The organism is Pseudoduganella sp. GW821-FHT05F09 (assembly GCF_059419605.1).
On sequence record NZ_JBWKSD010000010.1, the window covers coordinates 1 to 112,786 of the forward strand.

Below are 112,786 nucleotides of genomic sequence, written 5' to 3' on the forward strand. Positions count from 1 at the left end.
CCCCCACACCTTGCGGCACATGGACCTGAACCATGCGCGTCTACCAATTCCGCCACGTGGGCACTGTTACTGCTGTTCCATTTGCGTTGTTCTGCAACAGAGGCCCGAATCTTAAAGGCCTCGGCGCCCTCGGTCAAGAGTCAATTGATGTTTCCATGAAAATATTTCCTGCGGCCACTCCATGCCAGCGCCATCAGCGCCGCCGCGCCGTACATGGCGGCCTGCGAGGGCTCCGCGATGGGCGCCAGGCCGTAGCCGATGGCGTCCATCGCCATGCGGTCGTTGGCGGTGATGAGCAGCAGTTCGCCCTGGGCGGCGGTGGGGTCCATCAAGCCCAGCATCATCAAGTCTTTCCAGTGGCTGGCCTGGCGGCCGTCGCCGAAGGTGGCGCCGGTGGAGAACTGCGCGCCCGGCGTGGCGCCGCCGTCGACGGAGAAGTATTTCTCGCGTGCGTCCGCCGTCCAGTCGATCACGCCGCTGGCGCTGCTCAGCGGCGAGTAGCGGAACAGGTCCAGTCCGGACACATAGGTGAATTCGTTGTCGTTGAAGGGGCCGTTGTTGGGCGGCGAGTTGAAGTCGAGTACGTCCACGCCGCTGATGAAGCCCAGTGCGTGCCCGATTTCGTGCGCCGCCATGCCGACGAAATCGTACTGAGTGGCGCCGATGCCGTTGCTGCTGTCGAAGTCGAAAGCCAGGTTGCTGTTGAACTGGATAAAGCCGTCGCAATTGCCTATGCAGCCGGGCAGCGATTGTTCCGTCACTCCCATGCCCAGCGCCTTGGCTTCGGCATTGGTGATGAAGACGGTGCGGTTGTTGTCGCTGCCGTTGTTGTCAACGTAGGGCAGGGCGCTGGCGGCGCCGTTCGGATTGTTGGCGGTGCGGTTGATGAGCACACCGAAGCTGCCGGACGGCAGGTGGGCGACGGCGGTGTTGTCCAGCGCCGAGCTGCGGTCGGCCTCGAGCGCGCTGCGGAAGCTGGCGTAGGAATGGAAATCCTGCGCGCTGGCGGCCTGGCCGAGTATGCCGCCGCCCAGTGCGCCGAAGCCGACCGTCAGGTTGACGGTGATGTTGTCGGTCAGCGTGGCGGACCAGCGCGCGCCGGCGGCGATAAAGCCCTGCTGGGCCTGCAGCGTGGTGCCGGGCGTGAACTGGAAGTTGAAAATGGGCGAGGGCTGCGCTGGCGCGGCGGCCAGCAGCAGCGCGCAGGCAAGCGCGGCGGCGATGGTTTTCATTGGGCACTCCCGGGTGTGGAATGCCAAAGCCCATGCAAGAAGCATGCAGCGTAGTGGAATCAGGCACTTGCGCGCGCCGCAGGGGCGGGCGGCGGCGGAGTGTCAGCAAGTCCGACATCGGAAAAATCGGACGCGGAAATGAAAAATGCCTCCCGAAGGAGGCATTTTTGCGGAATTCTGTGGTGCCCACGGAGGGACTCGAACCCCCACACCTTGCGGCACATGGACCTGAACCATGCGCGTCTACCAATTCCGCCACGTGGGCACTGATACTGCATAACAACTTCTGCTATTATAACGACTTGGAGAGTTTCGCGCCAGATGAACGTTTCCGTTCCATACTGCACATCAACTCGCCGTTTCCTCAGCGTTGCCGCTGCGGAAGACCAGAATTATAGAGGATTCTTTTGAGAAGTCAAATAGCCTGGAATAACTTTTTTCCGGGCGCGGAAGCGGTGCAGCAGGACTGCGGCGAATTCCCGCACAATAGGCAAACAGGCCGTCCTCCGGTACACTACGCCTTGTTCCATGTCAACGTGGCTGGTCAGGGCGGTACACGATTTTTTCTCCATCAATAATAAAACCATAGAAATACTTTTGAGCCAATCTACCCATATCATTCCGAGCCGTGAGGAAATTCTCGGCATCTTCCGCAGCGCCAAGGCGGCGCTCGATTTGCGCGCCCTCGCGCTGACCCTGGATGTGAAAGCCGAGTCCCACGCGGTATTGACCCGCCGTCTGAACGCCATGGAGCGCGACGGCCAGATCGTTTCCGACCACAAAGGCTTCTACGCCCTGGCCGACCACTCCGGCTTTGTGGCCGGGCGCGTGCAAAGCCACCGCGACGGTTTCGGCTTCGTGATCCCGGATGAACCGGGCCAGGACCTGTACCTGTCCGAACGCGAAATGCAAAAAGTGCTGAACGGCGACAAGGTGCTGGCCAAGATGGTCGGCCTGGACCGCCGCGGCCGCCCGGAAGGCACCATTGTGGAAGTGGTGCAGCGCGCCAACACCCACATCATCGGCCGCCTGCTGAAGGAAAACGGCGTGTGGCTGGTGGCGCCGGAAGACAAGCGCATTGCGCAGGACATCGTGGTGGAAGGCCCGGTGGGCAAAGCCAAGGTGGACCAGATCGTATCCATCGAACTGACCGAGCAGCCGGGCCGCTTCAAGCAGCCTGCCGGCCGCATCGTGGAAGTGCTGGGCGGCCTGGACGACCCGGGCATGGAAATCGAAATCGCCGTGCGCAAGTTCGGCGTGCCGCACATCTTCTCGGACGCCGCGCTGAAACAGGCAGCCAAGCTGCCGGACCACGTGCGCGAAGCCGACCTGGGCGACCGCGTGGACCTGCGCGACGTGCCGATGATCACCATCGACGGTGAAGACGCGCGCGACTTCGACGATGCCGTCTATTGCGAACCGGTGAAAGTGGGCCGCAGCAAGGCCTTCCGCCTGATCGTGGCGATTGCCGACGTGAGCCATTACGTGAAGCCGAACGACGCGCTGGACACCGACGCGCTGGAGCGCAGCACCTCGGTCTACTTCCCGCGCCGCGTGATTCCCATGCTGCCGGAGAAGCTGTCCAACGGCCTGTGCTCGCTGAACCCGGCGGTGGACCGCATGACGCTGGTGTGCGACGCCGTGATCACCGCCAAGGGCGAGATCACCGCTTACCAGTTCTACCCGGCCGTGATCCACTCGGCCGCGCGCATGACCTACAACGAAGTGGCCGCCATCCTGGGCAACACCAAGGGTCCGGAAGCGGCGCGCCGCCCCGGCATCGTGCCGCTGCTGCAGAACCTGTACGACGTCTATCACGCCCTGGTGCAAGCCCGCAACGTGCGCGGCGCGATCGACTTCGAGACCACCGAGACCTATATCGTCTGCAACGCGGCCGGCAAGATCGAAAAGATCATCCCGCGCACCCGCAACGACGCGCACAAGATCATCGAGGAATGCATGCTGGCGGCCAACGTCTGCGCTGCGGACCTGCTGCTGCGCCACAAGCATCCCGGCACCTACCGCATCCACGCCGGCCCGACCAAGGAAAAGCTCAAGCAGGTGCGCGACTTCCTGAAGCAGGTGGGCCTGAGCCTGGCCGGCGGCGACACGCCTGCGGCCGGCGACTACGCCGAACTGATGCGCAAGATCAAGGAGCGTCCGGACGCGTCCCTGCTGCAAACCATGCTGCTGCGCTCGATGCAGCAAGCGGTCTACAGCCCGGACAATATCGGCCACTTTGGCCTGGCTTACGAGGCTTACGCCCACTTCACCAGCCCGATCCGCCGCTATCCGGACTTGCTGACGCACCGCGCCATCAAGGCCATCCTGCTGGGCAAAAAGTACGACCCGAAAGTGGCCGACACCAGCGTGCTGAACACGGCCGTGTCGAACGCCACCCGCCGCCAGCAGGCCAAGGACAAGGCCGAGGGCAAGGCGCCCAAAGCCGCCGCCGACCTGACCGTGTGGGACGCGCTGGGCGTGCACTGCTCGGCCAACGAGCGCCGCGCCGACGAAGCCTCGCGCGACGTGGAATCCTGGCTGAAGTGCTACTTCATGCAGGACAAGCTGGGCGAGGAATTCACCGGCATGATCACCGGCGTGACCACCTTCGGCATCTTTGTGCAGCTGCAGGAACTGTTCGTCGAAGGCCTGGTGCACATCACCGACCTGGGCGCGGACTACTTCCAGTTCGACGAAGCGCGCCATGAGCTGAAAGGCGAACGTACCGGCAAGCGCTACCAGCTGACCGACAAGGTCAAAGTGCAAGTGGTGCGCGTGGACCTGGAAACCCGCAAGATCGACCTGCGCCTGGCGCAGTCCGAGCAGGCGGCGGTCGGCGTGCGTCCCGGCGCGGATGTGGACGCGGAGCCGGCCAGCGGCCGCAACCGCAAGCAGCCCACCAAGGCCGACACCCGCAGCAATGTGAAGCCTGGTCCGAAAGTCCAGTCCCGCACCCCGGCCGTCGACAAGCCGAAAGCGAAAGCCAAGCCCGCCTCCAGCGGCAAGCGCAGCAAATCCGCAGCACCGGCAGCCAAGCCCGCCGCCAAGAGCAAGAAGAAGCGCTAAGCATTAACCGCCGCCCCGGCTTGGCCCGGGCGGCATCACCAGAAGAAAAGCATGTCCAAGAATAAAATGATTTTCGGCTTCCACGCCGTCACCTCGCGCCTGCGCCATGAAGCCTCCTCCGTGGAGGAGATCTTCGTCGACGTGGGCCGCAACGACCGCCGCATGACCGACCTGGTGGCCAACGCCAAGTCGCTCGGCGTGCGCGTGATGCCCGTGGATTCCACCCGCCTCGACAAGATCGTCGGCACCCACCGCCACCAGGGCGTGATCGCCTTTGCGCAGCAGATTTCGCTGGCGCGCAACCTGGACGAGCTGCTGGACGCCATCGAAGGCCCGCCGCTGCTGCTGGTGCTGGACGGCATTACCGATCCGCACAATCTGGGCGCCTGCCTGCGCGTGGCCGACGGCGCCGGCGCGCACGCGGTCATCGTACCGAAGGACCGCGCGGTGGGCCTGAACGCCACCGCCGCCAAGGTGGCCTCCGGCGCGGCCGAGAACGTGCCTTACATCACCGTGACCAATCTGGCGCGCACCCTGCGCGACCTGAAGGACCGCGACATCTGGCTGATCGGCACCTCCGACGACGGCGAGAAAAACCTGTACCAGTCCGACTTCACCGGCCCGACCGCGCTGGTGATGGGTTCGGAAGGCGAGGGCATGCGCCGCCTGACCCGCGAGACCTGCGACATGCTGGTCAGCATCCCCATGTTCGGCACCGTCGAGAGCCTGAACGTATCGGTCGCCTCCGGCGTCTGCCTGTACGAAGCGCGCCGCCAGCGCCTGGTCAAAGAAGGCTGATTCCAGCCATCCGCCGGGGCGCCGCAGTGCCCCGGCAAAACCTCCCCCTGCCAAGCAATCCGCAACCGAATACGCTACCATGCGTAGATCGGTCTAATTCCTGTACCCCCATGTTCCGCAACCTGCGCCAAGACATCACCAGCATCATCGAACGCGACCCCGCCGCCCGCAACGGCTGGGAGGTGCTGACCTGTTACCCAGGCTTGCAGGCCATCGTCATGCACCGCTGGGCGCACTGGTGCTGGACGCACGGCTTGAAATGGCCGGGCCGCTTCATCTCCTACCTGGCGCGCATCGTCACCGGCATCGAGATCCACCCCGGCGCCCACATCGGCCGCCGCGTGTTCATCGACCACGGCTTTGGCGTGGTGATAGGCGAAACCGCAGTGGTGGGCGACGACTGCACCATCTACCAGGGCGTAACCCTGGGCGGCACCTCGCTGCACACCGGCAGCAAGCGCCATCCCACGCTGGAGCGCGGCGTCATCATTGGCGCCGGCGCCAAGGTGCTGGGCGCGTTCACGGTGGGCGAATACGCCAAGGTGGGCTCCAACGCGGTGCTGCTCAAGCCCGTGCCTGCGGGCGCCACGGCGGTGGGCAATCCCGCCCACATCATTGACAAGGAAGCGCTCAGCGTCAGCCCGTCCGCCAAGATGTTCTCGGCCTACGGCATCACCGCCAACGGCGACGACCCGCTCATCAAAGCGCTGCGCGCGCTGATCGACCAGGCCGCGGCGCAGGAGCAGCAGATCGAACGCATGGCCGCCACCATGAAGGCGGCGGGGCTGGATTGTCCATCCGTGCCCGAGTGCGACAAATTCAATTCCGCCCAGTTGAACCGGCTGGTGGACTGATCACCAGGCGGAGGCGGGCTTGCTGCCCGCCGGCCCCTGGAAACTCGCCGCCAAAAACTCCACGAACACCTTCACCTTGGGCGACAGCTTGTGCTTCTCCGGGTAGATGGCGTGGATGTCCGCCGGCGGCGTGGCGTAGTCCTCCAGCACGATCTGCAGCCGCCCCGAGCGGATGTATTTCGCAATATCCCATTCCGCCCGCAGCAGCAGGCCGTGGCCGTCCAGCGCCCAGTTGAGCGCCACCTCGCCGTCGTTGCTGCTCAGGGTGCCGCGCACCTTCACCGTTTCCGTCTGCCGCCCCTTGGTGAAGCGCCAGGTGCCGTAAGCCGCGTCGTTCTGCCGCAGCACGATGCAGTTGAAGCGCGCCAGATCGTTCGGCGCCTTGGGCACGCCATGCTGCTTCAGATAGGACGGCGCCGCGCACACCAGCCGCCGGTTGGCTGCGATTTTGGTCGCCACCACGCGCGCGTCCGGCACTTCGCCGAAGCGGATGCCGATATCGAATGACTCGTCGATGAGGCTGAGCGGATGGTCGCTCAGCTGCAGCTGCAGCTCCACGTCCGGATAGCGCTTCACGAAATTGGAGACGATGGGCGTGATATAGGTGCGCCCGAAGCCCAGCGGCGCATTCACCCGCAGCAGCCCCTTGGGCGCGGCGCGGTCCTGCGACAGCTGGCGCTCCAGCTCCTCCAGTTCGCCCAGGATGCGCACCGCGTTGGCGTAATACAGCTCGCCCGCATCGGTCACGCTGAGGCGGCGTGTGGTGCGGTTCAGCAGCAGCACGCCCAGTTCCTGCTCCAGTTTGGTCAGCCGCTTGCTCACCGAAGCGGGCGTGACCCCCAGCTCGCGCGCCGCGCCCGACAGGCTGCCTTCCTTGACGATCTGGACGAAAAACGCCAGTTCGGATGGATCGATCATCTTTAACTCCAGAGAACAAGTAGCATAACTTTACACGTATTTCATAACTTTTGTGCCGCACTACACTGTGTTCACGGTGCTGTTGCATCCCATACAAATCTTAAGGAGATATCCATGCGCATCCATAAAATTGCAGCCATTCCAGCCGATGGCATCGGCCCCGAAGTGATCGCAGCCGGCCTGGAAGTGCTGAACGCGCTCGCCAGCCACGACGGCGGCTTCAAGTTCGACATCGAGCATTTTCCCTGGAGCTCGGACTACTACCTGGAGCACGGCTACTACATCCCCGAAGGCGGCCTGGAACAGCTGAAAGCCTTCGACGCCATCTTCTTCGGCGCGGTGGGCAGCCAGCAGGTGCCGGACCACGTGTCGCTGTGGGGCTTGCGCCTGCCCATCGCGCAGGGCTTCGACCAGTACGCCAACGTGCGCCCGGCGCGCGTGCTGCCCGGCGTGCAAAGCCCGCTGAAAGGCGGCGAGGACATCGACTGGGTGATCGTGCGCGAGAACTCGGAAGGCGAATACGCGGGCAACGGCGGGCGCACGCATCGCGGCCTGCCGATTGAAACCGCGACCGAGACCGCCGTGTTCACCCGCGCCGGCGTGGAGCGCATCCACCGCTACGCCTTCGAGCTGGCGCAGAAGCGTCCGGCCAAGCACCTCACGCTGGTCACCAAGTCCAACGCGCAGCGTTTCGGCATGGTGATGTGGGACGAGATCTTCTACGAAGTGGCGGCCGGCTTCCCGGATGTGAAAGTGGACCGCGAATTGGTGGACGCCGTCACCACCCGCATGGTGCTCAAGCCCAAAACGCTGGACGTGATCGTGGCCACCAATCTGCATGCGGACATCCTGTCCGACCTGGCCGCCGCGCTGTCCGGCAGCCTGGGCATAGGTCCCACGGCCAACCTGAACCCGGAGCGCGTGTTCCCGTCCATGTTCGAGCCTATCCACGGCTCCGCCTTCGACATTACCGGCAAGGGCATCGCCAACCCCGTGGCCACGTTCTGGACCGCCGCCATGATGCTGGAGCACCTGGGCGAAGAGGGAGCCGCCAAGCGCCTGATGCAGGCCATTGAAGCCGTCACGGCGGACAAGGTCCACACGCCCGACCTGGGCGGCACCGCCACCACGGCCGACGTGACCCGCGCAGTGTGCGAATTCATCCGCGCCGGCAAATAAAGCAAGCCACCCGCGCGCCTAGGCGGCCACAGAGCCGCCGCGCGCTCACTCATATCGGAGACTGATCATGAAAAGAACCCGCAAGTTCCTGGGGACGCTATATGTGCAAGTCCTCATCGCCGTGGCCGCAGGCATCGTGCTCGGCGTGCTCGACCCCGAGATGGGCGCCAAGCTCAAACCATTGGGCGACGCCTTCATCAAACTGATCAAGATGGTGTTCGCGCCGGTGATCTTCGCCACCGTGGTGCTGGGCATCGCGAAGATGGAAAGCATGAAGGACCTGGGCCGCGTCGGCGGCCGCGCGCTGATTTACTTTGAGGTGATGTCCACCTTCGCGCTCGGCCTGGGCCTGCTGGCGGTGAACCTGGTGGGGCCGGGCGTGGGTATGAATATCGACCCGCACACGCTGGACACCAAGAGCATCTCCAGCTACACCGCGGCCGCCGCCAAACCCGCCTCCTTTATGGACTTCGTGCTGGGCATGATACCGGGCAGCGTGGTGGACGCCTTCGCCAAGAACGAGATCCTGCAGATTCTCGTGTTCTCCATCATGTTCGGCGTGGCGCTGGCGCACCTGGGCAGCCGCGCCAAGCCGGTGGTGAGCTTCCTGGAGTCCTTCTCGAACGCCATGTTCTACATCGTGGGCCTGGTGATGCGGGTGGCGCCGATTGCGGCCTTCGGCGCCATCTCCTTCACGGTGGGCAAATACGGCTTCTCGTCCATCGCCAAGCTGGCGCAGCTCATGGGCACCATGTATCTGACCTGCTTCCTGTTCGTGTTCGTGGTGCTGGGCGTGGTGGCGCGCATCTCCGGCTTCAGCCTGTGGAAGTTCCTCAAATACCTGCGGGCCGAGATCTTCACTGTGCTGGGCACCAGCTCGTCCGAATCCGTGGTGCCGCAGCTAATGCACAAGCTGGAGCAGGTGGGCTGCTCCAAGCCGGTGGTGGGCCTGGTGGTGCCGTCGGGGCTGACCTTCAATCCGGACGGGCAGTGCATCTACTACACCATGGCCGCCATCTTCATTGCGCAGGCCACCAATACCCATCTGTCGCTGATGGACCAGCTGCTGGTGCTGGGCGTGCTGATGCTGACCTCCAAAGGTTCGGCGGGCGTTACCGGTTCCGGTTTCATCACCCTGGCCGCCACGCTGGCCTCCATGGGCAAGATACCGGTGGAGGGCATGGTGCTGCTGCTGGGAGTGGACCGCTTCATGTCCGAAGCGCGCGCCATCACCAATACCATAGGCAACGCGGTCGGCACCATGGCGATTGCGCGCTGGGTCGGAGGCCTGGACCGGGCGCGGGCCGAAGCAGTGCTGAACGGCACGGCGGACATGGACGTCCTGTACGGCGAGCCGCTTGCCAGGGATGTTGAAGACGCGCCGCAGCCGGTGGTGCGCATGGCCATGGAAGGAGCGGTGCGCCATGGCTAAGCTGATCGAAGCAGCGCACGGAGAGGCAGGCGCCGCTGCCGCCGCCGGTTGGGAACGCCGCCTGCTGCGCGACATGTTCGACGCCGCCATCGCCGCCGCGCAGCCGGCACTGTGCATCCCGCCGCATCTGCCGCCGCCGCCGAAGGGCCGCACCATCGTCATCGGCGCGGGCAAGGCCAGCGCGGCGATGGCGCAGGCGGTCGAGTGCAACTGGCCCGGACAACTGGAGGGGCTGGTCGTCACCCGCTACGGCTACGCTGTGCCGTGCGAGCGCATCGAGATCGCCGAAGCCGCGCACCCGGTGCCGGACGAAGCAGGCCACCGCGCCGCGCAGCGCATGCTGGACCTCGTGCGGGGCCTGGGCCCGGACGACCTGGTGATCTGCCTGGTCTCCGGCGGCGGCTCCGCGCTGCTGCCGTTGCCCGCGCCCGGCATCACCATGGCGGAGAAGCAGGCCGTCAACCAGGCCTTGCTGGCCAGCGGCGCCACCATCTCCGAGATGAATTGCGTGCGCCGCCACATCTCGGCCATCAAGGGCGGCAGGCTGGCCGCAGCCTGCGCGCCGGCCCGGGTGGTGACGCTGCTGATTTCCGACGTGCCGGGAGACGACCCCATCGACATCGCCTCCGGCCCCACCGCGCCGGACCCCAGCACCTGCGCGGACGCGCTGGCCATCTTGTCGCGCTACCGCATCGCCGCCCCGGACAGCGTGCTGGCGCTGCTGCGCAGCGGCGAAGGCGAAACCGTCAAACCCGGCGACGCGCGCCTGGCCGCGTCCGAACTGCGCATGGCCGTCACGCCGCGCATGGCGCTGGAAGCCAGCGCCCGCGTGGCGCGCGGCGCGGGCATCCGCACCTACATCCTCGGCGACAGCCTGGAAGGCGAAGCGCGCGACGTCGGCAAGGCCATGGCGGGCATGGCGCGCTACGCAGCGCGGTACGGCGAGCCGTTCGAAAAGCCCTGCGTCCTGCTCTCCGGCGGCGAGACCACGGTCACGCTGCGCGGCCAGGGCCGGGGCGGTCGCAATGTTGAATTCCTGCTGGCGCTGGCCGTGGCGCTGGAAGGGCAGGAGGGCGTGTACGCGCTGGCGGGCGACACCGACGGCGTGGACGGCGTGGAAGAAATCGCCGGCGCCATCCTCACGCCGGACACGCTGTCGCGCGCGGCCGCGCAAGGCCTGCGGCCCCGGCTCAGCCTCGACAACAACGACGGCCACGGCTTTTTCCAGGCCCTGGGCGACTCCGTCGTGACCGGCCCCACGCTCACCAACGTCAACGACTTCCGCGCCATCCTTATTACCTGAAGGTAGATTATGGTAAATTCGGCTATGTAACTTGTCGAATGAAGGAATATGCATGACTAACGAAGCGGACAACGCCAACCTGCTGGACCCATTCGAGACCCGCGTGCTCGCCGTCCTGGCGGAAAAAGAAGCCCTCACGCCCGACAACTACCCGATGTCGCTGAACGCCATCACCAACGGCTGCAACCAGCTCTCCAGCCGCGACCCGGTGATGTCGATTTCGGAGGAAACCGTGGCCGACGTGCTGCAGCGGCTCATGCAGCGCAAGTTCGTCAACGGCATCACGCAGGCCGGCGCGCGCGTGACCAAGTACGAGCACCGCATGCGCATCAAATGGTCGCTGGAGCAGGACAAGGTGGCCGTGCTGACGGTGCTGATGCTGCGCGGCCTGCAGACCGCAGGCGAAATCCGCACCCGCACCGGCCGCCTGCACGACTTCAAGTCCGTGGCCGACGTGGAGCTGGCACTGCAATTCCTGATCGACAAATACCCGCCGCTGGCGGCCAAGCTGCCTTTGGCGCCGGGCACCAAGGAGCCGCGCTACGGCCACCTGCTGCAAGGCGAAGAAGCGCTGGCGCGCGAAGAAACCGCCGCCAGCTACGGCGGCAGCACCAGCACCCCGGCCCAGGGCAGCCGCGTCGCCCAGCTCGAAGCCGAAGTCGCCCAACTGCGCCAGGACTTCACCGACCTGGCCGCCCAGTTCGAGCAGTTCAAGAAACAGTTCGAATAGTTTGCTGGCGATTCAGGCTATTGGCGAAGGATCCGGATCTCGTGCTGGGCTGGATTTCCCCCCTTGCCGGCGATCTCCGCCGATAACACGTCATCAAATTCTATTGGGATGGCGAATGGCCGTCCCGCGTGTCGGAAAACTTTACACAAGAAAATAAAAAATTCCCAAGAAAAACTTATGTTGTTGATTGTAAAGTTATTTTTTTGACGGGTTCGATGTGGCATAGATCGTGCTTATGGTGCGTGGGAAGAACACTCATTGCATCGGGGGAAATATGTAAGGGCTTGCCGAGGGGCTCAGCCCGAATTTATCTCCCCAGCGCTATCAGACTTCGTGTCACCGATCGTACTCAACAAAAGGTTTATTGATGAAAATTAGCAATTCTCTTTCCAGTGTCGTTCCAAAGCTCGCGCTCTCGGCGGTTCTGACATTCGCATTCAGCACCGCATATGCAGGTGTGATCCCGTTTGGAACTGCAGCGGACCTGAGCCAATTCAGCCTCAACGGCGGTGCGTCAACCGGATTCATATTCGGCGCGAGTGCTGGGGTCGGCGGAGGCGGTGGTATCACCTCGACAAGCAGCAGCTATTCCAGCGCTGCAGCGATCTACATGACCGGGTCTGAAAACAAGGTAGGCAGCAGCTTCTTTGTCTCGCTGGATTACAAGATGGCATTGCAGGGCAGCGGCCCCGACATCCGCCTTGGTTTCACCACCGCGACCAACGGCAATTTTGGCGGCAGCAATGATATTTGGATTGAAACCTATGGCTCTTCGACATCGAAGTCTTTCACGAGGAACGGCTTTACATCGGGGAGCTTTTCGAACGTGACCATGACCCCTGGCAATTGGTTCCGGGAGACGTTCAGTTTGACTGAGACGGCCCAGAACAGCTATACGGGGGTGGCGAGCGTGTATGATCTGGGTCTCACCGGGCTCGTTGCGCCGACGCTTCTCACTTCCCAGTCCTTCTCGTTTACTTCGTCGGCGATGGCGAGTGCTGCGAAGTTGTATCCAGGTTTCTTCCTGTATTCGTCGACAACCGCCGCTGACAACTTCCAAGCGTCAGCCATCCCGGCTAGCACCGTCCCGGAGCCCGGCACATTAGCTCTCACCGTTCCGCTCCTCGTTGGCATCGGTCTGATCCGTCGGCGCCGGCGTGCGTAAGGCAAGCAACTAACTCACGCACCCGCCGGCCGCAGGACATTCGCCCATGGGCGCCGAGCGGGGTGAACGCTTGACTTCGAGTGCACTCCAACTTCTACCATGGCCTCATGATAGCTTCACTCACGATACAACAGACGGCCGAGGCGTCCGGGCTGAGCGTCCATACGCTGCGCTACTACGAGCGGATAGGCTTGATCAAGCCGATTCCGCGCCGTAGCAATGGCCACCGGCTTTACCGGACCGAGGATCTCAACTGGATAGCTTTCCTGTTGCGGCTGCGCGCCACCGGCATGTCGATCGAAGAGATGCAGCGTTATGCGCAATTGCGGGAGCAGGGCGAGCTGCTGTCCAGCGTGGCCGAACGCAAAGCCATGCTGGCCCGGCACACCGCCGCCGTCGAGGAAGAGGTGAGGGCGATGCAGGAAACGCTGGCCTATCTGCACCAGAAAATTGCGCTGTACTCCACTTTGGAATCCGAACTGCAATCAAAGGAGAAACAGCATGGAAAGCACGCGATATGAACGGGGATTGGCGCGCCTGCGCGAAGTAGACGGCAGCGCCGGCGACAAGGTGATTGAGTCGCTGGCGGACATCAGTCCGGACCTGGGCAAATACATCATCGAATTCGGCTTCGGCGACATCTATTCCCGCCCCGGCCTGACGCTGCAGCAGCGCGAACTGGCCACCGTCGCCGCGCTCACCGCGCTGGGCACGGCGCAGCCGCAGCTCAAGGTGCATATCGCCGCTGCGCTGAATGTCGGCCTTTCCCGCACCGAAATCATCGAGACCATGCTGCAAATGAGCCTCTATGCAGGCTTCCCCGCCGCATTGAACGGCGTGTTCGCGGCCAAGGAAGTCTTTGCAGTGCACGAAATGTAGCGGCTAGCCGCTGGATGCTGCCGTGACCGAAGTCTTGCAGTTGCTGCATTCCGTGGTACTGACTCCCAGAATCCGATTTGCTCTATGTCAAGGTGCGCTTTCCAGCCCGTGATATACACTGCTTATGTCACGGCGAGGAGGGCGGATTATGAAGCAACTTGTTGTTGAGCTGTCCGAGGAGAATGCTGGCTGGTTGCAGGCCATAGCGTCTGCCGGGCAGAAAGCGCCCGATGAAGTGGTTCAGCAAGCCTTGGCAATGGGGTTGAGTTTACTCAGGGCGCGCATGAGGCCGGTAGATCCGGAAGCATCAAAAGCAGCCCTCGCGGCAGGTTTTGGTATATGGAAAAACTATCCCGAGACACCTGCCGATGGGCTTGCATATCAGCTCGAGGTACGCCCTGAATGGCCTTAGTTCTGGTCGACACCAACATGTTGCTTGCAGGCTTGCCAGCCGAGATGGCTGAGGCAATGAAGGCTACTTTAAGCCAGTTCGTGATAGTTGACTGCGGGATGGGGCCAGTAGCAGATCAATCGGTTTCCATACGCCGTGCCAGCCTTATCGCCGGGCAGAAAAAATTGCGCCTGCCGGACGCAATCATTCTGGCCACGGCCATTGTGCATTCCGGAGTTCTTCTCACCCGTAACACGAAGGATTTCAAACCCGGGCCGCATGTAGTGGTGCCATACAGTTTGTAAACGTAAGGCCGGGTGAGTTAAAGCCCGGCCTTAATATTTCAAGCTTCCGCCTGCTCGCGCACCGCGTCCACTGCGTCCAGGATCGCTTCACTGGTGGCGGGGGCGCGCAGCGGCGGGTTGACGCGGTAGTCGCCCACCGATGCCACCGCGTCGCGGATCGCCAGGAATACGGAGAAGGGCAGCAGCAGCGGCGGCTCGCCCACCGCCTTGGAGCGATGGATGCTGTCGAAGGCGTTGCGGTTCTTGAACAGCTGCACGTCGAAGTCTTCCGGGCAGTCGGACACGCCCGGAATCTTGTAGGTCGACGGCGCATGCGTCATCAGCTTGCCCGCCTTGTTCCACCACAGTTCTTCCGTCGTCAGCCAGCCCATGCCCTGGACGAAGGCGCCTTCCACCTGGCCCACGTCGATGGCCGGGTTCAGCGAATTGCCAGCGTCGTACAGCGCGTTCACCTTCAGCAGTTTCCATTCGCCGGTCAGCGTGTCGACCACCACTTCCGATACCGAAGCGCCGTAAGCGTAGTAGCCGAATGGATTGCCGGTCATGGACTCGCGGTCCCAGCTCAGGCCCGGCGTGGCGTAGAAGCCGTCGGACCACAGCTGCACGCGCGCCAGGTAGGCTTTCTGCACCAAGTCCGGGAAGCTCAGCGTGGCGCCGCCCGCATACACCACGCCATTGGCGAACACCACGGCGGCAGGCTCGCAGCCATAAGTCTTGGCGGCGAACTCGCGCAAGCGGCGGTTCAGCGTGGCGGCGGCGTCCTGCGCGGCCTTGCCGTTCAAATCCGCGCCGGTGGACGCGGCCGTGGCCGAGGTGTTGGCGACCTTGCTGGTGTCGGTAGCGCTGGCGCGCACGCCGGCCAGCGGTATGCCCAGTTCATGCGCCACCACCTGGCATACCTTGGTGTTGATGCCCTGGCCCATTTCGGTGCCGCCGTGGTTCACCAGCACAGAGCCGTCGGTGTAGATGTGCACCAGCGCGCCGGCCTGGTTGAAGTGGGTGACGTTGAAGGCGATGCCGAACTTCACCGGCGTGAGCGCCAGGCCTTTTTTCAGCACCGGGCTGCCGGCGTTGAACGCGCGGACCGCTTCGCGGCGCGCGCGGTAGGCGCTGTCGCTTTCCAGCTGGGCCACCAGCTCGTGGATCACATTGTCGACCACCTTCTGGCCGTACTGCGTGTAGTTGCGGCCTTCCTCGTCGTTGCGGCCGTAGAAGTTGATCTTGCGGACGTCCAGCGCATCCTTGCCCAGGTTGCGCGCGATCTCGTCGACGATGTATTCGATGGCGATGGCGCCCTGCGGTCCGCCGAAGCCGCGGAAGGCCGTGTTGGACTGCGTGTTGGTCTTGCCCGCCATGGCGCGGATGTCCACGTCCGACAGGTAGTAGGTATTGTCGAAGTGGCAGATGGCGCGCGTGGCCACAGGCGCCGACAGGTCGGCCGAGAAGCCGGCCCGCGACACCATCTCCACCTTGGCTGCGGTGATCAGGCCATTGTCGTCATAGCCCATCTCGTATTCGTAGTAGAAGCAGTGGCGCTTGCCGGTCACCATCATGTCATCGTCGCGGTCGGCGCGCAGCTTGACCGGGCGTTTCAGGCGCGAGGCGCAGACGGCGGCGCAGGCGGCCCACAGCGCCGACTGCGACTCCTTGCCGCCGAACGCACCGCCCATGCGGCGGCACTCGATCACCACCGCGTGCGACGCAATGTGCAGCGCATGCGCCACCACGTGCTGCATCTCGGTGGGGTGCTGGGTGGAGCAGTAGACGTGCATGCCGCCCGCTTCTTTCGGGAGCGCATAGGAGATCTGCCCTTCCAGGTAGAACTGCTCCTGGCCGCCCACGTGCAGCTTGCCCTTCAGGATGTGTTTGGAGCGTTCGAAAGCGGCCTTGGCGTCGCCGCGCGTCAGGCGCATGGGCGGCACCACGAAGGACTCCGCGTCGCGCGCCGCTTCCGGCGTCAGGATGGCCGGCAGCTCCTCGTACTGGATGTCGGCCTTGCGCGCGGCGTGGCGCGCCTGGTCGTGGGTCTCCGCCACCACGATGAAAATTGGCTGGCCCACGTATTCAACCTTTTCCTCTGCCAGGATCGGATCGTCGTGGATGATCGGGCCGCAGTCATTGGTGCCGGGGATGTCCTTGTAAGTGTAGACGGCCACCACGCCCGGCATGGCTTTCACCGGCTCCAGGTTGACGGACAAGATGCGCGCGTGCGCTTTGGGCGACAGGCCCAGCGCGGCGTGCAGCGTGCCTTGCGCTTCGGGGATGTCGTCGGTGTAGGTGGCCTCGCCCAGCACGTGCAGGATGGCCGATTCGTGCGGGTGGTTCTGGCCGACTTCGGCCCAGCCCTGGGCTGCGCCTATCGTCATGAACGCTTCGGACTTGCTGTTCATGCGGCGGTCCTTTCCTTGTATGCAAACGCGTTGATCGAGGTGGCTGGCAGCGCGTCTTCGGCGCGCGATTCGAGCCAGAAGCGGCGCAGCAGGTTCTGCGCTGTCTTCATGCGGTAGCTGGCGGTGGCGCGCATGTCGGTCAGCGGCGTGTAGTCCTGCGCCAGCGCGGCCATGCCTGCCTTCAGCGTGTCCTCGTTCCACGGCTTGCCGTTGATGGCCGCTTCCGCCAGCGGCGCGCGCCGGGAGGTGGCCGCCATGCCGCCGTAGGCGATGTGCGCGTTGCGCACCACGCCGTCCTCCAGCGTGATGCAGTAGGCGGCTGCGACGGCGGAAATATCCTGGTCGTAGCGCTTGGCCAGCTTGTAGGTGCGGAACTGCTGTTTGGGCTGCGGCAGCGGCACGCGCACCGCTTCCACGAACTCGCCCGGCTGCCAGTTCTTCTTCATGTAGTCCAGGTAGAAGTCCTGCAGCAGCATGCTGCGGCGGCCTTGCGAGCCGTTCAGCACGATCTCGGCGCCCAGCACGATCAGCCAGGGCGCGGAGTCGCCGATGGGCGAGCCGTTGGCCACGCTGCCGCCCAGCGTGCCGGTACTGCGGATGGGCTGCGAGGCAAAGCGCTGCCACAGTTCATGCAGCGAGGCGTTCTGGTACAAGTCGCCCACGGAACGGTAGGCGTCGTCCAGCGACACGGCCGCGCCGATTTCCAGCATGCCGTCCACCATGCCCAGCTGGTGCAGCTCCTGTACCTGGCGCACGTAGATCACGTCGCCCAGGTTGCGCATCTGTTTGGTCACCCACAGGCCCACGTCGGTGGAGCCGGCCAGGATGGTGGCGGCGGGCTTGGCGGCGCGCAGTTCGGCCAGTTCGGCCAGGGTGCGCGGCGCGTGGAAAGTCTGGCCGTCGTGGGTGTAGCTGAACATGGCGTTGCGTTGCAGGCCGCGCAGGGTGGCCGTCAAAGCCTCCCGGTCAAATTGCACGGCAGGCAGTTCGCCCATGCGGTGCGCGGCGTCGATGATGGGGCGGTAGCCCGTGCAGCGGCACAGGTTGCCGGACAGGGTCTCGTCGATTTGTTTTCGGCACAGGGGTTCGGGCTGCGTTTCCTGTTTCAGGTACAAGCTCCACAAGGACATGGCGAAGCCCGGCGTGCAGAAGCCGCATTGCGAACCGTGGCATTCGACCAGCGCTTCCTGCACCGGGTGCAGGCCGCCGTCCTTCTGCTTCAGGTCCTCCACCGAGAACACGGCCTTGCCGTCCAGCGTGGGCAGGAACTGGATGCACGAGTTCACGTTGCGCATTTCCAGTTCGCCGTTCACCAGCGAGCCGATGACGACGGTGCAGGCGCCGCAATCGCCTTCGGCGCAGCCTTCCTTGGTGCCCGTGCAGTGCTGGTCCTCGCGCAAATGCTGGAGCAGCGTGCGGGTGGGCGATGCCGATGCGACTTCCTGCACGCGCCCCTGGTAGTAAAAACGAATCGGGTGAGACATGGTGCTACTCCTTCAACCTGCGATATAGATAGTCTTGAACAGGAACACGCCTGCGATGCCCCAGATCATGCCGCTCACTTCCTTGTGCTTGCCAGTCAGCAGTTTCAGCGCGGCGTAGCTGATGAAGCCCAGCGCCAGGCCGTTGGCGATGGAGTAGGTGAACGGCATCACCAGCGCGGTGATCACGGCGGGAATGCTCTCCGTGGTTTCGCTCCAGTTGATCTCGGCCAGTTCGCGCAGCATCAGGCAGGCGACGAAGAACAGGGCGGGGGCGGTGGCGTATTGCGGCACCACGCCGGCCAGCGGCGCAATGAACAGCGCCAGCAGGAACAGCACGGCCACGGTGACGGCGGTGAGGCCGGTGCGGCCGCCCGCCTGCACGCCGGCGGCGCTTTCGATAAAGGCGGTGGTGCTCGAGGTGCCCATCACGGAACCGGCGATGATGGCGCCGGAGTCGGCCAGCAGGGCCTTGTTCATTGCGGGCGGCAGTTTGCCGTCCTTCATCAGGCCGGCGCGCTGCGCCACGCCCATCAGGGTGCCGGTGGCGTCGAACAGTTCAACCAGGAAGAACACCAGCACCACATTGAGCAGGCCGTGCGAGATGGCGCCCATGATGTCCAGCTTGAACAAGGTGGGTTCGATCGACGGCGGCGCGGATATCACGCCGTGGAACTGGTTCCCGGCAAAGAAGAAGCTCAGCACCGTCACGCTCATGATGCCGATCAGCAGGGCTCCGGTGACTTTCAGGCGGTCCAGCGCGACGATGATGAGGAAGCCGACGATGGCCAGGATGGGCGCTGGTTCGTGCAGATTGCCCATGGTGACGAAGGTGGCCGGGCTGGAGACGACGATGCCGGAATTCTTCAGCGAGATCAGCGCCAGGAACAGGCCCACGCCGGCCGGAATGGCGGTGCGCAGCGATGCGGGGATGGCGTTCATGATCTTCTCGCGCACGCGCAGCAGGCTCACCACCAGGAAGCAGCAGCCCGAAATGAACACCGCGCCCAGCGCCGCCTCCCACGGGAAGCCCATGCCTTTCACAACGCCGTAGGCGAAGTAGGCGTTCAAGCCCATGCCCGGCGCCAGGCCGATAGGGAAGTTGGCGTACAGGCCCATGATGAGCGTGCCCACCGCCGCCGCCACGCAGGTCGCCACAAAGACCGAATCCTTGGGCATGCCGGCGTCGCCGAGGATGGAAGGGTTGACGAAGATGATGTAGGCCATCGTCAGGAAGGTGGTGAGGCCGGCCAGCACCTCGGTGCGAACGTTGCTGCCGTTCTCACTCAGCTTGAAGTAGTTATCCAGGAAGTTCATGATGTTTGTCTCGGGTTTAGTTTTTATACGCCAGACGTGGCACAGACGTGGCATTTTGATATTAGTGCGGCGCGCGGCCGGAGTCATATCGCCACGGAGATAGCATCTATGCCTATTTCACCAGCAGCTTTGCAGCCGTACTGACTTGCGCCCGCAGCCATTTGTGCTCTGTGGCGTGGTGCGCGCGCTCGTGCCATAGCTGGTAGAAGCGCAGCGGCGGGAATTTTACGGGCACTTTGTACGATTTCAGCCCCAGCGTGTTCTCGTAAAAACTGGCGAACTGCTGCCCCGCCGTGAGCACCAGATCGGTCTGCGCCACGATGTAGGGCAGCATGCGGAAGTGTGCCGATTCCACCACAATATTGCGCTCCATATTCTGCTGCTCCAGGAAGGCGTCGATATTGCCGTGGTAGCCCGGCAGGATCTGGGCCGGCGCCGCGTGCGGCAGGCTCAGATAGTCCTCTATCGTCATGCCGTCCTTGGGCGTGCGGCGGGCGTAGGCGCTGTTGGCGCGCATCAGGCACACAATCGGATCGTCGAACAGCTTGGAGATGTGCAGATGGTGCGGCGGCTCGTCCCAGTTGGCCACCACCAGATCGAGCTCGCCGTCCGATAGCAGGCGCACGTAGTCGGCGTCCGGTCCCAGCGCGTGGATCACTAGCCGGCTCTTGGGCGACTCGCGCCGCACGCGCGCAATCACCTCGGTGAAGAACTGCGTGTTCATATAGTCCGGTGCGGCGATATGAAAGGTGCGCGCCTCCTCCTGCGGCACAAAGGCCGTCTTGGGGCTGAACAGGTTTTCGGTTTCGTCGAGGATGCGCTTGGCCGGCTTGAGCAGGCTTTCGCCGTGCTGCGTGGGCACCATGCCGCGCCCGCCGCGCACCAGCAGCGGGTCGCCCGTCAGCTCGCGCAGCTTGCGCAGCGAGGCGGAAATGGAGGGCTGCGGCTGATTCAGTTTCAGCGCCACGCGCGAAACGTTTTTCTCGCACAGCAGCAGGTAGAGGATGCGGATCAGGTGGATGTCCAGGTGGTCTGGCAAGCGTGACATATCGGTCTCCCATGGTTGGATATTTGAACTTATGCATAACAGAGTCGCATATCCGGGGCCGTAACAGCTATACCTCAAAACGTATGCAAGTTATATGTGCAAACACAGGACTCGCGGGTCCGGGACGGCTATCGTTCCATCATCCCGGCAAGAGAGGAGACACCTTCCATGGCCGGGGGCAGGTTGATGGCTTCGATGCCATCACGATCGTAGCGGCGGCAGGATAACGATCGTTCCGGAGGTGACAACCTCGCTCATCTGAAGTGCCCGCCAGAGGCAGATGAACAGACTAATTGGAAAATTCATGGAAGCTTTATTCGGATCGTATGGGGTGGAGTGGTTGAATCTGCTGGTGCGCTGGCTGCATTTGATCACCGGCATAGCGTGGATCGGCGCGTCGTTTTACTTCGTCTGGCTGGACAACTCGATCCGGCCGCCCAAGCCCGGCAGCCCGCTGGCCAAGGCCGGCGTGTCGGGTGAACTGTGGGCCGTGCACGGCGGCGGTTTCTACAACCCGCAAAAATATCTGGTGGCGCCGGCGGAACTGCCGTCCGACCTGCACTGGTTCAAATGGGAAGCGTATGCGACCTGGCTGAGCGGCTTCGCGATGCTGTTCATCGTCTACTACTTCAACGCCTCGGCGATGATGATAGACAAAAACGTGGCCGACCTGTCGTCCCTGCAGGCCGTGGCCGTGGGCTTGGGCACGCTGGCCGGCGGCTGGATCGTCTACGACCTGCTGTGCAAATCGCCGCTGGGCGAAAAGCCCGCCGTGCTGGGCTCCGTGCTGTTCGTGCTGATCGTGGCTGCCGCCTATGTGCTGACGCACACGCTGAGCGGCCGCGCCGCCTACATCCACGTGGGCGCCATGATAGGCACCATGATGGTCGGTAACGTGCTGTTCGTGATTATCCCCGGCCAGCGCAAGCTGGTGGAAGCGATGGAGAAGGGCCAGTCGCCCGACCCTATCTACGGCAAGCGCGCCAAGGTGCGTTCGGTGCACAACAACTATTTCACGCTGCCGGTGCTGCTGATCATGATCAGCAACCACTACGCCATGACCTACAGCCACTCCTACAGCTGGCTGATCCTGGGCGCCATCATGGCGGCCGGCGTGCTGATACGCCACTTCTTCAACCTGCGCCATGCGGGCCGCGTGTCGCTGGGCTTCCCGGTGGCGGGCGTGATCCTGCTGGTGGCCGTGGCGATCGCCATCGCTCCCGCGCCGCGCAAGGCGGTTGCAGCGCAAGCTGCCGACAGCCACGCCGCCGCGCCGTCCGCAGCCGACATTGCCCGCTCGGGCCACGACATCACGGCCGTCCAGCAAGTGGTCACCGCGCGCTGCGCAAGCTGCCACTCGGCCTCGCCCACGCAAGCCGGCTTCGCTTCGCCTCCGGGTGGCGTGATGCTCGATACGCCGGAACAGATCAAGCAGCACGCTGCCAAGATCTACCAGCGCGCCGTGCAGAACAAGGACATGCCGCTGGCGAACATGACGCAAATGACGGACGCCGAACGCCAGCTGCTGGGCACCTGGTTTGAATCCGGCGCCAACTGACAAGAAGGGAACTGACATGACTACCGTAACCATCGACGGCTTCAACCTCACGGCGGAGCAGGTGATCGCCGTGGCGCGCGCCCAGCAAGGCCAATACGCGCAGGTGGCGCTGGCCGCCTCCTCGCGCGCCGCGCTGAAGGAAAGCCGCGACTACATCGAATCGACCTGGATGCACGACGAAGCGCCCATGATGTACAGCTTCAACACCGGCGTGGGCCTGCTGAAGGACACCCGCATCAAGGTTGAACACATTGAACTGTTCCAGACGCAGCTCATCATGGCCCACAGCGGCGGCATCGGCGAGCCGTTTTCGGAAGAGGTGAGCCGCGCCACCATGCTGCTGCGCGCGAACGCCTTCGCCTCCAACTACTCGGCGCCGCGCGTGGAAGTGGTGGACCGCCTGCTGGCCTTCATCAACGCCGGCATCCACCCCGTCATGCCGCAGAAGGGTTCCGTCGGCGCCTCGGGCGACCTGGCGCCGCTGGCTTACCTGGCGGCCGCCATCGCCGGCTTCGACGAAGCGGAAGTGATGTACCGGGGGCAGCGCATGTCCGCGCCGGAAGCCATCGCCCGTTCCGAAATCGGCCCGGTGAAGTTCGACCTGAAAGCGAAAGACGCCTCGGCCCTGATCAACGGCTGCACCGCCTCGCTGGCCGTGGCCGTGCTGGCGGCCGCCGACGCGCGCAACCTGCTGACCGACGCCTGCCTGTCCCTGGGCCTGACGCTGGAAGCCATGCGCGCCGAAATGGCCGCCTTCGACCCGCGCATCCAGCAGGCGCGCCCGCATCCGGGCCAGATCAAGACCGCGAAAGTGGTGCGCAAGCTGCTCAAGGGCTCCACCCGCACCACGCACGAAGCGCGCGCCGTGCAGTTCCCGGACGAACTGCGCCGCACCGACATCCCGTACACCGCCCGCATCCAGGACGTGTACTCGCTGCGATGCACGCCGCAAGTCTACGGCCCCGTGTTCGACGCGCTGGACTACATCGACACCATCGTGAAAAACGAGATCAATTCCGCCACCGACAACCCGCTCATCTTCGGCAAGGACGGCGGCGGCTTCGAAATCATCTCGGGCGGGAATTTCCACGGCCAGTACCTGGCGCAGGCCATGGACCTGCTGGCGATGGCGGTGACGGACCTGGGCAGCATCTGCGAGCGCCGCGTGGCGCGGCTGATCGACCCGACCCTGTCCTGGGGCCTGCCGCGCAACCTGATGAGCGGCATACGCGGCGTGAACACCGGTTACCCCGTGGTGCAATGCTCGCTCAGCTCATTGGTGATGGAAAACCGCACCCTGAGCATGCCGGGCAGCGTGGACAGCATACCGTCGAAAGGAAACAGCGAAGACCACATCTCCAATTCGACGTGGTGCGCGCGCAAGGCCGCGACCGTGGTGCAAAACACCCAGTACATCATCGGCGTGGAAATGCTGCTGGCGGCGCAGGCGCTCACCATGACGGAAGACCTGCTGCCCGGCTTCCAGCTGGGCGAGGGCACGCAAGCCGCCTATGACGAGATCCGCAAGCAGATCCCGGCATGCCTGGACGGCGACCGCTGGTTCCACAACGACATCCAGGTGGCCCACTCCTTCGTCACCAGCGGCACCGTGCGCGATGCGGTAACGAGCAAGATCGGCGAATTCGTCTAAGCCGTCTTAGGCGTGCAAACCGCGTAGGGCGGGTTAGGCAAGGGCGCAGCCCTTGCCGTAACCCGCCGTTCCCCCGCAGCCCGCAACTGCGCCATCACCGCCGCCAGGTCGACCTTGCGTCCTGCGCGCGCAGCCTTCACCACATCCAGCGCGGCGTTCACAGCCGCCGCCGCAACCTGCTCCATCCGGTAAGGCAGCACCAGGCGATAGCGGCCCGGCATGCGCGGCAGCGCGCCCACAAAGCCCACCATCACATCGCTGCCCGCCAGCCGCTGCAGCTCCAGCGTGACAGCCTGGATCAGGCGCGCCAGTTGAAAATGTCCGGCGGGCGCCGCCTCGGCGTCCGCCGGCCCTATGACATTGATCAGCCGCTCCAGGCCCGGCAAGTTCCCCAGCACGCCCTTTAGTTTCGCCGCGGTCGAGCGCACGTCGGCCGGAGACGCGGCAGCGTCATCCAGTTCTAGTATGCTGAGCAGGCAGGGGTGGTTGGAATAGCGGTTTTGACGGGAGAGAAAGCGTTGATCGATGATCTTCATTGCACAAACCTTGGAAAAATAAAGCAGGCCACATTATGCAAACCCCCGCCGCCGCGCTCAATCGGCACACTCCTGTTTTCATGTAAGAGCAGACTGACAAGCGATCTTGTGGCACATTGTCTTTTCCATAACCATTCGATATGCCCATGCGCCTCGTCCTTTCCTTACTGCTCCTCTGCCAGGCCCCCGCCTTTGCCGCCGTCGCATGCGGCGCCGTTGACCAGCGGCTGAGCGACATGGCCGCCGCCGATCAGAAAATCCGCAACGAAAGCCAGGCGCTGGAAAACAATGCGGGCAGGACGCGCGCCCAGCAGGACGAGCTGCACCAGCGCTGGACGCAAATCGACAGCGCCAATACGGCCGAACTCAAGGAGATCATCGCCGCCTGCGGCTGGCCCGCCGGACAAAAAGCCAGCCACAACGCCTGGCTGCTTGCGCAGCACGCGGACAAGGACCGGGATTTCCAGCGCCTTGCAAGAGACTTGCTGGAAGCGGCGGTCAAGAAAGGGGAGGCCGCGCCGCGCGACCTGGCTTATCTGGCGGACCGCATTGCGGTAGCGGAGGGCAGGCCGCAGGAATACGGCACGCAGTTCAGCATGCCGGACCGCTGCACGCTCACCATGCGGCCCGTCGACAGCCGCGAACAGGTGAGCCGCCGCCGGCATGCCGTGGGCTTGCCCAGTTTGGAAGAATACGAAGCGGAAGGCCGCAAGCGCTTGATCCCGGCCGATTGTTCAGGCGAAAAGAACTAGCTGGCCGTCACCACGCGCTGGCAGCGCCATGCAAAACGGGCCGGCACTTTGCAGTACCGGCCCGTTTCTTAAGCTGCTAAGGGCTTACAGACAGCAGGCCAGCATCTTCAGGCAGCATTCGATGCTCGCGCAGCAGTCCATATTGGCTGCGAAGGCAACGGCGGAAGTGGCCAGCAGGGCTGCGGCTGCAGCGACTTTGATAGCGATGGATTTCATGTTGTTTCCTTGATCAGTTTAAAAGTGGGTTCAGGGGCGGGCCGGACTCAATCCGGCGGCGTCCAGACTTCTTTTAAAGGCAAGGGAAGATCGATGCTGGCTGATTCGGGGAAGTCCATGCCGGCGGCAGGCGGCGGCAATGGCGGCAACGCTGCCGCGATCATGGGCTGCACGGCCGGCAGGCAGCCCATGGCTGCGCACACCGTGGGCGGACAGGCTTCGTCGCAGCAGGTGCGTATCGGCGCGGCGCCAGCCAGTGCGGTCTGGAGCGCGAAGAACAGCATCAGCAGGAAAAAGCGGATTTTCAGCATGGGACTATTGTAGCGCGATCCGCACTCAGCTGCGCGGCGGGCGGGTCATCAGCCAATAATCGGCGCCGGTGACGGGCTCGAAGTACTGCGCCGCCACCTCGTAGCCCTGGCGCCGGTAGAAGGGCAGGCTGCGCTCGTTGAAGGTCTCCAGGAAGCTCACCGCGCCGGCCTGGTCGGCCGCGTTCAGGCCGTGCGACAGCAGGCGCGTTCCCATGCCGCCGCCTTGCGCGTCCGGGCGGATGCCCGCAATCGACAGATACCAGGCCGACTCCAGCCCATGCGGCGCCAGGTTGGCCTCCATATTGGCGACGATGGCCTGGAAGTTGGCAAAGCCTTGCGCGCCCAGCAGCACGGCCAGCTCGCGTTCGCGCGCGGCGTAGGCGGCCGCCTTGCGTTCCGCGTCGCCCGGTACGCTCCAGATGGCGGCGCCGCTATCGTCCGCCTCCGCCAAGTCGACGCGTCCGGCCTGTTCGCCTTCGATCAGCGCCAGTTCAACATAGCGCGGCAGCAGTTGCCGCACGCCGCCGGCCACGCAGACGGTGACATAGAATGGATCTTCGGCCAATGCTTCGGCCACGGCGGCGCCATACGTGGCGCGTTGCGCAGCGGTCAGCATTTTTCGTACTTCCAGTTGCGCGCTTTGCCTTCAGCGATCCACTCGACAGCCTGCTCCAGGCGGCGCAGCCGGGTGGCCTCGGTCTTGGCTTCCTCCATCCACTCAACGTAGTCGCGCTTTTTGCTGGTGCTGAAGGCGTTGAAATGATCGAGTGCCGCCTGCTGCTGCGCCAGCGCCGCCGTCAGATACTCAGGCACCACCAGCTCGCGCGGCGCGGCAGGCTTGACGCGCGCGGGCGCCTTCACGCCGTCGTCGTTCAGCTTCATCGCCTTCTTGATATACGACTCCAGCGTCTTCTTCGGCGGCAGGTCCTTGATGGCGGTGATGCGCCCGAACTGGCCCATGGCCTCCTGGGTTTTCGCGTCCGCCTCCGCCACCAGCAGCTCGCCCTTCCAGAAGCCGAACGCGCAATGCGCCTTGAACGAAGCCATGCTGCACAACATGCCGTTGTACTGGAAATGCGGGAAGCTCCACTTCATGGTCTCCTCCACGTCCGGGCAAGCCGCATGCACGACGGCGCGCAGGTGCTCCAGGATGGGCTGGGCGAATTCGGCGGATTTGGCGATATAGGCGTCTATGCGCGGGTCCAGGGTAGGCATGGCAGCTCTCGGTGACTTTCAGTACGAGCAATATAACCAAGCGTGTGCTGCTAGTCCAGCCTGAAGGCCAGCCAGTCCCGCCGGACTAGCTGGCTTGTTGCGTATTGGCTTAGAAATGGTACTCGGCGCGGACCATGGGCGTTTTGGCGGTGGCGCCGGGAACGCTGTGCGGGGTGCCGAATTTGTTGCGCCAGTACTGGTATTCCAGGCCCACGCGCAGCGTTCTCGGCTTCAGGCCGGCGGCGCCGCTAACGTCATACATCAGTTGCGCGTCGAAGTTCAGCTCCGGCGCGGTCGGGCCGCCGAATTCGTTCTTGCCTTTGTGGCCCAGCCAGTTGGTGTAGCCCTCAAAAGCCCAGCCGGATTGGCCGAGCGGGATGCCCCAGGATGCGTTCAACAAGGCGTGCGTATCGTAGGTATAGCGGCTGGCAATGCCGATAGGCTGGTTGCTTTCCCATACAGCCAGCAGGCTCACGTTGAGGAAGCCCGGCACGTCCAGCATCAGCGTGGGGCCGGCCACCAGCATGCGTTTCTTTGAATCGTAGCTGTGGTCGTTCTTGGTGTTCCAGTCAAAACCTGCCGTCGCACCCAGGCCCCGCACCGGACCGAATTTGAATTCCTTGCCGCTTAGTTTGCCGATGTCCAGCGTGTGGCGGTACAGGATGTAAGCCTCGTGGGCGTTGGCGTCGTTGCCGTCCGAATTCAGCAAGTCCACGTTCACGTAATTGCTGCCATATTTATAGCCGCTGGCGTGGGTGAAGTTCAGGATGTGCTTGTCGATGTCCTTGCTGTTGTACGGCTCGGCGTAGCGGGTGCCGTAGCGGTAGCCTATCGACGTGTCGCTCCAGTCGGCCGCGCCGGCCTGCTGCATGCCCGTGGCGAAAGCCAGCACCGCCACCGCGGCTGCGGCGCTTACTCGGAATGCGTTCATATTGCGTCTCCCTCTTTTATTGTATTGGAGGCCCGATTATGTCCGCCGGGGTCATGGTTGTTATCCGCCTGCGCATATATCGGACAGTCCTGTGCCGTATATGATTTTCAGACAGGAGTTCCTGTTTCAATCAACAAGAAAGCGAGACATCATGGGCAAACTGAGTACACACGTTTTGGACATCACGCAGGGCAGACCTGGCGCGGGCGTACAGGTAAAGCTGTACCGCGTGGACGGCGGCGCGAAGGTGTTGATAAAAACCGACACCACCAACCAGGACGGCCGCTGCGAACAGCCTTTGCTGCTCGGCGACGAGGTCAAGACCGGCAAATACGAGCTGGTGTTCGGCGCTGGCGATTACTTCGCGGCGCAAGGCGTCGCCTTGCCGGAGCCGCGCTTTATCGATGAAGTGGTGATCGCCTTCGGCATTGCGGATGCGGCCCAGAACTACCACGTGCCTATCGTGGTGTCGCCGTGGGCCTATTCGACGTATCGCGGCAGCTAAGGGTTAGCCTGGGGCGCATCGAAGCACGACGTCTCCAGCTGCTTCAAGGCCGGGGACGCGCTGGCGATGGCGTCCTTCAAGGCGGGCAGTGTCTGGAATACCAGCGCGTCCGCCGTGACGGCGCTGCGCATTTCCTCGCGCGTGCTACCCAGTGCTGCGGGCTTGCGGCGTGCAGGCCAGTCCACGCCATAGGCCTTGGGCTGCAACACCGGCGGCGCCGTGGACGCCAGAGCCACGTAGCTCGCGCCCGCGCTGCGCGCCAGTTGCACGACTTCCCGGCTGCTGGCGCCGTCCACAATGGCATCCTCCACCAGCAGCACGCGCCGGCCTTTGAACTCCGCTGCGATGGCGTTCAGCCGCAGGCCGGGGGCGCGCCGCGCCGCACCTGCGGGCAAGTCAAAACTGCGGCCCGGATAGCGGTTCTGGATAAAACCCTCGCGGTACTTGACGCCAAGCCTGAGCGCAAGCTGGATGGCGGCTGGACGGGAGACATCGTCCACAGGCATCACCACGTCGATGGCGGCGGCATCGATTTCGCTGCGCACCTGCGCGGCCAGCAGTTCCCCCAGTTTTAGCCGCGCCGCGTACACCGAGGCGCCGTCGATCACCGAATCCGGCCGCGCCAGGCTGACGAACTCGAAGGCACAGGGCCGCGCCGGGGTATCGGCCGCGAGCCGGCGCGCCGCCAGTTCGCCCGCTGCGGTGATAAAGACCGCCTCGCCGGGGGCGATGTCGCGCACCAAGCCGTAGCCCATGCCGTCCAACGCCACGGACTCGCTGGCCACCATGAACCCGGCGCCATCTTCAGGCGGCTGCATGCCCAGGCACAGCGGGCGCACGCCTTGCGGATCGCGGAAGGCCAGCAAGCCCCGGCCCGCGACCAGCGCCACCACAGCATAGGAACCTTGCACGCGCGCCTGCAGAGCCCCAACGGCCGTGAACAGGGCCTCGGCGCTAAAGTCCCTGCCATGGCAGGCCACATGCAGCTCGTGGGCCAGCACGTTCAGCAGCACCTCCGCGTCGGACGCCGTATTCATATGCCGCTTGCCAGCAAGGGACAGCTCGGCGCGCAAGGCGTCGCCATTGGAAAGCCAGCCGTTGTGCGCCAGCGTGATGCCGAACGGCGCGTTCACGTAAAACGGCTGCGCCTCCTCGTCGCACGAGGGACCGTAAGCGGCGCAGCTGCAGTGGCCTATGCCCGCGCCGCCGCGCAGCGAACGCATATTCCTGGTGCGGAAGACGTCCGTCACCAGGCCGTTCGCCTTGTGCATGGCGAAGATACTGTCGCTATCGGTGGCGATGCCTGCGGCCTGCTGGCCGCGATGCTGCAGCAACAGCAGCGCATCGTAAATGGTTTGATTTGCAGGGGCGCGCGCAAGCACGCCGACGATGCCACACATGGTCGGACTCCTCGAAAATACAAGCGAGACAGTACCGCGCAAGGCCGCCTCGCAGGCCGCCGGCGCGCGCATAGCGGCCATAAGGAAGGCGATATGAATCCGCGCCAGGCGGCTGATAGCCTGTCATGGCATAAGGCCGGAGTTCGTCCAGCCCTGCCGCCTATCATTAAACTACTACGCAATCATGAACAAAATCGAGACGACATTAAAGGCCTTCCGCGCCAGCATCCTGCACTTCACGGGCGACCCTGCACTCAGCGGCCAGGCCCACCATTGGCATGAAGACGGCCTGCTGGTGCTGGAAGAAGGCCGCGTGAAAGCCGCAGGCGACTACGACAAACTGAAGGCTACGCTGCCGGAAGGCGCCCTGGTGCGCGACTATCGTGGCAAGATCATCATGCCCGGTTTCATCGACACGCACATCCACTACCCGCAGACCGACATGATCGCCTCGCCCGCGCCGGGGCTGCTGCCATGGCTCGACAGCTACACCTTCCCGACCGAGCGCCGCTTCCAGGACCCCGACCACGCGCGCAGCGTGGCCGATTTCTTCCTCGGCGAGCTGCTGCGCTGCGGCACCACCACCGCCATGGTCTACTGCACCGTGCACCCCGAATCGGTGGACGCCTTCTTCGGCGCGAGCGAGCAGCGCAACCTGCGCATGGCGGCGGGCAAAGTGATGATGGACCGGAACTGCCCCGGCTTCCTGCAGGACACGGCGGAAGGCGGCGCGCGCGAAAGCGAAGAACTGATCAAGCGCTGGCACAACAAGGGCCGCAATATGTACGCCATCACGCCGCGCTTCGCCCCCACGTCGACCGAAGCGCAGCTGCAGCTGGCGGGCGAATTGGCGCAAGCCTACCCGGACACCTACGTGCAGACCCACGTCGCCGAAAACACCGACGAAGTAGCCTGGGTAAAGTCCCTGTTCCCGAAAGCGCGCAGCTACCTGGACGTGTACGACCAATACGGCATGCTGCGTCCGCGCTCCATGTACGCGCACTGCATCTGGCTCGACAACGAAGACCGCGCGCGCATGGCCGCAACCGGCGCGGCGGTATCGATGTGCGCCACATCCAACCTGTTCCTGGGCAGCGGCCTGTTCGACTTCGCCGGCGCCGACAAGGCGCAGGTGGCGCTGTCGCTGGCCACCGACGTGGGCGCCGGCACTTCCTTCTCCATGCTGCAGACGATGAACGAAACCTACAAGGTCGCGCGCATGGGCGGCACCTACATGCCGGCGCTGCGCATGTTCTACCTCGCCACGCTGGGCGGCGCGCGCAGCATGCGGCTCGAAGGCACGGTAGGCAACTTCGCGCCTGGCGCCGAAGCCGACTTCATCGTGCTCGACCCGAAAGCCACGCCGCTGCTCGAGCGCCGCACCACGCGCACGAACAGCCTCGAAGAGCTGCTGTTCGCGCTGGCCATGCTGGGCGACGACCGCGCCATCAGCGCCACCTACGCCGCCGGCCGGCAAGTCCACCAGCGCGGCGAATAAGCGCCATTGCAAAAAACCAAAAAGGGGTCAGGGTTAATATTGCAAAAATAATTAACCCTGACCCCATTTTGGTGTTTGGAAAGATTATTGCGGCCAGATTTCGGCGAGGCGGAGGAGGTTGGTGGTGCCGGGTTGGCCGAACGGGGTGCCGGCGGCGATGGCGATCTGGTCGCCAGGTTTGACGAAGCCTTCGCGCAGGGCGATGCGGCAGGCTGCCGCCACCATCTCGTCCACGCTGTGGACGTCGGGGCTGACCGTGCTGTGCACGCCCCAGGCCAGCGCCAGGCGGCGCGCCGTGGCGCGGTTGGGGGTGATGCTGACGATGGGGGCCGCCGGCCGCTCGCGCGCGGCGCGCAGGCTGCTGTGGCCGGACGTGGTGTAGGTCACCGTCGCCACCACGCCCATGATTTGCGTGACGTCGCGCAGCGCGGCACAGATGGCGTCGCCCTTGTTTGGCAGCGGCGCTTCGTGCTGGGCGTCGATCAGGGCCTGGTAGTAGGGGTCGCGTTCCACTTCGGAGATGATGCGGTGCATGAGGGCGACCGCCTGCACCGGGTAGGCGCCGCTGGCCGATTCGGCCGAGAGCATGACCGCGTCCGCGCCTTCGTACACGGCGTTGGCCACGTCGGAGGCTTCGGCCCGCGTCGGCACCGGCGCGCTGATCATCGATTCGAGCATCTGCGTGGCCACCACCACCGGCTTGCCGTGCTTGCGGCACATGCGCACGATGCGTTTTTGCACGCCGGGCACGCGCTCGGGCGGCAGTTCCACGCCGAGGTCTCCGCGCGCCACCATCACGGCGTCCGATGCGGCGACGATTTCTTCGAGCCGGTCCAGCGCGGCCGGCTTTTCAAGCTTGGACAGCACGCCGGCGCGGCCGTTGACGATGGCTTGCGCTTCCTTCACGTCTTCGGGCCGCTGCACGAAGGACAGCGCGATCCAGTCCACGCCCAGGCCAAGCGCGAATTCGAGGTCTTGCCTGTCCTTGGTGGTGAGCGCGGGGATGGGCAGCACGGCGTCCGGCACGTTGACGCCTTTGCGGTCCGACAGCACGCCGCTGTTGACCACGCGGGTGCGGATGGTGCTGGCGTCGCTGGCCAGCACTTCCAGCCGCACCTTGCCGTCGTCCAGCAGCAGCGATTGGCCTGCGCTCACCGCTGCGAACAGCTCGGGGTGCGGCAGGCAGACGCGCGTGGCGTTGCCCTGGTCCGGGTTCTGGTCCAGCACGAATTCGGCGCCGGCGCTCACGTTTACCTTGCCGCCGCTGAACACGCCGATGCGCAGCTTGGGGCCTTGCAGGTCGGCCAAAATGGCGATCGGGCGGCCCAGCTCTTTTTCTATGTCGCGCACGATGGCGTGGCGGCGCTGGTGGTCGGCGTGGCTGCCGTGGCTGAAGTTGAAGCGGAAGACGTCGGCGCCTGCTTCGAACAGCGCCTGGATGGTGCTGCGTTCGGAGCTCGCTGGCCCCAGGGTGGCCACTATTTTGGCTTTGCGTTCACGGCGCATGGTTGGTCTCTTTCAAAGAATTAGGATGGCGCGGAAGTCGTTGACGTTGGTGCGGGTCGGCCCGCTCACCACCAAATCGTCCAGCGCGCTGAAGAAGCTGTAGCCGTCGTTGTTGGCCAGGTGCGCTTTGCCGCTCACGCCCAGGGCTTCGGCGCGCGCCAGCGTGTCCGGTTCGTAGAGGGCGCCGGCGTTGTCTTCCGAGCCGTCGATGCCGTCGGTGTCGCAGGCGATGGCGTGCACGCCGGGCGCCGCTTCCAGCGCCAGCGCGAGGCTGAGCAGGAATTCGACGTTGCGGCCGCCGCGCCCGTTGCCGCGCACTGTGACCGTGGTTTCGCCGCCGGACAGGATGACGCAGGGACGTTCGAAGGGCTGGCCGCGCGCGATGACCTGGCGCGCCAGCGCGGCGTGCATCAGGCCGATGTCGCGCGCTTCGCCTTCTATGCCGTCGGACAGGATGTAGGGCGTGATGCCGGCGTCGCGGGCTTTGTCGGCAGCCGCTTCCAGCGCGTCCTGCGCGGTGGCGATGACGTGGTGGCTGTGGCGCTCGAAGCGGGCGTCGCCCGGCTTGGGCGTTTCGCTGGCGGGCGATTCCAGGTGGGCGTGCACGCTTTGCGGAATGTCGATTTTGTACTTGCGCAGGATGGCGAGGGCCTGGGCGCTGGTGGTGGCGTCCGGCAGCGTGGGGCCGCTGGCGATCACGCGCGGGTCGTCGCCGGGCACGTCGGAGATCAGCAGGGTGACCACGCGCGCTTTGCCGCAGGCCAGCGCGAGGCGGCCGCCCTTGATGGCGGAGAGGTGCTTGCGCACGCAGTTCATTTCGCCGATGGCCGCGCCGCTGCGCAGCAGGGCTTTGTTCAGGGCCTGTTTTTCGGCCAGGGTGATGCCTTCCGCGGGCAAGGCGAGCAGGGCGGAGCCGCCGCCGGAGATCAGGCAGAGCACCAGGTCGTTTTCGGTGAGGCCCTGCACCATGTCCAGCATGCGCGCGGCGGCCTGCTGGCCGGCTTCGTCGGGGACGGGGTGGGAGGCTTCCACGACTTCGATATGTTCGGTCCTGGCGCCGTGGCCGTAGCGGGTGACCACCAGGCCGGATATGGGGCCGTTCCAGTTGCGCTCGACCGCTTCGGCCATCGCCGCCGCGCCTTTGCCTGCGCCGATGACGAGGGTTTTGCCGTTGGCGGGAGGCTGGGGCAGGAATTCGGACAGCAGCGTGCGCGGGTGGACGGCGCTGATGGCTGCGTTGTACAGGTCGAGCAGGAATTGGCGAGGGTCTTGGCGAGGATCTTGGCGAGGATCTGTGACGGACATGATGGGCTTCTTTCTTCGTTGATGCTGTAACGGTGGAGCTGGCGGGTTAGGCGCGGAGCGCCGTAACCCGCCATTGCGTCAACCCTGCGCGATCTTGTGGTTGGACATCAGCTCGATGGCCTGGCACAGCGCGGAGTGGTCGAGGCCGGACAGGCCGTTGGCGGCGCAGGCGTTCATCAGCTCCTGCGTGTTGGCGGTGTTGGGCAGCGATACGCCCAGCTGCTTGGCGCCCTGCAGCGCCAGGTTCAGGTCCTTCTGGTGCAGCTGGATGCGGAAGCCGGGATTGAATGCGCGCTTGACCATGCGCTCGCCGTGCACCTCCAGGATGCGCGACGAGGCAAAGCCGCCCATCAGCGCTTCGCGCACCTTGGCCGGGTCGGCGCCGGCCTTGGAGGCGAACAGCAGCGCCTCCGCCACGGCCTGGATGTTCAGCGCCACGATGATCTGGTTGGCCACCTTGGTGGTCTGGCCGTCGCCGTTGCCGCCTACCAGAGTGATGTTTTTGCCCATCAGGTCGAACAGCGGCTTGACGGTGTCGAACGCTTCCGCCGGGCCGCCGACCATGATGGTCAGCGATGCCGCCTTGGCGCCCACTTCGCCGCCGGAGACCGGCGCATCCAGGTAGGCGCAGCTTTTCTTGTTGATCTTCTTGGCGAATTCCTTGGTGGCGATGGGCGAGATGGAGCTCATGTCGACCACGATCTTGCCCGCCGTGAGGCCTGCTGCCACGCCGTTTTCAGCGAACAGCGCTTCTTCCACGTGCGGGGTGTCCGGCACCATCAGGAAGATGATGTCGGCGCGCTTGGCCACTTCGGCAGCCGAGGTGCACACGGTGGCGCCGCCGTCGATCAGGTTGGCCGGCGGGTTCTTGATGTCGTGCAGGTAGAGCTTGTGGCCGCCGGTTTGCAGGTGGCCCGCCATAGGGGCGCCCATGATGCCCAGGCCGATGAATCCGAGGTTTGCCATGTTGATTCTCCTTGATAGTTAGTAGTTATGCTGCAAGCTTCTGGATCCAGCCCAGGCCTTCTTCTGTGCCGTTTTGCGGCTTGTATTCGCAGCCCACCCAGCCGTCGTAGCCGATCTGGTCCAGGTAGTTCAGCAGGTAGCGGTAGTTGATCTCGCCGGTGCCGGGTTCGAAGCGGCCCGGATTGTCGGCCAGCTGGATATGTTTGATGACGGACTGGTTGGCCTTGATGGTGTTGGCCAGTTCGCCCTCCATGCGCTGCATGTGGTAGATGTCGTACTGCAGGAACAGGTTGTCCGAGCCCACGGCTTCGATCAGTTCCAGGCCCTGGCGGGTGCCGGACAGGAAGAAGCCCGGAATATCGAAGGTGTTGATAGGCTCGATCAGCAGCGGAATGCCGGCCTTCTTCAGCGCGGCGGCCGCGAACTTCAGGTTGCGCACCAGCGTGTCCTGCGCCTTGGCGCGCTCCACGTTGGACGGCAGGATGCCAACCAGGCAGTTGATGCGCCGCGTGCCCAGCGCCTTTGCGTAGCGCAGCGCGTTCTCCACGCCTTGTTCGAACTCGCCCACGCGGTCCGGCAGGCAGGCGATGCCGCGTTCGCCCGCCGCCCACTGGCCGGCGGGCAGGTTGTGCAGGACCATCTCGAGCTGGTACTGGTGCAGCTTTTCTGCCAGCTGGTCCGCCTCGAAGTCGTAGGGGAACAGGAACTCCACGCCCTTGAAGCCGGCGCGCGAGGCGGCGCCAAAGCGGTCCAGGAAATGCAGCTCGTTGAACAGCATGGTGAGGTTGGCGGCGAATTTAGGCATGTTGTGCTCCTTACGCGACATCCAGGATGTCGTTGAATTCGTTGATGGCGTTGATCTCGGTACCCATGGCGATATTTGTCACGCGCTCCAGGATGATCTCGACCACCACCGGCACGCTGAACTGCGCCATCAGTTCGCGCGCTTTTTCGAAGGCGGGGATGATGTCGTCCGGCTTGTGCACGCGGATGGCCTTGCAGCCCAGGCCTTCCACCACGGCCACGTGGTCCACGCCGTAGCCGTTCAGTTCCGGCGCGTTCACATTCTCGAAGGCCAGCTGCACGCAGAAGTCCATATCGAAGCCGCGCTGCGACTGGCGGATCAGGCCCAGGTAGCTGTTATTCACCAGCACGTGGATGTAGGGCAGCTTGAACTGCGCGCCCACGGCCAGCTCTTCGATCAGGAACTGGAAGTCGTAGTCGCCCGAAATCGCGACGATGTCGGTGGTCGGGTCGGCGGCGCGCACGCCCAGCGCGGCGGGGATGGTCCAGCCCAGTGGGCCGGCCTGGCCGCAGTTGATCCAGTTGCGCGGCTGGTACACGTGCAGGAACTGCGCGGCGGCGATCTGCGACAGGCCGATGGCGGACACGTAGCGCGTATTGCGGCCGAAGTAGTTGTTCATTTCCTCGTACACGCGCAGCGGCTTGACCGGCACTTCGTCGTAGTGGGTCTTGCGCAGCATGGTGCGCTTGCGTTCCTGGCACTGGTGTACCCAGCCGGTGCGGTCTTTCAGCTTGCCCGCCGCCTTCCATTCCTTGGCCACTTCCACGAACAGCTCCAGCGCGTAGCCCGCGTCGGATACGATGCCCAGGTCCGGACCGAACACGCGGCCGATCTGGGTGGGTTCGATGTCCACGTGGACGAAGGTGCGGTCGGCGGTGAACACGTCCACCGAGCCGGTGTGGCGGTTGGCCCAGCGGTTGCCGATGCCTATCATGAAGTCGGAGGCCAGCACCGTGGCGTTGCCGTAGCGGTGCGAGGTCTGCAGGCCGGCCATGCCCGCCATCAGCGGGTGGTCGTCGGGGATGGTGCCCCAGCCCATCAGCGTCGGGATCACGGGCACGTTGATGATTTCGGCGAATTCCTGCAGCAGCGCGGAGGCGTTGGCGTTGATGATGCCGCCGCCGGCGGTGATCAGTGGCTTGTCCGCGTCGTTCAGCATGCCCAGCGCTTTCTCAACCTGGGCGCGGGAGGCGCGCGGCTTGTACACTTCCATCGGCGTGTAGGTGTCGGGATCGAACTCGATCTGCGCCATCATCACGTCGAAAGGCAGGTCGATCAGCACCGGGCCTGGACGGCCGGAGCGCATCAGGTGGAAGGCTTGCTGGAACACGCGCGGCACCTGGGCCGGTTCCAGCACGGTGGTGGCCATCTTGGTGACCGGTTTGGCGATGGAGGAAATGTCCACGGCCTGGAAGTCTTCTTTGTGCAGGCGGGCGCGCGGCGCCTGGCCGGTGATGCACAGGATGGGAATCGAATCCGCCTGGGCGGAGTACAGGCCGGTGATCATGTCGGTGCCGGCCGGGCCGGAGGTGCCGATGCAGACGCCGATATTGCCCGCTGCGGCGCGGGTGTATCCTTCTGCCATGTGCGAGGCGCCTTCCACGTGGCGGCCCAGGATGTGCTTGATGCCGCCGTTCTTTTTCAGTGCCGCGTACAGCGGGTTGATGGCCGCGCCGGGTACGCCGAATGCGACCGTGATGCCTTCTTTTTGCAGGACATGGACCGCCGCTTCGGCTGCCGTCATCTTTGCCATGGTGTTCTCCTCGAGTTATGTGCAATACCGTTGTTGATGTTTTGTATGCTATAGGCGATCCATGCGCTTGATAAGACAACAAAATATCGGTTTATTCGATACCCTGAGTATGGAATAATGAATTCATGGACAAACTCAAACAAATCGAAGCCTTCGTGGCGGTGGTGGAAAAGGGCAGCCTGGCGCGCGCCGCGCTGGTGCAGAACATCACGCCGGTGATGCTGGGGCGGCGCATAGACGCGCTGGAAAAGCGGCTGGGCGTGAAGCTGATGCACCGCACCACGCGCCATCTCACGCTCACGGAACAGGGCAATGTCTTCCTCGACGACTGCCGCAAGCTGCTGTCGGACTTCGAGGTGGCGGAGCGGAATATCTCGGAGGGGCGGCACAAGGCGACCGGCCATTTGATCGTGTCCGCCCCCGCGTCGTTCGGCCGCCAGCATGTGGCGCCGCACGCGCCGGCTTTTTTGGCGGCCAATCCGGAGGTGCAGGTGTCCTTCAACCTGACCGACCAGGTGATAGACCTGGTGCGCGAGGGCTATGACCTCGGTATCCGCATCGGCGGCGTGATCGATCCGAGTTTCGTGGCGGTGAAGCTGGCCAAGAACCGCCGCGTGGTGTGCGGCACGCCGGACTATTTCGACCGCCACGGCATCCCGCGCACGCTGGACGACCTGGCGCACCACAACTGCCTGGCCTTCAACCTGCAGGGCGGCCAGCAGCGCGGCTGGTATTTCCAGCAGGGCGGCAAGCCGGTGACGATACGGGTTCAGGGCAACCTGGATTGCAACGACGGCGAACTGCTGCACCGCTGGGCGTGCGAGGGCCTGGGCCTGGCGTGGCGTTCCACCTGGGAGATCCAGGCGCAGCTGGCCGAGGGCAGCCTGATCACGGTGCTGGACGATTTCGCCTTGCCGGACTATGACATCATGGCTGTCTATTTACAGCAAAGGCATCTGCCTGCCAAGATACGTTTCTTTATAGACGAGTTAAAAGAAATATATGCGCAACCGGGCTATTGGACGCGCATCAAATAGCGGAAAATAGCCATGCCGCGCTAGACGGCGTTCATAATTTTTTTTGGGGGAGTCCTTATGCTTTTGCTGCGCCGGCTGTCGATCAAGAACAAACTGATGCTGAGCATGGGCCTGTGCCTGCTGCTGTTCATCATCATCTCGTCCACGCTCAGCATCGTCATGAGCAGCAAGAACAGCCGGGAGCGCGTGGTGGAGCAGGAGCTGCCGGCGCAAATCGGCGAAATCCGCAACGACATCCAGCGCCAGATTGCGCAGCCGCTGTCGGTGTCGCTAACGCTGGCCAACAACACCTTCCTGCATGGCTGGGAGGAGGCCGGTGTGCCGGACGAGGGCGTGGCCGCATGGCAGAAGGAGGCCGCGCAGCTGAAGGCGAAGAACCAGGCGGCCACGGTGTTCTGGGTGTCGCACGGCACCGGCAAGTATTTCGTCGACAAGGGCTACGACCGCACGCTGAGCAAGGACAAGGCCAGCGACCAGTGGTTCTACGACTTCCTCAACAGCGGCAAGGCCTATACGCTGGACCTGGACAAGGACGTCAGCGCCGACAGCTATATGTTGTTCATCAATACCCGCGTGCAGACGGCCGGCGGCAAGCTGGGCGTGGCTGGCCTGGGGCTGAGCGTGAATTCGCTGGCGCAGGCTGTGCGCGCCTACAAGCTGGGCAAGTCCGGCTTTGTCTACCTGGTGCGCGCCAACGGCACGGTGGTGGTGCACCGCAATCCCGCGCTGGGCGACGGCAAGCATTTGCTCAAGGACGTGCCGGGCTTCACCCCGGAGCTGAGCAAGACTTTGCTGAACGGCGAGAAGTTTGCGCACGCCACCTACAAGGGCCCGGACGGCACGCAGTTCGTGGCTTCCTCCTTCATCCCCGAGCTGAATCTGTACGTGCTGGCGGAAGTGCCGGAGAATGAAGTGCTGGGCAATATCGTGCGTTCGGCCACGGTCTCCTCGCTGATCGCGGCGCTGGTGGGCGGCGGCATCGGCCTGTTCGCCATTTATCTGATCGCGCGCGCGATCGCCGCGCCGGTGATGCGCGCCGCCGAAATGCTGGGCGATATCGCCAGCGGCGACGGCGATTTGAGCCGCCGCATGCCGGTGGAGTCGGAGGACGAAATCGGCGCGCTGGCGTCGGCGTTCAACCGTTTCGTGTCCTCGCTGAACGGCACCATCCTCAAGGTGCGCGACAGCACGCAGCTGATCAGCACAGCCTCGAGCGAAATCGCCACCGGCAATTTCGACTTGTCCGCGCGCACCGAGCACCAGGCGTCCAACCTGGAGGAAACCGCCGCCGCGATGGAGCAGCTCACGTCCACCGTCAAGCAGAACACCGCCAACGCGGAGGAGGCCAACAAGCTGGTGTCGGCCACCACGTCCGCAGCGGTGAGGGGCGGCACGGTCGTTACGCAGGTGGTGGACATGATGGGCGAAATCACCGCCAGCTCGCGCAAGATGTCGGACATTATCGGCGTTATCGACGGCATCGCTTTCCAGACCAATATCCTGGCCTTGAACGCGGCGGTGGAGGCGGCGCGCGCGGGCGAGCAGGGGCGCGGCTTTGCGGTGGTGGCCTCCGAGGTGCGCAACCTGGCGCAGCGCTCGGCCGCTGCGGCCAAGGAGATCAAGGAGCTGATCGTCGATTCGGTGGCCAAGGTGGAGGCGGGCGGCAAGCTGGCCGACACGGCGGGCGCCGCGATGACGGAAATTGTGGCGTCGGTGCAGCATGTCGCCACGCTGATGGTGGAGATCGCGTCGGCCAGCCACGAGCAAAGCGACGGCATCGGCCAGGTCAACCAGTCCATCATCCAGATGGACGACGCCACGCAGCAGAACGCCGCGCTGGTGGAGCAAGCCGCCGCCGCCGCGCAGTCGCTGCAGGAGCAAGCGGCCATGCTGGATCAGGTGGTGGGCATCTTCAAGCTGGACGAAGCCGGCGCCGCGCGTGCGCCGGGCGGAGCGCTGGCGCTACGCTAGCTTACTTTGGCGCTGGCTTGGGAGCAACGCGCCAGATTTCGCCCGTCACGTCGTCGTCCACCAGCAGCGAACCGTCGTTCTGTACCACGACGGACGACGGACGTCCCCACACTTCCTTGTCGCTGATGACAAAGCCCGTCATGAAGTCCTGGTACTGTCCGGCGGGCACGCCGTTCTTCATGAACACGCGCACCACTTTCGAACCGGTGCGCGTGGCGCGGTTCCACGATCCATGCAGGGCCAGGAACAGGTCGCCGTCGTAGGCGGGCGGGAAGGCCGCGCGGGCTGCGGCCGGTGCCTGGTACATCACCATGCCGAGCGGCGCGGAGTGCGCGGTGAGTAGCAGGTCCGGCGCGGTGACCTTGGCTTTCAGGTCGGGCCGCTGCCCCTGCAGGCGCGGCTCCTCGTGGCCGCCGATGTAGTGCCACGGCCAGCCGTAGTGGGCGCCGCCCTTTACGCGCGTCAGATAGTCGGGCGGCAGGTTATCGCCCAGCATGTCGCGCTCGTTCACGCTGCACAGCAACTCGCCGGTGCGAGGGTACAAATACATGCCCACGCAGTTGCGCAAGCCGGTGGCGTGGGTGCGCTTGTTCTTGCCGTCCGCGTCGAATGCCAGCACCAGGGCGCGGTCAAGTTCGCTGCCCCAGGCTGCGCCCAGTCCGTGCCTGGCTTCCCATTGCGCCAGCGGTTCCGGCGGCGTCGCGCCTATGCCTTCCGCCACATTCGAGGCCGAGCCGATGGACAGGTACATGGTCTTGCTGTCGGCCGAGAACACCAGCGTGCGGGACGAATGGCTGCCGGTTTCCGCCGTCAGGGTGGGCACCACCACTTCCGGTTCTCCGCTGGCCACGAGGTCGCCGTTGCGGTAGGGGAAGCGCACGATGGAGTTCACGTTCGCCACGTACAGGTATTGCGGATTCGGCCCCACGGGCCAGAACGCGAAGCCGAAAGGGCGGTCCAGTTTGGACGCGAACACGGTTACGGTGTCCGCTTTTTCGCCCGTCGACGAGCGGAATACCTTGATGAGCCGCTTCGTGGTCGATGAAATGAAGATGTCGCCGTTCGGCGCCTTCGCCATCACGCGGCCCCGGTCCGGATCGGTGGCCCACAGGCTGGCGCTGAAATTCTCAGGCACGGACGGCAGCGCGCCCTCGGGACGGGGAACGTTGCGGGGGCTGTTGCCGGCGCTGGCGCTGGCAAACGGCGGCGGCAGGTCCGCCACGCGCACCTCGTGCATGCGTCCGGGCTTGTCGTCGCTCCAGTGTTCTTCTTCAGCGATGGCTGCTGCCTGGACCGGTGCGGCCGCCGCCGGCGCAGCCTTTGCCGCTGACGCCTTGCCTTTCGCGGATGCGAGGTAGGCCAGCAGCGCACGGCGGTCGTCCGGCTGCGCCACGGCGACTGGCATCGTGGTGCCGGGGGCGTAGACGGCGGGGTCTTTCAGGAACAGGTCCAGCTCCCGCGCGGTCCAGTGGCCGCCCTTGGCGCCCAGGGCGGACAAGGCATTGGAATAGGCAAACCCCGGAACGCCTGCGGTTTTGCGTCCAAGCACGTTGAACAGCGGCGGCCCGGCCAGCGTGGCCATGTCCGGCGACGCGGTATGGCACATGGCGCAGTTGTTCTGGAAAATGCGCTTGCCATCGGCGGCGCTGGGGCCTGCGGCATGGGCGGCTGTCGCCAGTGCCATGCCTAGGACGGAGAAGGCGAGTCTGTTTGTGGTCTGGAATTGCATGGCTGCCTCTATCCGTTTCGGTATGGGCAAACATCATTTCACAGTTCAGTAGTCCCGCCTATCTCCCGGCTTTCTTTAGTCAATAATATGATTAAAAGCCTGCGGCCGTGCTTAGAACAGGCGGCTCAGGTCCGGACGGGTGGCCAGCGCCTGCTGCACGATGGCGGTGACCTTGGCGCGTTCGGCGCCTTGCAGCGGCTGGCGCGGACGGCGCACCATCTCGTTGCCAACACCGACCAGCGCTTCCACCAGCTTCAGGTTCTGCACCAGCTTGGTGGAGACGTCCAGGTGCAGCAGCGGCATGAACCACTGGTACAGAGCCAGCGCTTCGTCGTAGCGCTTGGCCTTCATCAGCTTGTACAGGGCTACGGTTTCGGCCGGGAAGGCCACCACCAGGCCGGCCAGCAGGCCGTCCGCGCCCACGGCGAGGCCTTCGAAGGACAGGTCGTCCACGCCCATGAACAGCTGGTAGCGCGTGCCCACGGCGTTGCGCAGGTCGGTGATGCGGCGGATGTTGTCGGTCGATTCCTTGATGGCGACGATGTGCTCGCAATCGGCCAGTTCCTGGAAGTCTTCCGGCGTCAGGTCCACCTTGTAGGTCACCGGGTTGTTGTAGACCATGATGGGCAGCTTGGCTGCGGCGGCGATGGTGCGCAGATTGTCCTTCGCTTCGCGCGCGTCCGCCGCGTACAGCACCGAAGGCATGACCATGAAGCCGTCCACGCCCAGTTCGCGCGCCTGCTCAACATAGCGGATGGCGTTGGTGGTGCGGGTTTCGGACACATTGGCCAGCACCGGCACGCGGCCTTTGGATACCTTGACGGCGGTTTGCGCCACGGCCAGCTTCTCCTCCAGCGACAGCGTGCTGGCTTCACCCAGCGAGCCGCAAGTGACCATGCCGTGCACGCCGTTCTGGATCTGGAACTCGAAATGCTTTTCCATTTCGGCGTGGTCCAGCTCCTCGTTGGCGTGGAACTTGGTGGTCACCGCCGGGAATATGCCCTGCCATTTTGCTGCGCTCATGCTGATCTCCTGAGGTTATGAGTGGATGATGCTATCGACGCGTGCCGGTGTAATCGGAACGCGTACCGAATCTGGCCGCCAGCCGTACAGCGTGGCGGTGGCGCCGCCGCAGATGCGTCCCTGGCAAGGACCCATGCCGCAGCGCGTGTGCAGCTTGGCGCTGCGCCAACTGCCGTGTTGGCGCAGTTCGCCGTGGCAAACGTCCTCGCAGCGGCAGACGATGGTGGCGTCGTCCGCCAGTGCCGCAATCTCGGGGCGCAGGGCGAAGGCGCGCGCGAGGCGCTGCGCGAAGGCTTGCCAGCGCGCGCGGCGGGGAAAGTGGCGCCGGGCCAGGTCTTCGCGGCCGATGGCGGCCAGGCCCGCAATGCGGCCTTCCGCCAGCGCCTTGTCCACGCCGCCCACGCCGGTTCCTTCGCCGGCGCAGTAGATGCCGGGCATGCTGGTTTGCTGGTACTGGTCCACCCTGGCCGCCTGCGTGGTGGGGTGGAGCTCGCAGCCCAGCGCCATGGCCAGCTCCGGGCTGGGAACCAGGCCGTAGCCGCAGGCGAGATAGTCGCAGGCGATGGTCATGGACGTGCCTTCGCGGCACATCAGCTTTACGCTTTGCAGGCCGTCTTCGCCTGCGGCGGCGCTGACGTAGCTGTCGTAGTAATAGGGAATGCCGCGCAGGCGGGCCTTGAAGCGCAGCGCCTGGGCAATCTTGGACGGCGTAGCCAGCAGTCCCGCCGCAAAGCGCGCCAGGCGGCGCAAGGGCGCCTGCTCGACGATGGCGGCGACGTGCGCGCCTTGCCGGGCCAGCGTTGCGGCAACCGCCAGCAGCAGCGGGCCGGAACCTGCAACCACGACGCGCTTGCCCGCCACGGGATAGCCGCCCTTGGCCAATGCCTGCAGTCCGCCCGCGCCGGTTACACCGGGCAGTGTCCAGCCGGGGAAGGGCAGCAGCAGTTCGCGCGCGCCGGTGGCGAGGATCAGGCGCTGGTAGCACAGCGTGGCGGCGCCGCCGGGCGACTGCACCAGCAGCTGGCCCGGGCCGGGCGCGTACAGTACGCGGGACTGGGGCATGAAGGTCACGTTGCGCGCCGCCAGCAGTTCGCGTGACAGTTTGCGGGCGCGGTAGTCACGCTGCTTGTCCGCGCCGCCGCGCCAGATCTGGCCGCCGCTCAGCGGATTGTCGTCCACGATGCAGATGGCGGCATCCGGCGCGTGCGTGGCCGCCGCGTGGGCGGCCGCCAGGCCTGCGGGGCCGGCGCCGATAATGAGAACGTCGAACAGCTGCTTCATGCGGAGCTCCGGGCGCGCGCCGTTTCCACCACCATGTCCGGCTGACACAGGGTCTGGCAGGAGAGCTGGTGCGGTCGGCCATCTATGGTGACGCGGCACTCATGGCACACGCCCATGCCGCACAAAGGCCCGCGCAGCAGGCCGCCGACGGAGCGGCGCGTGATGGTCGCCGCGGCCTCGTGCAGATTGGCGGCCGTGGCGATGGCTGCGATCACGGTGGCGCCAACCGGCACCACGGCTTCCTGCCCGTCGATGGAGAGGGAAATCAGCTCAGGCATGGCCCTGCCTCATTTGCGAAAACCGGCTGGGAAGATAGGGCGTGTGCGGGATCGCCGCCGCTTCGCCGCACATCTGCGCCGCCACCAGCTGGGCCGTGCCCAGCGAGGTGGTGATGCCCAGGCCTTCATGGCCGGTAGCCAGCCACAGGCCGGGACGGGCCGGGTGGGGGCCGATAATGGGCAGGCCGTCCGGGCTCGCCGCGCGCAGGCCGGTCCAGCAGCGCAGCACGTTCATGCCGGCCAGCGCGGGCGTGAAGGCGGCGGCGTGGCGCAGCATGCGCGCCATCATGGCGTGTTCCACTGCGGGATCGGTGGTGCCGAACTGGCGCGAGGAGCCGATCAGGATCTGGCCGGTGGGACGGGGCTGCAGGTTGAAGGCCACCGAGTCGCCGCTGGCGGCGTGGGCGCTCTTGATGTAGCCCAGTTCCACCAGCTGGTGGCGGATAAAGCCGGGATAGCGGTCGGTGATGGCGACGTGGCCCTTCTTCGGCTGCACCGGCAGTTCCGGGAGCAGCGCGGCGCAGCGCGAGCCCGTCGCAAGCAGCACGCGGCCGGGATGCAGGCGGGTGCCATCCGCGAGAAGCACACTGCCGTCCGCATCGAGATGGTGGACGCTGCCGTACACAAGCGCCGCGCCACGCGCCACGGCGCGGTCCATCAGCATGCGCGCGCTCTTGGGCGGGTACACCAGGCCGTCGCCATTGACCAGCAGGCCGCCGGCCAGGCCGGGCCGCAGCTGCGGCTCGCGTTCGTACAGGCTGGCCGCGTCCAGCATCGCGCAGGGAAGGCCATGCGCCGTCAAGGTCTTTGCCTTGACGCGCGCTGCGGCCATTTCTTCGTCGTCGGCGGCCACCCAGATGGTGCCGCACTGGCTGTATTCGTGCCGTTCCGGATGCTCGGCCACAAACTCGCGCCACAGCTCCAGCGACCATGCGGACAGCGCCAGCTCCGCTTCGTTGTCGTCCATGACCACGAGGTGTCCCATGCCCGCCGCCGTGGCGCCGGAGCCCACCACGTCCCGTTCCACCACCGTCACGCGCAAGCCGCGCGCGGACAGGCTGTCCGCACAGGCGGCGCCGATAATGCCGCCGCCGATAATGAGCACGTCGGGCGAGGGGGATGTCACCGGATGCCCCACACCAGCGGGTCCGACGGATCGAGTATCAGCGTGGCCTGCGAATTCACCCAGGCCTGGCCGCGTATGCTCGGTATCAGTTTGCCGCCGTCGTGGCGGTAGGAGCCTTCGAACACGCTGCCGACTATGCTTTCCTGCCGCCAGATGGCGCCCTCGGCCAGTTTGCCGTCGGCCGCCAGGCAGGCTAGCTTGGCGCTGGTGCCGGTGCCGCAAGGCGAGCGGTCGTAGGCGTTGCCGGGGCAGAGAACGAAGTTCTGGCTGTCCGCGCCGCTGCGCGAGGCCGCGAACAGCTCGATATGGTCGATCTCCGCGCCTCCGTCGCCGGTCACGCCGGCTGCCGCCAGCGCCTGGCGCACTGCGGACGTGAACGCCGTCAGCGCGCCCGCGTTGGAGACGTGCAGTTCCAGCCCGTGCTCCGCCACCAGGAAGAACCAGTTGCCGCCCCAGGCCACGTCGCCGGTCACGCCGCCGTGGCCGGGCACCTGCACCGTTACCGCGTGCTGCGCGCGGTAAGCCGCCACGTTTTGCACGGTGACGCTGCCGTCCGCATGCAGCTCCGCCTCGACCACGCCAACCGGCGTATCGATGCGGTGCACGCCCACGCCGATGCGGCTCATATAAGCCAGCGTCGCCACCAGGCCTATGGTGCCGTGTCCGCACATGCCGAGGTAGCCCACGTTGTTGAAGAAGATGACGCCTGCTGCACAATCGGCCGCGTGCGGTTCGCACAGCAGCGCGCCCACCAGCACGTCCGATCCGCGCGGCTCGCACACCACGGCGGAGCGGAAGGTGTCGTGTTCGCGGCGCAGCAGTTCCAGGCGCTCATGCAAAGGCCCGCTGCCGAGTTCCGGCCCGCCGGCGGTGACCAGGCGGGTGGGTTCGCCGCCCGTGTGGGAATCGATAATGGAGATGGTTTTCATGCTGAAATGATAGGCTTTCGCCCGCCCGCCGTCTTGCAGGCGTTGCGCATCAAAGATGACGAAATCGGCACAATCGCGGCGCGGCGAAGGCGCGGCGTGCGAGAATGCGACCATGGCTACTGCGAAAAAAGGGGGCGCCCGCCTGGCTCTGGGCGCGCACATCGCCGACGTGTTCTTTGCCGAGCCGCTGTTCGACGCGCTGCCGGACGTGGTGTTTTTCGTCAAGGACGCGCAAGGGCGCTACGTGGTGGTGAACCAGACCCTGGTGAAGCGCTGCGGCTTGAAGCACAAGGACGCGCTGCTGGGCAGGACGTCGGCGGAGGTGTTCGCGCGGCCGTTCGGCCAGAACTATCTGGCGCAGGACGAGGCGGTGCTGGCGGGCGGCGCGGAGATCGAGGACCAGCTGGAGCTGCACCTGTATCCGAACCGCGATCCGGGCTGGTGCCTGACGCGCAAGACGGCCTTGCGCGACGCGTCCGGCGCCATCGTGGGCCTGACCGGCATTTCACGCGATCTGGCGATGGAGGACAGGAAGAATTCGGCCTACCACAAGGTGGCGGCGGCGGCGCGGCTGATACAGGAGCGCTACGACCAGCCCTTGCCGCTGCCCGAGCTGGCGCGCACGGCGAATATGTCGGTGGCGCAGCTGGAGCGGTATTTTTTGCGCATTTACCAGCTCACGCCGCGCCAGGTCATTATCAAGACCCGGCTCGATGCGGCGTCGCGCATGCTGGCGGGGGAGGGCAGCGTGGCGGAGATTGCGCTGGCTTGCGGCTATGGGGACCACAGCGCTTTCACCCGGCAGTTCCGCGCCACCGTCGGGGTGACGCCGACCCAGTACCGGCGGGTTACGGCTGGCGCCTAACCCGCCATTACGTCAGCCTTCCTCGCGCCAGCGGCGCAGCCACACCGCGCCGGCGATCATGGCCACGCCGGCAGCCACGCCCACCCACAGCGCCGGATTGCCCAGCGTGCCCCAGGAGGCCGAGAACAGGTCCGCCGCCTGGATATGGTTTTCGCCTTCGCGCACCAGGCTTTGCGGATTGACCCTGCTGAACATGAACCACGAACCCGGCGCCACGCCGAGCAGGATGCGGCTGACGATGTGCTCCATGAACCAGCCCTGCGGCATGCCCAGTGCGAAGATCTTGTTGGTCCACGCGATCAGCGCCGCCGTGACCAGCGGTGCGCCCACAGCCCACAGGAACACCTTGGAACGCGCCCAGCTCGACACCAGCAGCAGCCAGCCCACGGTCGGCAGCGCCCACAGCATGTACACCGGCAGCAGGCCCAGAAGGCGCAGCGGCGACAGGTAGAAACTGGCCGACGACATGACCGGGCCAAACATGTTCAGTCCATGCAGCGCCATGCTGGCGCCGGCCATCAGCACAATGACCAGCGACAGGACGATGCCGACCAGCGCAGCCACCAGCGGCAGCACCACCAGCGCCAGGGCCACCTTGGACAGCACCGTCGTCAGGTCCGACACCGGCAGCGACTTCCAGAACAGCAGGCTGCGGTCGCGGCGGTCATCGTGCAGGGCGCCGAGGCAGTAGAAGAACACCAGGAAGCCCAGCATCACCAGTATCGGCATCGCGGCCAGCGTGTAGAACTCGGCGATCATGGCCACCACCGTGTCGCGCGCCTGGCCGCCCAGCTCCACGCTCAATTTGCCGCCGCCTTCGCCGCCGAAGCTCACATTGCGGCCCATAAGCAGGCCGCCCATCGTCATCAGCGCGATCAGGCCGGCCACCACGGCCGGCGCCCACAGCACCATGCCCTTGTGCTCCCAGAACTCGCGCTTGATCAGCCATTTCATCGTTTTCATTCGTAGCTCCCTTTCATGGTGGCGACAAACAGGTCCGCGACGCTAGGGGTGCGGATCTCGCCGAATTTCTCAAGCTGCGTGCGCGAGGCGCCGTCGAACAGCATCACGGCCTTGCCGAACACGCTGCGCTGCGTCATCGGCGCCAGCGCGGTGGCGGCGGTGATGTACTGCGGTTCCACCATCACCTCCGTGTAGCGGTCGCCGATCTCCTCCATCGACGCCGCCAGCGTGATCTTGCCGTCGCGGATGAACATCAGGTCGGTCAGGATGTTTTCCACTTCCTCGATCTGGTGCGTGGTGATGATGATGGTCTTGTTCTCGTCGAAGTAGTCCTCCAGCAGATTCTGGTAGAACTGCTTGCGGTACAGGATGTCCAGGCCCAGCGTGGGCTCGTCCAGCACCAGCAGCTTGGCGTCGATCGCCATCACCAGCGCCAGGTGCAGTTGCACGATCATGCCCTTGGACATGGCCTTGACCTTCATGTCCGGCTCCAGCTTGGTGTGCGCCAGGTAGCGCTCCGCCTTGGCGCGGTTGAAGCGCGGGTGCACGCCTTCCACGAAGTCGATCGCGTCCTTCACCTTCAGCCAGCGCGGCAGGATGGCCACGTCGGCGATGAAGCACACGTCGTTCATCAGGGCGTCGCGCTGCTTGCTCGGGTCCATGCCCAGCACCGACAGTTCGCCTTCATAGCGGGTCAGGCCGAGGATGGCTTTCAGCGTGGTGGTCTTGCCCGAGCCGTTGGGACCGATCAGGCCGATGATGCGGCCCGGCTGGATCTCGAAGCTGGCCTGGTCCAGCGCCAGCTTCTTGCCATAGCGCTTGCTCAGGTTGCGCGCGGTGATCAAGGCGCTCATGCCGATGCTCCCGGCGGCGTGCCCGGCTGGGCGGCCGCGCGCAGCAGCTGCTCCAGGTCCAGCCCCAGGCGGCGGATGCGCTCCACCATGGCGGGCCATTCTTCGCGTACAAAACGGTCGCGTTCGGTTGCCAGCAGTTTTTCGTGCGCGCCTTCGGTAACGTACATGCCTAACCCCCTTCGCTTTTCAACCAGGCTCTCGTCCACCAGTTCCTGGTAGGCCTTGGATACGGTAATTGGATTCAATTGGTAATCGGCGGCGATCTGCCGTACTGAGGGCAGGGCGTCGCCCGGCTTGAGCAAGCCGTCCAGCATCATGCCGAGCACCCGCTCCTTGAGCTGGCGATAGATCGGCGCGTTGTCATTCCACATACATGCGTCCTCCTAGTGATGTGATGAAGTGGTGTTGTAGTGAACTATAACACTAGATTTAAACGCCGCAAGTGTTTTTTTTGCATGGGTCAGGACAGGCGTTGCAGCAGGGCGACGGCGTTGGCGGCTGCGGCGCCGGAGGCGGTGTTGTCGAAGATGCACCACGCGTCATGGCCGTCGCCCACGCGGCCGGCCAGGCTGGCGGCGGCCTGGTCCAGGAAGCTGTCCTCGTAGGACGAGTAGTAGACGCGCGGGCTGCCGTGCAGGCGCGCATATGTGGCTCCCGTGGTGGCCACGTGCGGCCCGGGCTGGCCCTTGGGCGGATCGGCGATCACCCGGGTCACTTGCGCGGCTTGCAGCAGGGCGGTGGCTTCGTCGCCGAACCAGCTTGGATGGCGCGCTTCGCAAGCGATCATGCCGCCGAAGTGGTCCCTGGCCAGGGCGAAGAAGCCGGCGGCGGCGGCCGCGTCCAGCTGCAGGCCGGGCGGCAGCTGCACCAGCACGCAGCCCAGCTTTGCGCCCAGGCCCGCCGTTTCGGCGGCGAACTGCCGCATGGCTTCGGCGCAGTCTTGCAGGCGCAATTCGTGCGTCATGCGCTTGGGCGCCTTGACGGCGAAGCGGAAGTCCTCCGGCACGCTGGCGGCCCAGCGTTCATAGGTCTGCGGCTGGTGCGGGCGGTAGAACGACGAGTTGATTTCGGCGGCGTTCAACACGGCGGCGTAGCGCTGCAAATGGCTGCCTTCGCCGGGGAAGGCGGCGCCCGCAGCCTTGGGTATGGACCACCCCGCGCATCCGATTCGTGCCAATGCCATAGCGCCTCCGCCCTAGATGAAATACACTCTACGGCACCCGGGCGCGGCATGTCGCCCGCTTTACAGGAATCAAGATGAACCTTACTCCGCAACGCCGCCGCCTGCTCGCCCTGGTGGGCGCCGCCGTGGCCGCCGGCCTGCTGGCTTCCTGCGCCGGCATGATAGGCCCGCGCCAGTTTGAATTGCCGCTGGAGCGGCTGCAGAAGAACCTGGGCCAGCGCTTCCCCGTGCACCACCGCGTGCTGGGCGTGTTCGACGTCCAGCTGAGCAATCCCCAGCTGAGCAGCGTGGGGCAGAACGACCGCGTGGCGCTGTCGGCCGAGCTGAGCGTATCGCCGATACTGGTGCGGCAAACGTGGCGCGGCAACATCGCGCTGTCCGGGCGGCTGGTGGTGGATAATGTGCGCAACGCGGTCTTCCTCAGCGACGCGCAGGTGGACCGTTTCGCCATCGACGGCGTCGGCGAATCGCAGCAGCGCCAGATCGCCGGCGCGGGCAGCATCCTGGCCGACAAGCTGATACGCGACGTGCCGCTGTACAGCTTCAAGCCGGAAGACCTGCGCTACGCGGGCGTGCAGTTCGTGGCCACCGGCATCCGCACCACGCCGGGCGCCCTGGTGGTGATGCTGGAACCTGTTAAATAAAGAAGCGGGCCTGTGACAAAGTGCGTACATTCGGCCCGCAAGTTGCAGCCATAATGCAGCCTTTTGTTCACCGAGGTTTTGCTATGCCGTTTATTGGTGTTGGAATCCACGTACTGATCGCCCTGTATTTCGCCGTGCACGCGGTCCGCTCCGGACAGCAGATGTACTGGCTGTTTGTGCTGTTCTCCTTCCCGCTGCTGGGCAGCGTGGTCTACTTCCTGGCCATCTACATGCCCAGTTCGCGGCTTGAGCACGGCGCGCGCCGGGTTGTCGCCGCTGCGGCGCGCACGCTCGATCCCGGCCGTGAACTGCGCGAAGCGCGCGCCGCCTTCGAGTACACGCCCACCGCGCAGAACCAGATGCGCCTGGCGCAAGCCCAGCTTGAAGCGGGCGCCGCATCGGACGCCGCCGCCACGTATGACGCCTGCCTGTCCGGCGCCTTCGGCAACGACCTGGAAATCCGCCGTGGCGCCGCGCGCGCCAACCTGGCCAGCGGCCGGGTAGCCGAAGCCATCGCCCACCTCGAATTCATCGCCCGCACCGACCCCGCCTTCCGCGCCGAAGAAGTGGCGCTGCTGCGCGCGCAGGCGCTGGGCGCCAGCGGCCGCAAGGACGAAGCCAAAGCCGCCTTCGAAGACGCGCTGAAGCGTTTCGGCAGCTTCAACGTGCGCGCCGAATACGCCATCTGGGCCATGTCGGTTGGCGACACCGGCATGGCCGCCATGCTGCGCCCGGAACTGGACCGCGTGATGCAGCGCTGGAGCCGCCACAACCGCGAGCTGAACGCCGACATGATCCGCCGACTGAAGGCCGCGTACGCTTCCTGACACGCAATCCGCTACGAATTGATCAATGCCTGGCATAGCGGTAAATCCTAGAATGGCTGATCTAATAATTCGTGTTTACAGCCGCGATGACGGAGTTCAGACCATACCGCAGGTCGCTTGATGATGAGCTGGATTGGAAGCGCATTGATCAGTTGTATGGCGTCGTCACGCAGCTCAGCGGATTCTGTTTTGAAACGAAGAAATTCTGTGTGACTACGGAGTTTGTGATTCTGGCGCTACTTGTTAAACTGACTGATGGCGCCTTGGACCGGGCGTTTTTTATAGCCGGGTTCGCTATTCCAATCTGCTTTTGGTTTCTTGACTCAGTAGCATATTTTTACCAAGTGAAATTGCGTGCCGCGATGGATGAAGCCTGCGACCACATCAGGGAGCGCAATCGCCGGCATTTGCTTGATGGTTCAGGCGGCGTGGTGATTGCCCAGGAGCGCGTGATGCGCTCGCCCGCACGTAAAGTGGCAGATGCCGTGTTCAATCATTCCATGTGGCTGTACGTTGTGCTGACCGTCTCCGACATCCTTGTATGGAACGCTTTTCGGGTAGGGTATGCAATATGAGGATCTTCGTAAGCTACACATTGCGCGATGGCCTGGTTACTGCCGAACTCCTCGCAGGCTTGCATCGCCACTTGGCTGGAATAGGCATTCCTTTTATTCACGCCATTGAGGCACCCCGCCTCAGGTACCAGCAGCTCGCTGTACTGTGGGCACTGTTGCGCAGCCGGGCTGTGGTGCTGGTTGTTTCCCCTTCCGTGCAGCAGTCGCCCTGGGTGAGGCTGGAACTCGCGCTGGGGCGGTTTTTGAGACACCCCATCATTCCTGTCGATGTGTCTGTACTCCGGCACCAGCGGGCGCTACTTAACAAAGAGACGGCATGACGACACTTTCCCACCATTTGCTGACCGAGGCGTACAACAACGCCTGGGCCAATCACCGCCTGCTGAAAGCCTGCGCGCAATTGAGCCAGGAGGAATTCGAGGCCAGGCGCACCAGCTTTTTCCCGTCGATCAGGGCAACGCTGAACCACATCCTGACCGTGGACTGGTTTTACATCGATGCGCTCGAGCGCGAGATGCGCGGCGCGGAGCCGCATCCGAACTACCTGAGTTTCTTCGAGCGCGACGAGCCCTGCGGCACTTGCGCCGAATTGCGCGCCGGGCAGAAGGACGCGGACCGGCGCCTGATCGAGTACTGCCGGCAGCTCAAGGACGAGGAGCTGGGCCGCGTGGTGACGATCCTGCGCACAGGCTCGGTGCAGCGCGACAAGCGCTACCGCCTGCTGGCGCATGTGTTCCAGCACCAGACCCACCATCGCGGCCAGGTGCACGCCATGCTGTCGGGCACCCACGTGGCGCCGCCGCAGCTGGACGAATTTTTCAGCGCAGGCGAAGCGGCCGAGCGCGCGCAGGATTTTGCGGAGCTGGGCTGGACTGAAAAAATGATATGGGGTTGATTGACGGGGCCGACGCCCCAAGGAGACCGACGATGGGCATCACCATTACCGCATTCGAGCGTTCCCCCGACCGCGGCCTGGGACTGGCGCGCGACACGCGCGTGCGCTGGGCGCTGGAGGAGGTGGGCGTACCCTTCGAGGTGCGCCATGTGTCGTTCCAGGCGATGAAGGAGCCCGCGCACCTGGCGCTGCACCCCTTCGGCCAGATTCCCACCTATGAGGAAGACGGCCTCGCCATCTTCGAGACCGGCGCCATCGTTTTCCACATCGCCGAAAAATATGCGGGCCTGATGCCGTCCGAAGCCAACGCCCGGACGCGCGCGGTCACCTGGATATTCGCGGCCCTCAATTCGGTGGAGCCGCCGATCCTGGAATTTGCGAATGCCCGGATACTGGAGCGCGACAAGCCCTGGTATGCCGAGCGCCTGCCCTTGGTCGAGGAGCGCGTGCACTGCAAGCTGAACCAGCTGTCGGCCCGCCTTGGCGGCGCCGAGTGGCTGGACGGCCCGTTCAGCGCGGCCGACCTGATGATGGTGTCGGTGCTGCTGCGGCTGAAACCGTCGGGCATGCTGAGCGGTTTCCCCGTGCTGGCGGCCTATGTCGCGCGCGGCGAAGCGCGGCCCGCCTACAAGCGGGCGTTCGACGCCCAGCTGGCGGACTGGCAGGCGGCGAGCCAGCCCGATTCCACGCCGTAGCCGGGCGGCCGGCTAGCTGCTGCCGCGCTGTATCAGCTCGAAGCCGGTATTGATGGAACGCGCAGGCTGCGCTTTGGCTGCGCCGTCCAGGCGCTCGAGGATGGCCTGCGCCGCCGCCGCGCCTATGCGCGCGCCGTCCACCCGCACCGTGGACAGCGGCGGCACGGTGTGGCTGGAAAAATTCAGGTCGCCAAAACCCATCACCGCCAGCTTGCCCGGCACGTCCAGGCCCCGGCTGCCCGCTTCGATCAGGGCGCCGTGCGCCAGGTTGTCCGAGCTGCAGACGATGGCGTCCAGGTCCGGATGCGCGTCCAGCAGCCGGGCCGCGCCTTCGCGTCCCGCAGGCAGGGTGCCCGGCACCGCCGCCGTGTGCGTGGCCACCACGCTGACGCCTTGCTTGGCCAGCGCCACTTGCAGGCCCTGGTTGCGGCGCGCGGCGCGCGGGTCGCTGGCGGTCAGGATGGCGAAGCGCTTGCGCCCGCGCTGCAGCAGATGCGTGGCGGTGGCGTGGCCCACTTCCTCGTGCGAAAAGCCGATCACCGTGTCGATAGGCGTGGCCGTCATGTCCCAGGTTTCCACCACCGGCGTACCGGCCTGCTGCAGGCGGCGGCGCGTGCTGTCGGTGTGCAGGGTGCCGGTCAGGATGATGCCGTCCGGGCGCCGGCTCAAGATGGTCTCCACCAGGATCTCCTCGCGCCATTCCTCATAGCCCGAAAAACCCAGCAGCAGCTGGTAGCCCGCTTCGGTCAGCGTGTCGCTGGTGCCTTGCACCATGTCGGCGAAGATCTGGTTGGAGATGGTGGGCAGCACCAGCGCCACCAGCTTGCTGCGGCTGGACGCCAGCGCGCCGGGCTGCATATTCTTGGCGTAGCCGGTTTGCTGCACCGCCGCCTGCACCTTGGCCAGCGTGTTGGGCCGCACCAGGTGCGGCTGGTTCAGCGCGCGCGACACCGTAATCGGCGACACGCCCGCCACCCTGGCCACGTCCACCAGCGTGGCGCCGCTCACTTGCAGCTGCGCGTTGGGGGTGGTGAGCAATCGAAGTTCCGGCAGGTCTTTTTGCATGTTGTACGACGACTCCGCTTAAGTATGGTAGGATTTGATGTAATTATTCCGAACTATATATCATTTTCAATCATTTGGAGGCAAAGATGCAGAATTCCACCCCAGTGGTCACCGCCATGCGCGTCATTCCCGTGGCAGGCCGCGACGGCATGCTGCTCAACCTGAGCGGCGCGCACGGCCCTTATTTCACGCGCAATATCGTGCTGATCACTGACAGCGCCGGCAACACCGGCGTGGGTGAAGTGCCGGGCGGCGAGGCGATCCGCAAGACGCTGGAAGACGCGCAGGCCATGGTGGTGGGGCAGTCCATCGGCAACTACAAAGCCATCCTGAATACCGCGCGCACCGCCTTCGCCGAGCGCGACTCGGCCGGACGCGGCCTGCAGACCTTCGACCTGCGCATTGCCATCCACGCCGTCACCGCACTGGAATCGGCGCTGCTGGACCTGCTGGGCAAGTTCCTCAACGTGCCGGTATGCGCCTTGCTGGGCGACGGCCAGCAGCGCAGCGAAGTGCCGGTGCTGGGCTATCTGTTCTACGTGGGCGACCGCACGGTGACCGACCTGCCTTACAACAGCGAGCCGGATGCGGCGGACGACTGGCTGCGCCTGCGCCACGAGAAGGCGATGACGCCGGAAGCGGTGGTGGCCCTGGCCGAAGCGGCCTATGCGCGCTACGGCTTCAAGGACTTCAAGCTGAAGGGCGGCGTGCTGCGCGGCGAGGAGGAGATTGAGGCGGTGACGGCGCTGGCCGAGCGTTTCCCGGACGCGCGCATCACGCTGGACCCGAACGGCGCCTGGTCGCTGAAGGACGCGATCCGCCTGTGCCGCGACCAGCACCACGTGCTGGCCTACGCGGAAGACCCGTGCGGTGCCGAAAACGGCTACTCCGGCCGCGAAGTGATGGCCGAATTCCGCCGCGCCACAGGCCTGCGCACCGCCACGAACATGATCGCCACCGACTGGCGCGAAATGGGCCATTCCATCCAGCTGCAATCGGTGGACATTCCGCTGGCCGACCCGCATTTCTGGACCATGCAAGGCTCCGTGCGCGTGGCGCAGATGTGCAACGAGTGGGGCCTGACCTGGGGTTCGCATTCGAACAACCACTTCGACATTTCGCTGGCCATGTTCACCCATGTCGCCGCTGCGGCGCCGGGCAACATCACCGCCATCGACACGCACTGGATCTGGCAGGACGGCCAGCGCCTGACCAAGGACCCGCTGCAAATCGTGGGCGGCCAGATCAGCGTGCCGTCCAGGGCCGGCCTGGGCGTGGAAGTGGACATGGACGCCATCGAAGCGGCGCACCAGACTTATCTGGGCATGGGCCTGGGCGCACGCGATGACGCGGTGGCCATGCAGTTCTATTTCCCGGGCTGGAAGTTCGACAACAAGCGCCCGAGCTTCGTGCGCTGAATCAGCGCTCCTGCGGAACCGGCTTGGGCGTGATGCGGATGGCCTGGTTCAGCTTTTCCATCGTGGCGGCGGGGATGTCCTTGCTGCACACGATATGGCGTTTGAGGCCGGGCGGCACGTCCGGCACTTCATACTGCACCACGCTGTCCAGGCTGCGGTGGCGGATGCGCGTGTAGTTCCAGTCGGTGCGGTCGGACAGCATGTAGGACACGCGGTCCGCCGCCACCATCTGCATCATGCCCACGCTGTTCACGCTGCTGAGCATCTTGCGGTTGGCGCTGTCCTTGATGCGCGCGTCCAGCTCGGCGCCGTAGGACGAACCGTCGAGCAGGCCCAGAGTCAGCGTGGGGTCGGCCAGCATGGACGCTAGCGTGGCGTGCGCCTGCACTTGCGCCACGGACTTGGGCGCGATCAGCACCATCTGGCTTGGGTCGGTGTAGATCGGCAGCGAGTACTGCGCGATGGCGGTGCGCTCAGCCAGGTGGTACCAGCCTAGCGAGCAGTAGTTGCGCATGCCGGTGCGGAAGCGCGACCAGATGCGTTTTTGCGGCTCGCGCACGAAAGCCGCGTCGATGCCCGCTGCGGCAAACACGGTTTTGCCGTAGGCCAGCATGAAGCCTTTGTCGATGCCGTCTTCAATGTAGTAATAGGGCGGCTTCTCCGACCACGCCACCGTAATCGGGGGCGCAGCGAAGGCCAGCGTTGCAGCCAGCTGCAAGGGCGTGGCCAGTAGTAAAGCAAATTTCATCGGGACTGCTATTTCACATTGATGAAAAGATTATACGCGCTGGCTTTGTTCCAACATGTAACAAAAAGTACGAGAAAAGCGGGAAAAGGGCCGCATCAGCCGATAACGGCGCCATCCAGCTGGTGGCGCGTAATGGCGCCCCCGGCGTCGATGGCGATCCAGCCGCCGCGCGGCGGCGTGGCGGCGGGCTCCCAGTCCGGCAGCACGTAGCGGCGCTTGCCGTCCACCTGGTGCAGGGCAGGGCGGTGCGTATGGCCGTGGATCATGACGGTGGCGCCGGTCTGCTCGAAAATGTCCGCGATCGCCTGCGGCGTCACGTCCATGATCTCGTAGGACTTCTCGCCGTGGGCCTTGCGGCTGTTGTCGCGCAGGCCGGCGATGATGGCCTTGCGCTGCGCCAGCGGCATGGCCAGGAATTGCTGCTGCCACGCGGGCTGGCGCACCTGGGCGCGGAATTCCATGTAGCTCACATCGTCGGTGCACTGGGCGTCGCCGTGCAGCAGCACCACGCGCTGGCCGGCGATGTCGGCCACCCAGGTCTCGGGCAGGATGGTGGCGCCGGAAGCGGCGGCAAAGCCGTCGCCCGCCAGGAAGTCGCGGTTGCCCGCTATCCAGTAGACGGCCACACCCGCGTCGCTGACGCGCCGGATGGCGGAGGTAATCTCTTGGTGGAACGGTTCGGCGAGGTCGTCGTCGCCCGCCCAGTACTCGAACAGGTCGCCGAGCAGGTAAAGGGCGTCGGCAGCCGGCGCCCGCTGTTCCATGAAAGCATGGAAGGCCGCCGTGATGGCGGGCTGGGCCGGCTGCAGATGCAGGTCGGAGATGAAGAAGGCGCGAATGCGCTTGGTGTCGTCGGCCTGCATCGGGTGCTGCTGGATTAAACCGCTTCGACTTTCTCGATGATGATGTCTTCCACCGGCACGTCGGCGAACATGCCGCTGCGGGTGGTTTTCACTTTTTTCATCGCGTCCACAACTTCGGTGCCTTCGGTAACTTTACCGAACACAGCGTAGCCCCAGCCGTCCTGGCCTGGGTAGTCCAGGAAGGAGTTGTTCTTCACGTTGATGAAGAACTGGGCCGATGCCGAGTGCGGCGCCGAGGTGCGGGCCATGGCCAAGGTGTACGGCTCGTTTTTCAGGCCGTTCTTGGCTTCGTTTTCCACGGTGGTGTCGGCCGGCTTTTGCTTCATGCCTGGCTCGAAACCGCCGCCCTGGATCATGAAGCCGTCGATCACGCGGTGGAAGATGGTGTTGCTGTAGTGGCCGGCGTTCATGTAGGCCAGGAAGTTCTCAACCGTTTTCGGCGCTTTTTCAGCATCCAGCTCAGCGGTGATCTTGCCCAGGTTGGTGGTGATGACGATTTTGGTCATGATATTCCTTGAGGTAGTTTTCTTGAGTAATGAGGTGTTCTGTACAGGGCCGGGACTATACAGCAGGCGCGGCCAAAGCGCTATTTTACTGCGTCGCGGCGACCGGCGTTTTCAGTATCGTGGCGGAGGTGATGACGATGGGTTTCACCGGGATATTCTGGAAAATGCCCTTGTCGTCCACCAGCACGCCCTTGATCTTGTCCACCACCTCCTGGCCCTTCACCACCTTGCCGAACACGGTGTAGCCGAAGCCGTCCTGGCCCGGGTAGTCCAGGCCGGTGTTGTCGACCACGTTGATGAAGAACTGGGCCGTGGCCGAGTTCGGGTTGCCGGTGCGGGCCATGGCCACGCTGTAGGTTTCATTCTTCAGGCCGTTCTGCGATTCGCTCGCCACGGGCGGGCGGGTCGGCTTGCCCTTCAGGTCCACGGTGTAGCCGCCGGCCTGTATCATGAAGCCGTCGATCACGCGGTGGAAGATGGTGCCCTTGTAGTGGCCGCTTTTCACGTAGGACAGGAAGTTGGCCACCGACTTGGGCGCTTTTTCCTGGTTCAGTTCCAGCACGATCTCGCCTTCGGTGGTTTTCAGCGAAACCTGGGGCGTCGGATTGGCCAGCCCGGGCGCGGCGGCCACGGCGCCGGACAGGGCCACGCCGGCGAACAGGCTCATGAATTTTGCCAGCAGGGTCTTGGTGTCTTGCATAGGGTCGGTCCTTTTTTTGTGGATGTTCTGTTAAAACCAGTCCAAGATCGGGGCAGTCCGGTTTTTATCAATGCTATACTAAGCGTTGACGTTTCATTCTAGCAAACTAGAACAACAAGATACCGAGGGTCTGTCAGTCTCCACGGAAATGCTTGAGAGCCCGGTGCGGCACCAGAAGTGCCCGCGCCCGGTTCTCGTATTGTCCGGCTGGCTTGCACTTAACAAAAACGCAAGAGTCCGATGAGCAATTTAAAGATTTACAACACGCTGGCGCGCGACAAGCAAACATTCGTACCGATGGAAGCGGGCAAGGTCCGCATGTATGTTTGCGGCATGACGATCTACGACTACTGCCACATCGGCCACGGCCGCATGATGATGGCGTTCGACGTGGTCTACCGCTGGCTGAAGGCATCCGGCTACGAGGTCACCTACGCCCGCAACATCACGGACATCGACGACAAGATCATCAAGCGCGCGGTGGAAAACGGCGAAACCATAGGCCAGCTGACCTCGCGCTTCACCAAGTACATGGACGAGGACACCGCCGCGCTGGGCATCCAGCCGCCGACGCTGGTGCCGCGCGCCACCGAGTACGTGCCGCAGATGCTGGCGCTGATCGAAAAACTGGAAGCGAAAAACCTGGCCTACCAGGGCGAGGACGGCGACGTGAACTACGCCGTGCGCAATTTCGAAGGCTACGGCAAGCTGTCCGGCAAGTCGCTGGACGACCTGCGCGCCGGCGAGCGCGTGGACGTCAACACCGGCAAGCGCGATCCGCTGGACTTCGTGCTGTGGAAGGCCTCCAAGGAATCCGAGCCGGAAGAAGTGAAGTGGGACTCCAAGTGGGGCAAGGGCCGTCCGGGCTGGCATATCGAGTGCTCTGCCATGTGCTCGGCGCTGCTGGGCGAGCAGTTCGACATCCACGGCGGCGGCGCCGACCTGCAGTTCCCGCACCACGAGAACGAGATCGCGCAGTCGGAAGGCGCGCACGGCCACGCGCTGGCCAACTACTGGATACACAACGGCTTTGTGCGGGTGGACAACGAGAAGATGTCCAAATCGCTGGGCAACTTCTTCACCATCCGCGACGTGCTGAAGAAGTACGACGCCGAAGTGGTGCGCTTCTTCATCCTGCGCGCCCACTACCGCAGCCCGCTGAACTACTCGGACGCCCACCTGGACGACGCCAAGGGCGCGCTGACGCGCCTGTACACCGCGCTGGACGGCGTGGACGCCGATGCGGGCGATGGCCAGCCGCTGGACTGGACCGAAGCCAACGCCAAGCGCTTCGCCGAAGCCATGGACGACGACTTCAACACGCCCATGGCCGTGTCGGTGCTGTTCGACCTGGCCACGGAACTGAATAAATCCAAATCGCCCGCCGTGGCGCGCCAGCTGAAACAGCTGGCCGCCGTACTGGGCCTGCTGGAACGCGCGCCGCAGGCCTTCCTGCAGGCGGGCGTGGGCGAAGCCGGCGGCGACGCCGCCGCCATCGAACAGCGCATCGCCGCGCGCGCCGCCGCCAAGAAGGCGCGCGACTTCGCGCTGTCGGACCAGATCCGCGCCGGGCTGCTGGCCGAAGGCATCGTCCTCGAAGACAAGCCTGACGGCAGCACCAACTGGCGCCGCGCATAATGGTGAAGGCCACGGACATGATGGGGGCGCAGTCCCCAGCGGTAGCAGTGCCGCCGTACTGGGAAGAAGCCAAGCAGGAGCTCATGAAGCGCGACCGCATCATGAAAAAGCTCATCCCGCAGTTTGGCGACCTGCACCTGGTCGGCCACGACGACCCGTTCACGACCCTGGCCCGCTCCATCGTCAAGCAGCAGGTCACGCCCAAGGCCGCCGCTGCCGCCTGGCAGAAGCTGCTGGCGGCCTGCCCGAAATTCACCCCGGCCGCCGTGCTCAAGGCCGGCGCCGAGGAGCTGTCCGCCTGCGGCCTGTCCAAGCGCAAGACCGAATACATCCTGGACCTGGCCGACAACTTCAAGACCAAGAAGGTCCACGCCAGCCAGTGGGACCAGATGGATGACGAAGCCGTCATCGCCGAACTGGTGCAGATACGCGGCATCACCCGCTGGACAGCGGAGATGTTTTTGATATTTAATCTGCTCCGTCCCAATGTTTTGCCGCTGGACGACCCCGGTCTGATCCAGGGCATCAGCCAGAATTACTTCTCCGGCGAGCCGGTTTCCCGCAGCGATGCGCGCGAAGTCTCGGCCAACTGGGAACCCTACCGGACCGTCGCCACCTGGTATTTATGGCGTAGTCTGGACCCGGTTCCGGTAGAATAGCGAAAAATTCGCCCTGCGCGAGGCTGGCCCACGGGCCGCCCGCCATCCGGGCTACAACACGGAGGTACAATGACCAAGACAACTTTCCTCAATTTTGAGCAACCGATTGCGGAACTCGATTCCAAAATTGAAGAACTGCGTTTCGTGCAAGACGATTCGGCAGTCGACATCTCCGAGGAGATCGACCGCCTGGCCAAGAAGAGCCAGCAGCTCACCAAAGACATCTACGCCAAGCTGACCCCCTGGCAAGTGGCGCAGATCGCGCGCCACCCGCAGCGTCCATACACCATGGACTATGTGAACGAGATCTTCACCGACTTCCATGAACTGCACGGCGACCGCACCTATGCGGACGACCAGTCCATCGTCGGCGGCCTGGCGCGCTTCAACGGCCAGGCTTGCATGGTGATCGGCCACCAGAAGGGCCGCGACACCAAAGAGCGCGCCATGCGCAACTTCGGCATGCCCAAGCCTGAAGGCTACCGCAAGGCCATGCGCCTGATGAAGCTCGCCGAGAAATTCAACCTGCCCATCTTCACCTTCGTCGACACCCCGGGCGCATTCCCCGGCATCGACGCCGAAGAGCGCGGCCAGTCCGAAGCCATCGGCCACAACCTGTACGTGATGGCGGAACTGAAAGTGCCGCTGATCGCCACCATCATCGGCGAAGGCGGCTCCGGCGGCGCGCTGGCGATCGCCGTGGGCGACCAGGTGCTGATGCTGCAATACGCCACCTACTCGGTGATCTCGCCGGAAGGCTGCGCCTCCATCCTGTGGAAGACCAGCGAACGCGCGGCCGACGCCGCCGAAGCCCTGGGCCTGACCGCGCACCGCCTGAAAGCCATCGGCCTGATCGACAAGATCGTGTCCGAGCCGCTGGGCGGCGCCCACCGCGACCCGAAAGCCATGGCCACCATGCTCAAGCGCGCCCTGGCCGACTCGCTGCGCCAGTTCCACGGCGTAAAAACCAAGGACCTGATCGCCGCCCGCCACGAGAAGCTGATGGGCTACGGCAAGTTCAAGGAAACCACGCCGCAAGAATAAGGGCAGGAGTCCAGCCCAAGCTGGAGCCCGGCCTGCCATTGTCAGGCCGGTGCGCCGCACCCCGGGGACAGCCGCGCCAGCGCCTGTCCCCGTTTGTCATCCGGAGTCCCCATGAAAAAGCAGCAAACCGCCACCCTCGCCAGCACCTACGCCCAGGCTCTGGCCGCGTCCCAGCACGGCGGCCGCATCGCCATCGCCCTGAGCGGCGGCCTCGATTCCTCGGCGCTGCTGCACCTGGCCCACGCGCACGCGTCGGAGCAGGGCATTGCGCTGTACGCCTTCCACGTCCACCACGGTATCAGCCCCAACGCGGACGCCTGGCTGGCGCACTGCGAACAGCAATGCGCCGCCCTGGGCGTGACCTTTGAAGCGCGCCGCATCACGCTGGAAAACGTGCGCAAGAGCGGCACCGAAGCCGCCGCCCGCAAGGCCCGCTACGCTGCCCTCGGCGCCATGTGCGCCGGGCACGGCGTGAAGCTGCTGCTCACCGCCCACCACCAGGACGACCAGGCCGAAACCGTGCTGCTGCAGTTGCTGCGCGGCTCCGGCACCGCCGGCCTGTCCGGCATGGACGCGGCCAACACCGCGCCCGAACTGCTGGCCAACCCGGAACTGGTCATGATGCGCCCCTTGCTGCCCGCCTCGCGCAAGCAGCTCGAAGCCTACGCGGCCGCATACGGCGTAGCCCACATCGAAGATGAATCGAACGACGATCCGCGCTACGCCCGCAACGCGCTGCGCCACACCGTCATGCCCGCGCTTGCGCAGTATTTCCCCGGCTTCCAGGAGCGCTTTGCGCGCAGCGCCCAGCACGCGCAGTCCGCCCAGCGCCTGCTGACCGAACTGGCCGAGCAGGACCTGGCCGCCGCGCTGGACGGCGACTGCCTGCAGGTGGCCAAGCTGCGCGAGATGAGCACCGACCGCGCCTACAACCTGCTGCGCCACTGGTTCGCCTTGCGCGGCCTGAGCATGCCGTCCACCGCCTGGCTGTCCGAAATGCTGGTGCAGCTGCTGGAAGCGCGCCACGACACGCAAATGCTGGTGGTGCACCCCGAAGTGGACGTGCGCCGCCACCGCGACCGCCTGCACCTGATTCCCAAGCTGCCCGAGATCGCCGGCACCCGCGAAGACCAGTTCGACGACTCCCCCGGCCAGGACTTCCGCTGGAACGGCGAGGCCTCGCTGGACTTCCCGGACTACGGCGGCGTGCTGCACATCGATCGTGCCGAAGCGGGCCTGGACGGCGCCTGGCTGCGCGGCCAGTACCTCACCATCGAGTTCCGCCGTGGCGGCGAACGTTTGAAACCGGCCGAGAACCGCCCCACGCGCGGCCTCAAATACCACTACCAGACGCTGGGCATCCCGGCCTGGGAGCGCGGCCGCCTGCCGGTGGTGAAAACGCCCGCACAATTGCTGTTCGCCGCCGGTATCGGCATGGACTGCCAGCAAATAGGGCAGGGGGCGGGCGAAAGGGTGGTATTTCGCTGGGAAGCCAAATAAAATCCGGTACTGCGGCGATTTAGTATGTCCATATGCCAATACTGTATGAGGTCATAACTTTTTTGGCTTGTCGTTTCGCACTGCAACATGTAGAGTAACAAGCCCTCCCTTTTTTCAATCTTCGAGCGGAAACATCACTGTTATGGCTTTAATCGTTCACAAATATGGCGGAACGTCGATGGGATCGACCGACCGCATCAAGAACGTCGCGCGCCGCGTCGCCAAATGGCACGACGCAGGACACCAGATCGTTGTAGTGCCGTCGGCCATGTCCGGCGAGACCAACCGTCTGATTGCGATGGCAAAGGAAATTCAAAACCCGCCCGACCCGCGTGAACTGGACATGATAGCCTCCACCGGCGAGCAGGTCTCCGTGGGCCTGCTGTCGATGGCGCTGCAAGCGATCGGCAAGGACGCGGTGTCCTACGCCGGCTGGCAAGTGGCGATTAAAACCGACTCGGCCTTCACCAAGGCCCGCATCCAGTCCATCGACGACGAGCGCGTGCGCAAAGACCTCGACGGCGGCAAGATCGTCATCATCACCGGCTTCCAGGGCGTGGACGACAACGACAACATCGCCACCCTGGGCCGCGGCGGCTCGGACACCTCCGCCGTGGCGATCGCCGCCGCGCTGAAGGCGGCCGAATGCCTGATCTACACCGACGTGGACGGCGTCTACACCACCGACCCGCGCGTGGTCTCGGAAGCGCGCCGCCTGAAGGCGATCACGTTCGAAGAAATGCTGGAACTGGCCTCGCTGGGCTCGAAAGTGCTGCAGACGCGCTCCGTGGAATTCGCGGGCAACTACCGCGTGCCGACGCGCGTGCTGTCGTCGCTGACCGATCCGCTGATGGATCTCGAGACCGAAGCCAACTCCGGCACCCTGATTTCGTTTGAGGAAGACACCAACATGGAACAAGCAGTCATCTCCGGCATCGCTTTCAACCGCGATGAAGCCAAAATCACCGTGCTGGGCGTGCCAGACCGTCCGGGCGTGGCCTACCACATCCTAGGCCCGGTGGCCGACGCCAACATCGAAGTGGACATGATCATCCAGAATCAGTCCGTGGACGGCAAAACCGACTTCACCTTCACCGTTTCGCGCGGCGAATACCAGAAAGCCATCGACGTGCTGGAAGGCCAAAAAGCCGAAATCGGCTACAGCACCCTGGTGGGCGACGCCAAGGTATCGAAGATCTCCGTGGTCGGCGTAGGCATGCGTTCGCACGTCGGCGTCGCCTCGCAGATGTTCCGCACCCTGTCCGAAGAGAACATCAACATCATGATGATCTCCACCTCCGAGATCAAGATTTCGGTCCTGATCGACGAAAAGTACATGGAACTGGCCGTGCGCGCGCTGCACAAAGCGTTCGAACTGGAAAAAGAGTAAAAAAGATGGCCCGTTTCCTTGACCAAACGAGGGGCGGGCCATTAATATAGCGCTCGTCTGATCCGAAGCGGCAACGCAGAGGAAAGGGCAATAGTTGAGTAATCAGCTAGGAGACGTGGCCGAGTGGCCGAAGGCACATCCCTGCTAAGGATGCATACGGCTTATACCTGTATCGTGGGTTCGAATCCCACCGTCTCCGCCAGAACAACGAAAAAAGCCTCCCCTGCGGGAGGCTTTTTTCGTTGTTCTGGACGGAACGGTGGGATTCGAAGGGGGCGCGCGACGCATGCGTCATCTAAAACAGCGCGCACCGCGCCACCGTCGAGTAATTCCAGTCACAAGCAAAACTAAAAACACGGTCCAACAAAGCCAGCCACCTCCTACAAAAGCACCCTACGGTGGCCGACGCGAAAAACTGCGCCGCCGCCTACCATGATGACTCCACAAACGTTCTAAACAGGAGACCATCATGGCAAGCTCGAACCAAGGCAGCAACCAAGGCAGCAGCAAACAAAGCAGCGACCAAGGCAGCAGCAAGCAAAGCAGCAACCAAGGCAGCAACCAAGGCAGCAACCAAGGCAGCAACCAAGGCAGCAGCAAGCAATCCGGCAGCCAGGGCAGCAGCCAGAGCGGCGACACCAGCAACCGTGGCTTCGCCTCCATGGACCCGGACCGCCAGCGTGAAATCGCGGCCGAAGGCGGCCGTGCGGCGCACGCCGCAGGCACTGCGCACGAGTTCACCTCGGAAGAAGCGCGCAAGGCCGGCAGCATGAGCCACAAGAACGACGGCAACCAGCAAAGCGGCAGCAGCGGCTCGCGCAGCGGCAGCGACGAGGACCAGTCCGGCGGCGGCCGCAGCGGCAGCCAGGCCAGCAACCAGGGCAGCAGCCAAAGCAGCACGGGCACGCGCGGCGGCTCGCCTGAGCAGCATGCCGAGGCCGGCCGCCAAAGCCACAAAAACGACCGTACCTAAGCCGGCGGACCAGCCCGCCTGCGCGCCGCTAGCCTGGCGCGCAGGCCAGCCTGGTGCGGGGGCCAAGGAGCAAGGCCGGCCTTGCATCCTTGCCCATACTGCGGAATTTCACGCGCAGCAGGGTCAGCTCCCGCACATCCCGCGTCCACAGGCCGGACGCGGGCATCACCCTTGAGTACATATGCGGGTCCGGATACTCGGCCCGCGCTTCGGGTATGTCCGCCTCGCTTGTAGCGGGCTCGGTGGCGGCAGCCATCGCCAGATCCACGTCGCGCAGCAGCACATGCTCTATCGGCTTGTCCTCGATGCCGACGAAGAAGGAGCCGCGCATGCCGTTGTCCTCGCCGCTGATGCGGTCGAACACAACGTGCCGCAGCACGCCCGGTCCCGGCTTGGCCTGTTCCGGCCGCACCCGTCCCCGGTCGCCCAGGCGCAGGAACAGCGGGCTTTCCGCGCGCACGATGCGCGCGTCATGCACCAGCACGCGCTCCAGCGTGCCGCCGTCCACGATTTCCCATGAGACGCCGCCGTCCGCCTTGCGCCGCTTGATGGCGCGCATGGCGCCCGACGGTCCGCCCAGCACCACGTTTCGCACCAGGATGTTGCGGAAGTCCCCCTGCGTATCGGTGCCGAATTTCAGCGCGTTGCAAGTGCTGTAGAACTCGCAGTTCTCGATCAGCACCTGCTCCATGGGGCGCTGGCCGGCGCCCTTGAAGCACATGGCGTCGTCCTCCGCGTTGATGAAGCTGTTGCGCACGATGACGCGCCGGCAGCTGTCGATATCCAGCCCGTCGTTGTTGTGGTTGGCCTGGTTCTCGACCCGGATGCCGTCGATCAGCAGGTCCTCGCAGTCGAGGTAGTTCTGCATCCAGCACGGCGAGTCCTTCAGCCGGATGCCGCTGATTACCACGTTCTTGCAATCGATCACGCGAATGATGAAGGGCCGCCCCGGCGTCGAGCCTATGGTCTGCTCGCCCGGGAAGTTGTCCTGCGTGCCGCGCCCGTCTATCGTGCCTTTGCCGCGTATGCCGATGCGCGCGCAGTTCTCGGCAAAGATCAGCGACTGGTTCATGCCCATATTGCTGTCCATGACCGTCAGGCGGCGAGCCTGGTGCACCGGGTAGTCCGCCAGGCTGGTGCTGGCCAGCAGGCGGCTGCCTTCTGCCACCTCCAGCATCACGCCCGTGCGCAGCACGATGGTGCCGCTGACATAGTCGCCCCCGGCCAGCCGCACCACGCCGCCGCCCGCCGCCGCGCAGGCGTCGATGGCGCGCTGGATGGCCGCCGTGGCTGGCGTGACCGGCGCGCCGGGTGCGCCTGGCGTGCCCGGAACCAGTCCGTGCGCTTCCGGCGTGAACACGCGGTCCGGCACGGCCCAGGGCAGCAGGGTGCGCGTGAGCTGCGCCGCCATGCTGTCCAGGTCGCGCCGCAGGCGGGCGGCCCACGCCGGCGCCGTGGAGCAGGGCGCCGCTGCAGTAACAGCAGCGGCGGCCGGCCCCATCCAGGAGCCCAGCAGGCCCCCGCCCAGTGCCAGCGCCAAGCTGCGGCGCCGTGGGTTGAAGGAAGCCGTCCTCATAGTTTGATGTTCAGGCTGGCGAACAGCGAGCGGCCCAGCACATCGTAGGTGGCCGAGATGGTGTTGTTCGACGGCAGTTGCGACGAACCCAGCACCGGAGGGTCTTTATCGAGCACGTTGCGCACGCCCGCCGTCAGGCTGACCATCTTGTTGAACTCGTAGCCCGCCGTCAGGTCCAGATAGGTGTAGGCCTTGATGGTGGGATTGGTCAGGCTTTCCAGCGCCGGCGGGGTGCCGCCCTGGCGCAGCGGCACCAGGTAGGAATCCACCGTCACGCCGCCGATGTAGCGCGCGCGGGCCGACAGCAGCAGCTTGCCCGAGTTCATGCTCAGACGCGCAGTCCCTTTCCAGCGCGGCACCGGCTGGCCGCAGGTGCCGCCCCAGGCGCCCACGCACTCGTTGGTGATCGCAGGCAGGTCCTGGATGGGCGTGAAGGTCAGCTCCTTCACGTAGGTCCAGTTGGTGTCCACGGTCCAGCGCGTGTTGTTGCCGGCCAGGCCCCAGTTGCTGCGGAAGTCATAGTGCCCGGCCAGGTCCACGCCCTGCGTCTTGATGCCGCCGATGTTGGCGGCGGTGGTCATCACATAGGTCGGCGCGGCGATCTGGCCGGTGATGCGGTCGCGGTTGATGGCGCGGCAGTACACGCTGTCCGCGTTCTGGATGGTGTTGTAGCACAGGTTCAGCACCGACTGCACGCCGCCGCCGCCCAGGGTGGAGATGGCGTTGTCCAGCGTGATGCGGTAGAAGTCCAGGCTCAGCTGCAGGCCCTTGACCGCGCTCGGCGTGAACACCGCGCCCACCGTGGTGGTGTGCGAGGTTTCCGCGTTCAGCTTGGGATTGCCGCCCACGATCTGGGTGACGAAGTTGGTCGGCTGTACAGACTGGTCGAACACCAGGTTGGCCGGCACGCCGGTGGCCACGCACAGCGCGCGCACGGCGGCGGTCTGCTGCCCGGCCGGCTGGCGGTTGGAGCAAGGGTCGGTGGCGGTGGGGCCGTTGGTGCCCTGACCGCCAAACAGTTCGCCCACGTTGGGCGCGCGTATCGATTTCTGCTTCTGGACGCGGAAGGTCAGGCTTTCGGACGGTGCCCATTCGCTGCCGATGGAGTTGGTCCAGACGGCGCCGACTGATTCCACGTCGTAGTCGGAACGGCGGAAGGCGCCGCTCAGGCTCAGGCGCTTGGCGAAGGGCTGGTCGTTCAGCAGCGGCACGCGCGCCTCGCCAAACACTTCCTTGACGGTGGACGAGCCTTCGGTCGGCAGCGCCGCGTTCCAGCCGGACACGTCGCCGGAGGCCAGGAACACGTCCGGCGAGTATTTGCTGAAGGAGTAGCGCCGCTCCACGCCGGCCGAAAAGTCCACCGGCCCGGTGGGCAGCTCCACCAGCTTGCCGGTAAGATTGGCCGCCACGCCGTTCTGCTCGGCCAGGATGCGCGAGTTGGAGGAGATGGAGATGGCCGTGCGGCCCGCGTCGGACATGTTCTGGCCGAAGGGATTGAGCACCGGCGCCGCGCCGTTCTGGGACAGGATGGCGTTCTGGAAGCGGCTCAGCGACACCGAGCCGGCCTGCGCCTGGGTCTCCGTGGTGCGGCTGTTGGTGTAGTACATATCGTAGCGCAGGTCGCTGAGGTAGCGCTCGGACACGTCGCCCAGCTGGCCTTTCAGGCCCACCGCAAAGCGGAACACCGAGTGGTCGGTTTCCGCCGCGCGGGTGCCGATGTCCGGCAGGCGGCGGTTCAGGTTGAGCACGGCCAGGCCGTCGCCCGCCACCGTGCTCAGGGTCTGGGTGCCGGCCGTGACGCGGGTGGTGCCGGTTTCCTTGAGGTCCAGCTGGCGCAGCACTTCCTGCATCTGCGGGCTCAGGTTGGGGTTGTTGGTGTTGACCAGGAAATTGCCGGCGGCGCTGGTCGGGGCGATCTTCACATTGGCCGTGTTATTACTGAAGTGCATCTCCAGATAGCCGGTGGCCTTGTCGTTGAACTTGTAGTGCGAGAAGGCGTTGCCCATCCAGCGCTTCTGCGGCGTGACCAGGTAGGACAGGGGGCCGAGGTCGTAGGCGTCGTCCGGCGCGACATAGGGGCGGACGATCTTGCCGGTGCTGTCGAAGATGGCGCCCAGCGTGCTCATGTTTTGCAGCCCGGCGGCGATCATGGCCGCGTTCAGCGCCGCGTTGGAGGACGAGGAGCCCACCGTGGGCAGGTTGCCGATGCGGCCGTTGGGCACGGTGGACGAGCCGCTGAAGATCAGGCCGGGCCGTCCGCCGGAGGACAAACAGGTCTGGCCGGAGGGCACGGCTTGCGGCGTGCCCGCCTTGGTGGCCGACCAGGTGGAGGCCGTGACGCAGCCGTCGCCCAGCGAGGGCATGGCCCAGTCGCCGCGGTCGCCGCGCGTCAGGCCTTCGCGGTCCATATGGTTCACGGACAGCACCACATTGCCTTTGCCGTCGGCGAAGTTGCCGCCTATGGTCAGGTCCAGGCTCTTGGTCGGCGTGCGGGTGGGCTGGTCCCAGCTGCGCTGCAGATTGATCTCCGTGCCTTCGAAATTGTCGCGCATGATGAAGTTCACCACGCCCGAGATGGCGTCCGATCCGTACACGGCGGACGAGCCGCCGGTCACGGTTTCAATCCGCTTGACCAGGCCGGCGGGGATGGCGTTGATGTCGGTGGTGAAGTCCGGCCCGGTGATGGCGAAGCGGCGGCCGTTCACCAGCACCAGGTTGCGGGTCGGCCCCAGGTTGCGCAGGTTCAGCGTGGAGGTGCCGGACGGCTGGCCCGCCTGCACCGTGTTGGCGGTGGGGCTGCTCAGCTGGTTGGCGGTGAATTGCGGCGTGTCCGACAGCAGCACTTCCAGATTCTGCGTGCCGGTCAGCTTGAGTTCCTGCGCGTCGACCACGGTGACGGGCGTCGGCGCCAGGAAGCCCCGGTTCACCAGCCGGGAGCCGGTGATGACGACCTTGTTTTCCTCAGGATTCGCGCCGGCGCTGCCGCTGTCCTGCGCCTGGGCCGCTCCGGCCACGCCCACTGCCATCAGGATGGCGGAAATCGATTTGCTTTGCTGCCGACGGCTGCGTTTTTTGGCGTTGTTCTTCATTGCGGTGTCCCCTCATTGTTGTTTTATTCAATGATAAAATGTTAGGCAAACATGAAAATGTTTGCGCAATCATTTTTTGACGCAAATTGCCCGGATCTGTGTTGATCCGAGGTGATGGTAGGCAGCTTTCTTAAATGGAGTCAATTGCCTGCCGGGTGTGCGGCGGCGCCAGGCCCTTATAGTCAACAAGTTGATTGTTTTGGCCGATTAACTGTTGCTTTACTTGGCTATGATCCATCGGCCGACTTGGACAAGGAGCCCCAATGCAGGGAGTATTTCGCGTAATGCAGTGTGCAGTGCTGGCGCTGGCCGCCGTGCAGCCCCTGGCCGCCCAGGCGGCGGCCACGGCCCCGGTGTACACCAACCCCATCCTGCATGCCGACTACTCGGACCCGGACGTGATACGCGTCGGCGGCACTTACTACATGGTGGCCTCCAGCTTCCATTTCTCGCCCGGCATACCGGTGCTGCAGTCGCAAGACCTGGTGCACTGGAAGATCGCCGGCCATGTGCTGGCCAAGCTGAACTTCCATCCTTCCTACAATATGGTGCCGCCCTACACGCTGACGGACAGCGTGTCCAAGCCGGTGGGAGAAGGCATGCGCTACGCGGGCGGAGTGTGGGCGCCGTCGATACGGCACCACCAGAACAGGTTCTACGTCTACTGGGCCACGCCGAACGAAGGCATCTTCATGAGCAGCGCGGAAGACCCGGCGGGCAAATGGACGGACCCGGTCACCGTCATCGCCGGCCCGGGCTACGAAGACCCGTGCCCGTTCTGGGACGACGACGGCAAGGCCTACCTGGTGCACTCGAAAGTGGGCGCCGGCCCCATCATCCTGCACCGCATGAGCGCGGACGGCCGCAGCGTTGACGACGGGGGCGCCACCATTATTGAAGACAAGGCCGCGCTGCCGGTGCTGGAAGGCCCCAAGGTCTACAAGCGCAACGGCTACTACTACATCTTCGCACCCATAGGCGGCGTGGAGACCGGCGGACAGGCGGTGATGCGCGCCAAGTCCATAGACGGGCCGTATGAACACCGCGAAGTGCTCAAGCCGGGCAACGGCCTGCGCGGCCCGCACCAGGGCGGCTATGTGGAAACGCCGTCGGGGCAGGGCTGGTTCATCCATTTCAACAGCACCGGCGCGTTCGGCCGCATCGCCCATCTGCAGCCGGCCATCTGGAAAGACGACTGGCCGGTGCTAGGCGCGCCGGCCGGCGACGGCAGCTACGGCCTGCCCGTGCCGGGCCACGCCTATCCGGATAGCGGCGTGCCGCCGCAAAGCGGCAAACTGCAGGACAGCGACGAGTTCTCAGGCCGCGAACTGGGCCTGCAATGGTCGTGGAACCACAATCCGGACAACGCCCGCTGGAGCCTGGCGCAGCGGCCCGGCTTTATGCGCATCGAAGCCAACCGGGCGCGCCACCTGGTGGGCGCGCGCAATACGCTGACCCAGATCCTGCAAGGGCCGAACGCGGAGATCAGCACGCGGCTGGAACTGGGCGGCATGGCGGAAGCGCAGCGCGCGGGCCTGACGCTGTTCGGCGTGAAAGTGCCTTGGATAGGCGTGGTGCGCGAAGGCGGCGTCAATTACCTGGCGTACTCCAACGCGGGCGAGGAGATGCGCGGGCCCAGGATAGATGGGAACGCCATCCTGCTGCGCGCCACGGTGGCGCAAGACCAGAGCGTGCAATTCGCCTACGCACTGGCGGAAAACGCGGCCTACACCAGCTTCGGCCCGGCGACCCAGTTGGCGCGGTTCTCGTGGTGGAAGGGCAGCCGCCCGGCGGTGTTCACCTACATCCGCGACGAGGCCGACGAAGCCAGGTCCAGCGGGCAGCCAGGCCGCCGCATCACGCAGAACTATATCGATATCGACTGGTTCAGGGTGAAAGTGGGCAACTGAGCGTGCCGGCCGTGTCGCGTATCGCCGCGATTGCTTCCGGGAGCGGCGCGGCGGCCTGAAATGCTTGCCTGTCCCCGTCGTCCGGAAATATGCGCCCGCCGCGCACCTCCAGGGTGGGCTGGTCGCTGAAGTAGCTGGCGCCGCTTGCCAGCTTTTTCAACGCCAGCAGATACAGCTGCCCGGTTTTGTATTCCGTATTCGTGGTGTTGATTACCCGGAATTTCTCCCCGCCGTCGCTCGCTTCGCCGCCCTCGCGGATAAGCTGAACCGTTTCCGGACTGCCGCCCTGGGCCGGGTAGACGGTATCGACCACCTCGAACCGGAATTTGGTGAAGACCGAGCTCGCGGTCATGAAGGACGCTGAAGCGCCGGCTTTGGCCAGCACAATCCGTTCGCTTGAGCACAGCAGCTTGCGCAGCACCGCCTTGCGCCGTGCAGCCGGATCGGCGGGGAGCGCTTCGCGCTTGCTGCTCAAGGATTTGTAAAACCCCTTTGCTCCGTCCGGAAAACGCTCCTGCAGTTCTTTCAGCGGCGGATGGGGAGCTTTGACGAAATGCGCTTCGGCCTCGGCGGCGTCGGCGGAAGTCACCGGCAATGGCTGCGCATTTGCCGTAAGCGCAGCGGCGATACAGCTCGCGAGCAGGGTGGTTTTTTTCATCTTCGGGACCGAAATGCCGGAGCAATCAAGCATATTCCGAATTTACCGGCGCGGTGGCTAGTGCACTTGGTAAATAATCACAGTTTTGACGAATGCTGCGCCGCCGGGCACATTAGGATGACGGGCGAACGTCCCGATAATAAAAGTAGGAGTAGACCTTGGTCCAGACGAACAAAGCCCGCCGCCGCGCCATCCATACGCAAGTCCCATACCTCGGCAGACTCGCCGCCGCCGTTGCCGTCGCTTGCGGCACGCTGGGCGGTCCCGCCATGGCGCAGGAGCTGGGCATACCGCAGGCGTCCGACGCCGCGCTGAAGGCGGCCGAGGCCAAGGCCAAGGCGGACCCCGCGCAGTCCCGGCAGGTCTACCTGATGTCCAGTTTTACGGCGTCGTCGCCGAACACCCTCAGCGTGTTCTCGTCGCCGGACGGCGCCAGCTTTGCCACGCTCGCCTCGGAGACCTACACGGCGCCGCAGCGCCTGCTGCGCGATCCGTCCATCGTCCGCCATACGGACGGCTACTACTACGTGGTCTACACCAGCGGCCAGGATGGCGCGGCCTTCGGCATTACGCGTTCTCGCGATCTGAAAAACTGGGAGCCCATGTCCGAGGCGCGCATTGCGCTGCCGGGCGTGGGCAGCGTGTCGGCGCCGGAGTGGCTGCGCGACAAGGACGGCAGCCTGAAGGTGGCCGTGTCGCTGTCCAGGGACGGCGCCAAGGGCGCGTTCAGCACCTATATCGTGGAGCCGAACGCGGACTTCAGCCAGTGGTCCGCCCCCAAGCCGCTGCAAGGCCTGCAAGGCTATGCGGACACCTTCGTGGTCGCCAGCGGCGAGGGCTACGCCGCCTTCGCGCGCAACCAGCAAAGCGGCTTTATCGAACTGGCCACCGCCAGCTCCCTGGCGGGGCCGTGGACGGTGCAGAAGAAGGGCGACTGGGCCGGCTGGGGCGCGGGCCGGGAAGCGCCGGCGCTGGTCAAGCTGCCGGGCGGCGGCTGGCGCATCTATTTCGGGGACAGCGCCAGCAAGCGTTCGTGGTATGCGGACAGCCAGGATAATTTCGCCAGCTGGACGCCGAAGAAGGAAGTCGGCGGCGTCTCCACCGTGGCGCGCCACTTCACCGTGCTGGCGGAGGACGCGCAAGCCTACGCACAGGCCACCAAGCCCAAAGGCCAGCCCAAGCAAATCAGCTGGGACGAGCATTCGCTGATGGTGGACGGCAAACGCGTGGTGGTGTGGTCGGGCGAGGTCCATCCCTTCCGCCTGCCCAACCCCTCGCTGTGGCGCGACGTGATCCAGAAGATGAAGGCGTCAGGCTTCAACGGCGTGGCGTTTTACTTCGACTGGGGCTACCACTCGCGGGAGCAGGGGGTGTACGACTTCTCCAGCGTGCGCAACGTTGAGCGCGCGCTGCAGATTGCCGAGGAGGAGGGCATGTACATCATCGCCCGCACCGGCCCCTACGTGAACGCCGAACTGACCGGCGGCGGCTACCCCGGCTGGATGTTCCGCAACCGCGCCGAGGCGCGCACCGACGACCCGGTCTACACCGCCGCCACCGACGAGTGGATGACGCAGATTAACGCCATCATCGCGCGCCACCAGGCCACCACTGGCGGCGGCAATGTGGTCGCCTACCAGCTGGAAAACGAACTGGGCAAGGTCGAGCCCAAGCATGTGCGGCACATGGAGCACCTGGCGCAGAAAGCGCGCGCCGACGGCATCACCGTGCCCTTCTTCCACAACGCGGCCGGCCGCCTGCCGGACTGGGCGCCGAAAGGCTCCACCGCGCCGTGGGCCAATTCCGGCCCGACCGAGCTGTACGCCTTCGACGGCTACCCGGGCGGCACCTGCAACGTCTTCGCCGACCCGTCCGGTCCCAACAAGGCGCCCGACTGGGGCATGCACGGCAAGCCCGGTCCCAAGTCTGGCGCGCTGACGTCGCCGAAGACGCCGGGCTTCGCCGCGGAACTGGGCGGCGGCTGGTTCGACTACTGGGGCTCGAACGGCACTTACAACTGCACCGCGCAGCGCCAGGGCAAGGGCTACCAGCGCGTGTTCTACGGCACCAACCTGATCAACCGCATCACCATCCACAACATCTACATGACCTTCGGCGGCACCTCGTGGGGCTGGCTGGCGGGGCCCGTGGTGTACACCTCCTACGACTACGGCGCGGCCATTTCCGAAGACCGTGGCCTGCGCGAGAAAGCCTACGCGCTCAAGCAGCAGGGCATGTTCGTGCAGGCGGCTGAGCAGGCGCTGGCCGAGATGGACAAGGGGCCGGAGCTGAAGACGAGCAACGGCAAGCTCAAGGTCTACCATAACGTCAATCCGAAATCGGGCACGCATGTGCTGTTCGCCGTGCACAGCCCATCGGACGCGGTGACGGACGACAGCGCCAGCTTCGAGCTGGCCACCAAGGACGGCAGCTACCAGATCCCGGTGCGCATCAACGGCCAGGACGGCAAGCTGCTGCTGGCTTCCTACGCCATGGAGCGCCAGCACCTGGTGTACTCGAACTCCGAAATCCAGACGCATTTCCGCAACGGCGAGCGCGACATCGTGCTGCTGCACGGCCGCGACAAGGAAGCCGGGGAAACCGTGCTGCGCTACGCATCCGAACCCAAGGTGGAGGTGCTGTCCGGCCAGGTCCGTTCCGTGTTCGACGCCGCCAGGGGTGACCTCAAGCTCTCGTACACGCATGACGGCCTGGCGCGCGTGCGCGTCAGCGGCGGCGGGCGCGCTCCGATGCTGCTGTTGCTGGCCGACGAGAAAACCAGCTTCAATATGTGGCGCCAGGACACGCCGCATGGCGCGATGCTGGAACTGACCCCGGCGCTGGTGCGCTCTGCGAAACTGGACGGCGGCAAGCTGGCGCTGGAGGGCGACGCCAGCAAGGACAGCGTGCTCGAAATCTGGGGTGCTGGCGCGTCGGCCGTTACCTTCAACGGCGCGGCGCTGAGCGTGAGCGCGCAGCCGGACGGCAGCATCAAGACCAGCGCCGTGCGCGGTCCCGATGCGGTCTCCCTGCCTAACCTGGCCGCGCAGAAGTGGACGCGCCGCATGGACAGCCCGGAAGCGCAGCCCGGCTTCGACGACAGCCAGTGGGTGAAGGCCGACAGCCGCGCCTCCGCCGCGCAGACCTGGACCATGCCGGAACGCGGCCAGCCCACGCTGAGCATGAGCGACTACGGCTTCCACCATGGCGACGTGTGGTATCGCGGCCGCGTGAAAGTGGGCGCGGCCAAGGCTAACCAGCTGGAGCTGTTCTACGGCGGCGGCGGGGCAGGCCTGATACAGGTCTGGGTCGACGGCAAATTCCTCGGCCAGGACGAAATGGACACGGGCCGCTCCTTCCCCGAAACCACAGACAGCGTGAAATTCTCCTTCGCCGACCTGAAGCCGGGCGAGCACGTCATTTCCGTCATGGTGCGCAACAACTCGCACAACTGGAACCTGATGGCGGACGACTACCACCGCGAAGCGCGCGGCCTGATCTCGGCCTCGCTGACCTCGCGCGGCGGCAACCGCTTCGCCGTACCCATCGCCTGGCGCATCCAGGGCAACCAGGGCGGGGAAGCGATAGCCGACACGGTGCGCGGCCCGCTCAACAACGGCGGCCTGTATGGCGAGCGCCAGGGCTGGCATCTGCCGGGCAAGCAGGACGGCTGGCAAGCCGCGCAGCCCACGGACGCGCCGCCGGCGGCCGGCACCTACTGGCTGCGCACCAGCTTCGCGCTGGACCTGCCGAAAGGCCACGACGTGCAGCTGGGCCTGGCCTTTGGCGACGCCGGCAAGCCGCGTTCGGAGCGCAGCAACCGCGCGCTGATCTTCGTCAACGGCTGGAATATGGGGCAGTTCGCCGCCAACGTCGGCCCGCAGCGCACCTTCATCATCCCGCCGGGCATATTGAACCCCAACGGTCAGAACACCGTTGCGCTGGCCGTGACCACGGACGGCAAGGCAGAGAACGCGCTGGAAGCGGTCAAACTGGTCAACCTGCGCACCGCGCGCGGCGGCGTACCGCTCGAAATAATGCCCGGTGCGCGGCCTTGACCAAATCGCGGCGGGCCAGTACTATAACGCTCGTCTGAACCGAAGCAGCAACGTGGAGGGAAAGGCAATAGTTGAGTAATCAGCTAGGAGACGTGGCCGAGTGGCCGAAGGCACATCCCTGCTAAGGATGCATACGGCTTATACCTGTATCGTGGGTTCGAATCCCACCGTCTCCGCCAGAACAACGAAAAAAGCCTCCCCTGCGGGAGGCTTTTTTCGTTGCTCTGGACGGAACGGTGGGATTCGAAGGGTTGCCCGCCTGGCGGCGGGCAACCCTCTCCGAATCGCCCATCTGCTGCCGCTGCGCGGCAGCCCCGCGCGCCGAGGGCGCGCGATGCAAGCGTCACACCCGCTCAATAAGCATGGCAATCCCCTGACCCACCCCAATACACATGGTACACAGCGCATACCGCCCGCCGGTTCGCTGCAGCTGGTAAGCCGCTGTAGTAACCAGCCGCGCCCCGCTCATGCCCAGCGGGTGGCCCAGCGCAATCGCGCCGCCGTTCGGATTCACGCGCGTATCATCATCGCGCAGTCCCAACTCCCGCAGCACCGCCAGCCCCTGCGCCGCAAAGGCCTCATTCAGCTCGATCAAATCCATCTGCTCCAGCGTCAGGCCGGTCTGCCTCAGCAGCTTGCGCACCGCAGGCACAGGGCCGATGCCCATCACGCGCGGCGCCACGCCGGCGGTGGCCATGCCCACCACGCGTGCCAGCGGTTTCAGGCCGTGTTCCCGCGCCGCCTGCGCGCTCGCCAGCAGCAGCGCGCAGGCGCCGTCATTGATGCCCGACGCATTGCCCGCCGTGACACTGCCATCCACCCGCACCACGCCCTTCAGCTTGGCCAGCGCTTCCAGCGTGGTGGCGCGCGGGTGCTCGTCCTGGCTGAACACGACCGGATCACCTTTCTTGACCGGCAGCGTCACCGGCACAATCTCGCGCTCGAATATGCCCCCGGCGATGGCCGCCGCCGTCTTGTTCTGGCTCGCCAGCGCAAACGCATCCTGGTCCGCGCGGCTGATGCCGTAGTCCTGCGCCACGTTCTCCGCCGTCTCCGGCATGGTCTCCACGCCGTAAGCTTCCTTCAGCGCCTTGTTGATAAAGCGCCAGCCCATGGTCGTGTCCTGCAGCGAGGCATTGCGGCTGAAGGCCGAATCCGCCTTGCCCATCACGAAAGGCGCGCGCGTCATCGACTCCACGCCGCCGGCGATCATCAGGCTGGCGGCGCCCGCCTGGATGGCGCGCGCCGCCGTGCCCACCGCGTCCATGCCCGAGCCGCACAGGCGGTTGACAGTGGTGCCGGGCACCGCAGCCGGCAGGCCGGCCAGCAGCGACGACATACGCGCCACGTTGCGGTTGTCCTCGCCGGCCTGGTTGGCGCAGCCGTAGATCACGTCGTCCACCTGGTCCCACGGCAGGTCCGGGTGGCGGCGCATCAGTTCGCGCAGCGGAATGGCGCCCAGGTCGTCGGCGCGCACGTCCTTCAGCGCGCCGCCGTAGCGGCCTATCGGGGTGCGCACCGCGTCGCAGATGTATGCATCGTTCATGCTTGTCTCCTTCATTCGCCTTGCAGCAGCGGCGCGGCCGTTGCTGCCTGCAGTTCTTCAAAGCTCAGGCCCGGCGCCATTTCCAGCACGCGCAGGCCCTGCGGGGTCACGTCCAGCACCGCCAGGTCGGTGTAGATGCGGTTCACGCAGCCCACGCCCGTCAGCGGATAGTTGCACTGCGCCACGATCTTGCTCTCGCCGGTCTTGGTCTGGTGGTCCATCATCACGAACACCTGCTTGGCGCCTATTGCCAAGTCCATCGCGCCGCCGACGGCGGGGATCGCATCCGGCGCGCCGGTGTGCCAGTTGGCCAGGTCGCCGTTGGCCGCCACCTGGAAGGCGCCCAGCACGCAGATGTCGAGGTGGCCGCCGCGCATCATGGCGAAGGAGTCGCCGTGGTGGAAGTAGGCGCCGCCGGTCAGCAGGGTGACCGGCTGCTTGCCGGCGTTGATCAGGTCCTCGTCTTCCTCGCCGGCTGCGGGCGCCGGGCCCATGCCCAGCAGGCCGTTCTCGCTGTGCAGGAACACCTCGCGCTCGGCGGGCAGGTAGTTGGCCACCTTGGTCGGCAGGCCGATGCCCAGGTTGACGTAGGCGCCTTCGGGAATGTCCTGCGCCACGCGGGCGGCGATCTGGTCGCGGCTGTAACGGTTCATCATGCTGCCTCCTTTACCACGCGCTGGACGAAAATGCCGGGCGTGATGATGACTTCGGGATCGAGTTCGCCCAGCGCCACCACGTCGCGCACCTGGGCGATGGTGGTCTTGGCCGCCATGGCCATGATGGGGCCGAAATTGCGGGCCGCCTTGCGGTACACCAGGTTGCCCCAGCGGTCGCCGCGCAGCGCCTTGATGAGCGCGAAGTCGGCGTGGATGGGCGACTCCAGCACGTACATGCGGCCGTTGATTTCGCGGGTTTCCTTGCCCTCGGCCAGCAGGGTGCCGTAGCCGGTGGGCGAGAAGAAGCCGCCGATGCCGGCGCCGGCGGCGCGGATACGCTCGGCCAGGTTGCCTTGCGGGGTCAGTTCCAGCTCCACCTTGCCTGCGCGGTACAGGGCGTCGAAATGGTGCGAGTCGGCCTGGCGCGGGAAGGAGCAGATGATCTTGCGCACGCGGCCTGCGGCCAGCAGCGCGGCCAGGCCGGTGTCGCCGTTGCCGGCGTTGTTGTTGACGATGGTGAGTTCGCGCGCGCCTTGTTCAATCAGCGCGTCGATCAGCGCCGAGGGCATGCCGGCGTTGCCGAAGCCGCCTATCATCACCGTGGCGCCGTCGCCGATGTCGGCCACCGCGGCCTGCAGCGAGGGAGAGATTTTGTTGATCACGATATGCTTTCCAGCGGCGGAGCGCCGCGCTTGTTGGGTCCAGGCCGGTGTGCGATAATCGAACAACTGGCCGAATTTGCTACCAGTTCAGTGTATCCAGCCCGGATCTGCGGGGCAATCGGCTGGAAACGAAGCTGTGCGGTAATCGAACGATTTTTCAAGGAGTGCATCGGCATGCCCAAGACCCCCGCCAGCCTGGAAGCGCCGGAGCGCATGAGCGAGGCCGAGGAAATCGATGCGCTGACCAGTCCCGATTTCATGACTTCGCTGGCGCGCGGCCTGTCCGTGCTGCGCGCTTTCAGCGACCAGCGCCGCAGCCTGACCATCGCCCAGATCAGCCACCGCACCGGCATTTCGCGCGCGGCCGTGCGGCGCTGCCTGCACACCCTGTGCGCGCTGGGCTACGCGGAGGCGGACGGCAACCAGTTCACGCTGCAGTCCAAGGTGCTGACCCTGGGCTACTCTTATCTGTCCTCCACGCCGCTGACGGTATCGACCGCGCCTTATTTGAACCGCATCAGCCGCACGCTGAATGAATCGTGCTCGCTGGCGGTGCTGCAGGAGGATGAGATTCTGTACGTGGCGCGTTCGGCCACCTCGCGCATCATGTCGGTGTCGCTCAACACCGGCAGCCGCCTGCCGGCGTATTGCACCTCGCTGGGCCGTGTCATGCTGGCGCAGCTGGAGCCCGAGGAGCTGGACGCCTACCTGGCGCGCGTGAAGCTGAAGGCCTATACGGACAAGACCGTGGTGTCGGCCGCGCGGCTGCGCACCATACTCGATGAAGTGCGCGGCGCGGGCTACGCGCTGAACGACCAGGAACTGGAAGAGGGCCTGCGCTCGCTGGCGGTGCCGGTGCGCGGCGCGTCCGGCAACGTGCTGGCGGCGCTGAACGTGGGCGTGCAGGCCAGCCGCGTCAGCGCGGCGAGGATGATAGAGACTTTCCTGCCGGTGCTGCGGGAGGGCGCTGGCGAGCTGTCCGTGCTGCTGCCATAGCAATCCGGCGCCCCCATTCCTGAACTTCGGCTATCATACCGCCCGGTCCGCAATATTACCGCCAGCTTGTCTTGCGTGTAGAAGCATTGTAGGAAAACAAACGCAAGCAAGGGATGGTAATGAATGCAGTAGCAGCACGCCCGGCGAGTGCGGGCACGGCCCCCGCACAATTCGGCCTGATCAACCTGTTGAAAGCCGGCGCGGCGCAGCTGATTGTGCTGCACCACCTGGCTTTCTACGGCCCCATGTCCGGCCATGCGCGCGCGCTGGCGCCCGAGCTGATGGCCTGGCTCACCGACCACGCGCGCATCGCCGTGCAGGTGTTCCTGGTTGCAGGCGGCTTCCTGGCCGCCAAATCGCTGTCCCCCGCCGGCCGTCCCGGCGTGGCCGCGCCGCTGCACACCATCTGGCGCCGCTACGTCAAGCTGGCGCCGCCCTTCCTGGCCGCCACGCTGCTGGCAGCCGGCGCCAACGCGCTGGCCGGCGCCTGGATGACGCACGACTCCATTTCCGCAGCGCCCACCTTCGGCCAGCTCAGCGCACACGCCTTGCTGCTGCACGGCGTGCTCGGTTACGAATCCCTGTCGGCCGGCGCCTGGTACGTGGCCATCGACTTCCAGCTTTACGCCGCCATGGTGCTCATGCTGTGGCTGGCCGGACGCCTGGCCGGCGGCGGCCAGCGCCCCTGGCTGATGCCCGCCGTGATGCTGGCCGCCGTCAGCAGCTCGCTGCTGCACTTCAACCTGGACAGCAGCTGGGACAGCTGGGCGCCATACTTCTTCGGCAGCTACGGCCTCGGCGTGCTGGCCTGGTGGGCCAGCGACGCCAGGCGCAAACCCGGCGCGGTGGCCTTGCTGCTGGCGGTGCTGGTGCTGCCGACGCTGGCCGCCCTGGTGCTGGACTTTCGCATCCGCATCGCCGTGGCGCTGGCCGTGGCCTGCGTGCTGTTCGCCTTCGGCCGCACCAAACTGGCCGCCAACGCCGGCCGCGCATGGCAGGCGGTCAACGCGCTGGCGCGGACGTCGTACTCGGTATTCCTGATACACTTTCCGGTCTGCCTGCTCGTGAACGCGGCCTTCACCCGCTACGCCCCGGCCGAACCGTACTGGCAGGCGGCGGGCATGCTGATCGCCTGGAGCGCCAGCCTGGCGGCGGGCGCCGTGTTCCACCGCTGGGTGGAAGTGCCGCTGGGCCGTGCCGTTGCGCTGGCGGTGCAGCATCTCGGTGCGCGCCCCGTACCGGCCTGACTGAAAGAGGAAAACATCCGTGCCCTGGGACTACCCGCAAGCCTACACCTTACCGCTGCAGCCGCAGGAGCAGGACATCGACGGCCTGCAGCACACCAACAACGCGGTCTACGTGCGCTGGTGCGAGGCGATAGGCTGGTCCCATTCGGAAGCCCTGGGGCTGGCGCTGGCCGACTACCACCGCCTCGACCGCGCCATGGCCATCCGCAGCGCCACCTATGACTACCTGCAGGCCACGCGCCTGGGCGAGCCGCTCACGCTGGGCACCTGGCTCACCGCCAGCGACGGCAAGATGACCATGGAGCGCCGCTTCCAGCTGATACGCGATAGCGACCAGGCCACGGTGCTGCGCGGCCGCTGGGAACTGGTCTGCGTGGACATCAGCGCCGGCCGCGCGCGCCGCTTCCCGCCGGAATTCAGCGCCATCTATCTGCAGGCCATGGTGGGCGCGGCGGACGCGCCTTAGCGGCTGGTTTACTGTCCTCCCAGCGCCGGATTGTCCCGGCCCAGCCTGGCCTTGAGCAGCGCCGCCCATTCATGCTTGGCGGCCAGGAGCCAGGCCGGTAGCTTGCCCAGCCGCTGCTCCAGCAGCGCCTCGTAGAGCGATTCGGGCGCCACGTGCCTGCCCATGCTTTCGGCCAGCCCCATGTTCGCGCTGTTCACGGCGGAATATGGCCCCACATAGCCGACCAGAACCGGATTGACCGCCGTGTACGGGCCGTACTGCTGCGCGTCCGAGCCAGGCAGCTTCCACATGTCCAAAGTGGGGCTCTCGTTTGCTTCGAGCTTCCCGGTCTGGTGGAAATTCCAGATGACCAGGCCCGCCAGATGGTTGGGCAGGTCGGCATAGTTCCCGCCCGATCCCCACATGCCGCGGCTCTCGATCGCGTCAAACAGCGTGTGGCGCGGGAAGTTGGCGTGGGAATCGATGCCGCGCGAGGCCGGCGCCACATCCCGCCAGAACACCGTACCCGTGGATTGATGCGAGGCGCCGACCCCGTGCCACTGGCCGTCCTTCGTGATGTCCAGGTTCAGCCCGATCAGGCTGTAGGTGGAAAAGGTGGCGGCAAAGCTGAGGTGGCCGCTATTGCCGGCGACGGTGTTCAGCATCACGGTGTTGGCCGCCCCGGCGTGGATCACTGCGGGCTGCGTCACATTCTCGAACTGGTTGCGGCGCACCCAGGAATGGACGGTTTGATCCAGCTCGACGCCGCAGAAACCGGAGTCGTGATAGGCGTTCTTGTGATGGACGAAGCGATCATTGAAGCTGCCCTCGAGCCGGATGCCTTCGAAGCCGACATTGCGCAGCACGGCGGCCTTGCTCGCGGTCCACGGCAGACTGGGATCGATGGCCGTCGTCAGCGGCGTCTTGAGATGCAGCACCGCGCCGTCGACGCTGGCCACCTCGTGCATTTCCATGACCTTGATGCCCTGGCTGTTAATCCTGCTCCAGATCGGGCGCGTGGGCTTGCCTTCGAGATAGCTGGCGTTCGCGGCGGTGCTCTGCATCTCGATACGGACGAAATCGCCCTGCTGGAAGCCGGCGGGGGCGGACAGCACGATGCGGGTGTCGCCCATGCGCGCCGGCGCCGCCAGCGGCCATGCCGGGCCAGCTTGAACTTTGCCGGGAGTGAAGGTCACCAGGGCAGGCGCGGCCCACAACTGGCTTGGGTTGGCCGGAGCCAGGGCGTTGACCATCTTGAAGTGGGTCTGTCCCTGCATGGCGCCGCGCAGCACCACGCCGCTGGCGGATACGATCAGGCGCTTGGGCGCCGGCCCGCTGTTGAGCAGATAGGTCCCGGCCTCGAATTGCACGATGCCGCCATGGGCCGCGCTGGCCGCGTCGATGGCGCGCTGGATCGCGTCGGTATCGTCCAGCGCATCGCCCGGGATTGCGCCGTAGTCGGCCGCCTTGAAGATCGCCGTGTTCACCGGCGCAATCTCCTGCCCGCCGTAATGGGCGCCGGCCCACGAGAAGTCGATGAAGGGGCGCTGCGCCCAGGCGCTGGTCTTTTCCGCCCATGCGGAGGAGGCGCAAAGCATGAGGAGACTGAGGAGGGTGGTTTTCATGGCCGGCCGCAAAGTGAGGTGTGTGAACGTTACCAGTCATCCCCCGGAAAAGCAAGCCGGGATGCCGTCCAGCCTTGCCTACAGCGGCAGCGCGGTCTCGTACTTCACTTCGCGCAGCGCCACGCTGGTGTTGACCTGCGACACGCCGTTCAGCTTTACCAGCACGTTGTGCAGGAAATCGTGGTAGCCGTCCATGTCCGCCACCACGATCTTGACCAGGTAGTCCGCATTGCCGGTGGTCTCGTAGCATTCGACCACCTCCGGCCGCAAACGCATCGCCTCCTCGAAATTCTTCACCACGCCTTCCTCGTGCCGCGCCAGCGTAATGTGCGCCATGCACACCACCGACAGCCCCAGCTTGCGCCGGTCCACCAGCGCCGTGTAGCGGATGATGTAGCCGTTGTCCTCCAGCTCCTTCTGGCGGCGCCAGCACGGGCTGGCCGACATGCCTATCTTTTCGGCCAGCTCGTTGGACGAGATCCGGCCGTTCTTTTGCAATTCCGACAGGATTTTGAGGGAAGCGGCGTCCAGGGAATCATTTTTCATTTTTGTGCGGTTTTGCGAAAGAAAAAACCATTCTATTGCTTCCGTCCGAACAAATAGAAGAAATATTTCGCCAGGAGCGCGATATCATTTCCGCACTATAAGATCCTGATCCGAGACGCCCGCCCATGAATTCGATGACCCTGCCGCAGTCCCTCCTGCCCACGCTGGCCGATCCCGACTACGCCCTGTCCGACAACCTGACCCGCAGCCAGGGCCGTGTGTTCCTGACCGGCACCCAGGCGCTGGTGCGCCTGCTGTGCATGCAGAAGACCGTCGACGAGACGCAAGGCCTGCACACGGGCGGCTTCGTCAGCGGCTATCGCGGTTCGCCGCTGGGCGCTGTGGACCAGGAACTGTGGCGCGCGTCCGCGCTGCTGGAAAAGCACAACGTGCAATTCCTGCCCGCGATTAACGAGGAACTGGGCGCGACTGCGGTACTCGGTTCGCAGCAGGTGGAAGCCGACCCCACGCGCAAGGTCGACGGCGTGTTCGCCATGTGGTACGGCAAAGGGCCGGGCGTGGACCGCGCGGGCGACGCGCTCAAGCACGGCCACGTCTACGGCTCCTCGCCGCGCGGCGGTGTGCTGGTGATACTGGGCGACGACCACGGCTGCGTGTCCTCGTCCATGCCGCACCAGAGCGAGCAGGCGCTGATCGCCTGGGGCATGCCGGTGATTAACCCGGCCAACATCCAGGAATACCTCGAATACGGCTTGTACGGCTGGGCGCTGTCGCGCTACTCGGGCGCGTGGGCCGGTTTCAAGGCCATCTCCGAAACCGTGGAGGGCGGCGCCGTGGTGGACCTGCCGCCGCTGCCGCAATACGTGGCCCCCGCCGACTACACCGCGCCGCCGGACGGCCTGCACAACCGCTGGCCGGACTTGCCCGGCCTGGCGTTGGAAGTGCGCGTGGAAGCCAAGCTGGAAGCGGTGCAGGCCTTTGCCCGCGCCAATTCCATCGACCGCCTGGTGGTGCCGGCGCCCGGCGCCGCCATCGGCATCATCAGCGCCGGCAAGGCCTACCTTGATTTGCTGGAAGCACTGGAACGCCTTGGCCTGCCACTAAGCCGCCTGGAAGAAATGGGCGTGCGGCTGTACAAGCCGGGCCTGACCTATCCGCTGGAGCGCACGCGCCTGGCCGCGTTTGCGGAAGGGCTGCAGGAGATCCTGGTGGTGGAAGAGAAGGGCGCCGTAATCGAGCAGCAGGTGAAGAACCTGTTCTACAACCTGCCGCAGTCCGCGCGTCCCGCCGTCATCGGCAAGACCGACCAGCACGGCCACGCCTTGCTGTCCGCGCTGGGCGAACTGCGCCCGTCGCGCATCGCGCCCGCGCTGGTGCAATGGCTGGCGCCGCGCTACCCGGCGCTGGACCTGCAGCGCATGCTGCCGGACTTCTGCGCCGCCGAGCTGCTGTCGAACAGCGCCGACGGCGTCAAGCGCACGCCTTACTTCTGCTCCGGCTGCCCGCACAACACCTCCACACGCGTGCCGGAAGGCAGCCGCGCCATGGCTGGCATCGGCTGCCACTTCATGGCAACGTGGATGAAGCGCGACACCAACTACCTGGCGCAGATGGGCGGCGAGGGCATCAGCTGGGTGGGCTCCTCGCGCTTCGTCGGCGAGAAGCACGTGTTCCAGAATCTGGGCGACGGCACCTACTACCATTCGGGCTCGCTGGCCATCCGCCAGGCGATCGCCGCGCGCACCAACATCACCTACAAAATCCTCTACAACGACGCGGTGGCCATGACCGGCGGCCAGCCGGTGGACGGCACCCTGTCCGTGCCGCAAATCGTGCAGCAAGTGGTGAGCGAGGGCGCCAAGAAAGTGGTGGTGGTCACCGACCAGCCGGAGAACTACGACGGCGTGACGCTGCCGGCGGGCGTGACCGTGCACCACCGCAGCGAACTCGATGCCATGCAGCGCATGCTGCGCGAGATCGCGGGCGTGACGGTGCTGGTGTACGACCAGACCTGCGCGGCCGAAAAGCGCCGCCGCCGCAAGAAGAACAAGCCGGACAAGGTGGTGTTCCCCGACCCCGCGCGCCGCATGGTGATCAACCCCGCCGTCTGCGAAGGCTGCGGCGACTGCGGCGTGCAGTCCAACTGCCTGTCCATCCTGCCGCTCGAAACGGAGCTGGGGCGCAAGCGCCAGATCGAACAGTCGTCCTGCAACAAGGACTACTCCTGCGTGGAAGGCTTCTGCCCGAGCTTCGTCTCGGTGCTGGGCGGCACGCTGCGCAAGCCCGCCAGCGTGGCGTTGACGCTGGCGGACCTGGAGCAGGCGCTGGGCCGCTACCCCGCGCCCGCGCCGCACGCGCTGGCCAAACCGTTCGAGATCCTGGTGGCTGGCGTGGGCGGCACCGGCATCGTGACCGTCGGCGCGCTGATCACCATGGCCGCGCACCTGGAAGGCAAGGGCGCTTCCACGCTGGACTTCATGGGCTTTGCGCAGAAGGGCGGCGCGGTGTTGTCGCACGTGCGCGTGGCCGCATCGCCGTCGGCGCTGAACCAGGTGCGCATCGACCTGCAGCAGGCGGACGCCGTATTCGCCTGCGACCTGGTGGTGGCGGCCATGCCCGACAGCCTGTCCGTGATGCGTCGCGGGCATACGCAAGTGGTGGCCAACGAGCGCGAAATCCCGACGGCGGAATTCACCCGCGACCGCGACGCCTCCATCAACAAGGACGGCCTGCTGGAAAAGCTGGCCTCGGCGGCAGGCGCAGACCGCATGCTGCAACTGGACGCGCAGGAGATAGCCGCGCGCTTCCTTGGCGACCCTATCGGCGGCAACATCCTGCTGATGGGCTACGCCTGGCAAAAAGGCCTGGTGCCCGCCGGCCTGGAGGCGCTGATGCGCGCGATTGAACTGAACGGCGTCGCCATCGACATGAACAAGCGCGCCTTCATGCTGGGCCGCCTGGCCGCAGCCGACCAGGACGCGCTGGCCCGGCTGGCGCAGCCGCAGCAGAAAGTGATCCAGTTCACCGCGCCGAAATCGCTGCCCGAGCTGGTGGCATTCCGCGTCGAATGGTTGAGCAAATACCAGAACGCCGCCTACGCCAGCGTGTATGAGGAAGCCGTGGCCGCCATCGAACGGCGCGAAGTTGCGCTGGAAGGCGACGGCTCCAAACGCGCCTTGAGCAAGGCGGTGGCGCGCAACCTGTTCAAGCTGATGGCCTACAAGGACGAATACGAAGTCGCCCGCCTGCACGCCGATCCCGCTTTCCGCGAGCAGATCTCCGCGCAATTCGAAGGCGACTACAAGCTCGGCTTCCACCTGGCGCCGCCGCTGCTGGCGCGCAAAAAGCCCGGCTCCGACGTCCCGGCCAAGATGGCCTTCGGCGGCTGGATGATGAAAGGCTTCGGCGGCCTGGCGCGCCTGAAAGGCCTGCGCGGCACGCCGCTGGACATCTTCGGCTACACGCAAGAACGCCGCCGCGAGCGCGCCCTGCGCGACCGCTACCTGGCCTTCGTCCGCGACCTCGCCGCCAGTCTCACACCGCACAACAAAGCCGCCGCCCTCAAGCTCGCGCAGCTGCCCGAGCAAGTGCGCGGCTACGGCCACGTCAAACTCGCGGCGATGGACCAGATGGACGCCGCCTGGCAAACGCATACGGCCGAACTGCGGACCTCCGGCGCCAAGGAACTACGCCGCCAAGCCTGAACCCCAAGCCGGGGTCAGTTCTGTCATCACGTCATTTCCAAGTTGGGGTCAGTTCTACCATCACGCCATATGACGTGATGGTAGAACTGACCCTAATTTTATATGGCGCGATGGTAGAACTGACCCCGGTGGGGGGCTTAGAAAAGTGACTGCAGCGCGAGGCGATGGCCGCTGAGGGCGCCGTCGTAGCCGGGCAGGGCGGCCAGGGTGTTCTTGAATTCGGCGCTTTCCATGACGGCCAGCGCTGCGGCGACCAGCGGGGCGGCGGGGGCTTCGCGGGAGCAGGCGAAGAAGTAGCGTTCGCGCACCACGGGCACAAAATCCAGGTCGAAGCGGCGGGCGGCGGTTTCTACGCCGAAGCTGGCGTCGGCCATGTTGCTGGCGACGTAGGCGGCCACCGCCGCGTGCGTGAATTCGGCGCTTTCGAAGCCGTTGATGCGGTCCTGCGCTATGCCGTGCCCGTTCAGCAGCAGTTCCAGCAGCAGCCGCGTGCCCGAGCCGCGCTGGCGGTTCACGAAGCGCACGTCCGGCCGCGCCAGGTCGTCCAGCGTGCGGATGTCTTTGGGATTTCCTTTGGCGGTGAAGATGCCTTGCATGCGGTAGGCCAGGTGGATCAGCATCTGCCGCCCTGGATCGAGCAGGGGGCGGTATTTGGCGGCCGCCGCGCCTTCGAATTCACCCACCGGCAGGTGGAAGCCGGCCAAATCGCATTCGCCACGCGCCAGGGCCGCCACGGCTTCGGTGCTGCTGCGGTATTGCAGGTCCACCAGCACGCCTTGCTGCTCCAGCCGGCTCACCAGCGCGGCCACTGCGAAGCCGTGCGATGCGGTCAGGCGCAGCGCGGGCGGACGTTCGTCGAGCAGGCTGGCCAGCTCTTGCTGCAATTCGGACGCCAGGCTGTCGAGCATGGGGCTGAGGCGGGCGGCAATGCGCTTGTCGGCCCAGATCAGCTTGTCGGCCAGCGGCGACAGCACCGTGCCCGATCCGCGCGATTTGTGCACCAGCTCGGCGCCGAATTGTTCGTTAAATTGGTTCAGCAATCCCCACGCGTGGCGGTAGGACATGCCGCTGTCCTTGGCCGCCTGGCTGATGCTGCCCGAGCTGCGCACGGCCGCCAGCAGGTCCAGCAGCACCGGCAGGGGCACGGTTTGCCCGTTCGGATGGCGCAGCACCCAGTCGGGGCGGATCTCAACTTTGAACATATGCAAAATCCTTCATATTGCGTTGCTGTTTTTACAGTGCTAGCCTTGGCTTATGCGTGAATATTAACTGAAATATATGTTTTGTAGAACATAACTTCAGGGCTCACGGTACACAATAAAAACGACGGAGGCATTATGCAGCAGCGTATTCCCCAGGTAAGCGCCATCCTTGCCGCCAGCAGCGGCGCGCAGGACCAGTTGTTGCCGGTCCTGCATGCGATCCAGGATGCAATCGGCTATATCCCGCCCGGACAGGTGGATGAAATTGCCTCCACTTTCAACCTGTCGCGCGCCGAGGTGCATGGCGTGATCACTTTCTATCATTACTTCCGCACCGAAGCGCCGGCGCGCCAGGTGGTGCAGATCTGCCGCGCCGAGGCTTGCCAGAGCATGGGCGGCGACGCGCTGCTGGCGCACGCCGAGCGCGCGCTGGGCTGCAAGCTGCACGCGCACAGCACGGACGGCGAGTTCGCGCTGGAGCCGGTCTACTGCCTGGGCCAGTGCGCCACCGCGCCGTCGATGATGATCAACGAGGCGCTGCATGCGCGCGTTACCCCGGCCCGTTTCGACGCGCTGCTGGCCAAAGTGAAGGAAGCAGCATGAGCATCCGCATCTACATTCCCGGCGATTCGACCGCGCTGGCGCTGGGCGCCGACGACGTTGCGGCCGCCGTTGCCGCCGAAGCTGCGCGCCGCGGCGTTGACATCGACATCATCCGCAACGGCACGCGCGGCTTGCTGTGGCTGGAGCCGCTGGTGGAAGTGGCGACAGTGGACGGCCGCATCGGCTTCGGCCCGGTGGACGCGGCGGACGTAGGCGCGCTGTTCGAGGCGGGCTTCCATCTCGGCGAGAGCAAGCATGCGCTGGCATTGGGCCTGGTGGAGCAGATTCCTTACCTGGCCATGCAAAGCCGCCTGACCTTCGCGCGCGCCGGCATTACCGATCCGCTGTCGCTGGCCGACTACGAGGCGCACGACGGCTACAAGGGCTTGCGCAACGCGCTGGCGATGGAGCCTGCCGCGATAGTGGCCGCCGTTACCGCTTCCGGCCTGCGCGGCCGGGGCGGCGCCGCTTTCCCGACCGGTATCAAGTGGAACACGGTGCTGAAGGCGGCCGGTCCGCAGAAGTACATCGTCTGCAATGCCGACGAGGGCGATTCGGGCACCTTTGCCGACCGTATCGTGATGGAGGGCGATCCCTTCATGCTGATCGAGGGCATGACCATCGCCGGCCTGGCGGTGGGTGCGAACAAGGGCTACATTTACGTGCGCAGCGAGTATCCGCACGCCATCGCAAACCTGAACCACGCGATTGCCATCGCCGTGCAAGCGGGTTTCCTGGGCCAGGATATCCTGGGCTCGGGGCGCGCTTTCGACCTGGAGGTGCGCAAGGGCGCTGGCGCTTATATCTGCGGCGAGGAAACCGCGCTGCTGGAAAGTATCGAGGGCAAGCGCGGCGTGGTGCGCGCCAAGCCGCCGCTGCCTGCGCTGGCCGGCCTGTTCGGCCTGCCGACGGTCATCAACAACGTGCTGTCGCTGGCGGCGGTGCCGCTCATTCTCGACAAGGGCGCGGCCTACTACCAGAACTACGGCATGGGCCGTTCGCGCGGCACCTTGCCGGTGCAGCTGGCCGGTAACATCAAGCACGGCGGCCTGATCGAGCTGGCCTTCGGCGTGACCCTGCGCGACATCCTGTTTGAATACGGCGGCGGCAGCGCGTCCGGCCGCCAGATCAAGGCGGTGCAGGTGGGTGGCCCGCTGGGCGCCTATCTGCCCGAGTCGCAGTGGGATACGCCGCTCGACTACGAGGCCTTCGCTTCGCTGTGGGCCGTGCTGGGCCACGGCGGCATCGTGGTGCATGACGACAGCGCCGACATGGCCAAGCTGGCGCGCTACGCGATGGAGTTCTGCGCGGTGGAGTCTTGCGGAAAATGCACGCCGTGCCGCATCGGCTCCACCCGTGGCGTGGAGGTGATCGACAAGATCCGCGAGGGCAGCGAGCGTCCCAAGCAGGTGATACTGCTGCGCGAGCTGTGCGACACCATGCTGCACGGTTCCCTGTGCGCGATGGGCGGCATGACGCCGTACCCCGTGCTGTCGGCCCTGAACCACTTCCCGCAAGATTTCGGCCAGGTCTCCGAAGACCAGCGCGCCGCCTAGGAGACTTAGATGATCGAGACAATTATCAGCCGCGACTTCGGCACCCCGCCCAGCCTGGCCACGGACTTCGTTACCCTGACCATAGATGGCCAGCGCGTGACGGTCGCCGCCGGCACGTCGGTGATGCGCGCCGCCGCCGAAAGCGGCACCAATATTCCCAAGCTGTGCGCCACGGACAGCCTGGAGCCCTTCGGTTCCTGCCGCCTGTGCCTGGTGGAGATCGAGGGCCGGCGCGGCTACCCCGCTTCGTGCACCACGCCGGTGGAGGAGGGCATGGTGGTGCGCACGCAGACGGCCAAGCTGCAGGAGCTGCGCAAGGGCGTGATGGAGCTCTACATTTCCGACCACCCGCTGGACTGCCTGACCTGCCCGGCCAACGGCAACTGCGAGCTGCAGGACATGGCCGGCGTGACCGGCCTGCGCGAAGTGCGCTACGGCTACGAGGGCGCCAACCACCTGAAGCTGAAGAAGGACGAGTCGAATCCCTACTTCACGTTCGACTCGTCCAAGTGCATCGTCTGCAACCGCTGCGTGCGGGCCTGCGAGGAAACCCAGGGCACGTTTGCGCTGACCATTTCCGGACGCGGCTTCGAGTCGCGCGTGTCGGCCGGGCAGAGCGAGACGTTCATGGAATCGGAGTGCGTCTCCTGCGGCGCCTGCGTGGAAGCCTGCCCGACCGCCACGCTGCAGGAAAAATCGGTGATCTGGCTGGGCCAGGCCGAACACAAGGTGACCACCACTTGCGCCTATTGCGGCGTGGGCTGCTCGCTGGACGCGGAGATGAAGGGCAGCGAAGTGGTGCGCATGGTGCCGACCAAGAGCGGCAAGGCGAATGAAGGCCACGCTTGCGTGAAGGGCCGCTTCGCCTGGGGCTACGCCACGCACAAGGACCGCATCCTGAAGCCGATGATACGGTCCAGGATCACCGACCCGTGGAAGGAAGTGTCGTGGGACGAGGCGCTCGATTATGCGGCCTCCGAATTCAAGCGCATCCAGGCCAAGCATGGCCGCGATTCGATAGGCGGCATCGTCTCCTCGCGCTGCACCAACGAAGAAGGCTACCTGGTGCAGAAGCTGGTGCGCGCGGCGTTCGGCAACAACAACGTGGACACTTGCGCCCGCGTTTGCCATTCGCCCACCGGCTACGGCCTGAAACAGACGCTGGGCGAATCGGCCGGCACGCAGACTTTCGCTTCGGTGGCCAAGTCGGACGTCATCATGGTCATCGGCGCCAATCCCACCGACGGCCATCCGGTGTTCGCCTCGCGCATGAAGCGCCGGCTGCGCCAGGGCGCGAAGCTGATCGTCGTCGATCCGCGCCGCATCGACCTGGTGAAGTCGCCGCACGTCCGCGCGCACTACCATTTGCAGCTGCGTCCCGGCACCAACGTGGCCATGGTCAGCTCGCTGGCCCACGTGATCGTGACCGAAGGCCTGCTAGCCGAACAGTTCATCGCGGAGCGTTGCGACGACCGCGCCTTCAAGCAGTGGCGCGACTTTGTGGCGCAGGAAGCCAATTCGCCGGAAGCGATGGAGGCGGTGACCGGCGTGCCCGCCGAGCAGGTACGCGGCGCGGCGCGCATGTTTGCACAGGGCGGCAACGGCGCCATCTTCTACGGCCTGGGCGTGACCGAACATGCGCAGGGTTCGACCGCCGTGATGGGCATCGCCAACCTGGCCATGGCCACCGGTAACGTGGGCCGCGAAGGCGTGGGCGTGAATCCGCTGCGCGGCCAGAACAATGTACAGGGCTCCTGCGACATCGGCTCCTTCCCGCATGAGCTGCCGGGCTACCGCCACGTGTCCGACACCACGGTGCGCATGCAGTTCGAGGACGCGTGGGGCGTGGAACTGCAGGCCGAACCCGGCCTGCGCATTCCGAACATGTTCGAAGCGGCGCTGGACGGCAGCTTCAAGGGCCTGTATTGCCAGGGCGAGGACATCGTGCAGTCGGACCCGAACACCCAGCACGTGATCGCGGCCATGGAGGCGATGGAGTGCATCGTGGTGCAGGACATCTTCCTGAACGAGACCGCCAAGTACGCCCACGTGCTGCTGCCGGGTTCCTCCTTCCTGGAGAAGGACGGTACGTTTACCAACGCCGAGCGCCGCATTTCGCGCGTGCGCAAGGTGATGGCGCCGAAGGCCGGCTATGCCGACTGGGAGGTGACGGTGCAGCTGTCGAACCGCCTGGGCTATCCGATGAACTACACGCATCCGTCACAGATCATGGACGAAATCGCGCGCCTGACGCCCACCTTCAGCGGCGTGAGCTACGCCAAGCTGGAGAAGCTGGGCAGCATCCAGTGGCCGTGCAACGACGCCGCGCCGGAAGGCACGCCGACCATGCACATCGACCAGTTCGTGCGCGGCAAAGGGCGTTTCATCATTACGCAGTACGTGCCGACGGACGAGAAGGTGACGCGTATGTATCCGCTGATACTGACCACGGGGCGCATTCTGTCGCAGTACAACGTGGGCGCGCAGACGCGCCGCACCGAGAACGTGCGCTGGCATGCCGAGGACAGGCTGGAGATCCACCCGCACGATGCGCAGGAACGCGGCATCAAGGACGACCAGTGGGTGGGCATCCAGAGCCGGGCAGGGGAGACCGTGCTGCGCGCCCTGGTGACGGAGCGCATGCAGCCGGGCGTGGTGTACACCACCTTCCACTTCCCGGAATCGGGCGCGAATGTGATCACCACCGAGAATTCGGATTGGGCCACCAACTGCCCTGAGTACAAGGTGACGGCGGTGCAGGTGATGCCGGTGCAGCAGCAGTCCGATTGGCAGCTGGAGTTCGCGCGCTTCCACGAGGAGCAGATGGCCCACAAAGACGCTGCGGCGCAGCCGGCTTGAGACCAGGAGAGATTATGAATATTCACCACCTGGTCATTATGGCCAACCAGATCGGCACTTTCTTTGCGTCCTACCCGGACCAGGAGGAGGCCAGCAGTGAGATCGCCAACCACCTGCAGCGCTACTGGGCGCCGCCGATGCGGCGCCAGCTGCTGGCGCACGTGGCGGAGCATGGCGGGGAGGGGCTGGCGCCGCAGGTGCTGGCGTCCATCCAGGCCAACCTGGTGCGGTTGTCCCCCGCTCCGGTCGGGGCGTAGCGGCATGGCGGGTTACGGCGGCTCGCGCCGCCTAACCCGCCATGCACGGCCACCGGCCTCACACCACTTTCAACATCACTTTCCCAATATGCGCGCTGCTCTGCATGAGCGTGTGTGCCTCTGCCGCCTGCTCCAGCGGATAACTCCGGTAAATCACCGGCTTGATCAGCCCATCCTCCAGCAGCGGCCACACCCGCGCCAGCAATTGCCGCGCAATGGCCGCCTTGAACGCCACCGGGCGCGGACGCAGGGTGGACCCGGTCACCGTCAGCCGCCGCAGCAGTATCTGCCCCAGCGGCACCTCCGCCTTGCCGCCGCCCAGCAGCGCGATAAACACCAGCCGCCCGTCATCCGCCAGGCACGCCAGCTCGCGCGGCACATAAGCCCCGCCCACCATATCCAGTATCACATCCACGCCCTTGCCGCCGGTGGCGTCCTTCACCGCCGCCGCGAAGTCGCCGGTGCGGTAGTTGATCGCCAGGTCCGCCCCCAGCTCCTCGCAAGCGCGGCACTTCTCGTCCGACCCCGCCGTGGCGAACACCCGGTGCCCCAGCGCCTTGGCCAGCTGGATCGCGGTCACGCCTATGCCCGAACTGCCGCCCTGCACCAGCAGCGTCTCGGTGGGCGCCAGCGCGGCGCGGTCGAACACATTGCTCCACACGGTAAAAAAGGTCTCCGGCAGCGAAGCCGCCTCCAGCAGCGACCAGCCCCGCGGAATCGGCAGGCACAGCTCGATCTGCGCCGCGCAATACTGCGCATAGCCGCCGCCCTGCACCAGCGCGCACACCATGTCGCCGATGCGCCAGCCGCTGTCGCCAACATGGCCGGCCACGATCTCGCCGGCGACCTCCAGGCCCGGCAGGTCGGACGCGCCGGGCGGCACCGGATAGCTGCCGGCGCGCTGCAGCAGGTCGGGCCGGTTGATGCCGGCCGCGTGGACTTTGATCAGCACCTGGCCCGGCTGCAGCGACGGGCGCTGGCGCTCGCACAGTTGCAGCACTTCCGGGCCGCCGGGCTGGGTGATTTCGATGGCGCGCATGGTTTCCTCTCTAGAAATGGGGGAATCCGATGGTAGGCGCGGGTGGGCGCGCACGCCGATGACCGCCGTCAATTTTCCACAAATTGACGGGACAGGGGCCATCTTGCGAATCTTGACCGGGGTCAATGCGTGTTGTCTCAGCCGCTGCCTATGATGGGACTATCTCGCGGTGCAAACCGCATGCCATACTAGCCATCAAAAAATTATAACTACTGGAGATAGACCCATGAGCAAAGCATTAGACGGGGTGCGCATCCTCGACTTCACCCACGTGCAATCGGGGCCGACCTGCACCCAGCTGCTGGCCTGGTTCGGCGCCGATGTGATCAAAGTGGAAAGGGCCGGGGAGGGCGACGCCACCCGTGGCCAGCTGCGCGACATTCCCGGCGTGGACAGCCTGTATTTCACCATGCTGAACCACAACAAGCGCTCCATCACGCTGGACACCAAGAAAACCATGGGCAAGCAGGTGCTGGAGACCCTGATACGCGACTGCGACGTGCTGGTGGAGAACTTCGCCCCCGGCGCGCTGGACCGCATGGGCTTCAGCTGGGAGCGCATCCAGGAACTGAATCCGCGCATGATCGTGGCCTCGGTCAAGGGATTCGGCCCCGGCCCCTACCAGCACTGCAAGGTGTACGAGAACGTGGCCCAGTGCGCGGGCGGTTCGGCCGCCACCACCGGCTTCGCCGACGGTCCGCCGGTCGTCACCGGCGCGCAGATCGGCGACAGCGGCAGCGGCCTGCACCTGGCGCTGGGCATCGTCACCGCGCTGTTCCAGCGCAATGCCACCGGCCGGGGCCAGAAAGTCGACACGGCCATGCAGGACGCCGTGCTGAACCTGTGCCGCGTCAAGCTGCGCGACCAGCAGCGCCTGGAGCGCACCGGCACCATGGAGGAATACCCGCAGTTCGCCGAAGGCGTCACCTTCGGCGACTCGGTGCCGCGCGCAGGCAACGCGTCCGGCGGCGGCCAACCGGGCTGGATCCTCAAGTGCAAGGGCTGGGAGACCGACCCGAATGCCTACATCTACTTCATCGCCCAGGCGCCGGTGTGGCCGGCGATCTGCAAGGTGATAGGCCGCGAAGGCTGGATCAGCGATCCCGATTACGCCACTCCGCGCGCGCGCCTGCCGCGTTTGATGTCCATCTTCGCCACGGTGGAGGAGTGGACCCGCGAGCACACCAAGTTCGAGGTGATGGACATCCTGAACAAATACGACATTCCGTGCGGGCCTATCCTGTCGATGAAGGAAATCGCCGAGGAACCGTCGCTGCGCGCCAGCGGCACCATCGTGGAAGTGGACCATCCCGAGCGCGGCAAGTATCTCACGGTGGGCAACCCCATCAAGCTGTCCGACAGCGCCACCGAGGTCACCCGCTCGCCGCTGCTGGGCGAGCACACCGAGGAGGTGCTGCGCGAGCTGGGCTACGACGCCGCGCAGATCGCCGCGCTGCGCGACGAACGCGTGATCTGAAGCGGCGGCAGCCGTGCATTACGTCACGCCGGGCGGGACGCATGGGGAGCCCGCCGCCGCACCCGCCTCGCTGTCGGCCATGCCGTCCGGCGCCGTCCCCGCGCCGGTGGCGGACCTGAACGCGCTGTACGGCGAACTGCCTTTCCTGGACCGCTTCGATGCGGCGGCGCAAGCCGGCTTCGAGCGCGTGGAATGCCTGTTCCCGTATCTGTATCCGGTGGAGCAGATCGCGCACCGGCTGTGCTGCCACGGCCTGCAGCTGGTGCGCTTTTGCCTGCCCGCCGGCGATTGGGTGGGCGGCGAGCGCGGCATCGCCTGCCTGCCGGAGCGCAGCGGCGAGTTCCGCTACGGCGTGGAGGAGGCCATCCGCTACGCCCGCCCGCTGGGCGTGCGCCAGCTGCGCTGCCTGACCGGCTTGCCGCAGGCGGGGCTGGCGCCGGAACTGGCGCGCCAGACGCTGGTGGCCAACCTGCGCCACGCCGCCGCCGCGCTCAAGCCGCACGGCATCGCGCTGCTGGTCGCCGCGCAGGATGCGCCCGACGCCCCCGCCATCATCCGCGACACCGGCGCGGACAACCTGTTCCTCCACGAGCAAGGCCAGCCATGACGAAACCGCGCAACCATGTCCACACCCGCGTCTACACCCACGTCGACTGCTACGACCACCAGCCCGGCGCGGGCCACCCCGAATCGCCGCAGCGGCTGGCGCTGGTGCTCGAAGCGCTGAAGACCTCGGAATTCGCCGCCCTGGACTGGCGCGAAGCCCCGCTGGGCACGCGCGCCCAGACCGAGCTGATACACGACGCCGACTACTACGACGCCGTGGCCGAAGCCTTGCCCACGAGCGGCGTGGTGCCGCTGGACGGCGGCGACACCATGCTGTCCCCCGGCTCCTGGCGCGCGGTGATGCGCTGCATCGGTGCGGCCTGCACCGGCGTGGACGACGTCATGCTGGGCGAAGCGGCCAATGTGTTCTGCGCCACGCGGCCCTGCGGCCACCATGCGGAGCCGGACCGCGCCATGGGCTTCTGCATCTTCAACCAAGCCGCCATCGCCGCCGCCCACGCCAGCCGCGCGTATGAGCTGGAGCGGGTGGTGGTGGTCGATTTCGACGTCCACCACGGCAACGGCACGCAGGCCGCGTTCTCGCCGCTGCCAGGGCTGTTCTACGCCTCCTGCCACCAGTCGCCGCTGTATCCGGGCACCGGCTTGCGCAGCGAGACCGGCAGCCGCAACAACATCCTCAACGTGCCGCTGCCGCCCGGCTGCGCCTCTGCCGCCTTCCGCGACCGCATGCGTCTTGAACTGCTGCCGGCGGTGCGCGCGTGGGCGCCCGAGCTGCTGGTTATCTCCGCCGGCTTCGACGCCCACCGCGACGATCCGCTGGCCGGCCTGCAGCTTGATGACGATGACTTCCACTGGATCACGCGGGAGCTGATGGCCATCGCGGCCGAGTCGGCGCAGGGGCGCGTTGTCTCTATCTTAGAGGGCGGCTATAGCTTGACCGGCTTGGCCGGCGGTGCAGCAGCCCACGTGCGCGCGCTAATGACGCCGTAATCATGCTTGCTACGTTCCATCGGGAGATTTGTTCTCCGCAGCGATTATTTGCAGTGCCGCCCTCGAAAGGAAGCCGCTTCGTGTCTCATGCCTCGCTTTAGTGAAGTCGTCGATTTTGCTAAGAACGAATCGCGGGAGACTGATGTTAATGCGCTCAGGCTTACTATCCAGTTTCTCCAGTTTTATATCGACCAAGGCCCAAACGGCACCCGCGTAGTCTTCGTTTTGAGATAACACCTCAATCTTTGATTGTGTGATTTCTACCTGCTCGCCCAATTCGTTCAACACATCAATATGACTGTAAATTGCCTCTTTGACATTTCGCAATGCTTCATCAATGGACTCGCCCGATGAGTAGCATCCTTTGATATCAGGGACGTTCACGCCATATACGCTCCCTTCGTCCTTAAAAATAGCTACGGGAATCTCCATCGTCCTCTCCATTGTCGTTTTACTTCAGCCCTGCATCCTTCAATATGCTGTTCCACGTTCCTTTTGGCAGATCTTTCTTCGGATGAGGCACAGTTACGAGGTTCGGTTTTGTCGGGTGTTTGAAGTGATGGTGGCTTCCCTTCACCCTGACCAGTTGCCAGCCATCTTCTTCCAGCAGTTCAATGAGCTTGTGAGAGTTCATTTGCTTTTTATGACGCCGTTGTGTGTAATTCTACACACGGATTTTGCTTATGCAAGGCCAAGACTATGTTGTTAGTGATCTAGGCTGGCGCCAGGTATTGCTCGATCAATATCGCGCCGTCGCTCAGAAGGAAGTTCTTGAACGCCTGCGCCACTGGCGGCAGGCGTTTGTTTTTGCGGTGCACCACGTACCAGTTCAGCATCACCGGGAAGCCTTCCACGTCCAGCACCACCAGGCTGCCGGCCTTCAGCTCCTGGCTGATGGTGTGCGCCGACAAAAACGCCACCCCCATGCCCGCAATGACGGCCTGCTTGATGGTCTCGGTGCTGCGGATCTCCATCGCCACGTTCAAGCGCTCCAGGTGCGCGCCGAAGCCGTCCTCCATTGAATTCCAAGTATCCGACCCGCGCTCGCGGACCACGAACGGCTCCTGCACGATGCGCTCGACCGGAATGCGCCGCGCGCCCGCCAGCGGGTGCTGCGGCGGCGCCACGATCACGTAAGGGTGGGGCGCAAAGGCGGCGTGGGCGGCGTCGCCTTGCTGCGGCGGGCGGACCATCACGGCCAGGTCGGTCTGGTTGCTGGCCAGCCGTTCCAGCAGTTCGGCGCGGTTGTGCACCGTCAGGTTCAGTTTCACGCCCGGATGGCGGCGCGCGAATTCCACCATCAGGCGCGGGAAGAAGTAGTCGCCCGCGCTGATCACCGCCACGTTCAGCTTGCCTCCGGCGATGCCCCGGAACTGCGTGAGCGCCTCCTCGGCTTCCTGGAACTGCTGGATGATGGCGCGGCTGTGGTACAGCAGTTCGGCGCCGCCCGGCGTCAGGTAGACCTTCTTGCCCAGCTGCTCGAACAGCACCAGGCCGGCATGGCCTTCCAGCGTCTTGATCTGGGTCGACACGGCCGGCTGCGTCAGGTGCAGCTCGGCGGCGGCGCGGGAAAAGCTCAGGTGGCGCGCTACCGCTTCGAAGACTTTCAGCTGGCGCAGGGTGGCATGTTTCATCGGAGGCCTATGTATACAGCATCGTGTATGGAAATGACAAAAACCTTTAACTATACCTAATCATTGTCTGGCCCTACGATGCATTAGTCAACCGACATTATTCCAACAGGAGGAGCAGACCATGATGCAGATCGATACCGCCGACCTGGCAGACGCGCAGCGCGAGGCTTACAACGCCGCTTTTGGCGAACTGGGCCTACGCTGGTACTGGGGCAGCAACGATTACGCCGGCCAGATGGGCGTGGAGAGCCAGCGCGCCCACCTGCGCCGCTATGTGGAGAACCACCACCCGCACATGCTGAAGGTGTACGAGGCCGACTTCCTCGTCAACGCCATCCAGACCACCATGGCGCGCTGCCTGGAGGCGGCCCGTGCAGGGGGCGCTTTATTTAGCTTGAAATAAATGAAAGAATGTCGAATCTTAACCGCGGTCAAGGATATCGGTTTTTGCTTCTTCCACAATCATCTCGTGACACGGTCGACCAGACACAGTCCCACATAAAAATTTTAATGGAGATAACGAAATGAAGCATGACGATGACATCGCGCCAGTGATCAGGCCTCCTTCGTACCGCTGGCTACAACTCATCATGGGCATTATCTGTATGGCCATGATCGCCAATCTGCAGTACGGTTGGACCCTGTTTGTGAATCCCATCGCCGACAAGTACGGCTGGAGCAAGGCGGCCATCCAGGTGGCCTTCACCATCTTCATCCTGACCGAGACCTGGCTGGTTCCGGTGGAAGGCTGGGCGGTCGACAAATGGGGACCACGTCCCGTGGTGCTGTTCGGCGGCTTGCTGTGCGCGCTGGGCTGGATCATGAACTCCTACGCCGACTCGCTGACCATGCTCTACATCGCGGCGGCCATCAGCGGCATCGGCGCCGGCGCCGTGTACGGCACTTGCGTGGGTTCGGCACTGAAATGGTTCCCTGACCGCCGGGGCCTGGCGGCGGGTTTGACGGCGGCGGGATTCGGGGCCGGGTCAGCGGCCACCATTATTCCCATCTCCATGATGATCGCCAAAAGCGGCTACGAGTCCACCTTCCTCACCTTCGGCATCGGCCAGGGCGCCATTGTGATGCTGCTGGCGCTGCTGATGGTGCGTCCGCCGGCCCACGTGCCGAGCAAGATCCAGAAGCAGACCAAGGTACAGCAAGGCCGCGCCGAATTCGGCCCGTCGCAGATCATCCGCAAGCCGGTGTTCTGGGTGATGTACGTGATGTTCGTGCTGGTGGCAGCCGGCGGCCTGATGGCGACCGCGCAAATGGGCCCTATCGCCAAAGACTTCAAGATTGACGGCGTGACCTTCAACATCATGGGCATGGTGCTGCCTGCGCTGACCTTCGCCCTGGCCATCGACCGGGTGCTGAACGGCCTGACGCGACCCTTCTTCGGCTGGGTGTCGGACCAGATCGGCCGCGAGAAGACCATGTTCATCGCCTTCGCGCTGGAATCGGTGGGCATCCTGGCGCTGTACTACTGGGGCCGCGATCCTATCATGTTTGTGATCCTGACCGGCCTGGTGTTTTTTGCCTGGGGCGAGATCTACAGCCTGTTCCCCGCCACTTGCGCCGACACCTTCGGCACCAAGAACGCGGCGGGCAATGCCGGCCTGCTGTACACGGCCAAGGGCACGGCTTCGATCTTCGTGCCGCTGTCGAGCGTCATCACGGCGGCCACCGGCAGCTGGGAAGCGGTGTTCTTCGTGGGCTGCGGCCTGAACGCGGCTGCCGCCTTCATGGCCTGGTGGGTGCTGCGTCCGATGCGCAAGCGCTTCATGGACACTGCCGTTACCCCGGTTGAAGTAGCCGACGAAAAAGGCCTGGCCGCCGCCGCCCGGCTTGCCAACTAGCCCAAACCCCTGACTGATACGCGCCGGCTGCAGCAGCAGCCCTGGCAGCCGCAGCTCCCGCTGCCGCCGCCGAGGGACTCTGCACGCCGGCGTCTTTCGAAACGAGAACGACATGATCAAACGCTGGCTGCGCTTCCAACACTTCGACACCGTGCGTTTCGGCACGGTGGAAGGCGACAAAATCCGCATCTACGAAGGCGATATGTTCGATGCGCCCACGCCGACCGATTACACGCTGCAGCTGTCCGACGTGAAGCTGCTGATGCCGGCGGTGCCCGGCAAGGTGCTGGCCATGTGGAACAACTTCCATGCGCTGGGCCGCAAGCTGGGGCTGGAACCGCCGCCCGAGCCGCTGTATCTGCTGAAAACGCCGAACTCCTACCTGGCCCCCGGCGCCACCATCCGCAAGCCGCTGTGCGAGGACAAGGTGGCCTTCGAAGGCGAGCTGGCCATCGTGATCGGCAAAACCTGTTTCAACGTCTCCGAGGCCGACGCCCCGGACCATATATTCGGCTATACCTGTGCCAATGACGTCACCGTGAACGACATCATCAAGCGCGATCCGACTTTTCCGCAGTGGGTGCGGGCCAAGGGTTTCGACACCTTTTGCCCCTTCGGCCCGGTGATCGCCACCGGCCTGGACCCCGCCATGCTGGTGGTGCGGACCATCCTCAACAGCGAAGTGCGGCAGGACTACCCGATCAACGACATGGTGTTTTCCGCCGCCCAGCTGGTGAGCCGGATTTCCAAAGACATGACGCTGGATCCGGGCGACATCCTGCTGTGCGGCACCTCGGTCGGCGTCGGTTCGATGCGGCCGGGCAGCATCGTGGAGGTCGAGATCGACGGCATTGGCAAGCTCAGCAACCGTTTTGAGTAAAAACCAAGGAGCTGAAAATGAAAATCGCCATAGTAGGGGCGGGAGCAATAGGAGGATTGGTGGGGGCCAGGCTGGCCCTGGCAGGCGAGCAGGTGACGTTTCTGGTGCGGGGCGCCAATTTGCTGGCGATCCGCAACAAGGGCATCAAGCTGATCGAGCATGACGGCACGGAAAAAGTGGCGGTCAACGTGGCGGCCACGGACGACTACGCCGAGGCGGGACCGCAGGACGTGGTGATCCTGGCGCTGAAGGCGCACCAGGTGGCGGCCGTGGCCGACCAGCTGCCGCTGCTGTTCGGCCCGGAGACCAGCGTGGTCACCATGCAGAACGGCATACCGTACTGGTATTTCCACCGCCACGGCGGCAGCCTGGAAGGGCGGGTGGTGCACAGCGTGGACCCGGACGGCCTGCTGGCGGCGCGCATTGCGCCGGAGCGCGTGATTGGCTGCGTGGTCTATCCGGCCTCGGAGCTGGTGGCGCCGGGCGTGGTGCGGCATGTGGAGGGCGAGCGCTTCCCGCTGGGCGAGCTGGACGGCTCGAACAGCGACCGGGTGCAAGCCATTTCGGCCTGCTTCACGCGGGCCGGCTTCAAGGCGCCGGTGCTGGACCATATCCGGTCCGAGATCTGGCTCAAGCTGTGGGGCAACCTGAGCTTCAACCCGATCAGCGCGCTGTCCCACGCCACGCTGGAGGGCATTTGCCAGTATCCGCTGGCGCGCGGCCTGGCGGCGGACATGATGCGGGAGGCCGAAGCGGTGGCCAACCAGCTGGGCGTGACCTTCCGCGTGACGCTGGACAAGCGCATCGCCGGGGCCGAGAAAGTAGGGCGGCACAAGACGTCGATGCTGATGGATATCGAGGCGGGCAGGGGGCCGGAAATCGACGCCCTGGTGGGCTCGGTGGTGGAACTGGGGCGGCTTACCGGCACGGCAACGCCCCATATCGACGCGGTCTACGCTCTGGTGAAAATGCTGGAGCGGACCATGGCCGATGAGAGAGGGCAGGTCAGGCTGCAAAAAATGGCGGCCTGATGAAGAAACGGACGTCTCACAAGGACGTCCGTTTTGCTTTGCGGCGGGTGATTACATGCCGTAGGTGTACTTGGCGTCGCTCTTGTCGCCGCCGGTGCTGGCGTCCAGCTGCTCGCGCAGGTTGACGGCGAACAGGGTTTCAATGATGAACATCAGGCTGAACGGCGTCGCTTGTTCGGTGGCGGGACGGGTCTGCTTGTTGGTGATGGTGGTCATGATATTTCCTCTGAAGTTAAGAATGGTTGCCAACGCGTTTGGGTTGAAACGAGTATAGGTAGGCACCCAGCGCGCCGCCAATTGAGGACGCGCATATCAGATATCACCAGCAAGAATATTGCCTATGAAAAACACGGTTTTCCGGCATATTTCTAATTTCAGGATTCTTGACCGCGGTCAAGATTCGGGTGGCGGGCGTTGCCCGCGCGCTTAAATCTTGCCCTGGTTTTTGAGCCGGCTCAGCGTTTCCGGCGACAAATTCAGGTACGCCGCCAGTTGCTTCTTCGGCAGGCGCTCAAACATCTCCCCATGCTTGCGCACAAAGCGGTGCACGCGTCCCGGCGCGTCCAGCAGATGCAGGGTGATGGTGTGCCCCATGATCTCGCTCATCAAATGCATCACCTCGTATTCGAAGCTCTGCTTGAGCTGGGAATGGCTTTCCAAAAACGCCACCCACTGCGGCATGGGCAGCTTGGCCACGCGCGCCTTGCTCACGCAGACGATGCTGTAGGGCGTGGGCGTCTTCAGCCGCCAGGCGGCGTAGCTGGTCTCGATATCGCGCTCGGCCGCGAAGCGCAGGATCATTTCCTTGGCCTCCTGGTTGGTCACCACGCGCTTGAGTATGCCGTCCAGGATGAAGTACTGCTCCATCTCGTGCACGCCCTGGTTCAGCAGCAGGTCGCCCTTCTGGCAATCGACCACGCTCAGGTAGGGCTCGAGCGCCGCCATCTCGCTTTCGCGCAGTTCTTTCAGCACGATATTTTGGCGCAGCTGCACGCGCAGCACATTGCGTTCCGGGTGGTTGGCTAACAGCGTCATGGCTAGAAATTGATACCGATCTGGAAATGTTAAGCATCTTCCTTTGAATCTTGACCGCGGTCAATGAGAGAAAACAAGTGCTCTCGCTAATATGGCCTTCAACAACCGGCCCGTTTCATAACCACAATATAAGAGACACTCATCATGACCAATACCGCAGCGGCATCCGAGCAGACCGATGGTTTTCACCTGGTAGTCGACGCCCTCAAGCACAACGACATCGACACCATTTACGGCCTGGTCGGCATCCCGATCACCGACCTGGCGCGCCTGGCGCAAGCCGAGGGCATGCGCTTCATCGGTTTCCGTCATGAGCAGCACGCCGGCAACGCCGCCGCCATCGCCGGCTACATGACGCAGAAGCCCGGCATCTGCCTGACCGTGTCCGCGCCCGGCTTCCTCAACGGCCTGACCGCGCTGGCCAACGCCACCACCAACTGCTTCCCGATGATCTTGATCAGCGGCTCCAGCGAACGCGAAATCGTCGACCTGCAGCAGGGCGACTACGAAGAGATGGACCAGCTGAACGCGGCCAAGCCTTACGCCAAGGCCTCCTACCGCATCAACAAGGCCGAGGACATCGGCATCGGCGTGGCGCGCGCCATCCGCGCCGCCGTGTCGGGCCGTCCCGGCGGCGTCTACCTGGACTTGCCGGCGCAGCTGCTGGCGCAAGTGATCGACGCCGAACACGGCCGCCGCTCGCTGGTGAAAGTGGTGGACGCGGCGCCGCGCCAGATCCCGGCGCCGGATTCGGTGCAGCGCGCGCTGTCGCTGCTGCAAGGCGCGAAGAAGCCGCTGATCCTGCTGGGCAAAGGCGCCGCCTACGCCCAGGCCGACGCCGCCATCCGCGCGCTGGTGGAAGAGTCCGGCATTCCCTACCTGCCCATGTCCATGGCCAAGGGCCTGCTGCCGGACACCCACGAACAGTCGGCCTCGGCCGCCCGTTCCTACGTGCTGGCCGAAGCGGACGTGGTGATGCTGATCGGCGCGCGCCTGAACTGGCTGCTGGCGCACGGCAAAGGCAAGACCTGGGGCAGCCCCAAGCAGTTCATCCAGATCGACATCTCGCCCACCGAGATCGACAGCAACGTGGCCATTGCCGCGCCCGTCATCGGCGACATCGGCTCCTGCGTGACGGCGCTGCTGGACGGCATCCGCGCCAGCGGCCAGGGCAAGCCCGACCCGGCCTGGACCGGCGCCATCGCCGAGCGCAAGGACAAGAACCTGACCAAGATGGCGGGCATGCTGGCGCAGAATCCCTCGCCGATGAACTTCCACAGCGCACTGCGCTCCATCCGCGACGTGCTGAAAACCCGGCCGGACATCAACGTGGTCAACGAAGGCGCCAACACGCTGGACTTCGCGCGCAGCATCATCGACATGTACGAGCCGCGCAAGCGTTTCGACTCGGGCACCTGGGGCATCATGGGCATAGGCATGGGCTTCGCCATCGGCGCGGCGGTCACCAGCGGCAAGCCGGTGGTGGCCATCGAAGGCGACAGCGCCTTCGGCTTCAGCGGCATGGAGCTGGAAACCATCTGCCGCTACGACCTGCCCGTGACCACCATTATCTTCAATAACAACGGCGTCTATCGCGGCACCGACGTCAACCCCACCGGCGGCAAGGACGTGGCGCCCACCGTGTTCGTGAAGAACGCCCGCTACGACAAGATGATAGAAGCCTTCGGCGGCGTGGGCTACCACGTCACCACGCCGGAGGAGATGACGCGCGCGCTGACCGAAGCCATCGCGGCCGGCAAGCCGGCGCTGATCAACGCCGTCATCGACGAAACCGCCGGCACGGAAAGCGGCCGCCTCACCAATCTGAACCCCAGCACCGCAGGCAAGAAGTAAAAACCGAACAACACCAGGAGACTTAAATGACCAAACCATTAGAAGGCATCAAGATCATCGACTTCACCCACGTGCAGGCCGGCCCGGCATGCACCCAGCTGCTGGCCTGGTATGGCGCCGATGTGATCAAGGTCGAGCGCCCCGGCGCCGGCGACGTGACGCGCTCGCAGCTGCGCGACATTCCAGGCGTGGACGCGCTGTACTTCACCATGTTGAACAGCAATAAGAAGTCGCTGACGCTGGACACCAAGACGCCCGAGGGCAAGGAAGTGCTGACCCGCCTGATCAAGCAGTCGGACGTGCTGGTGGAAAACTTCGGCCCCGGCGCGCTGGACCGCATGGGCTTCACCTGGGAGCATATCCGCGAACTCAATCCGGGCATGATCGTGGCGTCGGTCAAGGGCTTCAGCGACGGCCACCACTACGAAGACCTGAAAGTGTACGAGAACGTGGCGCAGTGCGCGGGCGGCGCGGCCTCCACCACCGGCTTCGACGACGGCCCGCCAACCGTGAGCGCGGCCGCCCTGGGCGACAGCAACACCGGCATGCACCTGGCCATCGGCATCCTGACCGCGCTGCACGCGCGCAACCGCAACGGCGGCAAAGGCCAGAAGGTGGCCGTGTCCATGCAGGACAGTGTGCTCAACCTGTGCCGCGTGAAGCTGCGCGACCAGCAGCGCCTGGACCGCATCGGCTACCTGGAAGAATATCCGCAATACCCGCACGGCAAGTTCAGCGACGTGGTGCCGCGCGGCGGCAACGCGGGCGGCGGCGGCCAGCCGGGCTGGGTGCTCAAGTGCAAAGGCTGGGAAACCGACCCCAACGCCTACATCTACTTCACCATCCAGGGCCACGCCTGGGCGCCGATCTGCCGCGCCATCGGCAAGCCGGAGTGGATAGAAGATCCTGCCTATATGACCGCCTCGGCGCGCCAGGACAAGATCTTCGACATCTTCGCCACCATTGAAACCTGGCTGGCCGACAAGACCAAGTTCGAAGCCGTGAACATCCTGCGCAAGTTCGACATTCCGTGCGCGCCGGTGATGACGATGAAGGAGCTGGCCAACGACGAGTCGCTGCGCGCCAGCGGCACCATCACCGAAGTGGACCACAAGGAGCGCGGCAAATACCTGACCGTGGGCAGCCCGATCAAGTTCTCCGACTTGAAGGTGGAAATCACCGGTTCGCCGCTGCTGGGCGAGCACACCAACGAAGTGCTGGAAACGCTGGGCTACAGCTCGAAGGAAATCGCCGCGCTGCACGCCGCGTCGGCCGTGTAAGCTTGCCTTAGAGGCTAATCCGGGGGCGGATGCATTCCGCCCCCGTTCATTTTGGGAGACAGCAATGGAAGCCAAGGATTACCAGCAACTGGTGGAAGGCATAGGCGACGCGGTGGTGGTGTGCGATGCGGGCGGGGCCATCACCGTCTGGAACGACGCGGCGGTGCGCATGTTCGGCTTTACGCGCGAGGACGCGCTGGGCCAGTCGCTCGACCTGATCATCCCCGAGCGGCAGCGGCAGCGGCACTGGGACGGCTACAACAAATCCATGTCCACCGGCGAGACCCGCTACGGCAACGATGTGCTGCGCGTGCCGGCGCTGCACAAGGAGGGGCGCACGCTGTCGATCGCGTTCACGGTGGCCATGCTGTTCGACGACGCGCGCAAGGTCACCGCCATCGTCGCCGTCATCCGCGACGAAACCGTGCGCTGGGCCGAAGAGCGCCAACTGCGCATCCGCGTGGCGCAACTGGAAGCGGCGGCAGCAACGGCCGCACCGGCCTGATACGCCAGCGGGTCCGCGCTGGGCTTGTGCTGGGTAGCGCTGTAGCGCGGGTGTGTGCGCCGCCTGCATTGAAAATCCTATTACTATCGGCTTTCCCCTCGGGGCTGCGTTCCCCATGGGGCTGCGCGGCGCCTGCCGCCGCAGGTCGAGAAAAGGAGACTTTCAATGACAAACTCTGCAGCGTATTCCCGCCTGCTCGGCATTGCTCTGCTTGCCGCCGGGGCTCATGGATCGGCGCTGGCCGCGCCGGTGCCGCTTCCCTCGTATAACGTGGATATTGCCCAGACCTCGGTGTCCGGCCTGTCCTCGGGCGGCTTTATGGCCGTGCAACTGCATGTGGCGTTTTCGGCCACCTTCAAGGCCGGCGCGGGCATAGTCGCCGGCGGGCCATACTACTGCGCGCAGGGCTCGGTCGGCACCGCCACCGGCCCCTGCATGGCGGCCAGCAGCTTCAGCAAGCCCGCCACGGCGACGCTGGTGTCCACCACCAACAGCTGGGCCAGCCAGGGCCTGATCGACCCGACGAGCAACCTGGCCGGCTCCAAGGTCTATCTGTACTCCGGCACCATAGACAGCACCGTCAAGCAGCTGGTGATGAACGAGGCGAACAGCTACTACAAGAACTACATCGCCAGCGCCAATATCTTCTATAAAAATAATCTGGCGTCCGAGCACGCCATGGTGACGGACTACTTCGGCAGCGGCTGCAGCACCAAGGCCAGCCCCTATATCAACAACTGCAATTTCGACCTGGCGGGGAATATCCTGCAATGGATATACGGCCCGCTGAACGCCCGCAACGCCGGCACGCTGGGCGGCAGTTTTGTGGAGTTCAACCAGGCCGAGTTCATTGCCAGTCCCGCCGCGCATGGCATGGCGGCCAGCGGCTGGGCCTATGTGCCGGCCAGCTGCGGCAGCCGGCAGCAATGCAAGCTGCACGTGGTGGTGCACGGCTGCCAGCAGGACCCGACCAAGATCCAGGACAAGTACTACCGCAACACCGGCTACAACCGCTGGGCCGACAGCAACAACATCATCGTGCTGTATCCGCAGACCGCACCCAGCAGCGCAGGCAATCCGAACGGCTGCTGGGACTGGTGGGGCTATGACGACGCCAACTACGCTAAGAAAAGCGGACGCCAGATGGCCGCCATCAAGGCCATGGTGGACCGCGTGGCGGCAGGCGCGGGCGGGGGAGGCGGCGAAGGATCGCTGCCGGCGCCGGCCGGGCTGGCCGTAAACAGCGTGAGCAGCAGCAGCGTGTCGCTGGCCTGGAGCAGCGTGGCCGGCGCGGCTGGCTACAATGTGTACCGCGGCGGCGGCAAGGTCAACGCCGGTCCGGTAACGGCGGCGGCCTATACCGATACCGGCCTGGCCGCCGGCACCACCTACAGCTACACCGTGCGGGCGCTGGACGCGGGCGGCGCTGCCGGGGCGGAATCCACTCCGGTCAGTGCCACCACCAGCGCGTCCGGCCATGTGTGCAGCGCCACCACGGCCAGCAATTACGCGCACGTGACGGCGGGCCGCGCCATCAACAGCGGCGGCTATGCGCTGGCCAAGGGCTCGAACCGGAACATGGGCCTGTACAACATTTTCTTTACCAGCACGCTGGCGCAGACGGCGCCCGGCTACTACATCATCGGCGCTTGCCCCTGATGGCTCGCTGGCGACGCCGGCAGCCGATCTTTGCTAAGCTGTACTTGTCAGCCCGCATGAAAAATTGACTTACTTTGGGAGACCATCATGGCCATGTCACACGAAAGCTATGTCAGGCAGCAAGGCCTGCGCAAGACTTACGACGTTGAATACAGCAGCCTGCGCTACCGGATTTCGCTGTCCGGCAAGGTGCTGAAAGAAATCGAACTGCCGCTGGACTCGCTCGCCGCACTGGGCGACGAGGCGAGCTGGAAATGCGCAGTGGCCGATATCGAGCATCTGCGCGGCATGCCGGAACAGTAGGATTAGGCCCGGGCGGGCAGCTTCCAGTCCGGGCGGATGAAGTGGCAGGTGTAGCCGTGCGGCAGGCGCTCCAGGTAGTCCTGGTGCTCCGGCTCGGCTTCCCAGAACGGGCCGGCCGGCGCCAGCTCGGTCACCGCCTTGCCCGGCCACAGGCCCGAGGCGTTCACGTCGGCGATGGTGTCTTCCGCCACGCGCTGCTGTTCGGCGCTGGTGTAGAAGATGGCCGAGCGGTAGCTGGTGCCCAGGTCGTTGCCCTGGCGATTGCGGGTGGTCGGGTCGTGGATCTGGAAGAAGAATTCCAGGATCTTGCGGTAGCTGATCACGGCCGGATCGAACACGATTTCAATCGCCTCGGCATGCGTGCCGTGGTTGCGGTAGGTGGCGTTCGGCACATCGCCGCCCGAATAGCCCACGCGCGTTTTCAGCACGCCCGGATAGCGGCGCAATAAATCCTGCATGCCCCAGAAGCAGCCGCCTGCCAGCAGCGCGGTTTCAGTAGTAGTGCTCATGCCAGTTCCTTTGCAGTGTTTAGGCAGCATAAGTATAGCCACAATGCAAAAAAACAACCCGGCGCGAGGCCGGGTTGCAGGGACAGCTATGGAACTGCAGACGAACTTAGTTGCGGATCGTCATGCCGATCATGATGCGGCGGCCAGCGTAAGCGTAGTCCAGCAGGTTAGGCGTACCGTCCGCGAACGGGGTGTACGGGCCCTGGCTGTTGGAGGTGGTCGCTTTGCCCAGG

The 112,786-nt window shown here is 65.0% G+C and carries 104 protein-coding genes and 3 tRNA genes (1 of these 107 cut by a window edge); 56 read left to right on the plus strand and 51 right to left on the minus strand.

Features of this window, described 5'->3' with window-relative positions:
* Positions 1–140: 140 nt before the first annotated feature.
* Together AC07S4_RS26325 and AC07S4_RS26330 are read right to left on the minus strand one after the other, a co-directional pair.
* Complete coding sequence (locus tag AC07S4_RS26325) at positions 141–1,232, minus strand: NF038122 family metalloprotease (RefSeq protein ID WP_494989426.1); 1,092 nt, start codon at positions 1,230–1,232, stop codon at positions 141–143.
* Between the two features lie 180 nt (positions 1,233–1,412).
* Positions 1,413–1,497, minus strand: a tRNA-Leu gene (locus AC07S4_RS26330).
* A 332-nt stretch (positions 1,498–1,829) separates the two neighbouring features.
* On the opposite strand from AC07S4_RS26330, the gene rnr reads away from it, so the two are divergent.
* The 3 genes from rnr to cysE all read left to right on the plus strand — a co-directional run bounded on the left by rnr (position 1,830) and on the right by cysE (position 5,953).
* Complete coding sequence (gene rnr / locus AC07S4_RS26335) at positions 1,830–4,301, plus strand: ribonuclease R (RefSeq protein ID WP_494989427.1); 2,472 nt, start codon at positions 1,830–1,832, stop codon at positions 4,299–4,301.
* Positions 4,302–4,352: 51 nt separating this feature from the next.
* Complete coding sequence (gene rlmB / locus AC07S4_RS26340; RefSeq protein WP_057155534.1) at positions 4,353–5,099, plus strand: 23S rRNA (guanosine(2251)-2'-O)-methyltransferase RlmB; 747 nt, start codon at positions 4,353–4,355, stop codon at positions 5,097–5,099.
* 110 nt (positions 5,100–5,209) lie between these two features.
* The gene (gene cysE / locus AC07S4_RS26345; protein WP_494989428.1) at positions 5,210–5,953 is read left to right on the plus strand and encodes a serine O-acetyltransferase; all 744 of its coding nucleotides are present in this window, start codon (positions 5,210–5,212) and stop codon (positions 5,951–5,953) included.
* Here cysE and AC07S4_RS26350 read toward each other — a convergent pair whose 3' ends face one another.
* Positions 5,954–6,871 carry a LysR family transcriptional regulator gene (locus AC07S4_RS26350; RefSeq protein ID WP_494989429.1) on the minus strand — a complete coding sequence of 306 codons (918 nt, stop codon included), beginning with the start codon at positions 6,869–6,871 and terminating at the stop codon, positions 5,954–5,956.
* A gap of 114 nt (positions 6,872–6,985) precedes the next feature.
* Between AC07S4_RS26350 and AC07S4_RS26355 the strand changes: the two genes are divergently transcribed.
* From AC07S4_RS26355 to AC07S4_RS26395, 9 genes are all read left to right on the plus strand, one after another.
* Entirely contained in the window at positions 6,986–8,050 is a 1,065-nt protein-coding gene (locus AC07S4_RS26355; protein WP_494989430.1) for a tartrate dehydrogenase, read from the plus strand.
* Between the two features lie 67 nt (positions 8,051–8,117).
* Positions 8,118–9,482: a dicarboxylate/amino acid:cation symporter gene (locus AC07S4_RS26360; protein WP_494989431.1), complete on the plus strand. Its 1,365-nt coding sequence runs from the start codon at positions 8,118–8,120 to the stop codon at positions 9,480–9,482.
* A 73-nt stretch (positions 9,483–9,555) separates the two neighbouring features.
* A complete protein-coding gene (locus tag AC07S4_RS26365; RefSeq protein WP_494989610.1) occupies positions 9,556–10,785 on the plus strand; it encodes a glycerate kinase type-2 family protein in 1,230 nt (409 codons plus the stop codon).
* A 52-nt stretch (positions 10,786–10,837) separates the two neighbouring features.
* Positions 10,838–11,515: a YceH family protein gene (locus AC07S4_RS26370; RefSeq protein WP_161072137.1), complete on the plus strand. Its 678-nt coding sequence runs from the start codon at positions 10,838–10,840 to the stop codon at positions 11,513–11,515.
* A gap of 367 nt (positions 11,516–11,882) precedes the next feature.
* Complete coding sequence (locus AC07S4_RS26375) at positions 11,883–12,680, plus strand: PEP-CTERM sorting domain-containing protein (protein WP_494989432.1); 798 nt, start codon at positions 11,883–11,885, stop codon at positions 12,678–12,680.
* An 80-nt stretch (positions 12,681–12,760) separates the two neighbouring features.
* A complete protein-coding gene (locus tag AC07S4_RS26380; RefSeq protein ID WP_494989433.1) occupies positions 12,761–13,201 on the plus strand; it encodes a MerR family transcriptional regulator in 441 nt (146 codons plus the stop codon).
* Complete coding sequence (locus tag AC07S4_RS26385; RefSeq protein WP_494989434.1) at positions 13,182–13,559, plus strand: carboxymuconolactone decarboxylase family protein; 378 nt, start codon at positions 13,182–13,184, stop codon at positions 13,557–13,559. The genes AC07S4_RS26380 and AC07S4_RS26385 overlap by 20 nt, the downstream gene beginning before the upstream one ends.
* A gap of 148 nt (positions 13,560–13,707) precedes the next feature.
* Positions 13,708–13,971, plus strand: coding sequence for a hypothetical protein (locus AC07S4_RS26390; protein ID WP_494989435.1), 264 nt, complete (start codon positions 13,708–13,710; stop codon positions 13,969–13,971).
* Complete coding sequence (locus AC07S4_RS26395) at positions 13,962–14,255, plus strand: PIN domain-containing protein (protein WP_494989436.1); 294 nt, start codon at positions 13,962–13,964, stop codon at positions 14,253–14,255. The genes AC07S4_RS26390 and AC07S4_RS26395 overlap by 10 nt, the downstream gene beginning before the upstream one ends.
* A gap of 38 nt (positions 14,256–14,293) precedes the next feature.
* Here the strand turns inward: AC07S4_RS26395 and xdhB are convergent, their stop codons facing one another.
* The 4 genes from xdhB to AC07S4_RS26415 all read right to left on the minus strand — a co-directional run bounded on the left by xdhB (position 14,294) and on the right by AC07S4_RS26415 (position 20,491).
* Positions 14,294–16,645: a xanthine dehydrogenase molybdopterin binding subunit gene (gene xdhB / locus AC07S4_RS26400; RefSeq protein WP_494989437.1), complete on the minus strand. Its 2,352-nt coding sequence runs from the start codon at positions 16,643–16,645 to the stop codon at positions 14,294–14,296.
* Complete coding sequence (gene xdhA, locus AC07S4_RS26405) at positions 16,642–18,129, minus strand: xanthine dehydrogenase small subunit (protein ID WP_494989438.1); 1,488 nt, start codon at positions 18,127–18,129, stop codon at positions 16,642–16,644. The genes xdhB and xdhA overlap by 4 nt, the downstream gene beginning before the upstream one ends.
* 12 nt (positions 18,130–18,141) lie before the next feature.
* The gene (locus AC07S4_RS26410; RefSeq protein WP_494989439.1) at positions 18,142–19,443 is read right to left on the minus strand and encodes an NCS2 family permease; all 1,302 of its coding nucleotides are present in this window, start codon (positions 19,441–19,443) and stop codon (positions 18,142–18,144) included.
* Between the two features lie 112 nt (positions 19,444–19,555).
* Positions 19,556–20,491, minus strand: coding sequence for a LysR substrate-binding domain-containing protein (locus tag AC07S4_RS26415; protein WP_494989440.1), 936 nt, complete (start codon positions 20,489–20,491; stop codon positions 19,556–19,558).
* 304 nt (positions 20,492–20,795) lie between these two features.
* Between AC07S4_RS26415 and AC07S4_RS26420 the strand changes: the two genes are divergently transcribed.
* Both AC07S4_RS26420 and AC07S4_RS26425 read left to right on the plus strand, forming a co-directional pair.
* On the plus strand, positions 20,796–22,049 hold the full coding sequence (locus AC07S4_RS26420) for a urate hydroxylase PuuD (protein ID WP_494989441.1): 1,254 nt from the start codon (positions 20,796–20,798) through the stop codon (positions 22,047–22,049).
* 16 nt (positions 22,050–22,065) lie between these two features.
* Positions 22,066–23,700, plus strand: coding sequence for an HAL/PAL/TAL family ammonia-lyase (locus tag AC07S4_RS26425; RefSeq protein WP_494989442.1), 1,635 nt, complete (start codon positions 22,066–22,068; stop codon positions 23,698–23,700).
* On the opposite strand, the gene AC07S4_RS26430 is transcribed toward AC07S4_RS26425, so the two are convergent.
* Positions 23,697–24,236, minus strand: a complete 540-nt coding sequence (locus AC07S4_RS26430; protein WP_494989443.1) for a cyanophycin synthetase family protein — start codon at positions 24,234–24,236, stop codon at positions 23,697–23,699. The genes AC07S4_RS26425 and AC07S4_RS26430 overlap by 4 nt on opposite strands.
* Positions 24,237–24,382: 146 nt before the next feature.
* Here AC07S4_RS26430 and AC07S4_RS26435 point away from each other — a divergent pair, with 146 nt between their 5' ends.
* Positions 24,383–24,988, plus strand: coding sequence for a DUF6624 domain-containing protein (locus tag AC07S4_RS26435; RefSeq protein WP_494989444.1), 606 nt, complete (start codon positions 24,383–24,385; stop codon positions 24,986–24,988).
* A gap of 84 nt (positions 24,989–25,072) precedes the next feature.
* On the opposite strand, the gene AC07S4_RS26440 is transcribed toward AC07S4_RS26435, so the two are convergent.
* The 5 genes from AC07S4_RS26440 to AC07S4_RS26460 form a co-directional block, all read right to left on the minus strand.
* The gene (locus tag AC07S4_RS26440) at positions 25,073–25,204 is read right to left on the minus strand and encodes a hypothetical protein (RefSeq protein ID WP_260048707.1); all 132 of its coding nucleotides are present in this window, start codon (positions 25,202–25,204) and stop codon (positions 25,073–25,075) included.
* Positions 25,205–25,251: 47 nt separating this feature from the next.
* On the minus strand, positions 25,252–25,515 hold the full coding sequence (locus AC07S4_RS26445; protein ID WP_494989445.1) for a hypothetical protein: 264 nt from the start codon (positions 25,513–25,515) through the stop codon (positions 25,252–25,254).
* A gap of 25 nt (positions 25,516–25,540) precedes the next feature.
* Positions 25,541–26,131, minus strand: a complete 591-nt coding sequence (locus AC07S4_RS26450; RefSeq protein ID WP_494989446.1) for a GNAT family N-acetyltransferase — start codon at positions 26,129–26,131, stop codon at positions 25,541–25,543.
* Complete coding sequence (locus AC07S4_RS26455; protein ID WP_494989447.1) at positions 26,125–26,730, minus strand: YdeI/OmpD-associated family protein; 606 nt, start codon at positions 26,728–26,730, stop codon at positions 26,125–26,127. The genes AC07S4_RS26450 and AC07S4_RS26455 overlap by 7 nt, the downstream gene beginning before the upstream one ends.
* 109 nt (positions 26,731–26,839) lie before the next feature.
* The gene (locus tag AC07S4_RS26460) at positions 26,840–27,661 is read right to left on the minus strand and encodes an outer envelope protein (protein WP_494989448.1); all 822 of its coding nucleotides are present in this window, start codon (positions 27,659–27,661) and stop codon (positions 26,840–26,842) included.
* A 151-nt stretch (positions 27,662–27,812) separates the two neighbouring features.
* Between AC07S4_RS26460 and uraH the strand changes: the two genes are divergently transcribed.
* Entirely contained in the window at positions 27,813–28,166 is a 354-nt protein-coding gene (gene uraH / locus AC07S4_RS26465) for a hydroxyisourate hydrolase (RefSeq protein WP_494989449.1), read from the plus strand.
* Here uraH and purF read toward each other — a convergent pair.
* Positions 28,163–29,566, minus strand: a complete 1,404-nt coding sequence (purF, locus tag AC07S4_RS26470; RefSeq protein ID WP_494989450.1) for an amidophosphoribosyltransferase — start codon at positions 29,564–29,566, stop codon at positions 28,163–28,165. The two genes, uraH and purF, sit on opposite strands and share 4 nt — an antisense overlap.
* Before the next feature lie 184 nt (positions 29,567–29,750).
* On the opposite strand from purF, the gene guaD reads away from it, so the two are divergent.
* Entirely contained in the window at positions 29,751–31,064 is a 1,314-nt protein-coding gene (gene guaD / locus AC07S4_RS26475; RefSeq protein WP_494989451.1) for a guanine deaminase, read from the plus strand.
* A gap of 84 nt (positions 31,065–31,148) precedes the next feature.
* On the opposite strand, the gene pyk is transcribed toward guaD, so the two are convergent.
* The 5 genes from pyk to gcl form a co-directional block, all read right to left on the minus strand.
* A complete protein-coding gene (gene pyk, locus AC07S4_RS26480; RefSeq protein ID WP_494989452.1) occupies positions 31,149–32,570 on the minus strand; it encodes a pyruvate kinase in 1,422 nt (473 codons plus the stop codon).
* A gap of 12 nt (positions 32,571–32,582) precedes the next feature.
* Entirely contained in the window at positions 32,583–33,875 is a 1,293-nt protein-coding gene (locus AC07S4_RS26485; protein WP_494989453.1) for a glycerate kinase type-2 family protein, read from the minus strand.
* A 78-nt stretch (positions 33,876–33,953) separates the two neighbouring features.
* On the minus strand, positions 33,954–34,841 hold the full coding sequence (gene glxR, locus AC07S4_RS26490; protein ID WP_494989454.1) for a 2-hydroxy-3-oxopropionate reductase: 888 nt from the start codon (positions 34,839–34,841) through the stop codon (positions 33,954–33,956).
* Between the two features lie 25 nt (positions 34,842–34,866).
* On the minus strand, positions 34,867–35,646 hold the full coding sequence (hyi, locus tag AC07S4_RS26495; protein ID WP_494989455.1) for a hydroxypyruvate isomerase: 780 nt from the start codon (positions 35,644–35,646) through the stop codon (positions 34,867–34,869).
* Positions 35,647–35,656: 10 nt separating this feature from the next.
* The gene (gene gcl, locus AC07S4_RS26500) at positions 35,657–37,399 is read right to left on the minus strand and encodes a glyoxylate carboligase (protein WP_494989456.1); all 1,743 of its coding nucleotides are present in this window, start codon (positions 37,397–37,399) and stop codon (positions 35,657–35,659) included.
* Positions 37,400–37,524: 125 nt separating this feature from the next.
* On the opposite strand from gcl, the gene AC07S4_RS26505 reads away from it, so the two are divergent.
* Positions 37,525–38,436: a LysR family transcriptional regulator gene (locus AC07S4_RS26505; RefSeq protein WP_494989457.1), complete on the plus strand. Its 912-nt coding sequence runs from the start codon at positions 37,525–37,527 to the stop codon at positions 38,434–38,436.
* 57 nt (positions 38,437–38,493) lie between these two features.
* The gene (locus AC07S4_RS26510; RefSeq protein WP_494989458.1) at positions 38,494–40,407 is read left to right on the plus strand and encodes a methyl-accepting chemotaxis protein; all 1,914 of its coding nucleotides are present in this window, start codon (positions 38,494–38,496) and stop codon (positions 40,405–40,407) included.
* Between the two features lies 1 nt (position 40,408).
* Here AC07S4_RS26510 and AC07S4_RS26515 read toward each other — a convergent pair whose 3' ends face one another.
* From AC07S4_RS26515 to AC07S4_RS26540, 6 genes are all read right to left on the minus strand, one after another.
* The gene (locus tag AC07S4_RS26515; RefSeq protein WP_494989459.1) at positions 40,409–42,091 is read right to left on the minus strand and encodes a PQQ-dependent sugar dehydrogenase; all 1,683 of its coding nucleotides are present in this window, start codon (positions 42,089–42,091) and stop codon (positions 40,409–40,411) included.
* 156 nt (positions 42,092–42,247) lie between these two features.
* On the minus strand, positions 42,248–43,159 hold the full coding sequence (locus tag AC07S4_RS26520) for a dihydrodipicolinate synthase family protein (RefSeq protein ID WP_494989460.1): 912 nt from the start codon (positions 43,157–43,159) through the stop codon (positions 42,248–42,250).
* A gap of 15 nt (positions 43,160–43,174) precedes the next feature.
* Positions 43,175–44,440, minus strand: a complete 1,266-nt coding sequence (locus AC07S4_RS26525) for an FAD-dependent oxidoreductase (protein WP_494989461.1) — start codon at positions 44,438–44,440, stop codon at positions 43,175–43,177.
* A complete protein-coding gene (locus AC07S4_RS26530) occupies positions 44,437–44,718 on the minus strand; it encodes a 2Fe-2S iron-sulfur cluster-binding protein (RefSeq protein WP_494989462.1) in 282 nt (93 codons plus the stop codon). Before AC07S4_RS26530 ends, AC07S4_RS26525 begins: the two co-directional genes overlap by 4 nt.
* Positions 44,711–45,844 (minus strand): NAD(P)/FAD-dependent oxidoreductase, encoded by a 1,134-nt coding sequence (locus tag AC07S4_RS26535; RefSeq protein WP_494989463.1) that lies wholly within the window; start codon positions 45,842–45,844, stop codon positions 44,711–44,713. Before AC07S4_RS26535 ends, AC07S4_RS26530 begins: the two co-directional genes overlap by 8 nt.
* Complete coding sequence (locus AC07S4_RS26540; RefSeq protein WP_494989464.1) at positions 45,841–46,773, minus strand: 4-hydroxyproline epimerase; 933 nt, start codon at positions 46,771–46,773, stop codon at positions 45,841–45,843. Before AC07S4_RS26540 ends, AC07S4_RS26535 begins: the two co-directional genes overlap by 4 nt.
* Before the next feature lie 55 nt (positions 46,774–46,828).
* Here AC07S4_RS26540 and AC07S4_RS26545 point away from each other — a divergent pair, with 55 nt between their 5' ends.
* Positions 46,829–47,638 (plus strand): PAS domain-containing protein, encoded by an 810-nt coding sequence (locus tag AC07S4_RS26545; protein WP_494989465.1) that lies wholly within the window; start codon positions 46,829–46,831, stop codon positions 47,636–47,638.
* Between the two features lie 12 nt (positions 47,639–47,650).
* Here AC07S4_RS26545 and AC07S4_RS26550 read toward each other — a convergent pair whose 3' ends face one another.
* The 4 genes from AC07S4_RS26550 to AC07S4_RS26565 form a co-directional block, all read right to left on the minus strand.
* Positions 47,651–48,601 carry a hypothetical protein gene (locus AC07S4_RS26550; RefSeq protein ID WP_494989466.1) on the minus strand — a complete coding sequence of 317 codons (951 nt, stop codon included), beginning with the start codon at positions 48,599–48,601 and terminating at the stop codon, positions 47,651–47,653.
* On the minus strand, positions 48,598–49,455 hold the full coding sequence (locus tag AC07S4_RS26555; RefSeq protein WP_494989467.1) for an ABC transporter ATP-binding protein: 858 nt from the start codon (positions 49,453–49,455) through the stop codon (positions 48,598–48,600). Before AC07S4_RS26555 ends, AC07S4_RS26550 begins: the two co-directional genes overlap by 4 nt.
* Complete coding sequence (locus tag AC07S4_RS26560; protein WP_161072104.1) at positions 49,452–49,826, minus strand: GntR family transcriptional regulator; 375 nt, start codon at positions 49,824–49,826, stop codon at positions 49,452–49,454. Before AC07S4_RS26560 ends, AC07S4_RS26555 begins: the two co-directional genes overlap by 4 nt.
* An 89-nt stretch (positions 49,827–49,915) precedes the next feature.
* Positions 49,916–50,638: a DUF72 domain-containing protein gene (locus tag AC07S4_RS26565; RefSeq protein ID WP_494989468.1), complete on the minus strand. Its 723-nt coding sequence runs from the start codon at positions 50,636–50,638 to the stop codon at positions 49,916–49,918.
* 74 nt (positions 50,639–50,712) lie between these two features.
* Between AC07S4_RS26565 and AC07S4_RS26570 the strand changes: the two genes are divergently transcribed.
* The 5 genes from AC07S4_RS26570 (at position 50,713) to AC07S4_RS26590 (ending at position 54,274) form a co-directional block, all read left to right on the plus strand.
* Positions 50,713–51,282, plus strand: a complete 570-nt coding sequence (locus AC07S4_RS26570) for a DUF1439 domain-containing protein (protein WP_494989469.1) — start codon at positions 50,713–50,715, stop codon at positions 51,280–51,282.
* Between the two features lie 161 nt (positions 51,283–51,443).
* Positions 51,444–52,109, plus strand: a complete 666-nt coding sequence (locus tag AC07S4_RS26575) for a hypothetical protein (RefSeq protein WP_494989470.1) — start codon at positions 51,444–51,446, stop codon at positions 52,107–52,109.
* A gap of 86 nt (positions 52,110–52,195) precedes the next feature.
* Complete coding sequence (locus AC07S4_RS26580; protein ID WP_494989471.1) at positions 52,196–52,684, plus strand: hypothetical protein; 489 nt, start codon at positions 52,196–52,198, stop codon at positions 52,682–52,684.
* Between the two features lie 316 nt (positions 52,685–53,000).
* Positions 53,001–53,579, plus strand: a complete 579-nt coding sequence (locus AC07S4_RS26585) for a DinB family protein (RefSeq protein ID WP_494989472.1) — start codon at positions 53,001–53,003, stop codon at positions 53,577–53,579.
* A 32-nt stretch (positions 53,580–53,611) separates the two neighbouring features.
* Entirely contained in the window at positions 53,612–54,274 is a 663-nt protein-coding gene (locus tag AC07S4_RS26590; RefSeq protein ID WP_494989473.1) for a glutathione S-transferase family protein, read from the plus strand.
* Between the two features lie 12 nt (positions 54,275–54,286).
* On the opposite strand, the gene AC07S4_RS26595 is transcribed toward AC07S4_RS26590, so the two are convergent.
* Positions 54,287–55,339, minus strand: coding sequence for a LacI family DNA-binding transcriptional regulator (locus AC07S4_RS26595; protein WP_494989474.1), 1,053 nt, complete (start codon positions 55,337–55,339; stop codon positions 54,287–54,289).
* Between the two features lie 86 nt (positions 55,340–55,425).
* On the opposite strand from AC07S4_RS26595, the gene gudD reads away from it, so the two are divergent.
* Positions 55,426–56,757 (plus strand): glucarate dehydratase, encoded by a 1,332-nt coding sequence (gudD, locus tag AC07S4_RS26600; protein WP_494989475.1) that lies wholly within the window; start codon positions 55,426–55,428, stop codon positions 56,755–56,757.
* Position 56,758: 1 nt separating this feature from the next.
* Here the strand turns inward: gudD and AC07S4_RS26605 are convergent, their stop codons facing one another.
* From AC07S4_RS26605 to AC07S4_RS26620, 4 genes are all read right to left on the minus strand, one after another.
* A complete protein-coding gene (locus AC07S4_RS26605; RefSeq protein WP_494989476.1) occupies positions 56,759–57,505 on the minus strand; it encodes a hypothetical protein in 747 nt (248 codons plus the stop codon).
* A gap of 95 nt (positions 57,506–57,600) precedes the next feature.
* On the minus strand, positions 57,601–58,368 hold the full coding sequence (locus AC07S4_RS26610) for a UDP-2,3-diacylglucosamine diphosphatase (RefSeq protein ID WP_494989477.1): 768 nt from the start codon (positions 58,366–58,368) through the stop codon (positions 57,601–57,603).
* A gap of 14 nt (positions 58,369–58,382) precedes the next feature.
* Complete coding sequence (locus AC07S4_RS26615) at positions 58,383–58,874, minus strand: peptidylprolyl isomerase (protein ID WP_161072093.1); 492 nt, start codon at positions 58,872–58,874, stop codon at positions 58,383–58,385.
* An 85-nt stretch (positions 58,875–58,959) separates the two neighbouring features.
* Positions 58,960–59,574: a peptidylprolyl isomerase gene (locus tag AC07S4_RS26620; protein ID WP_494989478.1), complete on the minus strand. Its 615-nt coding sequence runs from the start codon at positions 59,572–59,574 to the stop codon at positions 58,960–58,962.
* 240 nt (positions 59,575–59,814) lie between these two features.
* Between AC07S4_RS26620 and cysS the strand changes: the two genes are divergently transcribed.
* The 7 genes from cysS to AC07S4_RS26655 all read left to right on the plus strand — a co-directional run bounded on the left by cysS (position 59,815) and on the right by AC07S4_RS26655 (position 66,778).
* The gene (gene cysS, locus AC07S4_RS26625; protein ID WP_494989479.1) at positions 59,815–61,212 is read left to right on the plus strand and encodes a cysteine--tRNA ligase; all 1,398 of its coding nucleotides are present in this window, start codon (positions 59,815–59,817) and stop codon (positions 61,210–61,212) included.
* Entirely contained in the window at positions 61,212–61,871 is a 660-nt protein-coding gene (locus tag AC07S4_RS26630) for a DNA-3-methyladenine glycosylase family protein (protein ID WP_161072091.1), read from the plus strand. The genes cysS and AC07S4_RS26630 overlap by 1 nt, the downstream gene beginning before the upstream one ends.
* Positions 61,872–61,940: 69 nt before the next feature.
* Positions 61,941–62,915, plus strand: coding sequence for an acetyl-CoA carboxylase carboxyltransferase subunit alpha (locus AC07S4_RS26635; RefSeq protein ID WP_161072090.1), 975 nt, complete (start codon positions 61,941–61,943; stop codon positions 62,913–62,915).
* A gap of 111 nt (positions 62,916–63,026) precedes the next feature.
* Complete coding sequence (gene tilS / locus AC07S4_RS26640; protein WP_494989480.1) at positions 63,027–64,415, plus strand: tRNA lysidine(34) synthetase TilS; 1,389 nt, start codon at positions 63,027–63,029, stop codon at positions 64,413–64,415.
* A gap of 142 nt (positions 64,416–64,557) precedes the next feature.
* On the plus strand, positions 64,558–65,805 hold the full coding sequence (locus tag AC07S4_RS26645; RefSeq protein WP_494989481.1) for an aspartate kinase: 1,248 nt from the start codon (positions 64,558–64,560) through the stop codon (positions 65,803–65,805).
* A gap of 109 nt (positions 65,806–65,914) precedes the next feature.
* A tRNA-Ser gene (locus tag AC07S4_RS26650) sits at positions 65,915–66,007 on the plus strand.
* A 267-nt stretch (positions 66,008–66,274) separates the two neighbouring features.
* Positions 66,275–66,778 (plus strand): KGG domain-containing protein, encoded by a 504-nt coding sequence (locus tag AC07S4_RS26655; protein ID WP_494989482.1) that lies wholly within the window; start codon positions 66,275–66,277, stop codon positions 66,776–66,778.
* Between the two features lie 28 nt (positions 66,779–66,806).
* Here the strand turns inward: AC07S4_RS26655 and AC07S4_RS26660 are convergent, their stop codons facing one another.
* A complete protein-coding gene (locus AC07S4_RS26660; RefSeq protein WP_494989483.1) occupies positions 66,807–68,354 on the minus strand; it encodes a glycoside hydrolase family 28 protein in 1,548 nt (515 codons plus the stop codon).
* Entirely contained in the window at positions 68,351–71,443 is a 3,093-nt protein-coding gene (locus AC07S4_RS26665; protein WP_494989484.1) for a TonB-dependent receptor domain-containing protein, read from the minus strand. The genes AC07S4_RS26660 and AC07S4_RS26665 overlap by 4 nt, the downstream gene beginning before the upstream one ends.
* Positions 71,444–71,727: 284 nt before the next feature.
* Between AC07S4_RS26665 and AC07S4_RS26670 the strand changes: the two genes are divergently transcribed.
* A complete protein-coding gene (locus AC07S4_RS26670; RefSeq protein ID WP_494989485.1) occupies positions 71,728–73,353 on the plus strand; it encodes a glycoside hydrolase family 43 protein in 1,626 nt (541 codons plus the stop codon).
* On the opposite strand, the gene AC07S4_RS26675 is transcribed toward AC07S4_RS26670, so the two are convergent.
* Positions 73,331–74,011, minus strand: coding sequence for a hypothetical protein (locus AC07S4_RS26675; RefSeq protein WP_494989486.1), 681 nt, complete (start codon positions 74,009–74,011; stop codon positions 73,331–73,333). The two genes, AC07S4_RS26670 and AC07S4_RS26675, sit on opposite strands and share 23 nt — an antisense overlap.
* Positions 74,012–74,169: 158 nt before the next feature.
* Here AC07S4_RS26675 and AC07S4_RS26680 point away from each other — a divergent pair, with 158 nt between their 5' ends.
* Together AC07S4_RS26680 and AC07S4_RS26685 are read left to right on the plus strand one after the other, a co-directional pair.
* Positions 74,170–78,069: a beta-galactosidase gene (locus AC07S4_RS26680; protein WP_494989487.1), complete on the plus strand. Its 3,900-nt coding sequence runs from the start codon at positions 74,170–74,172 to the stop codon at positions 78,067–78,069.
* An 86-nt stretch (positions 78,070–78,155) separates the two neighbouring features.
* A tRNA-Ser gene (locus tag AC07S4_RS26685) sits at positions 78,156–78,248 on the plus strand.
* 164 nt (positions 78,249–78,412) lie between these two features.
* Here the strand turns inward: AC07S4_RS26685 and pcaF are convergent.
* Genes pcaF through AC07S4_RS26700 form a run of 3 tightly spaced genes read right to left on the minus strand, consistent with a single transcriptional unit; the run spans position 78,413 to position 80,933 of the window.
* Entirely contained in the window at positions 78,413–79,615 is a 1,203-nt protein-coding gene (gene pcaF, locus AC07S4_RS26690; protein ID WP_494989488.1) for a 3-oxoadipyl-CoA thiolase, read from the minus strand.
* An 11-nt stretch (positions 79,616–79,626) separates the two neighbouring features.
* A complete protein-coding gene (locus tag AC07S4_RS26695) occupies positions 79,627–80,268 on the minus strand; it encodes a CoA transferase subunit B (protein ID WP_494989611.1) in 642 nt (213 codons plus the stop codon).
* Positions 80,268–80,933 (minus strand): 3-oxoacid CoA-transferase subunit A, encoded by a 666-nt coding sequence (locus AC07S4_RS26700; RefSeq protein ID WP_107870255.1) that lies wholly within the window; start codon positions 80,931–80,933, stop codon positions 80,268–80,270. The genes AC07S4_RS26695 and AC07S4_RS26700 overlap by 1 nt, the downstream gene beginning before the upstream one ends.
* A 174-nt stretch (positions 80,934–81,107) precedes the next feature.
* Here AC07S4_RS26700 and AC07S4_RS26705 point away from each other — a divergent pair, with 174 nt between their 5' ends.
* From AC07S4_RS26705 to AC07S4_RS26715, 3 genes are all read left to right on the plus strand, one after another.
* Positions 81,108–81,929, plus strand: a complete 822-nt coding sequence (locus AC07S4_RS26705) for an IclR family transcriptional regulator domain-containing protein (protein ID WP_494989489.1) — start codon at positions 81,108–81,110, stop codon at positions 81,927–81,929.
* A 119-nt stretch (positions 81,930–82,048) separates the two neighbouring features.
* Positions 82,049–83,176 carry an acyltransferase family protein gene (locus tag AC07S4_RS26710; RefSeq protein ID WP_494989490.1) on the plus strand — a complete coding sequence of 376 codons (1,128 nt, stop codon included), beginning with the start codon at positions 82,049–82,051 and terminating at the stop codon, positions 83,174–83,176.
* 19 nt (positions 83,177–83,195) lie between these two features.
* Positions 83,196–83,642: an acyl-CoA thioesterase gene (locus tag AC07S4_RS26715; RefSeq protein WP_494989491.1), complete on the plus strand. Its 447-nt coding sequence runs from the start codon at positions 83,196–83,198 to the stop codon at positions 83,640–83,642.
* Between the two features lie 8 nt (positions 83,643–83,650).
* Here AC07S4_RS26715 and AC07S4_RS26720 read toward each other — a convergent pair whose 3' ends face one another.
* Together AC07S4_RS26720 and AC07S4_RS26725 are read right to left on the minus strand one after the other, a co-directional pair.
* Entirely contained in the window at positions 83,651–85,246 is a 1,596-nt protein-coding gene (locus AC07S4_RS26720; RefSeq protein ID WP_494989492.1) for a DUF4955 domain-containing protein, read from the minus strand.
* Positions 85,247–85,324: 78 nt separating this feature from the next.
* A complete protein-coding gene (locus AC07S4_RS26725) occupies positions 85,325–85,792 on the minus strand; it encodes an Lrp/AsnC family transcriptional regulator (RefSeq protein ID WP_494989493.1) in 468 nt (155 codons plus the stop codon).
* A 125-nt stretch (positions 85,793–85,917) separates the two neighbouring features.
* On the opposite strand from AC07S4_RS26725, the gene AC07S4_RS26730 reads away from it, so the two are divergent.
* On the plus strand, positions 85,918–89,457 hold the full coding sequence (locus AC07S4_RS26730) for an indolepyruvate ferredoxin oxidoreductase family protein (RefSeq protein WP_494989494.1): 3,540 nt from the start codon (positions 85,918–85,920) through the stop codon (positions 89,455–89,457).
* A gap of 137 nt (positions 89,458–89,594) precedes the next feature.
* Here AC07S4_RS26730 and AC07S4_RS26735 read toward each other — a convergent pair whose 3' ends face one another.
* Positions 89,595–90,659: a substrate-binding domain-containing protein gene (locus tag AC07S4_RS26735; RefSeq protein ID WP_494989495.1), complete on the minus strand. Its 1,065-nt coding sequence runs from the start codon at positions 90,657–90,659 to the stop codon at positions 89,595–89,597.
* 135 nt (positions 90,660–90,794) lie between these two features.
* Here AC07S4_RS26735 and AC07S4_RS26740 point away from each other — a divergent pair, with 135 nt between their 5' ends.
* From AC07S4_RS26740 to AC07S4_RS26755, 4 genes are read left to right on the plus strand one after another with little or no spacing between them, the layout of a single operon-like run.
* Complete coding sequence (locus tag AC07S4_RS26740; RefSeq protein ID WP_494989496.1) at positions 90,795–91,262, plus strand: formate dehydrogenase subunit gamma; 468 nt, start codon at positions 90,795–90,797, stop codon at positions 91,260–91,262.
* On the plus strand, positions 91,259–92,818 hold the full coding sequence (locus AC07S4_RS26745; RefSeq protein ID WP_494989497.1) for a formate dehydrogenase beta subunit: 1,560 nt from the start codon (positions 91,259–91,261) through the stop codon (positions 92,816–92,818). Before AC07S4_RS26740 ends, AC07S4_RS26745 begins: the two co-directional genes overlap by 4 nt.
* Positions 92,819–92,827: 9 nt before the next feature.
* On the plus strand, positions 92,828–95,677 hold the full coding sequence (gene fdhF / locus AC07S4_RS26750; RefSeq protein ID WP_494989498.1) for a formate dehydrogenase subunit alpha: 2,850 nt from the start codon (positions 92,828–92,830) through the stop codon (positions 95,675–95,677).
* 14 nt (positions 95,678–95,691) lie between these two features.
* Positions 95,692–95,934 (plus strand): formate dehydrogenase subunit delta, encoded by a 243-nt coding sequence (locus AC07S4_RS26755; RefSeq protein ID WP_494989499.1) that lies wholly within the window; start codon positions 95,692–95,694, stop codon positions 95,932–95,934.
* 58 nt (positions 95,935–95,992) lie between these two features.
* On the opposite strand, the gene AC07S4_RS26760 is transcribed toward AC07S4_RS26755, so the two are convergent.
* Positions 95,993–96,973 (minus strand): NAD(P)H-quinone oxidoreductase, encoded by a 981-nt coding sequence (locus tag AC07S4_RS26760; protein ID WP_494989500.1) that lies wholly within the window; start codon positions 96,971–96,973, stop codon positions 95,993–95,995.
* 226 nt (positions 96,974–97,199) lie between these two features.
* On the opposite strand from AC07S4_RS26760, the gene frc (AC07S4_RS26765) reads away from it, so the two are divergent.
* Genes frc (AC07S4_RS26765) through AC07S4_RS26775 form a run of 3 tightly spaced genes read left to right on the plus strand, consistent with a single transcriptional unit; the run spans position 97,200 to position 100,007 of the window.
* Entirely contained in the window at positions 97,200–98,450 is a 1,251-nt protein-coding gene (frc, locus tag AC07S4_RS26765; protein WP_494989501.1) for a formyl-CoA transferase, read from the plus strand.
* Between the two features lie 13 nt (positions 98,451–98,463).
* Entirely contained in the window at positions 98,464–99,057 is a 594-nt protein-coding gene (locus AC07S4_RS26770) for a TIM barrel protein (RefSeq protein WP_494989502.1), read from the plus strand.
* Entirely contained in the window at positions 99,054–100,007 is a 954-nt protein-coding gene (locus tag AC07S4_RS26775; RefSeq protein ID WP_494989503.1) for a histone deacetylase family protein, read from the plus strand. The genes AC07S4_RS26770 and AC07S4_RS26775 overlap by 4 nt, the downstream gene beginning before the upstream one ends.
* A gap of 9 nt (positions 100,008–100,016) precedes the next feature.
* Here AC07S4_RS26775 and AC07S4_RS26780 read toward each other — a convergent pair whose 3' ends face one another.
* The 3 genes from AC07S4_RS26780 to AC07S4_RS26790 form a co-directional block, all read right to left on the minus strand.
* On the minus strand, positions 100,017–100,439 hold the full coding sequence (locus tag AC07S4_RS26780) for a type II toxin-antitoxin system HicB family antitoxin (protein WP_494989504.1): 423 nt from the start codon (positions 100,437–100,439) through the stop codon (positions 100,017–100,019).
* 19 nt (positions 100,440–100,458) lie between these two features.
* Positions 100,459–100,641, minus strand: coding sequence for a type II toxin-antitoxin system HicA family toxin (locus AC07S4_RS26785; RefSeq protein ID WP_494989505.1), 183 nt, complete (start codon positions 100,639–100,641; stop codon positions 100,459–100,461).
* A 79-nt stretch (positions 100,642–100,720) separates the two neighbouring features.
* Positions 100,721–101,641 (minus strand): LysR family transcriptional regulator, encoded by a 921-nt coding sequence (locus tag AC07S4_RS26790; protein ID WP_494989506.1) that lies wholly within the window; start codon positions 101,639–101,641, stop codon positions 100,721–100,723.
* A 121-nt stretch (positions 101,642–101,762) separates the two neighbouring features.
* Between AC07S4_RS26790 and AC07S4_RS26795 the strand changes: the two genes are divergently transcribed.
* From AC07S4_RS26795 to AC07S4_RS26810, 4 genes are all read left to right on the plus strand, one after another.
* Positions 101,763–102,044 (plus strand): HAD family hydrolase, encoded by a 282-nt coding sequence (locus tag AC07S4_RS26795; RefSeq protein ID WP_494989507.1) that lies wholly within the window; start codon positions 101,763–101,765, stop codon positions 102,042–102,044.
* 121 nt (positions 102,045–102,165) lie between these two features.
* Positions 102,166–103,497 carry an oxalate/formate MFS antiporter gene (oxlT, locus tag AC07S4_RS26800; RefSeq protein ID WP_494989508.1) on the plus strand — a complete coding sequence of 444 codons (1,332 nt, stop codon included), beginning with the start codon at positions 102,166–102,168 and terminating at the stop codon, positions 103,495–103,497.
* 112 nt (positions 103,498–103,609) lie between these two features.
* The gene (locus tag AC07S4_RS26805) at positions 103,610–104,377 is read left to right on the plus strand and encodes a fumarylacetoacetate hydrolase family protein (protein ID WP_161075421.1); all 768 of its coding nucleotides are present in this window, start codon (positions 103,610–103,612) and stop codon (positions 104,375–104,377) included.
* A gap of 17 nt (positions 104,378–104,394) precedes the next feature.
* Positions 104,395–105,408, plus strand: a complete 1,014-nt coding sequence (locus tag AC07S4_RS26810; protein WP_494989509.1) for a 2-dehydropantoate 2-reductase — start codon at positions 104,395–104,397, stop codon at positions 105,406–105,408.
* Between the two features lie 51 nt (positions 105,409–105,459).
* Here the strand turns inward: AC07S4_RS26810 and AC07S4_RS26815 are convergent, their stop codons facing one another.
* Together AC07S4_RS26815 and AC07S4_RS26820 are read right to left on the minus strand one after the other, a co-directional pair.
* Positions 105,460–105,624: a hypothetical protein gene (locus AC07S4_RS26815; RefSeq protein WP_494989510.1), complete on the minus strand. Its 165-nt coding sequence runs from the start codon at positions 105,622–105,624 to the stop codon at positions 105,460–105,462.
* 210 nt (positions 105,625–105,834) lie between these two features.
* Positions 105,835–106,443, minus strand: a complete 609-nt coding sequence (locus tag AC07S4_RS26820; protein ID WP_161075418.1) for a Crp/Fnr family transcriptional regulator — start codon at positions 106,441–106,443, stop codon at positions 105,835–105,837.
* A 144-nt stretch (positions 106,444–106,587) separates the two neighbouring features.
* Between AC07S4_RS26820 and oxc the strand changes: the two genes are divergently transcribed.
* The 5 genes from oxc to AC07S4_RS26845 all read left to right on the plus strand — a co-directional run bounded on the left by oxc (position 106,588) and on the right by AC07S4_RS26845 (position 112,044).
* Positions 106,588–108,297: an oxalyl-CoA decarboxylase gene (gene oxc, locus AC07S4_RS26825; protein ID WP_494989511.1), complete on the plus strand. Its 1,710-nt coding sequence runs from the start codon at positions 106,588–106,590 to the stop codon at positions 108,295–108,297.
* 26 nt (positions 108,298–108,323) lie between these two features.
* Complete coding sequence (frc, locus tag AC07S4_RS26830; protein ID WP_494989512.1) at positions 108,324–109,577, plus strand: formyl-CoA transferase; 1,254 nt, start codon at positions 108,324–108,326, stop codon at positions 109,575–109,577.
* 64 nt (positions 109,578–109,641) lie between these two features.
* The gene (locus AC07S4_RS26835) at positions 109,642–110,082 is read left to right on the plus strand and encodes a PAS domain-containing protein (protein ID WP_494989513.1); all 441 of its coding nucleotides are present in this window, start codon (positions 109,642–109,644) and stop codon (positions 110,080–110,082) included.
* Positions 110,083–110,247: 165 nt separating this feature from the next.
* Positions 110,248–111,741, plus strand: a complete 1,494-nt coding sequence (locus tag AC07S4_RS26840; protein ID WP_494989514.1) for an extracellular catalytic domain type 2 short-chain-length polyhydroxyalkanoate depolymerase — start codon at positions 110,248–110,250, stop codon at positions 111,739–111,741.
* Between the two features lie 87 nt (positions 111,742–111,828).
* Positions 111,829–112,044 (plus strand): hypothetical protein, encoded by a 216-nt coding sequence (locus tag AC07S4_RS26845; protein ID WP_494989515.1) that lies wholly within the window; start codon positions 111,829–111,831, stop codon positions 112,042–112,044.
* A gap of 2 nt (positions 112,045–112,046) precedes the next feature.
* On the opposite strand, the gene msrA is transcribed toward AC07S4_RS26845, so the two are convergent.
* Both msrA and AC07S4_RS26855 read right to left on the minus strand, forming a co-directional pair.
* Positions 112,047–112,553, minus strand: coding sequence for a peptide-methionine (S)-S-oxide reductase MsrA (gene msrA / locus AC07S4_RS26850; RefSeq protein WP_494989516.1), 507 nt, complete (start codon positions 112,551–112,553; stop codon positions 112,047–112,049).
* 106 nt (positions 112,554–112,659) lie between these two features.
* Positions 112,660–112,786, minus strand: partial view of a TonB-dependent receptor gene (locus tag AC07S4_RS26855; RefSeq protein ID WP_494989517.1) — the 3' portion only. It continues 3,566 nt past the right edge of the window; 127 of the gene's 3,693 nt are visible here — the last part of the coding sequence; its start codon lies off the right edge, out of view; it ends in the stop codon at positions 112,660–112,662.

Coding starts and splice junctions, on each gene's coding strand:
- AC07S4_RS26360 (WP_494989431.1), top strand. CDS start 8,118: ATGAAAAGAACCCGCAAGTTCCTGGGGACGCTATATGTGCAAGTCCTC.
- AC07S4_RS26540 (WP_494989464.1), bottom strand. CDS start 46,773: ATGAAAACCATCTCCATTATCGATTCCCACACGGGCGGCGAACCCACC.
- AC07S4_RS26365 (WP_494989610.1), top strand. CDS start 9,556: ATGTTCGACGCCGCCATCGCCGCCGCGCAGCCGGCACTGTGCATCCCG.
- AC07S4_RS26630 (WP_161072091.1), top strand. CDS start 61,212: ATGGTGAAGGCCACGGACATGATGGGGGCGCAGTCCCCAGCGGTAGCA.
- AC07S4_RS26660 (WP_494989483.1), bottom strand. CDS start 68,354: ATGAGGACGGCTTCCTTCAACCCACGGCGCCGCAGCTTGGCGCTGGCA.
- AC07S4_RS26775 (WP_494989503.1), top strand. CDS start 99,054: ATGACGAAACCGCGCAACCATGTCCACACCCGCGTCTACACCCACGTC.
- AC07S4_RS26420 (WP_494989441.1), top strand. CDS start 20,796: ATGGAAGCTTTATTCGGATCGTATGGGGTGGAGTGGTTGAATCTGCTG.
- AC07S4_RS26580 (WP_494989471.1), top strand. CDS start 52,196: ATGACGGAGTTCAGACCATACCGCAGGTCGCTTGATGATGAGCTGGAT.
- AC07S4_RS26705 (WP_494989489.1), top strand. CDS start 81,108: ATGCCCAAGACCCCCGCCAGCCTGGAAGCGCCGGAGCGCATGAGCGAG.
- glxR (WP_494989454.1), bottom strand. CDS start 34,841: ATGGCAAACCTCGGATTCATCGGCCTGGGCATCATGGGCGCCCCTATG.
- AC07S4_RS26545 (WP_494989465.1), top strand. CDS start 46,829: ATGACGAAATCGGCACAATCGCGGCGCGGCGAAGGCGCGGCGTGCGAG.
- AC07S4_RS26645 (WP_494989481.1), top strand. CDS start 64,558: ATGGCTTTAATCGTTCACAAATATGGCGGAACGTCGATGGGATCGACC.
- AC07S4_RS26740 (WP_494989496.1), top strand. CDS start 90,795: ATGCAGCAGCGTATTCCCCAGGTAAGCGCCATCCTTGCCGCCAGCAGC.
- gcl (WP_494989456.1), bottom strand. CDS start 37,399: ATGGCAAAGATGACGGCAGCCGAAGCGGCGGTCCATGTCCTGCAAAAA.
- AC07S4_RS26395 (WP_494989436.1), top strand. CDS start 13,962: ATGGCCTTAGTTCTGGTCGACACCAACATGTTGCTTGCAGGCTTGCCA.
- AC07S4_RS26355 (WP_494989430.1), top strand. CDS start 6,986: ATGCGCATCCATAAAATTGCAGCCATTCCAGCCGATGGCATCGGCCCC.
- frc (WP_494989512.1), top strand. CDS start 108,324: ATGACCAAACCATTAGAAGGCATCAAGATCATCGACTTCACCCACGTG.
- AC07S4_RS26555 (WP_494989467.1), bottom strand. CDS start 49,455: ATGAGCGCCTTGATCACCGCGCGCAACCTGAGCAAGCGCTATGGCAAG.
- AC07S4_RS26815 (WP_494989510.1), bottom strand. CDS start 105,624: ATGACCACCATCACCAACAAGCAGACCCGTCCCGCCACCGAACAAGCG.
- AC07S4_RS26455 (WP_494989447.1), bottom strand. CDS start 26,730: ATGCCTACCCTGGACCCGCGCATAGACGCCTATATCGCCAAATCCGCC.
- AC07S4_RS26445 (WP_494989445.1), bottom strand. CDS start 25,515: ATGCTGAAAATCCGCTTTTTCCTGCTGATGCTGTTCTTCGCGCTCCAG.
- hyi (WP_494989455.1), bottom strand. CDS start 35,646: ATGCCTAAATTCGCCGCCAACCTCACCATGCTGTTCAACGAGCTGCAT.
- AC07S4_RS26415 (WP_494989440.1), bottom strand. CDS start 20,491: ATGTCACGCTTGCCAGACCACCTGGACATCCACCTGATCCGCATCCTC.
- oxlT (WP_494989508.1), top strand. CDS start 102,166: ATGAAGCATGACGATGACATCGCGCCAGTGATCAGGCCTCCTTCGTAC.
- xdhA (WP_494989438.1), bottom strand. CDS start 18,129: ATGTCTCACCCGATTCGTTTTTACTACCAGGGGCGCGTGCAGGAAGTC.
- AC07S4_RS26575 (WP_494989470.1), top strand. CDS start 51,444: ATGTACTGGCTGTTTGTGCTGTTCTCCTTCCCGCTGCTGGGCAGCGTG.
- AC07S4_RS26375 (WP_494989432.1), top strand. CDS start 11,883: ATGAAAATTAGCAATTCTCTTTCCAGTGTCGTTCCAAAGCTCGCGCTC.
- AC07S4_RS26790 (WP_494989506.1), bottom strand. CDS start 101,641: ATGAAACATGCCACCCTGCGCCAGCTGAAAGTCTTCGAAGCGGTAGCG.
- frc (WP_494989501.1), top strand. CDS start 97,200: ATGAGCAAAGCATTAGACGGGGTGCGCATCCTCGACTTCACCCACGTG.
- AC07S4_RS26615 (WP_161072093.1), bottom strand. CDS start 58,874: ATGACCAAAATCGTCATCACCACCAACCTGGGCAAGATCACCGCTGAG.
- AC07S4_RS26730 (WP_494989494.1), top strand. CDS start 85,918: ATGAATTCGATGACCCTGCCGCAGTCCCTCCTGCCCACGCTGGCCGAT.
- AC07S4_RS26385 (WP_494989434.1), top strand. CDS start 13,182: ATGGAAAGCACGCGATATGAACGGGGATTGGCGCGCCTGCGCGAAGTA.
- msrA (WP_494989516.1), bottom strand. CDS start 112,553: ATGAGCACTACTACTGAAACCGCGCTGCTGGCAGGCGGCTGCTTCTGG.
- oxc (WP_494989511.1), top strand. CDS start 106,588: ATGACCAATACCGCAGCGGCATCCGAGCAGACCGATGGTTTTCACCTG.
- AC07S4_RS26670 (WP_494989485.1), top strand. CDS start 71,728: ATGCAGTGTGCAGTGCTGGCGCTGGCCGCCGTGCAGCCCCTGGCCGCC.
- pcaF (WP_494989488.1), bottom strand. CDS start 79,615: ATGAACGATGCATACATCTGCGACGCGGTGCGCACCCCGATAGGCCGC.
- AC07S4_RS26460 (WP_494989448.1), bottom strand. CDS start 27,661: ATGAACGCATTCCGAGTAAGCGCCGCAGCCGCGGTGGCGGTGCTGGCT.
- AC07S4_RS26735 (WP_494989495.1), bottom strand. CDS start 90,659: ATGTTCAAAGTTGAGATCCGCCCCGACTGGGTGCTGCGCCATCCGAAC.
- AC07S4_RS26695 (WP_494989611.1), bottom strand. CDS start 80,268: ATGAACCGTTACAGCCGCGACCAGATCGCCGCCCGCGTGGCGCAGGAC.
- guaD (WP_494989451.1), top strand. CDS start 29,751: ATGAACAAAATCGAGACGACATTAAAGGCCTTCCGCGCCAGCATCCTG.
- AC07S4_RS26325 (WP_494989426.1), bottom strand. CDS start 1,232: ATGAAAACCATCGCCGCCGCGCTTGCCTGCGCGCTGCTGCTGGCCGCC.
- AC07S4_RS26350 (WP_494989429.1), bottom strand. CDS start 6,871: ATGATCGATCCATCCGAACTGGCGTTTTTCGTCCAGATCGTCAAGGAA.
- AC07S4_RS26710 (WP_494989490.1), top strand. CDS start 82,049: ATGAATGCAGTAGCAGCACGCCCGGCGAGTGCGGGCACGGCCCCCGCA.
- cysS (WP_494989479.1), top strand. CDS start 59,815: ATGAGCAATTTAAAGATTTACAACACGCTGGCGCGCGACAAGCAAACA.
- AC07S4_RS26450 (WP_494989446.1), bottom strand. CDS start 26,131: ATGCTGACCGCTGCGCAACGCGCCACGTATGGCGCCGCCGTGGCCGAA.
- AC07S4_RS26410 (WP_494989439.1), bottom strand. CDS start 19,443: ATGAACTTCCTGGATAACTACTTCAAGCTGAGTGAGAACGGCAGCAAC.
- AC07S4_RS26370 (WP_161072137.1), top strand. CDS start 10,838: ATGACTAACGAAGCGGACAACGCCAACCTGCTGGACCCATTCGAGACC.
- AC07S4_RS26550 (WP_494989466.1), bottom strand. CDS start 48,601: ATGAAAACGATGAAATGGCTGATCAAGCGCGAGTTCTGGGAGCACAAG.
- AC07S4_RS26725 (WP_494989493.1), bottom strand. CDS start 85,792: ATGAAAAATGATTCCCTGGACGCCGCTTCCCTCAAAATCCTGTCGGAA.
- AC07S4_RS26755 (WP_494989499.1), top strand. CDS start 95,692: ATGAATATTCACCACCTGGTCATTATGGCCAACCAGATCGGCACTTTC.
- AC07S4_RS26840 (WP_494989514.1), top strand. CDS start 110,248: ATGACAAACTCTGCAGCGTATTCCCGCCTGCTCGGCATTGCTCTGCTT.
- AC07S4_RS26595 (WP_494989474.1), bottom strand. CDS start 55,339: ATGCAAAAAGACCTGCCGGAACTTCGATTGCTCACCACCCCCAACGCG.
- AC07S4_RS26435 (WP_494989444.1), top strand. CDS start 24,383: ATGCGCCTCGTCCTTTCCTTACTGCTCCTCTGCCAGGCCCCCGCCTTT.
- AC07S4_RS26820 (WP_161075418.1), bottom strand. CDS start 106,443: ATGACGCTGTTAGCCAACCACCCGGAACGCAATGTGCTGCGCGTGCAG.
- pyk (WP_494989452.1), bottom strand. CDS start 32,570: ATGCGCCGTGAACGCAAAGCCAAAATAGTGGCCACCCTGGGGCCAGCG.
- purF (WP_494989450.1), bottom strand. CDS start 29,566: ATGTGTGGCATCGTCGGCGTGCTTGCGCGCGCCCCTGCAAATCAAACC.
- AC07S4_RS26810 (WP_494989509.1), top strand. CDS start 104,395: ATGAAAATCGCCATAGTAGGGGCGGGAGCAATAGGAGGATTGGTGGGG.
- AC07S4_RS26780 (WP_494989504.1), bottom strand. CDS start 100,439: ATGGAGATTCCCGTAGCTATTTTTAAGGACGAAGGGAGCGTATATGGC.
- AC07S4_RS26845 (WP_494989515.1), top strand. CDS start 111,829: ATGGCCATGTCACACGAAAGCTATGTCAGGCAGCAAGGCCTGCGCAAG.
- AC07S4_RS26560 (WP_161072104.1), bottom strand. CDS start 49,826: ATGTGGAATGACAACGCGCCGATCTATCGCCAGCTCAAGGAGCGGGTG.
- uraH (WP_494989449.1), top strand. CDS start 27,813: ATGGGCAAACTGAGTACACACGTTTTGGACATCACGCAGGGCAGACCT.
- AC07S4_RS26530 (WP_494989462.1), bottom strand. CDS start 44,718: ATGCCTGAGCTGATTTCCCTCTCCATCGACGGGCAGGAAGCCGTGGTG.
- xdhB (WP_494989437.1), bottom strand. CDS start 16,645: ATGAACAGCAAGTCCGAAGCGTTCATGACGATAGGCGCAGCCCAGGGC.
- AC07S4_RS26760 (WP_494989500.1), bottom strand. CDS start 96,973: ATGCGCGCCATCGAAATCACCCAGCCCGGCGGCCCGGAAGTGCTGCAA.
- AC07S4_RS26655 (WP_494989482.1), top strand. CDS start 66,275: ATGGCAAGCTCGAACCAAGGCAGCAACCAAGGCAGCAGCAAACAAAGC.
- AC07S4_RS26675 (WP_494989486.1), bottom strand. CDS start 74,011: ATGAAAAAAACCACCCTGCTCGCGAGCTGTATCGCCGCTGCGCTTACG.
- AC07S4_RS26520 (WP_494989460.1), bottom strand. CDS start 43,159: ATGAGCGCAGCAAAATGGCAGGGCATATTCCCGGCGGTGACCACCAAG.
- AC07S4_RS26835 (WP_494989513.1), top strand. CDS start 109,642: ATGGAAGCCAAGGATTACCAGCAACTGGTGGAAGGCATAGGCGACGCG.
- cysE (WP_494989428.1), top strand. CDS start 5,210: ATGTTCCGCAACCTGCGCCAAGACATCACCAGCATCATCGAACGCGAC.
- AC07S4_RS26570 (WP_494989469.1), top strand. CDS start 50,713: ATGAACCTTACTCCGCAACGCCGCCGCCTGCTCGCCCTGGTGGGCGCC.
- AC07S4_RS26805 (WP_161075421.1), top strand. CDS start 103,610: ATGATCAAACGCTGGCTGCGCTTCCAACACTTCGACACCGTGCGTTTC.
- gudD (WP_494989475.1), top strand. CDS start 55,426: ATGCAGAATTCCACCCCAGTGGTCACCGCCATGCGCGTCATTCCCGTG.
- AC07S4_RS26515 (WP_494989459.1), bottom strand. CDS start 42,091: ATGGCACTGGCGACAGCCGCCCATGCCGCAGGCCCCAGCGCCGCCGAT.
- AC07S4_RS26610 (WP_494989477.1), bottom strand. CDS start 58,368: ATGCAGGCCGACGACACCAAGCGCATTCGCGCCTTCTTCATCTCCGAC.
- AC07S4_RS26485 (WP_494989453.1), bottom strand. CDS start 33,875: ATGTCCGTCACAGATCCTCGCCAAGATCCTCGCCAAGACCCTCGCCAA.
- AC07S4_RS26785 (WP_494989505.1), bottom strand. CDS start 100,641: ATGAACTCTCACAAGCTCATTGAACTGCTGGAAGAAGATGGCTGGCAA.
- AC07S4_RS26440 (WP_260048707.1), bottom strand. CDS start 25,204: ATGAAATCCATCGCTATCAAAGTCGCTGCAGCCGCAGCCCTGCTGGCC.
- AC07S4_RS26510 (WP_494989458.1), top strand. CDS start 38,494: ATGCTTTTGCTGCGCCGGCTGTCGATCAAGAACAAACTGATGCTGAGC.
- AC07S4_RS26635 (WP_161072090.1), top strand. CDS start 61,941: ATGACCAAGACAACTTTCCTCAATTTTGAGCAACCGATTGCGGAACTC.
- AC07S4_RS26665 (WP_494989484.1), bottom strand. CDS start 71,443: ATGAAGAACAACGCCAAAAAACGCAGCCGTCGGCAGCAAAGCAAATCG.
- AC07S4_RS26425 (WP_494989442.1), top strand. CDS start 22,066: ATGACTACCGTAACCATCGACGGCTTCAACCTCACGGCGGAGCAGGTG.
- AC07S4_RS26745 (WP_494989497.1), top strand. CDS start 91,259: ATGAGCATCCGCATCTACATTCCCGGCGATTCGACCGCGCTGGCGCTG.
- AC07S4_RS26585 (WP_494989472.1), top strand. CDS start 53,001: ATGACGACACTTTCCCACCATTTGCTGACCGAGGCGTACAACAACGCC.
- AC07S4_RS26605 (WP_494989476.1), bottom strand. CDS start 57,505: ATGAAATTTGCTTTACTACTGGCCACGCCCTTGCAGCTGGCTGCAACG.
- rlmB (WP_057155534.1), top strand. CDS start 4,353: ATGTCCAAGAATAAAATGATTTTCGGCTTCCACGCCGTCACCTCGCGC.
- AC07S4_RS26590 (WP_494989473.1), top strand. CDS start 53,612: ATGGGCATCACCATTACCGCATTCGAGCGTTCCCCCGACCGCGGCCTG.
- AC07S4_RS26795 (WP_494989507.1), top strand. CDS start 101,763: ATGATGCAGATCGATACCGCCGACCTGGCAGACGCGCAGCGCGAGGCT.
- AC07S4_RS26525 (WP_494989461.1), bottom strand. CDS start 44,440: ATGAAGCAGCTGTTCGACGTTCTCATTATCGGCGCCGGCCCCGCAGGC.
- AC07S4_RS26565 (WP_494989468.1), bottom strand. CDS start 50,638: ATGGCATTGGCACGAATCGGATGCGCGGGGTGGTCCATACCCAAGGCT.
- AC07S4_RS26430 (WP_494989443.1), bottom strand. CDS start 24,236: ATGAAGATCATCGATCAACGCTTTCTCTCCCGTCAAAACCGCTATTCC.
- fdhF (WP_494989498.1), top strand. CDS start 92,828: ATGATCGAGACAATTATCAGCCGCGACTTCGGCACCCCGCCCAGCCTG.
- AC07S4_RS26390 (WP_494989435.1), top strand. CDS start 13,708: ATGAAGCAACTTGTTGTTGAGCTGTCCGAGGAGAATGCTGGCTGGTTG.
- AC07S4_RS26620 (WP_494989478.1), bottom strand. CDS start 59,574: ATGCAAGACACCAAGACCCTGCTGGCAAAATTCATGAGCCTGTTCGCC.
- tilS (WP_494989480.1), top strand. CDS start 63,027: ATGAAAAAGCAGCAAACCGCCACCCTCGCCAGCACCTACGCCCAGGCT.
- AC07S4_RS26720 (WP_494989492.1), bottom strand. CDS start 85,246: ATGAAAACCACCCTCCTCAGTCTCCTCATGCTTTGCGCCTCCTCCGCA.
- AC07S4_RS26505 (WP_494989457.1), top strand. CDS start 37,525: ATGGACAAACTCAAACAAATCGAAGCCTTCGTGGCGGTGGTGGAAAAG.